The organism is Marinobacter sp. SS5-14b (assembly GCF_030541005.1).
Lineage (GTDB): Bacteria > Pseudomonadota > Gammaproteobacteria > Pseudomonadales > Oleiphilaceae > Marinobacter.
In genome coordinates this window covers 1-115,343 of record NZ_JASSVM010000002.1, presented here as the reverse complement: position 1 = coordinate 115,343, position 115,343 = coordinate 1, and the positions used below count along the sequence as shown (strand labels likewise).

Genomic DNA, 115,343 nt, shown 5'->3' with positions numbered 1-115,343 from the left:
CTGGCATTGAGCTGAGCCTCGAGCGCGCGGCGCAACAGAGGTGATGGGCCGTGCAGTTCCCGAACGGCAACGGTGGTGGCGGCCGGGTTGGCGAGAAAGTAGTGATACACAAACGCCACGGTGTCATGAGACGCCTGTTCGGAGGAATCCGCCATCTGTCGCAGTTGCCGCACACCGGCTTTCATATCCTCTGCGATATACCCGAGTACCTGCAGCCCAAATTCGTCCAGGCTTTTGAAGTGCCGATAGAAGGTATTCGGATTCAACCCCGCCTCACGGGCGAGCTCCCGCAACCCCAGTGATGTCAGGCTCCGCGTTTCGGTAATCAACCTCAGTGCGGCCTGAACCAGTTTCAGTTTTCCGCCGGCCAGTGTTTGCATTTAAGCCTCTAAATCTGGAGTTGGACCGGACGGTGGGCCTTGTTCACAGACACGCTACGAGCACATCCCTGTGCGCTTGTTTCAGGCCATCCCTGGCCTTCAACAGTCTGTGAACAAGGCCCACCGTCCGGCCTCTCTAACAAATGAGTATGCATGTCTTCTCAGATTCCGCATCCAGGAGACGGCCGTCATATAAGTTTAAAGGTTGGTTTGGGGATGGCTTTCCAAAACTGTGCGGAGCCATGGATGGCGGAGCCCAAGCGTCACATGGATGTGCCGAAGGAGCGTGTTTTGGAAAGCCATCCCCAAACCAACCAAACACCACAAGCAAAGGGCCAGCCAATCCCATCTACCCAAGCTAGCGGCGAACCGAGCACCCAACCCAGAGGCCACACAGGCCAACAATCAGTCACCCGGGGCCAAACACCCGAACCGGAGTATACAAGTGTCTACCCGTGACGGTATACATGTGTATACCGGTCATGATGACCACCCAGACAATAACAGGCAAGGCTAAACAGGCCACACAGGAGCGCAGCAATGACACACACCGCACAAATCGCCATTATCGGCACCGGCTTCTCCGGTCTCGGCATGGGCATCAAACTCAAAGAAGCGGGATTTCACGATTTTGTCATCCTTGAACAAAGCGACGATGTGGGCGGCACCTGGCACGAGAATCACTATCCCGGCTGCGCCTGCGACGTTCAGTCTGCGCTCTACTCCTTCTCCTTCGAACAGAACCCCAACTGGAGCCGAATGTTTGCGCCCCAGCCCGAAATCAAAGCCTACCTGCGCCACTGTGCCGAAAAGTACGGCCTGATGGAGCACATCCAGCTCAATACCCACGTGGCCGGTGCCCGCTGGGATGAAAAAACCTCCGCATGGACCATCGAAAGCTGCGACGCCCCTGCACTTTGGGCGTACATGGAACAAAAGGGCCTGAAGCCCGGTGATTCGCTGGATCGCAGCGATAAAGCCCTGCCGAAGTTCCGCAAACTGCGTGCGGAAGTCCTGGTGTCTGGCATGGGTGGCCTGAGCACGCCGGCCTACCCGGACATCAAAGGCATGGACACGTTTACCGGCACCCGTTTCCACTCCCAGAACTGGGATCATGATTACGATTTCCGTGGCAAGCGGGTTGCGGTGATCGGTACCGGCGCCTCGGCTATCCAGTTCGTACCCGAGATCGCCAAGGATGCCGCGCATCTGGATCTGTACCAGCGTACGCCGCCGTGGATCATGCCCAAGCCGGACCGTGAGATTCGTCCGCTGGAGCGGATGATGTTTCGCAAGATGCCACAAACTCTGAACGCGTTCCGTCAGAGCGTTTACTGGATGCTGGAAGCCCGAGTACTGGGCTTTGTCGGCAATCCCCGAATCCTGAAAATCGGTGAACTGCAGGCGCGTCGCCATATCCGCAACCAGATCAAGGACAAGGAGCTGCGCAAAAAAGTCACGCCGGATTTCCACTTCGGTTGCAAGCGGGTGCTGATCTCCAACAACTATTACCCGGCGCTGGATCAGGACCATGTGGATGTGCTGACCGACGGTATCCGCGAGGTAAAGGGTAACGTCATTATTGATAGCAAGGGTGCCAAGAGGGCAGTGGACTGCATCGTCTATGGCACAGGCTTCAAGGCTCAGGAGCCGATTCCTCGGGGCACAATTTTCGGACGAGGTGGCCAGGATCTGCTCGATGCCTGGCGTGAAGGCGCTCAGGCCTACAAGGGCACCACGGTGGCCGGCTTCCCGAATTTCTTCATGCTGATGGGGCCGAACACCGGTCTGGGCCACAGTTCCATGGTGTACATGATCGAATCCCAGGTGCAGTACGTGCTGGACGCCCTGAAGAAAATGCAGCACCGGGGCTGGAAGAGCGTGGAAGTCAAGGAGGAGGCGTACAGCCAGTACAACGCCTCCATTCACGCCAAATTGGGCGATTCCGTGTGGCAGACCGGCTGCAAGAGCTGGTATGTGAACGAGAACGGCAAGAACACCACCTTGTGGCCGGGCTTTACCTGGCAGTTCCGGCAGCAGACCCGCCGCTTTGATGCCGCGCAGTATGTGTGTGAAGCCGCGGAAGTGATGGAACAGGGCAGCGAGCCCGCCCTGGCGGGTTAGTCTTATTCGAACCCTTGAACTGCAAAGCCCGGACCTATAAAGCTCCGGGCTTTTGGGTTTGAGATCAGGTGGCGTGAATTCCAGATAGCCGCTGGCAGTTGAACTCGTCCTGAAATATCATTAGCGCCGCGAGCCAACGGACAAGGCATCGCAGCAGGTACCATCGCCACTAAGCAGGGCGGATGCTGACGACTTCAATATTTTGCAGGGAACGCATGAACACAGAACACGACGCCGGTTATCAGTACCGCGAACGAGTTGTTGAACCCCGCCCGGAAAAAGAACTGCGGTTCCGGAATGGACGAATCCCCGGTTATTTTTCAATATTTCTCGGCGGCTTGAGCCTGGCGGCTGTACTCGCCTACCTTTTCCCCTCCTACCTGACTACCACGGATCTTCGTGCTGTTTATGATGCCGAGGCGCTTCAGGAAATATTGAAGTACGGTATGTGGTTTTCCCTGTTTTTTGGCATCACCACCTTTATTCTTGATCGGCGTAAACGGCTTGGTGCCGCGGGTATTGGCATGACGCTGATCGCGTTTGCGCTGGGTGGCTACAACGTGCCGGTTGGCCCGGTGGAACCGAAACCGCTGTCGTTGGGTGTGGACTGGCTCATTCTTGCGTTTCTTGGTTCAACCATCGTGTTTACCAGCCTCGAGAAACTCTTTCCGAAGTACCGGGAGCAGGTCATTCTGCGGGATCAGTGGGGTCTGGATTTCTTTTACTTCTGCCTGAACCACTTGCTGATTTCGGCGGTACTGCTGTTTGGCAACTTTCTGGTGACCCACTTTGAATGGGTTGCCAGTGACAGCCTACAGGCGATTATTCAGGGTATGCCCTTGTGGTTACAGGTTGCACTGCTGATTCTGGTTGCCGACTTTGTTCTGTACTGGGAGCACCGGGTATTCCATGAAGTCCGGCGGCTGTGGTTGTTTCATGCGGTCCACCATTCGGTGGAAACCATGGACTGGCTGGCAGGTTCGCGGGCGCATGTGGTTCAGATCTTCATTGAGCGTGGATTGGTCATGCTGGTCTTGTACCTGATGGGTGCCAGCAAGGAGGCCCTGGACATCTACGTAACCTTTGCCGCGCTGCAGGCCATCATCATCCACAGCAATCTGAACATTCCCTGGGGACCACTCAAGTACCTGCTGGTAACGCCACAGTTTCACCATTGGCACCACAGTTCGGAAAAGCCGGCCATCGATACCAACTATTCAGCGCACACAGTGCTGTTCGACCGTTTGTTTGGCTCCTATCACTTTCCGAAAGAGCATTGGCCTGCCCGTTACGGCACGACGCAAAAACTTCCCGGTTCCTATCTTGGCCAGTTGCTCTATCCCTTCCGCCGCAAAAAATCAGGCTGATGGCCGGCGGTTGCCCTGACGGCATCCCGATGGGATGATGCGCGGGTTGCATTGTGCATCCCGTACGTTATTTCACCATCTGTTTTCGGCAGGGCTTTATGGTCACCAGGACATCCACCCGTTTGAACAAGTACATCAGCGAGAGCGGGATGTGTTCCCGGCGCGATGCTGATCGCTACATTGAGCAGGGTAATGTCCATATCAATGGCCGCCGGGCTCAGGTGGGAGATCAGGTGCTGCCCGGCGACACCGTGAAGGTGAATGGCCAGCTGGTGGAGCCACGGGATGAAGAAGACCTGATTTTTATTGCGCTGAATAAACCGGTGGGTGTGGTCAGTACCACCGACAGTGCGGAGAAAGACAACATTCAGCGCTTTGTCGGCCACAGTGAGCGGATTTTCCCCATCGGCCGTCTGGATAAAGATTCCCAGGGGCTGATTTTCATGACCAGCAACGGCGATCTGGTTAACAAGATCCTGCGGGCCGGCAACAACCACGAGAAAGAGTATCTGGTGACGGTCGACAAGCCGGTTACCCGGGAGTTTGTTGAGGGCATGAGCAATGGCGTGCCGATTCTGGGTACGATGACCAAGCGTTGTCCGGTGGAACAGGTGTCCCGGTTTGTTTTCCGCATTACGCTGGTGCAGGGCCTGAACCGCCAGATCCGGCGCATGGCCGAGTATTTCGGCTATGAGGTGACCAGGCTGGAGCGGGTCCGGATCATGAATGTCAGCCTTCGGGGGTTGCCCATGGGGGCCTGGCGCGATCTGACTGAACAGGAGCTTCAAACCCTGTTTGATGCCATTCGCGATTCGTCATCCGAGGCGGCAGAAGGGGTCTCCAGCAAGCCCAGGAAGAAGTCCGCTAACCAGAAAAGCTCACGCCAGGGCGCCGGCGGTAAACCGGCAAGGGCCGGTGCAAAGCCCGGGGGCAAACCAGCGGCTGGTCGCGGCGGCAAGGCGCCTGGTAGACCTCCCGTCAAAGGGCGAGGCAAAGGAGCCGGAACGGGCCCCGGTCGGCCCGCTGGCAAGCCGGGCAGCCCGAAATCCGGGGGGCGCAAAACCGGCCCCAAGGGCAAACCCTCGAAGCCGCGCAAGCCTTCCATCAAGCGCTAGTGATGGCTGCAGGCATCTGTTTTTGCGATAAATAGGTTCTCTTCCTTACGGCAGAACCAAGCCCCAGGCGCTATGCTTACCGGCTTTAACCCCCTTGCCGGATTTGCCAGAATGCTTGAGACGTTTTTCTCCACTTACATCAGCAGTACCATTCGCTTTTTGTTCCTGCTGGCGCCGTTCTTTGTGGTCACCATGTTCCTGGCGCTGACCCGGGGCCTGCCGGCGGCCGAGAAGGCTTCAATCATTCGCCGTGCCTGTATCTCAGCGTTTATTCTGGGTGTAGTGCTGTTCTTTGCCGGCCCGTTGTTGTTCAGCGCCATCGGCATTACTCTGAATTCGTTCCGGATTGGTGCTGGCAGCCTGCTGTTCCTGACAGCGATCAGCCTGGTTAACAGTGGCACCCGCAACCACGCTACCGGTTTGCCTGACGAAGATCGTGATGACATTGCCGTGGTGCCGCTGGCCATACCGGTGATGATTGGCCCCGCCACCATCGGTGCCATTCTGGTGTATGGCGCGGAATTGAAGGCCGTGCATGAAGTGGCTGGCGGGCTGTTGGGGCTGGTGTCCGGACTGTTGATACTGGCCGTGTTGCTGCGCCTGTCCGGTTATCTGGAGCGGGCCATGGGCAAAACCGGCCTGAACATCATGTCGAAGATCAGCGGCCTGATTCTGTCGGCGATGGCGGCGGAAATCGTGCTCACCGGTATTGCCGGATTTATTGCCAGCACGCAGGGTATCTGACACACCTCGACTTATTATGGGAACCCGGAACGACTATGCCCGCCAACACCATTGACCACAATCGCTCCCGCTACAACTTTGCCGGCATCGATTCGGTCTGGTTGTTTGGTTACGGCTCCCTGATCTACAAGGTGGATTTTCCCTTTCTGGAGCAGCGGCCTGCATCGATTCGTGGCTGGGCCAGGCGGTTCTGGCAGGGCTCCCATGACCATCGGGGCACACCGGAAGCACCAGGCAGGGTGGTCACCCTGATTGAGCAGCCCGGGGCTGTCTGTAAGGGCGTGGCGTACCGGGTGTCGCCCAATGTGTTTGAGTATCTGGATGTGCGGGAGAAGAACGGCTATTTGCGCTTCAGTACCACCATGACCTTCGATAACGGCAGCCACGCGGAGGGCCTGGTGTACATCGCCACGGAAGACAATGAGGCGTTTCTGGGCGAGGCCCCGGAAGCGGAGATTGCTCGTCAGATTGCCCGGGCCTCGGGGCCGAGCGGTCCCAATTCTGAGTACCTCCTGCGTCTTGCGGAGTCGCTTCGAGCCCTGGGTGATGACTGCTGTCATACCTTTGAGATTGAATCCCTTCTTAAGAATGCCGAGCCTGTAGAGCGTTCCGGCCGTTAAGTGTCAACCTGGGTAAAGCTTGTGCAAAGCCGGGCTTCAGGCGCTGACATCGTCCTTCTATTCGGTAATCTGACGGAAAGGCTCTGCGGAATGTCTCCGTGTAGCATGAATCCGGTCGGTTAACGGATAGGAGCGTTATCATGAAAAGAGTTCTGATCAGCGGTGTATTGATGGCCGCGCTGGGTTTTGCCGGTGTGGCACAAGCCGACGGCTATCGTGGTGAAGGCAACCCTCCGGACATCCAGAAGCAGCTGGAGCGTGGTAAGGCATTACCGCCGGGTCAACAGAAGAAATTTCTGAGATCCGAATGGCGTGACAGAGACGACCGCCATTATGGCAAGAAGCACCGGCATGACCGTCGTGATCGCCATGAGTACCGGGATCGTGATCGAGATCACCATCGTGACAGGAATGCCTATCGTGACCGGAATAGTTACCGGGACCGGAAGGATCACCACCATTACCGGGACGGTTACCGGGCTTATTTCAGCCACAACGACCGGCTGGCACCTGAGCATCGGGTCGCCCGGATTATCAGGGATACCCAGATACTGCTGGATCACTCGCGCCGGTAACTTGGGCGGCTTGGCCGTCTTGCCGGCTGGCGGGGTTAAAGCCCCGTGCCGGCGAGCGGCGCCGGTGGCGCAGGCCGATCAGTACCAGAGGCACCACGATCATGGTGCTGCCGGCCAGGAACCATAGGTCCGGCACTTCGCCAAACCAGATCCAGCCGATGCCCACCGCCCAGATCAGCCCGGTGTATTCGGCGCTGGTGACCTGGTTGGCGTCTACCTGTTTGTAGGCCAGCAAGACGGTGATGTTGTAACCCAGAATGAACAGCGCGGAGCCGGCAGCGCTGAACAGGATCTCCCCATTCCAGCTGGCACCTTCCCACCACGCCAGTGCGGCCGCAGCTGGCACGATCAGCACGTAATTCAGAAACAGTTTGTGCACGGTGCTTTGTTCTTCGGGCAGCTGGCGCACCATTACGGCGTTGATGGCCAGGGCAAAAGCAGAGCCCAGTGCGGCGATTACGGCCCAGTTGAATTCCACCGGGCGCAGGATAACGATGATGCCGGTGAACCCGCTGAAGACGGCGACCACGCTCAGGGGCGTGAGCTTCTCCCGGAACAGGAACACCGACAGCACCATGACGAGTATGGGCGCGGCGTAGAAGATGGCGTTGGCGGTGGCCAGGTGCAGGTTGGTGAGGGCGATGACCATGCACACGATGCCGGCAAGGTGGATGTGAGCGCGCAGGGCATGGATTTTGAGGCCGCTGAACAGGTGTTGGCGGTCGAGTTGTTTGGCCAGGGGCAGCAGGAAGGCCAGGGTCAGGAGGCAGCGCAGGAAGGCGAACTGGAAGATCGGTGCGTTCGGTTCCAGGAGTTTGATGAAGACGTCTGAGATCAGGGCCATGGCGTTGCCGATGACCAGCAGAAGGATCGCGCTGTTGACGGTTTTGCCTGACACTTCTTTGCTCCTGTTGTTGCTTGTCTCTGGCTTCGGTGCAAGAGATGCTTGGTCAGGTTGCTTCCGAAAACCGCTGCGAGTACATCCATGTACGCTTGCTTTCCGCCATCCATGGCTCCAAGCATTTTCGGAAGCAACCTGACCAAGCATCTCCTTAAGCTGTGAGTGGGAGTCTATCTGTGCTTAACTATCCGATAAAATGATCATTCTTCATTAGCTATTAGAAAATTAGATACATGAAACTGCCACCCCTCAAAGCCCTCCCCGTGTTCGAAGCCGTGGCACGGCTGAACAGTTTTTCCCAGGCCGCTGAAGAGCTGGCTATCACCCAAAGTGCGGTCAGCCACCAGATCAAACAGCTGGAAACCTATTTGGGTGAGCGCCTGTTCTGGCGTTCGGGACGGAAGGTGACGTTGACGGATGAGGGGCGGCAGTATTTTGATGCTATTGGTTCTGCGTTGTTGCAGATCGAGCGGGCCAGTGAGCAGTTGTTGGGGCATGAGGAGTCGCGGTTGCGGTTGTCGGTGTTCAGTTCGTTTGCGGTGCGGTGGCTGGTGCCGAGGTTGCCGGATTTGCAGCGGTTGCATCCGCAGATTGATCTGGCCCTGGAGATGAGCAGTGAGAATCCGGTGTTGTCGGATCGGGTGGCGGATTGTTTTATTACGATTCATCGGGATTCACCCGCCTACAGTTACGATCTGCTGTATGAGGAGCGGTTGTTTCCGGTGTGCAGTCAGGATTACTGGCAGCGTATCCGCCGGGAGCTGGGGCGGGATGTGGCGCCGGAGGGGCGGGGTGAGAGCCCGGTGAGCTCTGATGACATTGCCCGTTTCCCGTTGCTTTCCACACACAGTATTTTCGACAAGCCGGCTGGCGATTGGCAGGCGTGGTATCGGGATGCGAATCAGCCGTTGCCGTCCGGTGCCCGGGTTCAGCATTTCAGTCATATGCTGCTGGCGCTGGAGGCGGCTCGGTTTCATCAGGGCATTGCATTGACGAATGATTACATGCTCAGTACCCGTAAGGATTCCGAGGATTTTGTTCGGCTACCGGCGCACTCGGTGGTGACGGGTGATAAGTTTTACTTTGCCTGGAAGACCAGCCGGCGGCAGGAGCGGGGCATTCAGCTACTGCGACGTTGGCTGGTGGATGAAGCTATTCGGGGCGGGTTGCGGTCAGAGAGCGCTGAGCATCAGCATCCAGCGCCCTGACCCTTAGTTGCTCTGGGCCAGTAAAGAGCTGTTGTTGCAGTTGGCTCAGGGCGGCTTGCTGGTCTTGTCCGCTCAGGCCCGCGTTTTCGAGGCTGGCTTTTTCCCGGTGATAGTGGTGGAGCCGCTGTTGCCATTGCTGCTGTTGATGATCCAGCTGCGCCAGATTGGTGGCTGCGGTCTCGCCCAGGTTCCGGGCTCTGAGCTGGAAGATGTCGGCGTCGGTTGCGCCCTTGCTTCTCATTGTTTCTGTCTTTTCAAACACGTCTGCGTTGATCATGCCCCGGGTTCGGGTTTGCTGCACGGTGTCCGGTAAGGTGCTTTCGAGTTGTGCCAATTGCCGGACCTTTTGCTGCTCGGTGAGCGCTGTGTTCTGTTCAATTTCCAGCTTTGACAGCGTGAATTCATCAAGCTGTGCTTCTTCGCCGAAGAAGGCCGCCTGTATTTGTGGGGTGAAGTGTTTCGCACGTATCGACTGCAGGGTTTGCTGGCGCATTCTTAACGCCTTGAGATCAAAGCCTTGATCATCCAGTCCGGGTGGGAGCGATTGGTCCAGTTCGGTGAGTGACAGCCGGTAGTCGACGTATTGGCTGAGTAATTCCAGGGCCTGGCTCAGGGCGGGCTCCGTCAATCGGTTATTCAGGGAAGCCCGTATCCGGCTCAGCACGCGGTCCATGGGTTCCCGGTCCAGGTTGGCCAGGTGAAAGTCGAACAGGATGCGCAGGCGACGATCCGGGATCAGGTGACCGTTGGTATCCAGGGAGACGGGTATTTCTGGCTCCAGTCCGATGAGTTCCGGTGGCAGGTTCGCTGCCTCTGAGGCGTTGTCGCTCTTGCGTGCCAGGCTGTGAACTATGGGTTTGTCACTCTGGGCGCCCTGCGCGTCTGAGGTTGGATACGGCATCGCGGTGGGGCCGGCGTGGTTCAGAGCCAGGGCACCGATGATCACCACCAGCCCGGCGCTCAGAATGAATGTGTTGCGCTTGTTCATATCGCTTCCAGGGTCGATGGCATGCAGCCCGGCCGGCGCTCGGGCCCGCCGGGACGTTGGTTTACAGGCCAGCGTTTTTCAGGCGTCTGGCGTGGTTGCGCATCAGGGTCAGGGGTGAGGTTTCAAACAGGGACACCATGCCAAGCACCTGGTTGTTTACGTCGATATGGTTCATGGAGTAATCGTCGCGAATCACCTGCCCGAAGTGGCTGGAGCAACGGCCGGTGACGCCATCGCTGGCACCTGGAATGGCCAGGCTGGTGAGGCCGAACAGGGTGTCTGAGGGGTCCAGGCCGGTGGTGAATCGGGCGGTTCCGCTCCATGAGTAGAGGCGGATGGGGTGGCCATACAGGTTAACGCTGGACGGGCCCTGGCCGCAGTCGGAGGTGGGAACACCCGCAGGGAACAGGTTGTTGAAGGCGGCGGCCCCGGGTTTGTTGAATTCCGAGAGCATAGCGTAGATATCGGAACGGTCGGCTTTGTTGGCCGATAACAGATTGACGAGGTTGCCCACCGTGTTCGCCAGGGTTTCAAAACCGACGCCCCGTAACGAGCCTTCCGGCGCGGTGCCAGTCAACACGTCGGCCAGCGGTGAGCCTTTGTGGGGCGAGTGCAGGGTTGTCACGGAAGCCACCAGGTCGGGCCGAACGTTCATCACATAGCGTGCGGTGATTCCGCCCTGGCTGTGGCCGATCAGATTAAACCGGGTGATGCGACCATCCGATGCGGCGCGTATGGCATCCAGTTGCTGGATCAGCCGTTCACCACGCATGGACGAGCTGTCGAATGCGTTGATTTTGGGCACGTAAACTGTGGCTCCCTCATCTTCCAGAGCGCCCGGAATCCGGTACCAGTAATCAATGCCGGCAATGGTGTCGAAGGCGAAAATGCCAGGAACCAGCACAATGGGGTGTTTGGTTGCCCCCTTGTTTTTTGAGCCCCAGAGCCAATCGAAGAATCCGGCTTGTGCCGGCAGAGAAATGCTGAGTATCAGCGCAACAATGGCGCTTTTGATCCATGGGTTCATGGTGTCGTTCCATTTTATCTTTGTTATGAGGAGGACTGCTTTTAATCATGCAGCTCGAATCTACCCATGGACCGGGCCACCGCGCTTGTAAGAACTGACGAGTGGACGCGTTAACGAAAAAAAGGCCCGATATGATCACGTAACAGACATCTTCCTGAAGTGATTGTTGCGTTATGCCTATAAACTGGGCCAAACAGACAACAACAAGAAACCGTTTGCCCGCTGCCTGATCGTCGTGGGCAAATACCGATGCCCATGAAAAATCCGCTTTCAGATCTGCTGTATCTCTGGCCCCGGCGCACGTTGTTCGTGGGGCGCCTGTCGCAACCTATTGAGTTCTGCCAGGCCGCCGCATCGCTGGTGGTTGGAATTGAGGGGCCAGTACAGTTGGCCCTGCCGGATACGCAGTCTGTCTGGCATGAGCACGCGCTGATGATCGCACCAGGCAAAAACGTCAGGATCGACACTGGTGGCCAGTTGGTGGCTGCGTGTTATCTGGATGCGCTGGGAAGAGATTTCCGACTATTGTCGCAACGCATGGCCAGGCACGAGGCAGGGGTTTACTCGGGCCTTGAGGACGAACAACACCTCAAACACTGGCTTTCATCGCTTTATTCCGCGCCGACCACGGCTACGGATACCTATGACAGGCTGGAATCCCTGATCAATCCGGGGGCTTGGGCCTATCCGACGACGGAGCCCAGAGTGGCCCGGGTGGTGGAACTGATTCAGTCAGAGGTCGCCACCAATGTGTCGGTGGAGGAGCTGGCGAGCGCAGTGAATCTGTCGGTGTCGCGATTGGTCGAGTTGTTCCGTGCTGAGGTCGGCGTGCCTGTAAGACGTTATCGGCAGTGGCACCGTTTGTTTGTGACTTTTACCGGGATAGAGCGGGGCGCCTCACTGACGGAGTCTGCGATTGCCGCAGGCTTTGCGGATTCCTCCCATTTTTCCCACACCTTTAGAATGACGCTCGGTATGAAATCCTCGGACATTGTAGCAATGCTTTCTGGTCGCATTTATGTGGGCGGAAGTGACCCCATGGCCGCCATACCCGATAGCCAGGCCGGAGCAGTAACTTCTGCTCCGGCTGACAACCCGGGTTAATGTTTTGCTGGCCGCTCAACCACCTTGCGCTTGCCCTTCGCACCTTTGGCCAGGGCTTTCAGGCCATCGGCGTCGAAGGCATCCACGCGGATGACGTCGTACAGGGCGGTCAGCGCTTCTTCCAGTTTCGGGCACTCATCCGCGGTGACAATGCCCTGGGCGCAGGCCCAGTCCACCAGTTCTTTGCGTTGGTGGCCCATCAGCAAGGCAATGCCATCCAGCTCGTCTTCGTCGCGGCTGCGAATCGCTTCATGCAGGCGTTGGCGCATGCCGGCGGTCTCATTGGCGAGTTTATAGGCATTGAGCACGCGCCCCAGCGGATCGTCCGGGTCCAGATTCACGAAGGTGCCGCGACTGATGCGCTGGCGCACCGGGGTATCATCCACAATCGTGGCGGCTACCCGCGCGCCCAGTTTGTCATCCGGGCCGTTCAGGCCGGTCGCGCCCAGCGGGAATACGATGAGTCGCAGCGGCCAGCGCAGCGCGGCCACGGGGAAGTTGATGATGGCTTCACGCATGGCAACTTGCAGGTCGTGCAGGCAGGTTTGCAGGCTCCATTCCACCAGATCCCGCTGGTCTTCCGGGTAGCCTTCTTCGTGCCACTGCTTGATCACGGCGGTGGCGTAATACAGATGCACCAGGCAGTCGGCCATCCGGCCAGACAATCGCTGGCGGGCTTTCAGGCCACCGCCAACGGTCAGCAGGGTGACATCCGTCATCATCGCAAAAGCGGCTGAGAATCGGCCCAGCTGGCGGTAATATTGCTGGATCTCGCCGTGCCGAGGTGCGGTTTCCAGCCAGCCCTTGCTCAGGCCCAGTACAAACGAGCGCAGGGCGTTGCGGGTAGTGTGGGCCAGGTGGCGATAGAAGATGCCGTCGAATTTTTTGGCGGCCTTGTCTTGATCTTCCATGCCCGCCGCTTCGATTTCCTCAACAATGAACGGATGGCAGCGGATGGCGCCCTGGCCGAAGATCATCAGGCTGCGGGTCAGGATGTTGGCGCCTTCGACGGTAATGCCAATGGGTACGGCCTGATAGGCCCGCGCCAGGAAGTTGCGGGGGCCGGTAATAACGCCACGGCCAGCCACTACATCCATGGCGTGGTTGATTACTTCGCGCATCAGGTCGGTGTTGCGGTACTTCAAGACGGCCGAGGGCACGGCCGGGCGCACGCCGCGATCAAGCATGCCAACGGTGAGCAAACGCGCGGCATCCATCATGTAGGTGTAGCCGGCGATGGGTTCCAGGGCTTCCTGCACGCCTTCAAACTGACTGATGGTGCGGCCAAACTGTTCCCGGGTGTAGGCGTATGAGCCGGTAGCCAGGCTGGCCAGTTTGCCGGCGCCGGTGCCGAGTGCGGGCAGGGAGATGGAGCGGCCAATAGACAGGCACTCCAGCAGCATGGTCCAGCCTTTACCGAGCATATCCTGGCCGCCGATCACCTGGTCCATGGGGATGAACACTTCGGTGCCCCAGGTCGGCCCATTCATGAACACGGTGTTCATGGGCAGATGCCGGGTACCGGCGTTCACGCCGTCGGTGTCACGGGGCACCAGCACGCAGGTAACGCCAATGTCGTCCTGCTCACCCAGCAAATGCTCCGGGTCATAAACCTTGATGGCCAGGCCAATCAGGGTAGCGACGGGTGCCAGGGTAATGTAACGCTTGTTCCAGGTGACCTTCAGGCCCATCACTTCTTTGCCGTTCCACTGGCCCTTGCAAACGATGCCTTTATCCGGGATGGCCCCGGCGTCGGAGCCGGCCACCGGCGAGGTCAGGGCAAAGCAGGGGATTTCGTCACCACCGGCCAGGCGCGGCAGGTAGTGCTGTTTTTGCTCGTCGGTGCCGTAGTGCATCAGCAGCTCGCCGGGGCCCAGGGAGTTGGGCACCATGACGGTCACCGCCGCGGAGACACTGCGGGTAGAGATTTTCATCACGATTTCGGAGTGGGCGGTGTTGGAAAAGCCCAGGCCGCCATCCTCTTTTGGGATCACCAGGCCGAAGAAGCCTTTGCTGCGGATGAATTTCCACACCTTGTCGGGCAGATCATAATGCTCATGGGTGATCTGCCAGTCGTCCAGCATTTTGCACAGCTCTTCCACCGGGCCGTCCAGAAACGCCTGTTCTTCGCTGGTGAGATGAGCCGGCGCGGCATCGAGCAGTTTGTTCCATTCCGGCTTGCCGGAGAACAGTTCCCCGTCCCAGTCGACCGATCCGGATTTCAGAGCCTCTTGTTCGGTATCCGAGAGCTTGGGCAAGCGCCCCCGAACCCAGCCCAGTAACGGTCGGCTGAGCTTGTCCAGGCGCAGGTCGCCGGGGAGGGTAACCAACAGGGCCAGAGCCAGCAGCAGGCCGCCAATCAGGAAGCTGAGAAGGTGCCAGTCATCCTGGGCGACGCCAATCACGGTGGCCACAGACATCACGATGGCGGCAGTTTTGCCACCGATGCTGAAATAGATCAGCACCAGGGCGCTGAGTAAAAGGAGCATAACGCTCATGGACAGACCTCCATATCATTAACGAAACCGGGCAGATTTGCTCCTAACCATCGGCCAAATTCTAAACAGTTGCAAGTAAAACACCTGCTTAGGAAGGCATCGGTATTTTCATTACACAAATCATTCACAAAACCTTTCAAATCTATCCAATCTATTCCTTTTGCCAATCGTAATACCTGTCACTTAACAAATATTCGGAGTGCTGTTATGACTGGCCAGTTAACCGTAGCAAAACGCCTTGCGTTAGGATTTGGTCTCATCGTATCGCTGCTGGTGCTGGTCAGTATTGTCGGCAATCATCAGGTCGGGTTCATTGATAAAACCCTGACCTCCGTGAACGAGGGTGCGTCTCTCAAGCAACGGTATGCCATTAACTTTCGGGGCAGCGTCCATGATCGGGCGATTTCCATCCGGGATGCTGTTCTGGTCAGCAGCGATACCGAGCTGCGCAAGCACCTGCGGGACATAGAAGGCCTGGCGGCCATGTACCGGGAGAACGCAGACAGTATGGCGCAGTTGTTTCGCGAACAGGGTGCAACCGATAACGAACGGCAGTTGCTGAGAGCCATTGAGTCGATTGAAAGTCAGACTCTGGCACTGACGGAGGACTTGATTGACCTGCGCAATAACAATAGCCCGGAAGCTGCCCGGCAGTTTCTGTTGACTCAGGTATCGCCGGCCTACAGCAAATGGCTTGCGAGCGTAAACGCGTTTATCGATTATCAGGAAGACACGGTTGCGTCGGACCTCGATGAAGTGCGTGCCGCCGCGAGCGGGTTCAATACTATGATTCTTTCCTTCACCGGTGTGTCGGTGTTGCTGAGCGTCTTGATCGCATTTTTCATTATCCGCCAGCTCAAACGTGTACTGGGCGCGGAGCCTGAGGAAGTGGCCGAGGCAATCCGGCAGTTGGCAGACGGGCAACTGGTTCAAAGCCTCAAGACCCGCTATCCGGGCAGTGTCATGGGCGCACTGGTGGATACCATTGAGCGGTTGACCGGCATCATTCGGGAAGTTCGCTCAGCCTCGGAAGAGTTGTCGTCGGCTTCCAGCCAGCTTGAGAGCACCTCTGACAATAACAGCCAGCAAATTCGCATGCAGGCCGCCGAGGCTGAGCAGATGGCCACAGCGGTCAATCAGATGGCGGCTACGGTCAACGAAGTCGCCGGTTTTGCCGCCAATGCCGCGACCGCAACCCGCAAAGCGGATACCGAAGTCGAAACGGGCAATCTGGTGGTGAAGCAAACCGCAGCGTCCATCACCGAGCTGGCCGACAAGCTTGAACAGGCGGCGGCGTCTGTGAACCGGGTTTCCCAGGACAGCAGCAACATCGAGAAAATTATTGAAGTGATCAGTGGTATTGCTGAGCAAACCAATCTGCTGGCCCTGAACGCGGCGATTGAAGCCGCGCGGGCAGGTACTCATGGCCGTGGATTCGCCGTGGTCGCGGATGAGGTTCGGTCGCTGGCCTCACGCACCCAGGACTCGACCCGTGAAATTCAGGATATGATCGGCCGATTGCAGGCCGGTGCCGGTGAGGCGGCCAGTGAAATGGAAAGCAGCCGTGAACGGGCCCGGGTGACGGTGGAAAAGACCGCGGAAGCCGAAACGGCTCTGGTCAGAATCCGGGAGGAAGTCGCTTCGATCAACGACATGAACGCTCAGATTGCCAGTGCGGCGGAAGAACAGAGCTCGGTCGCCGAAGAGGTAAATCGGAACATTGCCAGAATCCACGACGGCACGTTGGAAACCTCGGCCGGGTCAGACCAGGTGGCGGCTAGCAGCCGAGACCTGGCGGTGCTGGCTGGCCAGTTGCGCTCCCGGGTCAGTGTCTTTCAATTTACAAGCTGAGCCCGATGATCAAAAGAGCCAGGGTAGATAGAAGAACCGCGACGTTGAGGCCCAGGAGCCGGTTCAGTGCCTCTGGTCTGCGCAAAGCGCCAGGCAGGCTCACGCTGATCCAGAGTGCGGCCGGCAGAGGCGCGAGGGCGAGCAGGCTCCAGGGTGGCAGCACGGAAGTGGATACGGCCGCGATAATCAGCAGGTAACTACCGAGTAGCAGCCCCGCCACCAGCTTGCTTGCATCCTGTGCTCCCAAAGTGATAACCAGATGCCGCCGGCCAATCTTCCGATCGGCCTCGGCATCGGGAATCTGGTTGATCAATAACAGTTCGCATACCAGGAGTAGCGCCACGCTCGCGCAGATGACAGCAGTGGTGTCGAGCTGAGCACCGAGGGCAATGAGTGTGCCCAGCACCATGACCGGGCCGAAGCCGATGCCCGGTGCCAGCAGGCAGAGCCAGGGGGAGCGGGTTATCCAGCGGGTGTAAGTGAGCACCAGGATGACACCGGCGGCACCCAGTACCAACATCGGCAAGCCGCGAAGCCACAGAAAATACCCACCGATGGCCATCACCAGCCCCAGCGTACTGAGCCCGGCCCAGAGCACCCGGCGGGCCGCAGAGGGCACGTCCGGCAGGGCACCGCTGCCACCGGAGAAGGGCGTGCGGGCGGTGATCATGTCGAGCCCGGAGGCAAAGTCTTCGTATTCATTGATCAGATTGACCGCTGCATGGGCCAACACCGCACCGACGAATACCAGCAGGGTGTCGAGCAGTGCCGGTGCGCTATCCTGACGCCAGGCGATGGCCAGCCCCAGCCCAACGCACAGCGGGGCAAGAACCAGAAAGTTGGGGCGGGACGCGCGAACAACGGCAACCGCTTCAGACATGGATAACGCTTCCTTGTGACGTTTAGCAACTCACACGTAGCCGGAGGCAAATACCAGCCCCAGTACAACCGGCATGACCACCAGGCTGCCAAGATTGCTCAATAATACCAGCGAAGCTACCTTATGGGGTTCCTGCTGATACTGCTCCGCCACCATGTAATTCAGTACCGCCGGCGGCAGGGCGGCAAATACCCAGAGGCTGGCGACCTGAAGGCCCGGAAGGTCGAGCAGCGCAATCATCGGCCAGGCCAGCAAAAGACCACTGGCAGGGCACGCGATCGCGCCGATCATGCCGAGCTTCCAGTCACTGAAATCCACATCCAGCATGCGCACCCCCAGGGCAAACAGCATCAGCGGAATACAGACGCCACCCAGCATGTTCAGGGTTTCCAGCAGCCAGCCGGGCAGGGCAACGCCGCTGAAGTTGACCACCAGGCCAGCGATGCTGGCAAACACAATGGGCAATCGTAGCCGCCGAATGATGGAGGTGTGGGGGTCCAGCATGTAAAGTCCGACGGAAAAATGCAGCAGCATTTCCACGATGAATAGCACAATGGCTGCGGGCAGAGCGGCCTCGCCAAAGGCCAGCACCAGCAGCGGAATGCCCATGTTGCCGGAGTTGTTGAACATCATGGGCGGCAGAAAGGTTTTCAGGTTCAGGTTCAGCACCCGGGCGATCGGGTACAGCACAATGCCGGAGCCCAGTACCACCACGGATGCGGCCAGGGCGAGCCCACCATAGTCTTGCAAGGGCGCCTGCTGGTCTGCGAGGACGGCAAACACCAGCATGGGCACAAACAGTTCCATGTTCAGGATGTTCAGGCCCTGAATGTCCGGTGTTCGGTATCGGCCATAGAGGGCACCGCAACCGGCGATCAGGAACACCGGTAGCATCGTGGACAGGATTTGGGCGATCATAAAAAGTTCCGAAGCGGGCCGTCAGGTAAACCGACAGGTTCGCAAGTCTGCATCTGTTCGGCAAGTAGCCGTTGGTATCGCCTGGAGGAGGATGTCTGTGACGACCGATTTTGACCAGCCAGTAGTGCGGGAACACAGCTGTTCCGTGAAATTCGATGCCCGCAAGGCGGTGTTTGGCCGCGAGGATGTTATCCCGGTGTGGGTGGCGGATATGGATTTTGCCGCGCCGGAAGCCGTGACTCAAGTACTGAAAGCCCGGGCCGAACACCCGGTGTATGGCTACACCCTGTTCCCGGACAGCCTGTATCAGTCGATGATGGACTGGTTCGCCGCCCGGCATGGCTGGCACATTGAACGTGAGTGGATTCTGATGGCCCCAGGCGTGGTGCCCTCACTGCATGCGGCCTGCATGGCCTACGCTCAGCCGGGGGAAGGTGTGATCATTCAGCCGCCGGTATACCCGCCGTTTTTCAGCTCGGTGCGCCAGAGCGGACGTCAGGTGATCGAAAATCCGCTGCTGCAGGATGACCGAACAGGCCAGTACCGCATGGATCTGCACCATCTTGAACAGTGCGCTGCCCGGCCTGAGGCGAAAATCCTGATGTTCTGCTCACCCCACAACCCGGTTGGCCGGGTGTGGTCGGAGGCAGAATTGCAAGCGGTGCTGGATATTGCCCGCCGGTATCAACTGGTGGTGATCTCCGATGAAATTCACTGTGACCTGACCTTCCGGGATAAGCCCGCCCACCGAATACTGGCCACCCTTGCGGCCCCAGACGATGCGCTGGTCACCGCCGTTGCGCCCAGCAAAAGCTTCAATATGCCGGGGCTGGGGCTCTCGGCCCTGGTGATTCCCGATGCACAGCGGCGCAAGGCCATGAAAGCGGTGTTTGATTCCATGCATCTGCCCCAGTGCAACCCGTTCAGTGTGGCCGGCTTCGAGGCCGGGTATCGCCACGGGGCTGAATGGCTGGACCAGCTGATGACTTATCTGCAGGCCAACCGGGATTATGTGGTGCAGCAGGTGACCGACCGGTTGCCGGGGCTTCGGGTATCGGTGCCTGAAGGCACCTACCTGATGTGGCTGGATTGTCGGGAGCTGGCACTGGACGATGTCGGGCTCAAGCGATTTTTTGTGCAGGAAGCCGGGGTGGGGATGAACCCGGGAATCTCGTTCGGCGAACCCGGGAGCGGCTTCATGCGGCTGAACATCGGCTGCCCCAGAGCGGTTCTGGAGCAGGTTTTGACCCGCATCGAGATGGCGTTGGCGCAACGCTTGGCCTGAAGGCTAGCTCTGATACAGCGGTTTTTTCTGGCCGGCCCGGGTGGCGAGCAGCAGGCCGGCAAGGATCAGTACGCCGCCAATGATGTGGAAAAGGCCCAGGCTTTCGCCCAGAAATACGCTGGCGAGAACCGAGGCAAACACCGGTGTCAGGTACATGAAAATAGCTGCATTGGCAGGGCCTATTTTGTGTACGCCGTGGTTCCAGAAAGCATAGGCCAGAATGCCCGGGAATATGGCAAAGTAGAGCAGCGGCAGAACGGTACTCTGCGACAGCTCGAAGCCGCCGCTGACGAACAGGACATCCACCAGAAAGAACGGCAGAATCACCAGCGTACCCAGCAGTATCTGCGCGGTGAGAAAGGCCAGTGCCGGCAGCGGCACCGCCTGGCGCCGAAGCAGCACGGAGAACAGCCCCCAACTGAACACAGCTGCGACCATGATCAGATCTCCCGGCTGTGCTTGCAGGCCGGTCAGTACGGAGAGATCACCCCTGGCCACGACCGCGAGAATGCCCAGAATGGCCAGGCCAATACCCAGGGCCTGAACCGGCCGGGTCCGGTCTCCCAGGAGTATCCAGGACAGCAGCGCCACAAAAATCGGGATGGTGGAATTGAGCAGGGCGATATTGGTTGCGGTGGTGGTGATGGCGGCAAAATACAGCAGCGAGTTAAAGGCTGCCACGCTGAAGGTGGCCAGTGCCAGCATGGAGCCCAGATGCTGGCGGACCACATGCCGCTGGCGCCAGAGCCCCGGAAAACCGAAAGGTAACAGAATCGCCAGAGCGATAACCCAGCGCCAGAACGACATGGACAGTGGTGGGATGTGAGCCACCGTGCCTTTGGCTACCACTGCATTGCCGGCCCAGAACAGCGGCGTCAGAACCAGACCGACATAGGCCAGGCCAGGGATTCGGGACAGTATCCCGGCATTTGTTGTAGCCACACAGACCCCTCGAATGCTGGTACATCAAACGCGCAGGATACTACTCTCCCGGAATTTCTGCCTCCGTACCAATGTGGTAGGCGGCAAAGCCTGCCATGACCACCTGATCTACCGCCATGCCGATCACCCGGCCATTGGCGTCAGAGCGTATGGGGTGCTGTTCATTGGTGATCGGATCGGAAACGTAGCCCAGAATTTCACCTTTGGACACGTTGTCGCCCAGCCCAACATCGCTGAACAGGATGCCGCCATGCTCGGCACGAATCCAGATGGAGTCGTAGTAGATGGGTTCCGGATCACCCCACACGAACATGCGGGAAATCATCTGATGTCTTTCCATCAGGCTGTTCAGGCTGTTCACGCCGGCCTTAATCTGATGCTCCTGGATTCTCAGGGACTCACCAGCTTCCAGAGTAACCGCACGGATACCAGCCTCCACCGCCGCAGAACGCAACATACCGGGCGATCCTGAGCTATGGACAACGGCCATGCGGTCAAAACCCTGGGTAAACACCGATACGTCCGGGTTGTTCATGTCAGCTCGCAGTTGCGGCAGATTGGTGCGTTTGAGCGATCCCGTATGAATATCAACCAGCATGTCGCAATGGCTGATGACGTCGGTGAACAGTGAATAGGCAATGCGATCCGCCAGGGAGCCATCGGGGCTGCCCGGGAAGTGCCGGTTCAGATCACGCCGGTCGGGCAGGTATCGGCTGCCTTGCTGGAAACCGCTCAGGTTAACAATGGGAACGCCAATTACCCGGCCGCTCAGCTTGTCCGGGTTCAGGTCATACATGGTGCGCCGAACAATCTCGATACCGTTAAGCTCGTCACCGTGAATGGCGCCGGTCAGGCACAGCGTGGGGCCGGTGTGTGCGCCATTAACAACCAGTACCGGTGTTGTCTGGGACAAGCCGGCTATCTGGATTTTAGGCGACCAGGCCAGGCGGGTTGATGTCCCAGGCAACACTTCTTTGCCCAACAGGACAAAGGTTTCAGAGGGTACGGGCTGCTTCTCGACGATGTCTGGTTTGGCTTCTGTGGCCGGTTCTGCTTGCTCCACCGCCAGCCCTTCCGTCTCCACCGCAGTGTCGGTCTCCGGTGTAGGTTCAGGCATGGGCGCGACCTCTTTCAGGTCAACATTTGGAGCAATCTCCCGGGGTGTGGCAACCGATGCCTCAGCCGGCTTTTCTGTCACTGTGGCGGATTCCGGCGCTTCCTCACTCTCGCTCCCGGCGTTCTCTATGCGCTTGGCTTTGCTCCGTCGTGGCTCCGAATGGACCACATCCTCGACATTCTCGTCCTCTGCCAGCTGTGACACCAGCTGGCTGGCGACCAGTGTTTTACTTTGGGTATTACCAGCCTCCGCCAAAGACGCCGCTGGCATCAGCATGACCAATAAACCAGCGATGAGGTGGTGCGAAACAGAATTTTTACATCTTTGAAACAGCATAAGTCCTCGAGTACCCGACCAAACGGCCCAAGCTTAGGGTCCATAAAGAGTCATGAATACCGCTGTGACGAACCTTTAATGCCACTTTCATGATTCCGGGCCGAAATTGACCGGCCTATTGTGTATAACAGGGTTATCTTGCAATGATGTGAATTGTTATACGCCTGACAGGGAGAGAACTGTATGGACCTTTTGCGAATTCTGATTGCGATTTTGTTACCGCCGTTAGGAGTTTTTTTACAGGTGGGGATTGGTAAACATTTCTGGATCAACATTCTGCTGACCATTCTTGGCTATATTCCGGGCATTGTTCATGCGGTCTGGGTAATCGCCAAGAAATAGCCCGGAACTCAGTCCGGGCGCACGGTATGCCAGAGATCGTCCTTCTGGAATGCCCTGTGCTCGGCCTCCAGCTTCAACAGATGGGCCAGAGCTGAGCGCGCTGCCAGCCCATGAATCGCTGGGGGCACGTCATCATAGGCCTTCGCCGTCAGGGCTTTCAGTGGCACCGGCGCCAGCGCCTCCAGCGCCCGGAAAATCTTGTGCTCCCGGGATAGCCGGTGGGTGATCAGATAGTCAATGACCGCCTCCGGCTGCCCCATCAGGAAACCGTGGGCCGGCGCGATAAACGTGGCGGGCTCTTCAAGCAGCTCATAGAGCGACTCCACATAGGCTTTCATATCCCCGTCCGGCGGATTAATCACCACCGTGGAACCCTGCATGATGTGGTCACCGGAAAACAGCAACGCCTGGTCGACCAGCAGATAACACAGGTGGTTCGACGCATGGCCAGGCGTGTGCAGCACCTTCAGAACCCCGGCTTCAGTGGCGATCAAATCCTCGTGCTCAGGTTGATCATCCGGAATAAAGGTCTTGTCCTGTGATGCGCCCTCCGGCGCCGGCCAGCCAAATACCCGGCAGCCGGTTCGTTCCTTCAGCAACCGCACCGCCGGTGAATGATCCGAATGGGTGTGGGTTACCAGTACCTGATCCACCAGCCCATGGGTCAGCTCCAGGATTCGTTCAATATGGGCGTCATTAACCGGCCCCGGATCAATCACTGTGAACCGCTCGAAACCCAGAATGTAAGTATTGGTGCCCGGGCCGGTCATCATCCCCGGGTTGGGTGCCGTCAGCCGCACCACGCCGGCGGCCACCTCAACCGGTTCGCCCGGCGTGATCTCCGCTTTCACCGAACCTGCAGCTTCCGGGTCCAGTTTTACCGCCTCGTCATAGGCTGGTGCGTTCGGCTCCAGCAAAACCGGCTGGCCTTTACGAAGTGCGGGCCAGGGATCGGTCGGAAACGCTTCTGGCGGATTGGCGTGGGCATAGCGCATCAGTTCAGAGGTCGTGCTGAAATCACACAACACCCGTAAGGTCCGGATCGTTGGCAGCCCCAGCAACCGCCGCCCGGCCCGGTGTTCCTCCAGCACCTGCGCGGGGGAAATCCAGGCATGATCAATAGTCTCGTGGCCATCGTGCGCGGCCACCTGTCCCTCTGGTGCCACGGCCACAAAAAACCGCGTATCAAACCGACGCGGTGGCCCCGGCGGCGTCACCCAGTGCGACAGATACGCCAACCGGTCCAGTGGCAGCGTCAGCCCGTGCTTCTGACATAACTCCGCCAGCGACACCTCCTCTTTGAACAGCGACAACCGTTCACCATGCACCGCATGGTTCGCCCCCACCAACTGGCCTGAAGCGTCCTGTGCCAACAAAATCCCGGCCTCTTCAAAACACTCCCGAACCGCCGCTAACATATAATCCGCACCGCCCTCGTCCAGACTCATGGTCTGGCTGATGGCTGCGTCTTCAATCCCGATGGCATGAGCCCGCCCCTCCGGCTCCTGCGCATTCACTGCGCCGCCGGGAAACACAAAGTAACCCGGCAGGAACACCGCCTCCCAGGTGCGTTGCAACAGGAGCACTTCAATGCCGTTTTCGGTATCGCGAGTCAGAGCCAGGGTGGCAGCAGGGCGAATATCCATAAGTCTCCCGGAATGTTTCTGTTTTTATGGCGCGCGCAGGAGCTAAGGACGGTGATTGGGGGTGGGCTTTCCAGAACTGTGCGGAGCCATGGATGGCGGAGCCCAAGCGTCACAGGGATGTGCCGAAGGAGCGTGTTCTGGAAAGCCCACCCCCAATCGCCGCTTACTCCATACCTGGAAGCGCGGGGCAGGAACCAAGATACCTGATACCAGTGCAAGATGAGAAGTCACAAGCAGAAGCGTATGATTCAGCGCCAACGACATCAGCACTTGATCAGGAAAACCGACTGTGGCCAGAATTAAACTCGATTTCCCGGATAACGCCTTCTGCTTCGAAACCAGAATGCCCGTCAGAATCACCGACATCAACGGCGCCAACCACCTCGGCAACGACGCCCTGATCTCCATGCTTTCCGAAGCCCGCGCCCAGTTCCTCGTGGAATATGGCATTGAAGAGGGCGGCCAGGATGGCACCGGCATCATCGTCACCGACCTCGCCACCATGTACCAGGGCGAATCCTTCTACCCCGATATGCTCCGCTTTGAAGTCGGCCTGATCGACTTTAACAAATACGGCGGCGACTTCGTGTTCCGGGTCACCAAAGCCGACAGCGGCCAGCACGTTGCCCTGGCCAAATATGGCTTCGTGTTCTTCAACTACACAACCCGCGAAGTCACGCCGATACCCGAAAGTTTCCGCGCCCGATTCGCCTGAACCCAACCATCAGGCCTGCTGGCGCAACCGGTTCATCCCCTGGCGGTACAGGCCATAAGCCATCCCGCCAGCGACCAGATTGCCCACCAGGGCGCCAGTCATCAGACCGGTCAGCCCTGAGATCTGCGCGCCAATCCACAGCAGCGGCAAATAGCAGGCAAACAGCCTCAAGGTGGAAATCAGTAGTGCCCGCATCGACATGCCCAGTGCGTTGTTGATCGACACCATCAGAATACACACGCCCAGCCCGCTGTAACTCAGCGGCACCCGCAACAGATAGCTCAACAGGATGTCTTGCACATCCGCATCTCGGCTGAACAGGGTAGACACCAGCCCGGAAGCCACCAGCCACACAAGTCCGATGAACAGCTGCCAGATAACGATAAATCGCACCGCAATACGCACCAGCTTGCGGATTTTCTCAAGCTCGCCGGCACCCAGCAGACGCCCGACCATGGGGGGCATCGACATGGTCAGCGCCAGCACCACCACAATGGAGAAGAACTCCAGCCGCGTACCCAGGCCCCAGGCAGCAACCGCGGCGGACCCGAAACCGGCCACCAGAGCGGTGGCGAGCATGGCGGACAGGGGTGGCATAAGCTGGCTGACCATGGCCGGGGCCATGATGCCACCAAGCTGGCGAATGGCTTTGTTCAGTTCAAGCTGAAGCAGGTCAAAGCGAAGCCAGGCCCGCCGAATCAGTAAGGGGTACACCACCATGGCGCCGATCATAAAGGCGGTGATGGTGGCCCAGGCGGCGCCCGGCAGGCCCCAGTCGAAGACGAAGATGAAGAGTGGGTCCAGGGCAATATTGAGCAGGCTGGTTGAAATCATCATATAGCCGGGCAGGCGGGTGTCGCCGTTGGCGCGGCAGACGGCGTAGCTGAAATAGACCATGGCGCCGACCCAGGCGGAGATCAGCCAGGGCATCCAGTATTCGCGGATGGCCGGGCGCAGGGCATCTTCGGCGCCGAGCAGGTCGAGGATCAGGCTTTGCAGTACCCAAACGGACAGGCACAGGGTCAGGGCGAGGCCGGCGCCGATGGCGACGACGAGGCCGCCCAGGCGCTGCGCGCGGAGGCTGTCACCCTGGCCGAGGGTGCGGGAGATGATGGCGGTGGTCGCGATGCCCAGGCCGACATACATGCCGCTGACCAGTTGCTGCATGGGTACGGTGAAACCCAGGGCGGCGAGCGGGTCACGGCCGAGTTGGCCGACGAAGACGCTGTCGGTGAGCTGAAAGGTCATCAGGGAGAGGACGCCGAACAGCATGGGCCAGGTCATGTGGTAGAGCTGGCGGGCCAGGGAGGCGTTTTGCATGTCTTTTTGCACGGTGGGTTCTGGGTGCCTTCGGTTTGAAGTTTGGCGGGATTCTATCAGGTCTGGCTATGGGTGCATGCAAACGGGAGCGGATGGCCTTCCAAAACACGCTCCTTCGGCCCATCCCTGGGGCGCTTGGGCTCCGCCATCCCTGGCTCCGCACAGTTTTGGAAGGCCATCCGCTCCCGTTTGCCCCAACGTCGGTGGATTGTCAGCATCACTCCGACGTCAGTGGCAATTCAGCGAGTGGTCTGAGTTAATCAGAGCACCTTCAGTGCCGCCTCGTAATCCGGTTCGTCTTTGATTTCACCGACCATTTGGCTGTGGAGCACTTTGTTGTTCTCGTCCAGTACTACCACGGCTCGGGAGCACAGGCCGGCGAGGGGGCCGTTCTGGATGGCGACGCCGTAGTCCTGCTGGAAGCTGTAGTTGCGGAAGGTGGAGAGGGTTTCGACGTTGTTCAGGCCTTCGGCGCCGCAGAATCTTGAGGCCGCGAAGGGCAGGTCGGCGGAGATGACGAGGACGACGGTGTTGTCGAGGCTGCCGGCTTTTTCGTTGAATTTACGAGTGCTTGCAGCGCACACGCCGGTGTCGATGCTGGGGATGATGTTAAGGATTTTGCGTTTGCCGGCCCATTTGTCGAGTTTGACTTCTTCGAGGCCGCTGCTGGTGAGGGTGAATGGCGCGGCGTTTTCACCGGGCTGGGGGAACTTGCCGCTGAGTTCGATGGGGTTGCCGTCCAGTGTGACGTTGGTCGCCATGGTTTGCTCCTTTTTGGGTCTTTGAGGTTCTGTACTTACTCTGTGTAGCCTAGTTTGGATGAGTTTTCATCCATGCTGTTTGTGTGGGTTTTCGGGATTTTGCAGGATTTGGACGGGGAAGGGCTTGCCAAAACACCCTTGCTAAGAGCCTAGGCCCTGTGCTTCAAAGTCCGGAGCGGGATTGCGCTGTACCATCAGCAGGTAGCCGAGCAAGCCCAAGGCGGCGCATACGGCGATGATGGTGGCCATGACCATGGGGGTGCCGTCGTGGAGGTGGCCGACGAGGGCGCCGGCGGTGGCGGCAGCGGCCATTTGTATGAATCCGAGCAGGGCGGATGCTGAGCCGGCCATGGTGGGGTGGTTGGCCAGGGCGCCGGCCATGCATTGGGGCAGGACCATGCCGGTGCCGGCCATGAAGAGCACCTGGGGCAGGATGACGGCCCAGGGGCTGTGGATTTGCTGGTAGGCGAGCAGGGCCATGGTGGCGCCGGCGGTGAAGGTGGCCAGCAGGCCGTAAAGCAGGACCTGGCCGGGTTGGTGGTGGCTGGCGAGGCGGATGGAGGCCATGTTGCCGAGCACGTAGCCACCGGCGGTCAGGGCGGTGTAGAGGCCGAAGTGTTCTGGCGCCACGCCAAGTACGTCAATCAGCACAAAGGCTGAGCCGGACAGGAAGGCGAAGAGCCCGCCGTAGATGGCGGCGCTGGTCAGGGTGTAGCCGATGAAGCTGATGTCGGTGCCGATGTGCCGGTAGTTACGGAGCAGGCTGCACAGCCGGAAGGGCTGGCGGTTTTCCGGGCGCAGGGGTTCGGGGATGCCGAAGGCAATAACGGCAACCATGATCAGGGCGTAGGCGGCCATGACGATGAAGATCCAGTGCCAGTCGAGGGTGGCGACCATGAAGCCGCCGAGTGTCGGTGCGATGGCGGGCGCCAGGGCCATCATGCCGGCGAGCATGGCGAGGATTTTGGCGGCGTCTCTGGGGGTGTAGATGTCCCGCACGATGGCGCGCGCCAGAACCGGGCCGGCGGAGCCGCCCAGAGCTTGCAGCAGGCGGAACAGTTGCAGCATTTCGATGTTGCTGGCCAGGGCGCAGCCAATACTGGCGAGGGTGAACAGCAACATTCCACCGATCATGACGGGTTTGCGGCCAAAGCGGTCGGCCAATGGGCCGCAAACGAGCTGAGCGAGGGCGAAGCCGGCGACATACACGCTGAGTGTGAGCTGAACTTGCGCGGTGCTGGCACCAAAGTCGCTGCCGATCTGTGGCAATGCTGGCAGATACATATCGATGGCCATCGGCCCCAGGGCTACGGCGGCTGCCAGTAGTATGGTTGTCCAGATACTTGTGAGTGCGAGCACGGTTATTTCTGACCCCGGAGTTAGGTGAGAGTGGGGGAGTGCCTCCCAAAACACGCTCCTTGCGGCACATCCATGTGACGCTTGGGCTCCGCCATCCCTGGCTCCGCACAGTTTTGGGAGGCACTCCCCCACTCTCACCAGCGAACATATGGAGGGGGAGTCTAGGGCGGCCGGCCTAGAAAAATAACGGCTTAACCTTTCATTTCATACATGAATGACATCGATTGATTAATCGTGCAAGCCGTTCATGGTGGCTGCCACCGAGTTCACCTGGTTGCGAACCCAGCGGTGGGCGGGGTCGGTTTGGTGTCGGCGATGCCAGAGCATCAGAAGGGTGAAAGGGTTGTACTGAAAAGGCAGAGGTACGTATGCGAAGTCTCGCATCAGCTGGCGGCTCATGCGTTCAGGGGCAGAGGCGAGCAGGGTGGTGCCGCGCAAAAACTCCGGCAGGCCGGAGAAATTGGAAACCGTAACGACGCTCCTGCGTTTTATCCCCCTGGCTTCCAGCGTGCTGTCCAGAACCGGTTTCTCTCCGGCGGCAAACAGTACTGTGATGTGTTCAGCGTTCATGTAATCCGGCAGATCTGCAGGTGCTTCCCGTTCGTCTGGATCGTAAAACACCACCATCCGGTCCGCCATCAAACCCCGCTGCATGATGTCCGTCGCTTCCGGGGCGTGGGGGCTAATCACAAGGTCGCAGGCTTCTTTACGCAGCATATCGGGGTTGGGAATGCCGGAGGGAATCACCTGCAGATGAATCCCCGGTGCCTGTTCACGCAGGATGCGGACCAGGCCAGGGAGAAGCAAATCACGCTGGTAGTCGTTGGCGGCGATGGTAAAGGTGAACTCCGCTGTCGCCGGATCAAACGGCGGCCCCGAGGGCAGGGTGCGGATGTCGTCCAGCAGCTGGCGGATATGGGGGCCGGTACGCAGGGCGTAATCCGTCGCGACAATCCCGCGGCCCGACTTCACAAACAGCGGATCGCCAAAGGCCTGGCGCAGACGGTCCAGAGTATGGCTGACTGCAGACTGGCTGACGCCCAGCCGAACCGCAGCCCTCGAAACGCTGCCCTCATCCAGCACGGCAACGAAGGTGGCCAGTGACCGCAGGTCAAGATTCAATATATCAATGGATTTCATGGGTCGAAGTTTAGGTGAGGGCACCGGCAAAGTCACCCGCAGAACTGACGGCCGCCAAAGTTCTGTGCTTCAATATTGGGCAACTGCCAACAATTCACCGACGCACCCCGAACGCAGGAGCCTCAAATGAATACGACACTGGCATTTGACGTGTACGGCACCCTGGTAGACCCGATGGGCATGTCCGAACTGCTGCAACAGGAAGCGGGCACCGAAGCCGACAGAGTGGCCGCATTGTGGCGTGAAAAGCAGCTGGAATTCTCCTTCCGCAAGGGCTTGATGAGAGTCTACGAAGACTTCGGCACTTGCACCCGCCAGGCCCTGAGATACGCCATGGCCACCCACAAGCTGACCCTCACCAAGGCACGGGAAGACGAACTGATGACCGCCTACCTGTCATTACCCGCCTTTCCAGACGCACTACCCGCCCTTCAGGCATTGAAAGGCCACTACCCCCTCTACGCTTTCTCCAACGGCAGCTACCCGGCCCTGGAAAAAGTCCTCGGCCATAACCAACTGCTGGAACAGTTCAACGGCCTGGTCTCGGTCGACGACCTGAAAACCTTCAAGCCCGACCCCGCCGTCTACACCTACGCCCGCCGCGCCACTGGCGCCTGGGACAACCCCCTGTGCCTGGTCTCCAGCAACGCCTGGGACGTCATCGGTGCACGAGCTGCAGGGTTAAAAGCCATCTGGGTACAGCGAGATGCCAATAAGGTGTTCGAAGACTGGGGAATCGAGCCAACAGCGGTGATCAATAGTCTGTCCGAACTCAAAGACGTTATCGAAAATCTCTGAAAATCAGAAAGAATTGGGGAAAAAAGCTAAAAATACGATGAATTTGGTGAGAAATCAGCTCTGAAGTCAGCGAAGGCAGGGGTTGGGGTTGGCTTTCCAAAAATGTGCGGAGCCAGGGATGGCGGAGCCCAAGCGCCCCATGGATGGGCCGAAGGAGCGTTTTTTGGAAAGCCAACCCCAACCTCTGCCGACATACTCGAAAGCCCGAAACTTTAATACTGGCGTACTCCAAGACCTCAATCAGACCGGGCCGCCAGCCACTCCGCCAACTCAAGCCAAGACGCCCGAGGCGCCTTGCTCCCCGCCAGAATCCCCATGTGACCCCCCGGCGCCACCCGGAACGTCTTATCCACAGAACTCACATGATCCATCACCCGCTTCGCCGCCCCGGGCGTCGCCAAGGTATCCTCCTGACCGGCAATCGCCAGTAAGTTGGCATTCACATTCTCCAGCCGCGCAAAATCCTCGCCAATCTGGATTTGCCCCTTCGCCAGCTGATTATCAATCCACACCCGCACCACCGTGTCCTGAATCACCCCGCCCGGGTAAGCCACCATCCGATCCAGAAACGCCGATGTCGTGGCATGATTGGTCACAAACTCCCGGTCACCCAAACGCACAATCAGCTCCCAGTAACCCATCACACTGCCCACCGGGTTCGTCAACTTGAACCCAATGGTATTGGCCCAACCCGGCGTATGAAACCAGTGCGGCTTCATATCATGCAGGTGAAAACCCGTGTGCCTGCGCACCGCCCCCGCCACATCGGAAAATCGCTGATACATCCAGCCAATCGCCCCGGAGGCATGACTGTCAATCGGCAAGCCCAGCACAATCGCATTACGGATGTGTTGATCCCGGCTCAAGGCTGAGTAAAACAGCGTAAACATGCCGCCCATACTCCAACCGTGCAGCGACAGCTCCTGTTCGCCACTGTGTTCCCTTACCCGGTTCAGGCTCGCGGGTAGCAACTCAGCGACATAGGTGTGCATGTTGTAGTGAGTGTGCTCACGCCCGGGCATACCCCAGTCGATCAGATACACCTCAAATCCCTTCGCCCGGAGAAAACGCACCAGACTGCGTTCCGGGAACAGGTCGTAGATCAGCATGTTCACGGCGAGTGGCGGAATGATCACGATCGGAGTTCTGTGAGTTGTGCGCTCCACCGGAATGGTCATGCCGTCCAGCTCGATGGCATCTTCCTGCAGGGGAGGGTAATAACGCAGGCTGACCAGTCCGTCCGAATGGAGGGTTTCGAAAGGCGTTTGCCCGGCCTGAACCAAACTGGCGGCCCTGAATACCCGGTCAAACGCATTACCGGCATAAACCGCACTTTGACGGGCCAGGCCCGATGCCGTATTAAAAGCCAACTTCAGGGGATTACGCATAGAGGTTTCCGTTACAACTGCTGAGTCAGATGACATCAAGCATAAAGGGGAGCCCCCGCCCAGACCATGGCAAAACCGTCATTGATGACCGGCGCGATGGTCACTTCAGGCCACTGCCAAATAGCGCCGCTGGTTGCTATTATGGCAACCCTTTTGGCAACAACAACCATAACAGGATCACCATGCTCAGTTTCCTGCCAGCCCCCGTAATCGGTGTACTCAACTCCATTCTTCTGGGTATCAATACAGTGTTCTGGTGCCTGCTGCTCTATATCCCGGCACTGTTGAAACTGGCGATTCCCCACAAGGGCTTCCGGGTGCTCTGTACCAAACTGATTATCTGGATTTCGGAATCCTGGGTTGCCTGCAACACCGGCTGGATGAAGCTGACACAAAGCACCGACTGGCAGGTGACCGGGGCGGAAAACCTGAAGCGGGAAAGCTGGTATCTGGTGCTCAGCAATCACCAGAGCTGGGTCGACATCTTTGCCATGCAGCGGGTGTTCAACCGTCGGGCGCCGTTTCTCAAGTTTTTCCTGAAGCAACAGCTGATCTGGGTGCCGGTGATTGGCCTGGCCTGGTGGGGGCTGGATTTTCCGTTCATGAAACGGTATTCCCGGGAATACCTGATCAAACACCCCGAGAAGCGCGGTGAAGACCTGAAAGCCACCCGTAAAGCCTGTGAGAAATTCCGCTATACCCCGGTCAGCGTGATGAACTTTGTTGAGGGCACGCGTTTTACCCAGGCCAAGCACGACAAACAGAAGTCTCCGTACCAGCATCTGCTGACACCCAAGGCGGGTGGTGCTGCGTTTGTGCTGGATGCCATGGGCGACTCGATCGAGACCCTGGTGGATGTCACCATCGCCTATCCACACGGAGCGCCAACCTTCTGGGAGTTTCTGTGCGGCAAGGTACCCGAGATTCGTATGGAGATCGCCACCCAGGCGATTCCTGAGCACCTCAATGGCCGGGATTACTCCAACGATGCCGAGCATCGCCGGAATATGAAAGACTGGCTCGGTGAGCTCTGGCAGGCCAAAGACGCCCGCCTGTCCCGAATGCTGGAGAAGTAAGCCGGGGCGGTATTAACCGCCCTCGCTGCCCTGGCCGGTGGGCACTTCCTCGGCCTTCAGCAGTTTGAAATTGATCTGCCTCCGCTCGTCATCCACCCCGGCAAAGCTCACGGTAACCCGTTGCTCCAGCTGGAAGATGCGGCCGTTCTTGTTATGAACCAGGCGCAGGGTGACTGGATCAAAACCGAATTTACCGTCCAGATCCCGGCAGCTGACAAAACCCTCCAGACCGTTGGTATCCAGGCGCACAAAGAAGCCTGAGGGCATGGTACGGCTGATGGTGCCTTCCATCGGGTCGGCTTCCGGCAGGGTCTTGGCAAAGTCCGCCTTGAGCCAGGCTTCGAGTGTGTTTGCCGCCTGACGGGCGCGGAACTGGGTGGCCTGCAGGGCTTCCAGTTGCTCGCTGTTCAGGGCTTTGACCGGGGTGTCCCAGAGTGCTGATTTGATCAGTCGGTGTACATAGAAATCCGAGAACTTGCGCAACGGCGATGTGAACGTGGTGTAGGCCGCCAGGCCCATGCCCTGATGGGGCGCCGCCTCGAAGCCCAGTTCCGCCCGAGCCAGTTGGCGGGACAGAATGGATTTTACCGGCACCTCGGCCGTCAGCTGGTCGCTGTGCTTCATCAATGCCCTGAAACCTTCCGCTGTATTGGCATCCAGTTCCGCCAGGTGGGGGGCGTAACCTTCCAGCAGCTTGCGAATATTATCCGCGCGATCGTCCCGCAGGCCTGGATGCTGAATGAACAGGCCCTGGCCACGCTGATTCAGGAAGTCGGCGGCACATCGGTTGGCTGCGACCATGCACTCTTCCACCAGACGGTGGGCTTCATTCTGGATGGCGGGTTCAATCACGCGGATTCGCCGGTTTTCGTCCAGCCGCAGGCGGAATTCCGGTCGATCGCTGCTGAGCAGGGCGTGCTCAGCGCGCCATTTGCGCAGGGCGGTAGCGGCCTGATGCAATTGATCCAGACTGTTGCTGACCTCGTCGGGCAGGGCTTTTATGTCGTCGTCCTGCCGGCCTTCGATCAGATGGGATACCAGTTCGTAGCTCAGTTTGCCCTTGGAACGGATCACGGCCTGGTGAAAGCTGTAGCCGCCCAGACTGCCGTCGTTGTTCACTTGCAGATCACAGACCAGCACCAGACGGGGGAGGTCTGACATCAGCGAGCAAAGCCGGGTACTGATGCTGTCGGGCAGCATGGGCAGAGGTTCGCCGGGGAAATAAATGGCGGTGGCCCGATTGAAGGCTTCTTCCTCGGCGGGGCTCCCGGGTTCGATGATGGCTGTCGGGTCGGCAATGGCGATGGACAAGGTCCAGCCAGTGGCGTTCGGGGTCGCCATCAGGGCATCGTCCATATCCTGGGTGCCCGGGCTGTCAATAGTCACATAAGGCTGGGCAGTCCGGTCTTCACGGCCTTCATTGAAGGCGGCAATGCTGTCTTCACTGAGGCTGTCCGCTTGCTTCTGGACTTCTTCCGGCCAGGTGTCCGCGAGGTCAAAATTCGCCAGTGTGAAGGCCCGCTCGATACCGGGTTCACCCGCCTTGCCAATAATACGCAGTATTTTGGCCTGGCCTTTTCCGTCCTTGATCGGGTGGCGGTGAATCTGGCAATAGATGAAATCGTCAGGCTGAGCGTTCATGCGCTCTTTCGGCGGAATAAAAATCCAGCGGTTGATCCCCGGGGTTTCCGGTGCCACAAAGTGCCCCTTACCCCTGATCAGATAGCGGCCCACAAAGGTGGTCAGGTGGGATTCCAGCAGTTCCTCCACCACGCCCTGGGTTTTGCCTTTCTCAACTTCCTGCTCGGTGACCGTTACCCGGTCGCCGGGCAACACCTTCTGCATTTCTTCGGGTGGCAGGAATACATCCCGCCCTTCATCGAGGGCTACAAAGCCGAAGCGCCCGTTGGTGGACTTGACGGTACCCGCCAGGACCACCTTGTTGTCTTTGATATCGGTTTTCAGCTGGCGCAACTGATTGAGAGCGTCGGCATTGAGCATGAAGAAGTAACCTGGGCTTAAAATGGATGATGCTGCGGAGTATAACGGTTCTGCCTGTGGGAGTCAGATTTGTCAGGCAGTATGAACCGCTTCGCCATCAGCCGTGCGGATACAGACCCGGTTGCGACCACTGTGCTTGGCTTCGTAGAGGGCTTGATCGGCATTGCGCAGAATGGTGTCCAGGCTGTCGCCTGGCTTGCAGAAGTACCCGCCCACACTGATCGTAAAAGGCGAGCCGGTGTATTTGCTTTCCTGTTCTACGCTGGCGCGAATGCGGCAGGCGATTTGCTCGAGCGTTATTTGATCGCAGGGCGACAGCAACACCACGAATTCGTCGCCGCCCCAGCGGCCCGGATGGTCATAGGGCCGTACCGATGTCTTCAGCCATTGCGCAACATTGCGAAGAATCTCGTCCCCCGCTTGATGGCCACGGGAGTCGTTGATGGCTTTGAAGTAATCGATGTCGAGCCAGATCAGGCCGAAACCCTTGTTTTCCCGTTGGGATTTCTGGATAGAGGTGGCAATGACTTCGTCCAGACCGCGGCGATTCTTCAGGCCGGTGAGGGCGTCAATTCGCGCCAGCTTGTGCAGCTCTTCAGTGCGTTGCGCCACTTTGTTCTCGAGGTCGTGGGTGGTGTCACGCAGTGCCGTGGTCATTTTTTCGAAATGATCGACCAGCCGGCCAATCTCATTGTCCGGTTTCGGCAAATAGGGCAGATCGAAACGGCCATCCCGCAAACGCTGTACGCCCTGTTCCAGACTCAGTACCGGTTTCAGAATCCGTGACTGGATAATCAGATGGAACAAGATCAAGGTTACCAGCAGGCTGACCAGGAAAACGGCGATCAGAGGCCACAGGTAACTGGTGGGCAATAAGGCATTCAGGTCCAGCAGGGTGATCTCGAACCAGCCAATAGCCGGCAGGAAGGCAACCCCGGCCAGGTGTTTTTTGCCGTCTACCATGACAAAGCCGCTCTCAACCGCGCCTTCTTCGCCGTTTCGTTTTTTCAGCATTTGCAGCATGCCCAGAATCTTTTGCTTGTCCGGGGTTTCATCAAACAGCAGGGCGACGGTGTTCTTCTGGCCTTCCGGTTTGATGATGCTGGCAAAATCGATGTAGTTGCGGTCACGGTAGAGCTGGATGGCGCCGTTGTAATCCACGAACAGTGTGGTGATGCCTTCCTGATTGATGTCCACGATGTCCTGAAGAAAGTCATCGAGCTTCAGCCCGCTGCCGACCATGCCGATAATGTGGCCGTCTTCATCGCGCATTAGCATATCAATCCACAGCTTGGTAACGCCCAGCTCCTCATCCGGATTGACGTTGAGGTGGAAGTCCCGGCCTTCTTCGATCAGTTGAAAGAACCAGGCGTCCTCCGGTTTTTCGGAGTCCAGCACATAGCGGAACTGGTTGTCTGCAAACTCGTTTTCCGCGTTGTTGTAGTAGTAATGGCCGTTACTTCTGAGTGCGACAAAGTAGCTGTTATCCCGGAAATTAGTCCGGAAGCTTTCCATCTGGCGCACGGCTTCGGTGGTCAGGCCGCTGTCGTCGGGGTTTTTGGCCCATTGGATCAAGGCGGAGGATTGCGACATTTGCCGGGCCAGGCCAATTTCCCGTTCCAGTGACTGCAGCAGGCGGGCACTGTCATAGCGCACCTGGATTTCTGCAACCTGTTGCCCCCAGCGCTCGATGATGTCTTCTGACAGCTCCCTATAGGCAAGCCAGGATGCCGAGGCAGAAATGACGATCAGTACCGCTACAAGACTCAGGATTCGGGTTTTGAGGCTCAAAATGTGTCCTTGCCAGACTGACTTCCGGGTTATGGCTCAATCATAGAACACGGCGCCCACTTCTGTGTAGAAAAAATAGGCAGATTTTAGTGGAGCCCTGAGGCTCCACCCACGGCTCTGTCGATCAGTTGTGTTCGGCGAACACCCGGGTTTGTCCCTGTTCGTTAAACAGGATCACCTTGTAATGGTCTTTTCGATCGCCCATTTCCATACCCGGGGAGCCCGCCGGCATACCGGGCACGCTCAGGCCGGTGGCCTTGGGTGCTTCCGCCAGCAACCGTTTGATGTCGTCCGCCGGCACATGGCCTTCAATCACGTAGTCGCCGATGAAGGCGGTATGACAGCTGCCCAACCCGGCAATCAGTCCGGCATCGGCTTTGACCCGGCCCATGTCGTTGCTGTTGGTGGCGGTCACCTCGAAGCCGTTCTCTTCCAGATGGTCAATCCAGTCGCCACAACAGCCGCAGGTGGGTGACTTGTAAACATGGATGTTCTGGGCCGCGCCGCCGGCCAGTGCGGTCGTGGAAAAGCCCATAGCGGCCATCAGGCCAAAGGCCAGGGTAAATCTTTTCATGGCGGTTACCTCAGTGGTGGTGTTTATTATCAGCGGCGCTTTTGCCGGAGCCGGAAAGCCAGAACCACCAGACAATGGCGGCCATAAGGGCAAGCCCTCCAGCGTTGACCAGGAATGTTTCCATCAGTTCCGCTCCTCATTCTGTGCCGGTTTATGGCTGCTTTTGAACAACCGCAGCCGGTTGGCGTTGGTCACCACGGTGACCGACGACAGTGACATGGCGGCGCCGGCCAGGATCGGACTCATCAGGATGCCCCAGACAGGGTAGAGCAGGCCCGCAGCCACCGGAATACCCAAGGAGTTATAGATGAAGGCGCCGAACAGGTTCTGGTGAATGTTCTTCACCGTCGCCCGGGAGATCTCGATAGCGTCCGGTACCCCGTGCAGGGAGCCGCGCATCAGGGTGATCGATGCGCTTTCAATGGCCACATCGGTACCGGTGCCGATGGCAAAGCCGACATCGGCCGCCGCCAGTGCCGGGGCATCGTTGATGCCATCGCCGACCATGGCCACGGTGTAGCCTTTGCCCCGCATTTCGCTCACCACCTCGGCCTTGTCCTCGGGCAGCACCTCGGCCCGGTAGTCATCGATGCCAGCCTTGGCCGCAATGGCTTTGGCGGTGGCGTCGACATCACCGGTGACCATCATCACCTTGATGCCGGCGTCGTGTAGTCGCCGGATAGCGGCTTCGGAATCCGGTTTGATGGCATCGGCCACGCCGATAACACCCAGCACTTGTTGCCCTGATGCGAGGAACAGCGGTGTGCCGGCTTCCCGGGTAATGGCTTGGGCGGCTTCATTCAGGGCGTCTACAGACAGCCCTTCGGCTTCCAGCCAGCGCCGGTTACCCAGGCGCACTGTTTCGCCGTTAAATTCACCTTGAACACCTTTGCCGTTCAACGCTTCAAAGCCGGTGACGGCTTCCACGGAGACCTCATCTTCTTTGGCACGCGCCAGAATCGCCTCCGCTAAAGGATGCTCGGAATGCTGCTCCAGCCCGGCAGCCAGCGCCAGCAACCGGCTTTCATCGCCATCGACCGCATGCACCCGGGTCACCGCCGGATGGCCTTGGGTGATGGTGCCGGTCTTGTCCAGAATCACCAGGTCAATCTTGCCGGCGGTCTGCAGGGCATCGCCCTGGCGAATCAACGCGCCGTATTCCGCCGCCTTGCCAACACCCACCATCACCGACATGGGCGTGGCCAGGCCTAATGCACAGGGGCAGGCGATGATCAGCACCGTGGTGGCAGCCACCATCATGTGCACCACCGCCGGCTCCGGCCCGACGTTGTACCAGACCAGCGCCGACACCACGGCAATCAGCATCACCGAGGGCACAAACACCGAAGAAATCTTGTCCGCCAACCGGCCAATGGCGGGCTTCGAGCCCTGGGCCTTCTTCACCAGCTTGATGATCTGCGCCAGCGCGGTCTCGCTGCCTACCCGGGTGGCTTCATAGATAATGGAGCCGTGGGTGTTCAGGGTACCGGCGGAGACCTCATCGCCTTCGCCCTTGCTCACCGGCATGGGCTCACCGGTCAGCATGCTTTCATCGATACGGGTGGAGCCCTCGGCAATCACCCCGTCCACCGGCAGCTTCTCGCCCGGGCGTACCCGGATGCGATCGCCTTTCTGCACGTCTTCCACCGGAATGTCCTGCTCCTGGCCATCGCGGATCACCCGGGCCGTCTTTGCCCGCAAATCCAGCAGCCGGCGCACCGCCTCCGAGGTCTTGCCCTTGGCCCGCAGCTCCAGCGCCTGGCCCAGGTTGATCAGGCCGATAATCATCGCCGAGGCCTCAAAATACACATGCCGCGCCATCTCCGGCAGCGCCTCCGGCACACTGGCCACCACCATCGAATACAGCCAGGCGGTACCGGTACCCAGGGCAATCAGCGTGTCCATATTGGCGTTATGGTGTTTGAACGCCTTCCAGGCCCCGGTATAGAAATGCCCGCCGGTGGCAATCATCACCCCCAGGGTGAGAACACCCAGGTTGATCCAGGTAAGCTGATTGGCCTCGGTCACCATCATCGACCCGAAGCCCATGCCCCAGATCATCAGCCCAAGGCCCAGCCCCAGACTGATGGCCATCTTCACCAGCAGCACCTTGTACTGCTTCTTGTCCTCTTCCTGCTTGCGATCGTCTGCCGCATCCGGGTCTTCAATCACCCGCGCGCCGTAACCGGCGCTCTCCACCGCATTAACCAGCGCCTGCGGGTCGGCATCTCCGCTGGCGGTGGCGGTGTTATCCGCCAGGTTCATATGGGCATGGGTTACCCCGGGCACCGACATCAGGGCGTTCTCGATAGAATTCACACAAGACGCACAGGTCGCCCCGGTCACCGCCAACACCACCGCATCGCCATCGGCCGGCACCTCAGTTGCGCTCGCAGCCTCTGCTGCCGGCTCATCCGGCTTGTGGGTTTCTTCCTGCGCCTTGCTGCTACAGCAGGACGTGGTTTTCTTCGACGCACAACAGCTGCCGGACTCCGCCCCCGGCTCGGCAATGGCCTCTGCCGGATACCCCGTCTCCGTCACAATCCGCGCCGCCTCGGCCACATCCACGCCCTCAGGCAGGGCCACCGTCTGTGCCTCGAGATTCACCTCAACCAGCTCGGTACTACCGGCCAACGGCTCCAGGGCATTGCGAATCTTCTTCGCACACCCCTGACAAGACGCCCCGGAAATCGACAGTGCTGTTCTCAGAACCGGTGCTTCACCCATCACTCACTACTCCCACAGCAAGACCCGGCAGAAGGATCATCCCAATGCTCGATCAACCGACAAATCGTATGCCCGTCCGGCGTCCCATCCGGCATCTCCTGCCAGGCCGACAACGCCGACACCATCCGCTTGCGCAACAACTGCAACTCCGCAATCTCCCGCTCAACCTCCGCCAGCCGCTGCGTAAACACATCCCGCACCATGGGGCAGGGTGAATGATGGTCATCCGCCTGCTCCAGAATCTGCCGGATCTCCGGCAACGAAAAACCCAGCTGCCGCGCCTTCCGGGCAAACCGCAACCGCCGCAGATCCTCGGCATCATAAAGCTGATAGTTGTTATCCGGATTCCGCACCGGACGCAGCAGACCTTCCCGGGTGTAGAACCGGACGGTATCCGGGTTAACCCCGGCGGCGGTCGCGATTTCTTTGACTTTCATAAGCAACGTCCAGCGTTCAGGAAGCAGGGTTTTGAATCCACGAATCAAGTCAGCGGAGTGCTGGTGCGGGGGTAGCCCTTCCGAAAATGTTCGTAGCCATGGATGGCGGAGACAAGCGTACATGGATGTACTGGCAGCGGTTTTCGGAAGGGCTACCCCCGTGCCAGCACGGCAAACTCGCTAGGTTGAAGGATAGACTAAAACCTGTGACCAACTCACAGGTCAAAGGTTTCAGGAAAAGAAATCAAGAAGAGGAATTCTTAGAGCGAAGAAACACACCACAAGACTTACACTGATCCGGCGCCATCAGCTTTGCCTGCCAGCCGATCTTCTCGCCACAAGCCGGACACCGAAGCCGAAGCTGAAGCACAACAATCGGCGCCACCAGCAACGCCAGCAACACCCCCAGCGACCCCCAGTCATCGCCGGAAGAAATCCCCAGCTGACTGCTGAACACCAGCACCACAATCAACGCCACAAACGCAAAGACAAAATAATTGCGATTCCACCGCTCCCAGCGGCGAAGCTTCGCATCCTGCTCCGCAGACAAATACCTGGACGACATAACCTACACTCAACGAAAGAATGACCGCTAAGTGTGCGGTCCCACTACAGCGATTACAATTCAGAGCCCACATTCTGCCCGGTAAACAGCGTGCCCTCGGCTACCGCCTGCTCCAGATCCTTGACGGGAATCGGCCGGCTGATCAGATAACCCTGAGCCAGATTGCAGCGGTGCGCCTTCAGAAAATTCAGCTGATCCTCGGTTTCCACGCCTTCCGCCACAACCTGAATCCCGAGGTTATGGGCAAGGTTGATCACCGCACGGGTAATGACTGCATCATCATGGCGCACGGTCACATCCGTGATGAACGACCGGTCAATTTTCAACATGTCGACCGGGAAATCCCTCAGGTACCCGAGCGAAGAGTAGCCCACGCCGAAATCATCAATCGCCAGATGGGTGCCCAGCTGGTGCAGCTGGGATAACTGGTTGCGGTTGTGCTCGATGTTCTGGATGAAGATCTCTTCCGTCAGCTCCAGCTCCAGCTTACCGGGGTCGACATTCTCGCTGGTCAGTGCATCCCGCACATGGTCCACGAGCGTGACATCGTCCAGTTCCCGGCCAGACAGATTGACCGCAATCCGCAGGTGGTCGCACGGGGTGCCTTTCCATCGGGCGAGCTGGCGACAGGCTGCCAGTACCACCCAGCGGCCGATCTCGGTAATTCGACCGCTTTCTTCCGCCAGAGGAATGAACTCAATCGGTGGTAACAGTCCACGGCGGGGGTGCTGCCAGCGGATAAGCGCTTCCACGCTGTTGATTTCGCCGGTATCGAGGTTCAGCTGGGGTTGGTAATAGAGCACAAACTCGTCATTGGCCAGGGCGTGGTGCAGGTCCTTGTCCAGCTCCAGCCGCATCACTTCCCGTTCCTGCATGCCTTCGGTATAGAACTGATAGGTGTTGCGGCCTTGCTCTTTGGCCCGGTACAGGGCCACGTCGGCATTGCGCAACAAGGTGTCGGCATCATGGCCGCTCTGTGGATACACCGCCACGCCCATGGTGGCGGTGATGCTGTGCGCCTGGCCTTGTACGTCGAACGGCACGGCAAAGCACTGTTTTATCTGGCCCAGCAGGTGTATGACATCGTCGATGTCTTCCATCTGTTGCTGGCAGATCATGAATTCATCGCCGCCGGAATAGGCCACCAGAATGCTTTCCGTACTGAGCCCGTTCAGCCTTTCAGAGACCTTGATCAACAACTCGTCGCCAAACTGGTGGCCCAGGGTGTCGTTCAGCATCTGGAAGCGGTCCAGATCAATCATCACCATCGCCACCTGGCGCATCTGTCGGTCGGCAATGCTCAGGGTGTGCGCCAGGTCTTCCATGAAGAACCGGCGATTTGCCAGTCCGGTCAGGGTGTCTGTGGATTCCAGGCGCTCCAGGTCGACCTGAACGGCAACTCGCTGATCGATCTCCCGTTCAAGTTCACGCCGGGTTCTCAGCAGTGCCTGATTACGTTTAAGGATCAGCTGAACCAGCAGCGTGGTCAGGCTGGTCAACAGCCCCATCAGCAAAAGGCTGACGAGGATCATGGTCGGCCAGTTACTTCGCTGGTTTTCCACCCAGGCCCTGGTGGGACGAAGCGTCAGCTGCCAGTTCAGGGTGGGAAGGTTGACGGCTACGGAGTGGCTGAAAGAAGCGTCGACATCGGCTGAAGCATTGAGCAGGTATCCGGCCTGGCCCCGGTGGAGTATTTCAATCTGGAACTGCCCGAGAATGCGGTTGGTCAGGAGCTGTTCAGTAAGGACCTCCATCCGGAACACTCCAGCAATAAAGCCGTTGTTCTCCGCACCCTCGCCAACCGGATAGTAGATCACCATGCCTTTGCCGCCCTGGCGCAAGTCGATGATTCCGGAAAGATCGTACTGACCAGAGGTGGCGGCCTGTTCCAGAGCCTGTCGTCTCTGGTTGTTAAAGGCGACGTTGTAGCCGATGACATCCTGGTTGTCCGTCAGCGGCTCGAGCCAGCGAATAATGTAGTTTTGGTCTACCCACTCAATGGCCTGATAAACGCCAAAATCCTTCAGGTAATTGCGGGCATCGTTGCGCCAGAGGTCCTCAGTGGTGTCCGGGTCAGCGTGCATCCGTCTCGCCATTCGCCCGATGGCATCCACATGGACCATGAATTCCCGTTCGAGGTTATTGGTCAGCGCCCGGGCTTCGTTGCTCAGGTTGGTCTGTATCTGATGGGTGTCTTGTTGAATCAGGCCTGCCCGGAGTGTCCAGGCCACCGCCAGAAAAACCAGAAAAATGAACGCCGGGAAGACCGGGCTCATCAGGACACGCACCACAAGCTTCATGGTTGGTTGGGGCACGCTTTGCTCCGGGTTTACCTTGGTGGTCTCCAAGGGTTTAACGGCAGGTTCCTTCCGATCATGAGTCATCTGTAACAGGCTTTTCGATTAATTGCCGTATGCGGTCATGAAGGGCAATGCCGTATGCGCCGTCGGGCAGCGGCGAGTGGATTTCCCGAGTTGGTGAATCTTCGGCGGTTTGTTTGCCAAGGTCAAGAATACGGGGCATGACCGGCTGCTTGTCGGTGCCCAGAACAATTTCAATTTTCGGTGTCAGCTTGCGTCCCGGATGCGTACTGATCACCAGCGCAACCTCACCGGTATTCAGTTCCACCAGACTGCCTGGCGGGTAGATGCCGATCATCCTTATGAAGGCCTCTACCATGTCGGTATCAAACTGCTGCCCCCGGTTTTTGTAGAGAATCCGGACGGCATCCGCCGGAGATCGGCCATCCCGGTAGCAGCGATCACTGGTGATGGCATCATAGGAGTCCACAATGGATACCAGGCGCGCAAAACGGCTGATCTGCCACTCCGGCAGTTGCCTCGGGTAACCTTTTCCGTCGATGCGTTCATGATGGTGCAGGCTGACATCGCGAATGATGGGGTCCAGATCGGCATCCTGATTGAGCAGATCATGGCCCCTTGTGGTGTGCTGCCGCATAATAGCGTGCTCTTCAGGCGTCAGCGGCCCCGGTTTGTTCAGGATGGTTCCGGGCACCTTGAGCTTGCCAATGTCATGCAGAAGGCCGCACATCCCGGCAATTTCCAGATCTTCATCCGGCATGCCCAAAAACCGCGCGAACGCGACGGTAAAAATGGCCACACGAAGGCAGTGTTCTGCGGTGTACGCATCTCTGTTTTTGATGCGGGTCATCCAGAGCATGGCGCTGGCGTTGGCTTTGACGCTCTCGACACAGGCGCGAATGAGCGGGCGCGCCACGCCCAGCTCCAGATCGTTGTGCTGCTCGATGTCGTGGATGACTTTTTCGACAAAGGCCTGGGTGCGGCTCCAGCTTTCTGCGGCGCGGGGAAGTTCCTGGTCCAGTGTGCGGGTTTCTGAAAGCGGCTCGGTGGTTCGTTGTTTAAGCAGGGGGATCTGGCTGAGCACGGGGGCCAGGCGCTCTTCGTCGTCTTCCACCACCACCCAGGTGCAGTATTGGCGAAGAACCTGCGCCTCCTGGCTGGTTGCAAGGGTGAAACCCTGGAACAACAGGGGTACGTCAGTCCAGGGCCGGTCCAGTTTGACCACACGCATGCCCGTCTGCAGCAAATCAACGGGAATACGCACCCTCTGCAGGTTGCTTTCCACCTGAGGTCTAGCCCGGCTTTCGCCGACCGGTGTTTTCTGATTCTTGCCTGGTTTACTTCGGAACCACATGGCTCTGCCAGTCTTTGAAGAATGCTTTCAGATTATGTCAGACCGGCCCGGCAAGTAATATCCCGTCGTTGAAAATGTGACAGGCCTCTTGCTTCCGGCGACGCGCGCGTCAGGTGCCCAAGGGCGTTGAAATGCCCAGCCTCGGAATCTCTTGCTTCGGGCAACGGTCCATTACCACCTTCAACCCTGCGGTTTCCGCGCGCGCTGCGCCGACCTCATTGATCACGCCAATCTGGAGCCAGAGCACCGGGATGTTTTCCGCAATCGCCTGATCAATCACCGCATCGGTGCGCTCCGGGGCCAGGAACAGTTCCGCCATGTCGACCGGTTCGGGCAAGGAGGCGAGATCCGCGTACACGGTTTCACCCAGCACTTGTTTGCCCGCAAGCCGCGGGTTCACCGGGATTACGCGGTAACCCCGATGCTGCAGGAACTCCATCACTTCATGGGACGGGCGGTTGGTTTTTTCGCTGGCACCTACCAGGGCGATAGTGCGCACGGATGCAAGAAGGTCACGAATCTGATCGGGGCTGTTGCTGGGCATGAAGAGACTCCGGGAAGGATCAGCGATTAGTGGATATCAGGGTAAGAAACTCACTACGGGTCGCCTGGGATTTACGGAACTGGCCCAGCATCATGGAGGTTTTCATGCGGGAGTTCTGCTTTTCCACGCCGCGCATCATCATGCACATGTGCTGAGCCTCGATGACAACCCCAACGCCTTTGGCGCCGGTGACGCTCTCAACGGCCTCTGCGATCTGGCGGGTCAGGTTTTCCTGAATCTGCAGTCTGCGGGCGTACATATCCACGATGCGGGCGAATTTGGACAGCCCTAACACCTTGCCCTGGGGCAGGTAGGCGATATGGCATTTGCCGATGAACGGCAGCATGTGGTGTTCACACATGCTGTAAAGTTCGATGTCCTGAACCACCACCATTTCGTCCATCGCGGACTCGAACACCGCGTTATTCACCAGGTCCTGGAGGTCCTGGTGATAGCCACGGGTAAGGAACTGCATGGCTTTTGCGGCGCGGGCGGGGGTGTTCAGCAGGCCTTCACGATCGGGGTTTTCACCCAGGCCTTCGAGAATCGCGTGGTAATGGCCGGTCAGGTCATCGAGGGGTAAAGACATAGTGGTTTCCGGTAGTGTGCCTGTCAAAGTGTAAAGCTTAAGGGAAATTGCGCTCCACCTCCATGATTTAGACGGTCTGGTGGAAAAGACCAGGTCACAAGACGTCGGTGCGGTAGTAGTCAGGCTGGCCGCATTGGACTAAAGTTGAAAGCTTGGGTTTTGCGTGTTGAGGGTTAGTCATGGAACAGGTTATGTCCGGGGCAGAGTCTGAGGCAAGCGTCTGTCAGGATGCCTTTACGCTGGAGGCCTGGCAACAGTCAGGAAAGTGGTTCAGTTATGACGGGCACGCCATTTTCAGCCGCATGGCCGGGCACGGTGAGCCGCTGGTGCTACTGCATGGGTTCCCCACCGCCAGCTGGGACTGGAGCCGGGTGTGGCCGATGCTTGCTCGTCACTACAAAGTGCTGACGCTGGATATGCTGGGCTTTGGTTTCTCCGACAAGCCCGCGAAATATCAATACAGTGTTGAGGATCAGGCTGATCTGGTGCAGGGTTGGTTAGAAGGCCTGGGTTTGCCGAAAGTACATCTGCTTGCCCATGACTACGGCACCAGCGTTGTACAGGAGCTGCTGGCCAGAGATCAGGAAGGCACGCTTGGGTTTCAGATAAAAAGTGTTTGCCTGTTGAACGGTGGCCTGTTCCCGGAAGTTCATAACCCGCTGTTCATTCAGAAGTTACTCCGCAGCCCATTGGGTGGCCTCATCAGCCGTGGGTTGGCAAAAAGCACGTTTGAACGCAATTTCCGCCGGCTGTTCGGGTCACGCAATCCGCCTGACAGCCAGGACATGCTGGATTTCTGGCACCTGCTGACCTACAACAACGGCCGGGGAATTCTGCATCAACTGATCCAGTTCATGGAAGAGCGTCGGTGTCACCGCAACCGTTGGGTTGGTGCTTTGCAGAATGCGGGGCAGCCTATGAGGCTGATATCAGGAGCGGCAGACCCGGTTTCAGGTGTCGCCATGGCAAGGCGTTACCGGGAGCTGATTCCCAACCCGGATGTTGTCGGTCTGAGAAATGTCGGCCACTACCCTCACTTTGAGCAACCCTGGGATGTCTTTGTGGCCTACCGGGACTTCAGAAAACGGGTAGCGGAGGGGCATCGAGAAGGTTAAACCGACGCCTCACCTTCGTTCACTGCCGTCGCCGGGTTTTCATCTGTGCCGGGTTCTGGCGCGGAGGCTGGCCTGGGGGCATTGACAACCTGGTTGCGGCCCCGGGACTTGGCATCGTAGAGCGCCTGGTCTGCGCGGTTAAGCCAGACTGACCAGGTTTCACCCTGGTAGACTTCCGCGACACTGGCGCTGGCGGTCAGGCGGATGTCGTCGAGGAAGGGCCGGGCGCTGATACTGGTCAGCAACTGATGGGCCAGAGTATCTGCGTCTTTCTGGCGGGTTTCCGGCAGGACCATCATGAATTCTTCACCGCCAATTCTGAACAGCTGGTCGCTTTCTCTCAGGCGCTTGCGAAGGCGCAGAGTGACTTCTTTCAGCACTTTATCTCCCGCCAGGTGCCCCCAGCGATCGTTGATCGTTTTGAAGTAGTCCAGGTCGATCAGCACCATGCTTGATACGCGCTCGTAGCGTTCACGTATCTGGATCTGGCTGTTCAGAATGTCTGCCAGTTGGGACCGGTTGAGACAGCCGGTCAATGGATCTGTGGTGGCCAGCCTGGTCAGTTCCTGCTGCAGGCGCCCGACCAGCCAGGCAAAGATCATGGCAAAAATGCAACTGAGGCCCAGTGAAAACGTGATGCGCCAGAAGTCTGCTTCCGGAAATTTCAGAAACGAGATGACGGCCATCACGCTAATGAAAATGATGTTGCTGATGTTGGCTTCTTTCAGTGGCAGCAGGAAGTACAGCGCAACAGCGGCCGGATAGGCCCAGTACAGTCCGGCATGCCCGTTGATCGCGGTGGAATAGGTGGCGGAAACAACGGCAAGAAGCGGGAACAGACGTCCCTGGAGAAAATAGGTACCTTTGAGGCGTAAAAAGGCAATAACGAGTACAGCGTTGGCACAGAACAGGGTAAGAATGGTTGCAAGCAGGTGGTTCCCGTTTTGCCACTGAACCATCACCAATGGAGCAACCGCAATGAAGGCCCATAAATGAAGGTGATAAACCAGTTGGCGTTTGAACCCCAGTACCGCAAGGGTGGGGTTGGTGGCCATGCTGTTCGGCGAGGCAAGAAGGTTCACAGCCTAGTCCCGTAGGTGGTTGATGTCTGAAGTCTAACACGGGCCTTCTATTAGAAAAGCGAAAACCGACCGTTTTACGAGTTTATACATTTCAAGAGGAAAGCAGATGACTGTCATCCAAACCCGCGCCCCGGCGCTGACCATCCGGGCAGGTCGAAGAGCGCTGGAAAGGTTACGCCAGAAATCGCTTGAACCTGCGGACGTCCATGTAATTCCGGGGGCTGCCGGGGGCCCGAAAGCCCTTGGTATCAGCGGGCTTGATAAAGCAATATTCGGGGACTGGCTGCCGCAGGCCAAGCAGGAGAGAGTGTTGATTGGTTCGTCCATCGGCAGTTGGCGTTTTGCGGCAGTAGCCTCGTCAGACAACCCCCGCGCCCAATTGACCAAACTGGCGGAGTTGTACACCAGCCAGCGCTTTGCCAAAGGGGTGAGTGCGGCAGAGGTAACCCGCAAGAGTGTGTTGTTTCTGGAGGAGCTTTTGGGTGGCCGGGAGGACTACATTCTGGGGCACCCCTGGTATCGGCTGAATGTGGTGGTGGTTCGGAGCCGGGGCTTGCTGCAGTACGATTCCAGAGGGCGGCTGGGCCTGGGGCTGATGAGTGCCATCAGTGCCAATATGGTCAGCCGCCGGCATCTGGGCCGGTTCATGGAGCGGGGAATCGTCCATGACAGCCGGCTGAAAACCCCGGTTTCGAAACTGGTGGACTTCCCCAGCCATGAAGTGGCGTTGTCCAGAGAGAACCTGCTGCCGGCTTTGTTGGCTTCCGCCTCAATACCTCTCGTGATGTCAGGTGTACGTAATATTCCAGGCGCTCCCGACGGCGTCTACCGGGATGGTGGTCTGCTGGACTATCATCTCGACCTGCCTTACGAGCAGCCGGGTATCGTTCTGTACCCCCACTTCACGGATAAAATTGTACCCGGCTGGTTTGATAAAACCCTGCCCTGGCGCAGAGGCGATGCAACTCGATTGCAGGACGTCCTGCTGGTGTCGCCCTCCCGTGACTATCTGGCGTCGTTGCCAGATCGGAAGCTGCCGGATCGGAAGGATTTTGAAACCTACCATGGTGATGACCGGGGCAGGGAGATTGCCTGGCAAAAAGCCATTGCTGAAAGCGATCGCCTTGGTGACGAGTTCCTGGAGTTAGTGGCGACTGGCCGGTTGCTGGATCAGGTACAGCCGCTTTAAATTAACCGGTGGGTTGGGCGCTCAAGCGGTAGCCAGTGAGGCCCTGTACGGCATCTTTCAGAGCTTTAATGCGCAGGGTCACCGGCACAGCCGACTCGCCGTCCCGCCGGGTCAGTGTCAGGTCTACCCGTGCCACGTTGTCGTCAGAGCGTGATGCCTGCAGGCACTCCAAAAAGCGCTGTTGATCGGTTTCTGCCACAAGGTCTGAAAATGCCCGCTGATCCAGATCGGATGGGGCCTGGCCCAGCAAGTCCGCTGCCAGAGATGAGATAAAGCCGATCCTCCCCTGATCATCCAGCTCGGCCGTTATGGCGCCGGATAAGGTGACCAGGTCCCGGCTGCGTGCTTCGCTTTCGTTCAGTGCTTGTCTCAGTACCGCTTTTTCGACCTGCAGGTTGGCGATTTGTTGACTCTGAGCGCGCAGCGTCCTGTGCTGATGGCCAATAACCTGCTGGCGCCTTTTATTCTGCCAGCACAGGTACAGCGACAGCGCAAACGCCAGCAGTGTCAGTACGAAGCCTCCGGCGAGTACCTGTCGGTAGAGGTTTGTCGCCGGGTTAGCGAGCATGCCTTCTCCTGGCAGCGTGGTCACCATCCACTTGCTGCCCGCTGCATCCAGCTCACTTCGAAGCGCCAGGCCATTGAGTGGCGCTTCGGTTTGGCCGAGTTCCAGCCAGGGTTGTTTGGTGTGCCGATCAAGCGTGTCGATACGCAGGCTCAGATGTTCAGGCAACGCGGTTGCCAGTGCGGTTTGCAGCGGCCCGGTGTCGATACCGTTGGGCCCGCGAAGTTGGTTGGTCACCAGGCTGACCAGCGCCTGATGTCGTGCATGGTATTGTTGCCGGGTCAATTCTTCGGCTTGAGTGGCCGCCAGGTTGGCGGCCAGCAGGCTCAGCATGATGCCCAAAATAAGAATAACGGCGGGGACCCATAGCCCTGGCCACAGATACCGTTGGGCGCCAGAGGTTGCTGAAGTGCTATACAGGCCGCTGTCCATGCCCGGGTTCCCCCGTTAGATTTTCCGTGAGTTCCAGACAACTCTAGTCCAGCCTGAGCCGGCGGGAAAGTTCTTCGCTGTCAGTTGCTGGCATTCCGGGCGGTGCCGTACACCAGCAAAAAAGCCAGAAATGCCGTAACCACAACAGAAGGGCCTGCGGGTGTGTCCAGGTGCCAGGACAGCGTCAGGCCTCCGGCTACCGCGATACAGCCAAACATGATCGCCAGACCCAGCATATGCTCTGGCGTTTTCGCCAGCCGGCGGGCCGTCGCGGCAGGGATAATCAGCAGTGCGGTGATCAACAAAACGCCCACAATTTTCATCGCGACGGCAATGACCAGCGCGAACATCAGCATCAATACCAGCCGGAGCCGTTCTACCGGAACGCCCTCTACCCGCGCCAGCTCTTCGTGGATGGTGCTCATCAGTAGCTGGCGCCACAACATGGCCAGCAGCCCCAATACCAAGACGGCGCCACCAAAAATCCAGAGCAAGTCCTGGCGATTCATGGCCAGCAGATCGCCAAACAGCAACCCGGTGAGATCCACTCGAATGTCCGGCATAAAGCTGAGCGTGACCAGGCCGATGGCGAGCGCGCTGTGGGCCAGAATACCGAGAAGTGTGTCGGTTGCCAGTGCGCGGGTTCGCGACAGCAGGACAAGAGCCATGGCAATCAGCAGACACGTGATGATAACGCCGAGATTAAGCGGAATGCTGATCAGAAAGCTCATGGCGATGCCCAGTAGGGCTGAGTGGGCCAGGGTGTCGCCGAAATAGGCCATTCGGCGCCAGACCACAAAGCAGCCGAGAGGACCGGCGACCAGCGCGACGCCAAGCCCGCCGATCAGAGCCCGCCAGAAGAAGTCACCCAGCACTGCGTCAATGATGTTCATGGTCGCAGGCTCCGTGAGTTTCGCTGGTCGCCACGACATCGCCGTGCAGATTGTGGCTGTGATTGTGGCGGTGATGGTAGACCGCCAATGACTCGGCCACCTGGTGACCAAACGTCTCGATAAAGGCCGGATCGTGGGAAATATCCGCAGGGTGACCGCTGCAGCAAATGTGTTGATTCAGGCAGATGACTTTGTCGGTGGCGGCCATGACCAGGTGCAGATCGTGGGAAATCATGATCACACCGCAGTGCAGTTCGTCCCTGAGCTGGCGAATCAGTTCGTACAGTGAAGCCTGGCCGTTGATGTCCACGCCTTGGGCTGGTTCGTCCAGTACCAGTAGGTCAGGTTGGCGGGCGAGTGCCCGGGCCAGCAGCAGCCGCTGCTTTTCGCCACCGGAAAGATGGTGGACCGAGGCATTCCACAGGTGGGCGACACCGGTGCGTTGCAAGGCGGTTTCGCAAGCCTTGGCCGAGCGCCCGCTGAGTTGCATAAAACGGCTCACACTCAGTGGAAGTGTGGCTTCCAGGGAAAGGTGTTGAGGCACATAGCCGATGACCAGCCCGGGCGTGACGGAAATCTGCCCGCTGGTGGCCTGCTGCAGGCCCAGAACAGCTTTGATCAGGGTTGTTTTGCCGGCGCCATTGGGGCCGATGATGGTGATGATGTCACCCCGGCAGACGGTGAGGTTTACGCTGTCGACAACCGGGCGATCATCGAAGCGGACGGTCAGTTGCTTCAGCTGCACCAGGCGCTCAGTCATGACGGGATTCCACCTGACACCGAGGGCACAGGCCGGCAATTTCCAGGGTGATGTCTTCGGGCAAAAAGGCTTCCGATTCGGCAGCCGATTCGACAGCCTGTGCGACTTCGGGGGCCGCCAGTTCAAGGACATTGCCGCACTGCCTGCAGATCAAAAACATACCGCGATGGTGCTCGCCTGCCTGGGTGCAACCAATAAACGAATTCAGGGAGGATATCCGGTGAACCAGGCCGTGCTGAAGCAGAAAGTCCAGCGCCCGGTAGACCGTAGGTGGGGCTGCGTTGTGGCCCTCAGCTCCCAGCATGCCTAGTATGTCGTAGGCACCAAGAGGTTTGTGTGACTGCCAGATCAGTTCCAGTACCCGCTCACGAATCGGGGTCAGGCGGGCATTCTGTTGCCGGCAAATGGCTGTTGCGTCAGCCAGTGCCTGACTGACACAGTTCTGATGATTGTGGGGGCGGTATGGGAGCGCACTCTCTGGCATAATCCGGATCCTGCAAATTTTGAAACATTATAACATTTGCAGGCGTTGTCGCTACGGTTGCTCCCGGAAGAATCAATGTCTGGCTTCTGACGCCAGGGACTCCAGGTATTCGAGGTTGGGAATCCAGGCTGTCTCACCGTCTACTTCAACCTGCATGAGATCCGCTGGCCCGGGCTGACCTTCGAGCTCCCGGATCTGGTCTTCCATCAGTCGGGCCTGGCTGGGAATGCCCTGAGTCACGAGTGCCATGAACGGAAGCTGCTCGTGCTTCGGGCCGATCGTGTTGATCACGATGATTCGACCCCGGTTGCCGCCGGGTATCATCAATTTGCCACCATTAGCCGCATCGTAAGAGATTACGGGCAGGTTGAGGCCCCGCCACTCGAGGAATCCAACCAACCAGTCCGGAGTGTTGGTTCCTGCATCGGTGCTGTTCAGGTCGACCACTTCGGCAATGGATACGTTGGGCAGCAGCAGTTGCCGATCGCTCACCGGTATCATAACGCAGGGTAAGGTTTGGCTGTTCTCGTTCATCGCGTTGTTCCTCAGGCGGAATCCCGTTTTTGCCGGCTCTTGAGCAGGCAGTTGTTCTCAATGGTTTTGACCAGCTCGGCAGCCAGTTGCTCCGGAGTGCCACTGAATGTTGCACAGCCGGTGGCTGCGACCGACTCGGGCATGGAACTGTTGCCGCAACTTTTGCTTTCCTGCACCCAGATACGGCTGCCGTAGGCTTTCAGCATGGGTGCAGCAATGGCGCCGTCGTTGCCCATGCCGGAAAACAGAATGGCATGGCAACGCTTGCCATAATGATCCGCGACGTTCAGCAATACCTGGTCAATTGACGGGCCATAGGGCCCTGGCCAGGGTTTGTCCAGCTGGGCAAGGCAGCCATCAGTGTTGAAAGACCACTCGTTTTCCACCGGCATCAGTACCACATCACCGTTGTGCACCCGATAGCCTTCTTCTGCTCGCTTGAGCTGATAATGGGCATGGCGACCCAGAACCCGGGTCAGCACCTCGGTAAAGTTACCATCAATGTGCTGGGCGTAGACAAAGCCTACGGGTAGGCCGGGCGGCAAGTGATCCAGAAAGGTTTTGACTGCTGCCGGGCCACCCAGGGATGCCCCGAGTATCCAGACTTCATCGGCCAGGGAGCCCGGCGTTGCCGGTGCAATCCAGCGTGGCAGCTCCGGTGTTGATGGCTGTATCGGAGCGGTTTCAACCAGTTCCTCGAGGTCGTTGGCGCTATCGAGCTCTTCCAGCGGGCCGAGTTGACGCTCCAGCTTGTCCAGCAGTCGTCGCTCCCAGCGGAAGTAGTCGGTAGTTCCTGGCTTGGGTGCCTGGTCGACGCCAAACAGCACGGGAGCATCGGTACTTTCGAGCAAATGATCAAACAGTGCCGGGTGGTCGGCTTCATCCTGCAGGGTGACCAGCCAGAGTGCCGCCGCCGGAAACTCCGGATACGCCATCAGCCGGGCGGGATCCCCGGAGAAGCAGACCTCGAGGCCAAACTTCCCCGTTGCTTCCTGCAACCGGTGGCGTTGCAGTACCTCATCGGAAACAATTCCGACCCCGGGCCGGCCGGTCTGGCCGGGCATCACTGAGTACCGGTGAGCCGTTTGATGGTCTCAAGCAGCTCAGATTCCTGGAATGGCTTACCCAGATACTCATTGACTCCGATGGCCAGTGCCCGCTCCCGGTGCTTTTCACCGGTTCGGGACGTGATCATACAGATCGGAGTATCTTTGAGGTGCTCGTCGTGGCGCACAAAACTCGCCACTTCGAAGCCATCCATACGCGGCATTTCAATGTCCAGCAGGATGATATCCGGGCGATGATCCTGTAGCTGTGCCACCGCATCCAGGCCATCTTTCGCGGTAATAACCTCCATGCCGTTGCGCTCCAGCAGACGCGAGGTAACCTTGCGCACGGTCACCGAATCGTCCACCACCATAACGGTGGTTATCTGCTCTTCGTAACGGCTGGTCTCCCTGGCTTTCGCCAGGCTGGCAAGACGCTCCCGCTCAGACAGGATGTCTGAACGGATCATGGCCGGCAGATCAAGAATCACCACCACGTTGCCGTCACCGAGAATGGTTGCACCGGATACGCCGCGAACGGTTCCGAACTGAGGGCCAAGCGACTTAACAACGATTTCGCGGCTACCCATCAGCTGGTCAACTTGCAGCGCCATAGGCTGCTCGGCGCCGCGAACCAGAATGACGGGCAGTGGCAGTGCCTGCCCCTGAAGCTTGGGATGGTGGTCGCTGTTGAGCAGGTTGCCCAGGTACTGCAGGCGATACTGCTGCCCGGCGTATTCGTACATCGGGGCATCGGGCTTGTAGTATTCTTCCAGCTCATAGGTGCTGACCCGTACGATACCCTCAATGGTATTCAGGGGAATGGCGTAGAAGTCTTCACCGGTGGAAACCATCAGCGCCCGGTTTACCGATACGGTAAACGGCAGGCGTACGGTAAAGGTGGTTCCGCGGCCGAGCGCAGAGTCGATATCCAGACTGCCGCCCAGTTGTTTGATTTCACTGGCGACCACGTCCATGCCGACACCGCGACCAGAAATCTGCGTTACCTGCTGGGCGGTTGAGAATCCCGGCTGGAGGATAAACTGCAGGATTTCCCGCTCAGAGAGCTCCTCTTCCGCGCCCATAAGGCCCTGACGGATGGCTTTGTCGCGGATAATGTTGGACGGTATGCCTTTGCCATCGTCCATCATTCGAAGCACCACATCACCGCCTTCACGGTTGAGTGACAGCACCACCTCGCCGGTGTCCGGCTTGCCGGCTTTACGGCGATCCTCCGGTGATTCGATACCGTGATCCAGAGCGTTCCGTAACATATGCTCCAGAGGCGCAATCATACGCTCCAGAATGTTGCGGTCCATTTCCCCTTCGGCATTGCGAACGTCGAACTCCACCTTCTTGCCAAGTTCACCGCTGATCTGTCGGACGATCCGGCGCAGCCTTGGCACCATGGAGGCGAACGGAATCATTCGGGTCTTCATCAGACCTTCCTGGAGTTCCGTATTGATCCGGGATTGCTGAACCAGCAGGGTTTCCGTATCCCGTACCCGGTCGGCAAGCGTTTCCCGCAAATCCGCAAGATCCGAGGAAGACTCGGTCAATGCCCGTGACAGCTGCTGGATCGAAGAGTAGCGGTCCATCTCGAGGGGGTCGAAATCGTCGCCGTAGTCCGGGCCATGCTCCTGCTCGGCACGGAACAGAATCTGGGCTTCGGTTTCAATTTCCATCCGGCGAAGCTGCTCGCGCAGACGCTCGATGGTGGCCGCCATTTCATCCAGGGTGTGGCTGAAATCACTGGACTGTTGTTCCAGTCGGCCACGAGTGATACTGGTTTCACCCGCGAGGTTGACCAGTTCGTCCAGCAGCGGCGCAGAAACCCGAATCGTTTCCTGAGCAGCCCGTTGTGCGTCGGCTGCCTTGTTGCGTACTTTCGCTGGTTTTCTGGCCGGCTTTTGTGCCTTGGCAGCCGGTGTCGCAAGGGGCTTGGGTTCCGGAGCCCTGGTTTCGGATGCAGGCTCAGCAGCTGTCTCCGGTGGTTGCTCTGCGGGCTGATCCGCCGGTACCGGCAAGGCTGCCCCGCTTTCGTAGTGTTTACGAACATCCGCTACCAGCTCGATGATGCTGTCATGGTGGCTGGCAATGGTTTGCCATTCGGTCTCGGAAGGCGCATTGCCGCCAAGATCGATCAGCCGGGTTTCGAAATCATGGGCCTTGTCGCCAAGCTCGGTAAGCTGAGACAGGCGAGCGCCGCCTTTGAGGGTGTGCAGCGCGCGCTGAGCTTCCTGGTTAAAGTGATGGTTTGCCGGTTCTTTGCGCCAGTCGTCGAGCAGTTGCTCGAGCTGATCCATGATTTCGCCGGCTTCCTCGAGGAAAATTTCCAGCACTTCAGGATCAACCGCTTCAACGGAGCCCGCTTGTTCGGACACTTGTTGCGGTGCGTCGTCAGAAGGCGCATCGGCGTTGTTGAATGCACCGATGAGTTCTGCATCGGCCTTCGGCTTGTTGCCCTTTTCCAGAGCGTCCAGCATGCTCTTGAGGCTGGCCAGGGCCCGTTCGCTCAGGGCCAGGGTTGTGGCCTGATGAACATCGCCGGCGACCAGCTTGTCGAGCGTGTCAGACCAGGCTTCAGCCAAGTCTGCGATGGTGTCTACATCCGACAGGCGGGCACCGCCTTTGAGGGTGTGTAGCTCCTGCTGGAGCGAGGTGATGGTGCCGAGTTCATCGGGTTCATCCCGCCATTGGTTGAGGCATTCGGTAATCGCCTCATGAATTTCAAGGCCTTCGTCCAGGAAGATGCTGATCAGGTCATCATCGGCGACCATTGGCAGGTCTTCCGCCAGGTCACCGTGGTCTTCGTCTGTCACTTCCGGGAATGTCTCCGGTGCCAGATCGTCGGCTTCCTGGGCTGGCTCGTTTTCGGCCTGCTCAATTTCATCAATGGCATCGGCACCGGGCAGGCTTTCGCCCCGAAGAATAGCCTGAACCTGCTGCTCCAGCTGTTTGGCTGCCGGGCACGGTTTCTGTGTCGCGACCTGCTCAACCATTTGGGCCAGGCGGTCGTGGCAGGCGAACAACAGGTCGATCATTTCGCTGCTGGCTTCTAATTGGCCTTCGGCAACTTTTTCAAACAGATCTTCCAATACGTGCGTCAAGTCGCCGATGGCGTCAACGCCGGCCATTCGGGCGCCACCTTTAAGGGTGTGAACGTCGCGTTGGAGTTCTGCGGCAACGCCCCGGTTAGACGGATCTTCACTCCAGGTATGCAGGGCACTGCCCGTGGAGTTGATCAGGTCATAGGCTTCTTCCAGGAATATGCCTATCAGCTCCGGATCCAGATGAGACATGTCCGTGACACCGTCTTCGATGTCGGCGCTTTCGGTGTCTGTTGATCCGGTTTCGTCTTCCACTAAGCTGTGATCGAGCCCGGTTTCGATGTGTTGAAGCTCTTCGGTCTCGGTGTCGGGCTCATCCAGTGGTGCAATATCGGTCACCGGCCGAACGCCCCGGGCATCCTGGATGTACGCGTGGATTTCCTGGATCAGATCCGGTGCAGGCTTTGGTTGATCCTGTGCTTCAAGCGCATCGACCATGCCGGCCAGGCGGTCGTGGCAGCGGAACAGCAGATCGGAAAGCTTGTCATTGACGGAGAACTTTTGCTCGGTCAGGCCTTCGAACAGATTTTCGAGTTCGTGGGACAGGTCACCGATGGCCTTGATATCGGCCAGGCGGGCGCCGCCCTTCAGGGTGTGAAGATCACGTTGGAGCAGTCGCAGGATATCCAGACTGCCGGTGTTTTCGCTCCAGCTCTGCAAGGCTTCGGCTGTGCTGTCAATCAGGTCCCGAGCTTCTTCCAGGAAGATGGCGGCCAGTTCCTCATCCATTTCGCCGGTGTCTTCTTCGGAGGTTTCCGGCAGCGGCGGTGTGCTGTCGTCTGGCTGCGGGATCTGATCCTCAAACTCGTTAATTTCGAGATTCAGGTCAATTTCTTCAAGATCGCCGGTGAACTGCTGGTCAAACTCATCGGGTTCGTCGCTACGGCCAGCCGCGGCAGTCAATTCGTTCAGATCCAGAATCAGCTGGTCGCAGGGGTCTGTTGCCAGCCCGGCAGCGACCTGATCCATCAGGTTAATCAGTTGCTCCTGAGCATTCCGGGCTGTTTCGAAGAAGTTGCCGGTTGCTGGCATGCCCTTAATAGCAACAGCGCTGTAGAGTCGGGTCAGTGCATCGGCGAGGTTGGCTACGTCGGCCAGGCCTGCGTCCGCGGCTCCGTCCGTGAGTGTTTCCAGCTCGCTGCGCAGTGTCGCCAGCGATTCCGTTTGCTCGGGGTTGGCAGACCATTCGTCAAGAATGCTCTCGGCATCCAGTACGATGTCCAGTCCCTCGCCCAGGAACAGCTGGACCAGCTGAGGCGGCGCTTTGGCGGCAGGCTGCTCGTCATCACCAAGGTGCTGAGATTGCAGGGTGTGCTGGCTGATCTTCTCGAGCCGCTCCAGGTAATCGTCGGTGCCTTCCAGCTCCGCCTGGGGGTTGTCGTGAAGCTGTGCCAGGCCCCGCGACAAGAAGTCGCTGGCGCTGGCGATCAGTTCGAGTACGTCCCGGTCGGCGCGCTTGTTCTGAGCCCTGGATTCCTTGATAAACCGCTCGAGTGGCGTAATAACGACGGCAATCGGCGCTATGCCCGCGGTGTTCGCGCTACCTTTAAGGGTGTGGAGCGCCCGGGACAAATCATCGGTATAGGCCACGGTGGCTTTATCGCCGGCTGCGGCCAGGTACTCTTCGATGGTTTGAAGATGGGTTTCGGTTTCGTTTTCAAAAATCTCGAGCAGTACCGGGTCGACTTCTTCAAGAACCGCCTGTTCGACGTCATTGCTGTCATCAATATGGCCGAGCCCGGCGCTGTCTGAACCTTGTTCAAGGTTGTCGGGCACTTCGGCTTCGGGCATTGCCGTGGCGCCCGGAAGCTCGCCGTTGGCCAGGGCATTGGCCCGAGCTTCCAGTCCGGCTGTTTCTACCGTTGCCCCTTTGCGGTTCTCAAAGTCGCTGACCAACGCAGGAACGGTGCCGGTGACATCCTGAAGCAGCTGAGCGATGTCATCGTTCATGAAAACACTGCCGTCGATAATCCGGTTCAGCAGGTTCTCAACGGACCAGGACAGCTCACCAATAACGGTGGCACCGACCATTCGGCCACTGCCTTTGAGGGTATGGAAGGCCCGGCGAACCTCGGCCAGTGCACTGCGGTCGTCGTGTTGACGAAGCAGCATGGGCAGGTATTCGCGAATGGTGTCGAGCACTTCGCCGGCTTCTTCAATGAAGATTTCCAGAATCTCATCGTCGATGAGATCGTCTTCAACTTCGGCCTGAACATCGGGTTGCGTTGACTCTTCTGAAGCTTCGGCCTGAACATCGGGTTGCGTTGACTCTTCTGAAGCTTCAGCCTGAACATCCGCCGGAGATTCGGCATCTGCAGACTGGACTGTGGTGTCAGGGGCTTCCGTGGCGGCGTCAGCTCGGCGAGTGGTCGCGAGCGCCTCGGCACGAGCCATCAGTGCCGCAATATCACCTGTGGTTTCGCCTTGGCGGAACTCCTGAATCAATGACGGAATTCGTGCGTTCACCTCGTCCACCAGCGTGAACATGTCTTCAGTGGGCTTTATGGTCTGGTCGATGACCCGGTTAAGCAGGTTCTCCACGGACCAGGCCAGTTCGCCCAGGCTGGCGGCGCCAACAAGCCGGCCGCTGCCTTTGAGGGTATGGTAAGCCCGGCGCACTTCGGTGAGGGCGTCGCGGTCTTCATGGTTCTGGCGAAGCCGCGGGTAATATTCATGGATGGTTTCGAGGACTTCTTCGGCTTCCTCAACAAATATTCCGAGGATCTCATCATCCAGCAGTTCGTTGTCCGAGCCTTTGTGCTGCTGAGTCGGCTCTTCCGTAAGCTCGGTTTCCAGCACCGGTACGTCGGTTGCTGGCTCCATACCGGCTTCCGGTGCCTGGTTCCAGGTAGGCTCCTGCCCGACTGGGAAGCCCAAGCTGGCCAGGCTGTCCTCTGCGATTCGCAAAATGGCGTCGTTGTCGCTGATACCCTCAGCAAGGCGCTCGAGATAGTACTCGATGCTGGTTATCGCATCGGCCAGGGTGTCCAGCTGCCGCCAGTCAGGAATCTGCTTGCTGGCCAGCAAGACATCTGACACATAACGTTCGGCTGAGGCCAGCATGTCTGGCACCCGTGCCAGTGGCACCAGGCTCAGGCCGCCCCGGATGCTGTGAAGCAGGCCAGGTACGTGGTCAATTTCACGGGTGTCCCACTGGGAGGCGATGAAGTTCACGATGGCCGATTTGGCCTGTTCCAGGGTGTTTCGTGATTCGCGAATCAGCGCCTCATTGGCTTCACTGATTTCCCTTGAGCCAATATTGATTTTCTCGTTATCGCTCGGGCTTTCGGTGCTGTCTGGCCGGCGGTCGGTATCGAGGCCGGCAAGACTTGCCTCGACATACAACAGGGCCCCGGCAATATCCATCAAGGTGCCGTCGTCGATAACGTCGGCCTGGTTGCAGAGTTTTTCAACCAGTTCAATCTGCTCAGTGACCACTTTGCGAGGGATGCCCAGGCCGAGCACCGCCAGGGTGTTGCCAACCTGGCGCATGCCGGGCAGCAGGTCATCCAGCTCGTTGTTCTGGCGGAGTTCCGCCCGAACGAACAGGTCGAGCTGGTCTTTCAGCCTGGCCAGCTCTTCGTTCAGTGCACTGACGACGGAGTGGATAGCATCGCGACCCGGGCCGGACACCCGGGTTCGGGCTGCATTGACGTCGTCATCCGAGGGCAGGGCGTCCGCCAGCTGATAGGCCTGGCGTAGCGCATTAACCTGGGGCCGGTCCAGGTCTCTGGCCCGGGCAACGTAGTACAGCAGGTTTTTCAGCAGCGGTTCGGGAATGGGCTGCTGCAGAATATCGGCGTGCTCATCCGTCAGTTTGCGTATTTCGGAGTCAAGCTCACGCAGTAACGACTTAACGGCGGTGTTGACCGGGTTAACCCGTGCTTCCAGAGTTTCAACAAACGCACCCGCCGCTTTCCAGAGTTCACCCCGGGGCGTTTTCTGGCACAAACGGGCGAGCCGCTGGATAACTTTCTGCATGTACCCGAAATGGGCGTCCAGATCGGCTTCGCGAACTACACCGGCCAAAGCAAACTGGTACATCTGCCGCAATTTGCGGAGGTGTCCGAGTACTTTGGGATCTTGCAGGCGCTCGGATATCTTGCCGGCGACTTTCAGCCGGGCAGGCGTGAGATCGGGTTTGAACAGTGAGGTGTCAGAGAGCAGGGATTCGCCACGGGCTGCTCGCAGGTCGTTGAGCAATGGCAGCAGGACCATCGGAAAGTCATCACGACTGCTACCAAGGTGTTCCAGGTACTGAGGCAGCTGGAGAATGGCCTCCATCAACACTTCAACCGCGTCGTCAATATTGACGACGGCTTCATTCAGAATGGCCTGGGTGAGTTTTTCCATCTCCTCGGTGAGCAAGGCCGCACCGTAGAGCTCCACCATCTGCAGGGTACCGTGCACCTGGTGAAGGTAGTTCAGGCAGAAGCGCAGGCGCGCGGTATCGTCTCGATTATCGACGTACGCTTCGAGTGCATGCTGACTCTGAGTCAGCGTGTCCTGTATTTCGCCCCGAACCCAGTCGAGGGCGATACTGTCATGGTGATTGCCCATAACCACTCCGGTTATTCTTCGTCGGACTGGCGCTTGATCCACGCCAGTACATGTTCCGAGGGTACCCTCTGCAGGCCAGGCGGCTGCCAGTCGGTCAGTTCGCCCTGGCCCAGCACCAGTAAGCCCCCCGGTGCCAGACGCTCTGCAAGCCGTTTGACAATTTCGCGCCGGCGCCAGCGGCGGAAATAAATCAGCAGGTTCTGGCAGAAGATAATGTTCATACCGTGCATGGGCGCTTTGTCCAGATCCAGTACATTCAGCCTGGCAAAGCACACCCGGTCACGGATGCTGTTCACAATTTCTACGGTATTCCGCTCGGCTGGCCGGAAATACCGTGATTTCATCTCTTCGTCCATGCCCAGCAGCTTGCGGGCACTGAACAGGCCTTGCCTGGCTTTTTCAATGGCCGGCTGGCTGATATCCGAACCCGTGACGCCATACAGCGGTTGCATGCCCAGCTGGCTCATACACTCATTAAGAATCATCGCCAGAGTGTAGGGTTCCTCACCGGTCGAGCAGCCAACGCTCCAGGCTTCCAGCGCTCTCTTTTTCAATTGTTCCCGGGGCCGTGTCATCACATAGTCGGAAACCAGTCTGCAGGCGTCCGGGTCCCGGAAAAATCGGGTTTCCTGAACGGTGAGACGATCCACCAGGGTCGCCCATTCCCGGACTGCATCCGGGCCTGAGACGATCTGCTCGTAATAGGCCTGGTAGCTGCTGCAACCGATTTCACGCATCCGGATGCCAAGATTGGTCTCCAGAAAAGAGCGGCGATCGGCCGTCAGCGTCATGCCGGTGCGATGCTCCAGCAAAGTCTGCCACTGGCTGAACTGCGCATCATCCATGTCAGGAAGTCTGCGCAGTGACCAGATGCCTTCGGCGGGTGACTGGTGATTATGCGTTTGAGCCATAAACCGTCATCTGCCCCGGGCCGGTGATCAGCTGACCACCGGAACGTCGCTGTTCTCGTCTTCTTCCTCGTCCGCGGCATCTTCGTCAGGCAGGGTGAAGCCAGCAACGGAAGACCGCAATTCAGAGGCCATCTCTGCCAGATTACCGATGGACTTGGCGGTCGCATTGGTACCAGACGAGGTCTGTGAGGTGATTTCCTGGATGACGTTCATCGTGTTGGAGATGTGCGCCGCCGACGACGACTGCTGACGGGCCGCGTTGGAGATGTTCTGGATCAATTCTGCCAGAGACATGGATACGTTCTCGATTTCCTCGAGTGCGATACCCGCGTCCTGGGCCAGACGAGCACCACGGACCACCTCGGCGGTGGTGTGCTCCATCGAGATAACGGCTTCGTTAGTGTCTGACTGGATCGTTTTAACCAGTGCTTCAATCTGCTTGGTTGCTGCAGAGGAACGTTCCGCGAGGCGCTGAACTTCGTCCGCAACAACCGCGAAGCCCCGGCCTGCGTCACCGGCCATGGAGGCCTGGATCGCCGCGTTCAGAGACAGGATGTTGGTCTGGTCGGCGATGTCGTTGATCAGGGATACGATGTCGCCGATTTCCTGTGAGGACTCACCCAGACGCTTGATCCGTTTGGAGGTTTCCTGGATCTGCTCACGGATGTTGTCCATGCCACGGATGGTGTTTTGTACCACTTCCGCGCCTTTCTTCGCGATCGCAACCGACCGCTCCGCAACCGCAGAGGATTCCGCCGCGTTCGAGGATACCTGGTCGATGGACACCGCCATCTCATTCACCGCGGCGGAGGCGCCGGCAATTTCCTGGGCCTGGTGCTCGGAAGCATCCGCCAGGTGCATGGCCGTGGCCTGGGTTTCCTGGGCCGCAGATGCTACCCGTACCGCAGTACCCCGAATCGCCTGTACCAATCCGCGCATCTGGTCGATCGCGTAGTTGATGGAGTCGGCGATGGCACCGGTGAAGTCCTCGGTTACTGTGGCCTCGGTGGTCAAGTCACCGTCGGCGAGGTCAGCCAGTTCGTCCAGCAGTCGCAGGATCGCATTCTGGTTTTGTTCGTTCTGTTCCTGAGTGGTCGACAGACGAGACTGGGCATCGCGGTAAAGCGCGAAGCCGATGAACACAACGATGGCCACCATGGCCGCCAGAATAAAGAAGGCAAGGGTCGGGCTGACAAGCCGGGAGCCGGACTGTGAGCCGAACTCGTCGGCCAGGCCTGACAGTTCTGCCAGCAGGATCTCTGAGTTCTGGAAAATGTCGCTGGCCGCTGTACGAACCTTGAAGAGGTCGGGAGAGGCTTCAAGGATGGCGTCTACGTTCTGGGAAACGAATTCGAAAAGCTCGTCAACCGCTTCCAGGCCGTATATGGCGTCTTCATCAGCAACCTGGGTAATGCCCATGCCGGGGTTACCATTAAGCTGGCCATCCAGAACCCGTCCGAACAGGCTGGCATCGCGACCAAAGCGGTCGGCGGCGATAACGGCGTCTTCATCACCGGACAGTACGTTGTTGACCGAGCGAACAATCCGCTCTGCCAGCAGCGACTGGCGCTGGGCGAGGGAGATCTGCTCGGCCGGTGCGCCGTTGTCCAGCAGGATCTGTACGATGTCATCGTACTCAACCTGCAACTGCGGAATGGTTTCGTTCAGGGTGCGGGCTACTTCATGCAGGCCGAGTACCGCTTCCCGGGTGGACAGAATACTGTCGGCGTTTTCACGAACCGTATCCCAGTGTTGCTGCACGCCACTTTGCTGGGCCAGTTCACTGGCGGGAAGGCCGGTTTCGGGGTTGCCCTCGGTTACGCTCGTCCAGAGTTGCTGGAACTCATCACGGGAGCGGCGAAGCTGGTCGAAGGCTTCGGCGGTGCCGCCGGCAGCTTCCGTCGCGTTTTTCGCGATCTCCTGTGAGAGTACCCGCATTTCTGCGGTGTTGGCGATGTATTCCTGATCGTTCTGGCTGTCTTTGTTGATGATGAACAGCACCACAACGAGCAGGATAGTGAGTGCAATCAGTGCTGCGATCAGGCCGGCAACCAGCTTGTTGCCTCCCTGTCCCATACTGAGTCTTCCGGCTCTGTTTTTCATCTTCTGGCTCCCGGCCTCTTTCTTCTGGAAATGGCAAGTTGTTGTAGCGGGTATCAGACGGTCAGGGTGATGTTCCTGCCAGTACCATCACCCTTACCACTGTGCGACATCGAGAAAACGTTCGTCATCCACCAGATCGGCGGCAGAGAACACTTTCCAGACCTCCTCGTTACGTTCATATCCGCCTTCTACAAACGGCTGAACGCTGTCAGGCACCCCTTCCGGGTTGGCTCTGAAACTGTCTGTTGCGAAGTATTGCATGCCCAAAACACTGTCTACGACCAGGCCGCTGAATATATCGCCCTGCTCAATAACCAAAACCCGGCGATCGCGCAGGCTGCGCGATGACCGGGGAATATCAAAAAAGCCGGCGAGATCCACCAGGGGCAGGAGTCGGCCCCGAACGTTGGCGGCGCCCATCATAAACGGACGCACCCCGGGAATGTGCGTAAACCGGGGTACATGCAGGATTTCAGTAATGTCGCCCATAGGAGCAACATAGCGCTCACCGGCCAGTATGAAGCCGATGCCGTTCCACAGCTCAACGGCTTCCTGTTGCTCCGGCAGACCGGAAGCCATGGCTCGGCTACGCTGGGCGATATCCGTCAGAACGGCAAAAGGGGCGGCCTGGGCGGACATGCTTACTCCACGGTTGAGGATCAGGCAATCAGGCTGTTGATTGTTTTGATCAGATCGTCTTCGTTAACTGGCTTTACCAGGTAACCCTTGGCACCCTGGCGGGTTCCCCACACGCGATCCGTTTCCTGATCCTTGGTGGTCACGATCACCACCGGGATAGAGGCGGTTTCCGGTGCGCGGGTGAGCTGGCGGGTTGCCTGAAAGCCGTTCAGGCCGGGCATGACCACGTCCATCAGCACCAGATCGGGTGTTTCTGCACGGGCTTTGGCAACACCATCGGCGCCGTTATCGGCGGTCAGCACTTCGTGATTGTGCTTTTCCAGAATGGTGGAGATCTTTTTAACTTCAGTTGGCGAATCGTCAACAATCAAAATGCGAGCCATGGTTTCCTCGATGGTTCTGGGTATCAGCAGGTTTACTGTTCCGCCTGCGGCGTGTATTGGCGGATGGTATTGAGCAGCTCATCCTTGCTGAAGGGTTTGGTCAGGTACTGATCCGAGCCTACGATACGGCCTTTGGCTTTATCAAACAGGCCGTCCTTGCTCGAGAGCATGATAACCGGCGTCTTCTTGAAAGAGGAATTGTTCTTGATTAATGCGCAGGTCTGATAGCCGTCCAGGCGGGGCATCATAATATCAACGAAAATGATATCCGGCTGGGAATCGGCGATTTTGGCCAGAGCGTCAAAGCCGTCAGTGGCAGTGATGACCTCACAGCCAACCTTTTTCAAAAGGGTTTCTGCGGTGCGACGAATGGTTTTGCTATCGTCGATCACCATGATCTTCAAGTTCTCGAAGTTGTCATCCATTGTCCAACTGCCTTGCGCTCAAGCGAGTGTCATTATTTTGTAGAGGGTTTTTAACACAAACCTTAAGGTTGTTCTATAAACCCCGCTCATTTATAGAGTATCCATGGCCGGATAAAAAGTATTAGTTTGTGACCAAATGTACTTCTGTTTCCGTTGTCACGTATTCACCGCAGGATTTCTCCGGATGCATTCGCGGCTGGGGTACAATACCATCTTCATCATAGCACTTTATATCGGGATCGCTCTGCTGACCGGTTCGTGTTTTCAGCAGCGCGTTTCTCGGGCATTTAAACAGATACTCCAGGAGACTCTATGGCAATCCGGCTCGGGATCGTGATGGATCCTATCGAGGACATCCATTTCAAGAAGGACAGTTCGCTCGCCATGTTGCTGGCTGCGCAGAAGCGGGGCTGGGACATTGAGTATATGGAGCAACAAGATCTGTATCTGGCCGGTGGTCAGGCCAGGGCCCATACCCGAAGCCTCACCGTGCATATGGACCCGGAAAACTGGTTCAGCTTTGGTGCCAGTCAGGATCGGGCCCTGGGTGACCTGGATGTGATTCTGATGCGCAAAGATCCGCCGGTTGATCGTGAATTCCTGATGGCCACCTACATTCTGGAGGCAGCCGAACAGCAAGGTGCTCTGGTGGTCAATCCGGCGGCAACCCTGCGAGACTGCAATGAAAAGCTGTTCGCAGCGCAGTTTGAGGATCTTACACCACCATTGATCGTTACCCGATCTTCCCTGCGATTCCGGGAGTTCTACGCGGAGCATGGTGACATCATCATGAAGCCGGTGGATGGCATGGGTGGCCGATCCATTTTCCGGGTCAAGGAAAATGATGCCAACCTGGGTGTCATTATTGAAACCCTGACCAACTATGGCGCTCATCAGGCCATGGCGCAGAAATTCGTTCCTGAAATTTCCGATGGTGACAAGCGCATTCTGCTGATTGATGGCGAGCCGGTACCCTATGCCCTTGCGCGAATTCCTTCCCAGGGTGAAAATCGCGGGAACCTGGCCGCAGGTGGTCGGGGTGAGGGGCGCGAACTGACCGCTCGTGATCGTGAAATCTGTGCCAGGGTGGCCCCGGTGATCAAGCAGAAGGGGCTGATGTTCGTTGGCCTTGATGTGATTGGTGACTACCTCACAGAGATCAATGTAACCAGTCCGACCTGTATCCGGGAGCTGGATACAGCGTTCGGAATCGATATTGCGGGTATGTTGATGGACGCCGTTGAGCGGCGCCTGAAGCAGTGCTGATGCCGGCGGTTTCCGGGCCCGGGATGCAGAATCAGGATAAGTAATGGCAGTTCAGGTAAGCGACTTCGACCGGTTTTCATTTACCCTGTTCATGGCAGTGGCGGTGCATGCCATTATCGTGCTGGGCATTACCTTTGCGCCGGAACTGCCCAGCTCCTCGGCGCAAACCATGGAGATTACCCTGTCCCAGTTTGACGATGAGCAGGCTCCGGAAAAGGCTGACTTTCTCGCCCAGACCAACCAGCAGGGCAGCGGTACCGAAGATGAGCCCCTGGAGATGACCTCGCCCCAGCCAGCCGAGGCCAGCCAGCCTCAGATGGCGAATGTGCAACCGGAACCGCAATCCACGACAGAGCCGTCGCCCAGCCAGGAGCGGGCCGTGGTCGAGACCAGTGAAGCGCGCAGGGAGGTGCGTCAGCCTGATGAACGCACCGAGCCGGAGCCGCTGCCCCGCAGTGAGCGCAAAAGCCTGATGGAACGCAGCCTGGAAATCGCCAGCCTGGAGGCCCGCTTCGATGCCCAGCAACAGGCTTACGCTCGTAAGCCCAGGGTCATGCGGGTGACGGCTGCCTCCACCCTGAAATCCAACAATGCCTGGTATGTTCAGAACTGGGTCGGCAAGGTGACCCGGGTTGGTAATATCAACTACCCCACAGAGGCTCGCCGGGCTGGTATTTATGGCGATTTGCGCATGCTGGTTTCTCTGCGGAAAGATGGCACAATCAAAGAAGTGGCTATTCTCCAGTCTTCAGGAAGTACCGTGTTGGATGATGCGGCCATCCGTATTGTTCGAATGGCCGCACCGTTTGCGCCTTTCCCCGAGGAAATGCGACAGGAGGCCGACGAGCTGGAAATCATACGAACCTGGTCATTCCAGAAGCGGGGGCTCAGCTCAGGATGACAGAAAACAGCACCACAACTGGCAGCCTGCGGCACCACTTCCTGGTGGCGTCGCCCTGGCTTTCCGATCCGCGGTTTCATGGCGGTGTGATTTATTTGTGTGAGCATTCCGAAGAGGGCGCTCTTGGGTTGATGGTCAATCAACCTCTGGACATCCATCTTGGGGAGATTCTGGAGCAGCTCGACATGCACGGCGGCGAGCTGGATTTGCCGGTCTTTACCGGTGGGCCGGTTCAGCCAGAACGGGGATTTGTGCTGCATTCGCCGGGGCGCGAATGGCAGAATACGGCCCGGGTGACCGACGACGTGCTGCTGACAACGTCCCGGGATGTTCTTGAAAGTATCGGTAAAGATGATGGCCCAGCGGAGTTTTTGGTCGCCCTCGGTTATTCCGGTTGGGGTGAGGGCCAGCTGGAGGAAGAGCTCGGCAGCAACGCCTGGCTGACCTGCCCCGCCAGCACCGACATCCTGTTCCGGACCCCGGTCGAACAACGCTATGAGGCGGTACTGCGGCTGATCGGGGTAGATCTGAACCAGCTCAGTGATTCGGTGGGTCATGCCTGAACCCGGCAGCCGCAGACTTATGGCGTTTGATTTCGGTACCCGTCGCATTGGTGTGGCTTCGGGCCAGGAAATGCTCGGTACCGGTCAGCCGCTGGCGATGATTCCGGCCCGTGATGGCATTCCGGACTGGAGTCACATCGAGCGACTGCTGGCGGAATATCAGCCGGACCTGGCGTTGGTGGGTTTGCCGCTGAACATGGATGACACCGAGAACGACATGTGTGCCCGGGCCCGGAAATTCGGCAAGCGACTGCACGGCCGTTATCATGTACCTGTCGAGATGGTGGACGAGCGGCTGACCAGCTTTGAAGCCAAAGGTGAAGTGATGGCCGCAGGCGGCAGCCGGGACTTTGGCCGCCACGGTGTGGACGACCTGGCCGCCGTGTTGATATTGGAAACCTGGTGCCGGGAACAGGCCGGCTGACCTGACTGACGAGGTTCGAATGACCGCATTGCTCGATATCAACCAGTTGCTTGACGGACTGGAGGCCGGTTTGCGCCGGATTCTGGAGCAGCGTGGCGTCGACACCCCTGCGCTGATCGGTATCCGCACCGGCGGAGTGTGGCTGGCGGATGTCATGAGCAAGCGCCTTGGCCTTGCCGAGCCATACGGCGAGTTGGATATTTCCTTCTATCGGGACGATTTCAGTCGCATCGGACTGAACCCGAAAGTCACGCCCTCGAGCCTGCCGTTCGATACCGAAGGCCGCGACATTATTCTGATTGATGATGTCATCATGAGTGGCCGTACCATCCGCGCTGCGATGAACGAGATTTTCGATTACGGCCGGCCAGCCAGTATCATACTGGCGACATTGATTGACCTGGGCGCCAGAGAGCTACCGATTCAGCCGGATGTGACAGGCCGGGTGCTGACACTGGACGCGCACCAGCGCGTAAAGCTGCGTGGCCCTGAGCCGCTGCACATTGAATTACAGGAAACCGGGCAGTAAGTAACACCTCCCCATTGATAACAGGCGAGCCATGACCGCAAACGACCCTTCCCCGAACCACTTGCAACTGACCCGGGAGGGTCAGTTGCGGCATTTTCTGACCCTGGACGGCCTGAACCGCGAACTGCTCACGGACATTCTGGACACCGCAGACTCGTTTATCGAAGTCGGTGAGCGCAGTATCAAAAAAGTCCCGTTGTTGCGGGGGAGAACGGTGGTGAACTTGTTCTTTGAGTCCAGCACACGGACCCGAAGCACCTTCGAGCTGGCCGCCAAGCGATTGTCTGCCGACGTCCTGAATCTGGACATTTCAACGTCTGCCACCTCCAAAGGTGAGTCTCTGTCGGACACCCTGCTCAACCTGGAGGCCATGGCCAGCGACATGTTTGTGGTGCGCCATTCCCAGAGCGGAGCGCCGCACTTCATCGCTGAAAGTGTGACCCCCGGAGTGGCCATCATCAACGCCGGTGACGGCCGCCACGCACACCCGACCCAGGCGATGCTCGACATGCTCACCATCCGCCAGCACAAGGGCGGCTTCACCGGACTCAAGGTAGCTATTGTTGGAGATATTCTTCACTCCCGGGTGGCTCGCTCCCAGATCCGCGCACTCAACGAGCTGGGTGCTGAAGAGGTGCGGGTGATTGCGCCGGGCACGCTGTTGCCGCGGGATGTGGAGAGCTTGGGTTGCAAGGTCGAATACGATATGGCCCGGGGCATGAAAGATCTGGACGTGGTGATCATGCTGCGCCTGCAGAACGAGCGTATGGAAGGGGCGTTGTTGCCCAGCGAACGGGAGTTCTACCGCTTGTACGGGTTGAATCAGGCGAAGCTGGCGTTGGCGAAGCCGGACTGCATTGTGATGCACCCGGGCCCGATCAATCGCGGTGTTGAAATCGAATCCGCAGTGGCAGACGGGCCCCAATCGGTGATTCTTAACCAGGTCACCAATGGCATTGCGATCCGTATGGCCGTGATGTCCATGGCGATGGGTGGTCAGATGGCGGAGCGTCAGCAAAAACAAATGAACAGCGAGGGAGCCCGGTCATGAGCCTTGGTCAGCCGTACGGCAGTCTGAAAATTACCGGTGGCACGCTGTTTGATGGTATGGGAGAAGCATCCAGTAACCCGGGGCTCCTGATCCAGGACGGCAAAGTGGCGGCCTTGGGCGCCTCAGCCTTGAGCGCCAGTGCGGAGCAGTCGTTTGATGCGTCTGGTTGTGTTATCGCGCCGGGTTTTATTGATCTGTGCTGCAACCTGCGGGAGCCGGGCAATGGCCAGAAAGGCAACATCGCCACGGAAACCCGTGCAGCGGCTCACGGCGGGTTCACAACCGTGTGCGCGTCTCCGGAGACCTCTCCGGTCAACGACTCAAGTGCCGTTACTCATTTGATTCGTGATGGCGCGGATTCCCGGGGCGCAGTGCGGGTGTTGCCAGTCGGCGCCATCACCCGTGGCCTCGACGGCGAGCTGTTGAGTGATCTGGCTGGCCTGAAAAACGCCGGCTGCGTAGCCGTTGGTAACGGGTCCCGGGGAATCCGCAACGCGAGGATATTGCGACGGTGTATGGCCTATGCCCAGACGTTCGGGCTGACGGTTATGTTCAGCCCCGAAAACCAGGCGCTCGCGGCGGATGGCTACGCCCATGATGGCCAGGTCGCCACGCGCCTGGGCCTGCTGGGTATTCCGGAAGTGGCGGAAACCGCCGCGGTGATGGAAATGCTGTTGTTGGCGGAAGAAACCGGCGTCAAGCTACACCTGAGCCAGCTTTCCAGCGCCCGAAGTGTCGAAATGCTGGCGGATGCAAAGCGGCGTGGTATTCAGGTGACGGCCGATGTGGCCATGCACCAGTTGTGCTTTACCGAAGACGCTCTGGCCGGGTTTGACAGTCGCTTCCACGTTCGCCCCCCGTTGCGTTCCGAGGCTGACCGGAAAGCTCTGGTGGCGGCCGTGCAGAATGGCGTCATTGATGCCATTGTCAGCCAGCATCACCCCCATGACAGTGCGGCCAAGCAAGCACCGTTGCCGGCCACCGAACCTGGCCTTTCCAGTATCGAAAGTCTTTTGTCGCTTGGGCTTGAACTGGTTGACCGGGGGGAGTTGGGCCTTGCTCAATTGCTGGCTGCACTGACCACTGGGCCGGCTGCCGTTGTTGGCCTGTCCCCCGGGTTGGTGGCAGGCGCCGTCGCGGATGTGTGTGTTTTCGATCCCACCGCGCATTGGCGGCCTTCAGCGAAGACGCTGCTGTCTTCAGGCCATCATGTGCCGGTTTCTGGTCGCGACTTATCGGGAAGGGTAAGGTTAACGCTGGTGAATGGTCACCCCGCCTGGGCCGACGCAGGCTAACCGAAATCCAGAATGCGGCAGAGGTGGCCCCACCTCTGTCGATCCCATCACAGATTGCATTCAAATAGCAGAAAAAGCCTTGATGGCAGGCACCTCAGCCAACGTATCCTACTGCTCCAACCTCTACCATCTTTGGCATTAACCAATGGGTTGCCGGCTGCCTGCAGGCGCCAGCATCCGACAATAATAATCAGGAGTCGTCCCGTGACCACAATTCGTTTTTCCCGCCGTATCGCCTTGGCCGCAGCGCTGTGTGCCGGCATGATCGCACCCGCTGTGGGCCAGGCCCAGGAAGCCCCGAAAGACATGCTTGAGCGCAGTTTCTGTGTGTTTGACCCGGTTGGTGCCAATGGCCCGTTGTTCGCCATTACCAAAGAGTTCCAGCCAGTGGCGCTCAACCGGGGAATCAAGCTGGACTTGCGAGCCTACACCGATGAAAAAGTTGCCGCCGAGGATTTCAAGGCTGGCCAGTGTGATGCGGTCTTGCTGACCGGCACCCGGGCCCGCGAGTTCAACAAATTTACCGGCACACTTGAGGCCATGGGTGCGGTGCCTGGCGAACAGGAAATGCGCCTTCTGTTCAACACGCTGAGCCAGCCCAAAGCACGCCAGTTCCTGATTGAAGGGCCGTACGAAGTGGCCGGCGTGTTCCCGGGTGGTGCGGTTTACCTGCACACCCGTGACCGCTCCGTCGATTCGGTCGAGAAATTGCAGGGCAAGCGCATCGCGACGCTTGATTACGACAATGCCTCAGTGCGGATGGTTCGCCATGTTGGTGCCTCCGTTGTGGGGTCAAATTCCGCCAACTTTGCCGGCAAATTCAATAACGGCAGCGTTGATCTTGCCTACGCGCCCGCCGTGGCCTATCAGCCCCTGGAATTGTACAAGGGGGTGAACTCCAATGGTGGCGTGTTCAAGTACGCCCTGGCCTATATGAACTTTCAGGTGATTATCCACCGTGACCGTTTCCCGGATGATGCCGGCCAGATGGTGCGGGATGAGTCGATCAAGCGAATTGATCAGGCCTACGGAATTATTGCCGAAGCAGAGGCCGGTATTCCGGACGACGTCTGGATGCACCCACCCCAGGAAGACGTAGCGGAATACGACAAAATGCTGCGACAGGTTCGCTTGTCATTGCTTGAAGACGGCGTTTATGACGAGCGGGCGATCAAACTGATGAAGGCCATTCGGTGCAGGGTAGATGGTGCCCGGTCTGAGTGCGCTTCCTGAGCGAGCGTTGATGGCCCGCCAGTGGCGGGCCAGGATCGTCTCAGCGGACAGCGTCTTTCAGTGCTTTACCGGCCTTGAAACCGACGGTTTTACTGGCCGGGATCTTGATGGTAGCTCCGGTCTGGGGGTTTCGGCCATTGCGGGCGTCACGTTCGCGGATGGAAAAAGTGCCAAAACCGATAAGGGTGATGTCTTCACCTCTGGCGGCGGCCGCTGAAATCTGGTCGGTGACGGCGTTGATCACTTCACTGGCTTTTTCACGGGTAAGCCCGGCTTTATCGGCAATGGCAGCTGCCAGTTCAGGTTTGCGCATGGAGTACTCCTGTCTGTTGTTCTGATTATTGTCGTTGCATGAACCACCGGCCAGAGGCTGTTGGTTCATGCAATCTATAGTGGCTTTAGCGCTAATGTGCAAACCCCAGTCTGTGGCGACACGCCTTCAGTAGCGTCATTTGCGGGGCCTGTCTCATTAACCGGCAGCCGACTTCGCCATAATGCCTTGCGAGTTACAGGATGTAACAAAAACGGCATGAAGGCCTGGCACAGATTGAATATCGGATACGCACAAGAATAAAAGGGTGCAGACGTTATGACAGCTTTCCGGACAACCATTTCCTCTGGAACACGAATCCGCGGCCTGGCGACAGCGCTTGCGGCCAGCCTGGCCCTGAGCGGCTGTGGTGTTGTTAACAACATGATCTACAAGACCACCGGCGATGTGATGAAAGGTTTCTCCCGTAATCATACGGTGCCCTACTTGATGGAATCCGATGATACCGCAATGGGCTGCTCCATGAGTGAGGCAACCGCGCCGTTGCTGATGTCCTTTGGTCGGGTTACCAGTGAGCCGGATCAGCTGGCGGTCATGCTGTACCTGTCTGCCGGTAGTTGCGCAGAAGAAGAGGCCAATCAGCATGAACTGGCCGGTCTGGCAGCGATGTATGCCATGAACGGTACGGCGGCTGAAGATGCGTTTATTCGCAAAAAGCGAGCCTATAGCCTGGCGGCGAAACGGTACCTGAAGGGTTGGCAGCATCACAATGCCCACTACGGCAAGCCGGACGACAACGAGTGCCCGGATTTTGATGACGAGATGGATGAGTTCATCTACATGGCAGGCCTTCTGTCTGGTTTGCAGGCCCTGAACGGACAGATTCAGGCAACCGCCTCTATCGGGGTGCCCTTTAACACCGGCTCAGTGGTTGGCCGCGCCAGCCAGTGCATGGACAACACCAAATGGTGGGGCGCCCCCATGGCGCTGAGGGCAACGGTATGGGCGATGATCCCCGGTACCCAGCCTCAGGGTGAAGATGCCTTTGAGCGGTTGGCTGTTGCTCAGAAGCAAGGAAAGGAGGCGGGTGTCCGCCTTGGTCATGTATTCCATGCCATTGCTGCGACCAACAAAAATGATATCGAGCTGGTGAAGTCGATCATTCGTGACCATGCCGAGTCTCTGAAAGAGGGTGAGGTTAATGAAGAGTGGCGGTTCGTGAACGGGATGGCTACCAACATGCTTGTTTCGATGTCGGATCGGCTTTGGGTAGAAAATACCGGCCATCGCACACCGATGGGCCAATACGGAACCTTCTGGGATGACCAGCAGGCGCCAGTTGAAACGATGGATCTGGACGATCTGTTGTAAACCCGTAAATTCCAGAGTGGGCTGTCATGACTCAGGGTCGATTTAGTCGTAGCAGGCTGGAGTGGTTTTCATCACTGCCAGCTTGTCTGTTGTTGCTTTCGGTCGTCATTTTCTCTACCAGCAGTGATATCCACAACCAGATGCTCCGTGGCGGAGAGCAGATGTGGAGCGGTTACTACAAGCTGCGTATGGACCCGGCCAAACCGGAGTGCAGTGTCATCCAGGATATCGATGCTGCTGTCGCTGAAGAACTGGCCATGGCCCCTTCTGACGACCCGATGGCTGCGCTTCTCGGCAGCCACGAGAAAGATCCCGCGGAAGTTCGGCTGGCCATCGAGCGCTCGGCGGCGGATTGCCGGGCCGCTCATGCCAATTACGAGGATTTGCAAGACAAGCTGACCCCGGGCGTACGGGCATACCGTGCGGTTGAACTGTTTGTGGCGGACCTGATTGCATTCGGACTGGCTGCGCAGCGTTACGCTCTGGTGATTCTGGTGATGCTGTGCGCCGTGACCGCCACACTGACCCGTCATCACATTGCCATGCGGGCCATGGAAACCCGGCTGGATTACACGGTATCCCTGACCCTGCAAACCGTTGCAAACGCCATGTTGTTGGGCTCGAGTGTCATTTTCAGACAGTCAAGCCTGGGCAGCAGTACAACGGTCTCTGCCGAAGAACTTTTACTCCATAACTTCTGGGTTATCGGTTTCGCCTGTCTGACTTTGGCCAGTCTTTACCGTCTGTTCCGGGTGCCAGACGATCTGGAGAGCGGCGGCAACCCGAATCAGGCCTTCCTGGCAGTGCCCTTGTATACGGTTATGTGCCTGATCTCCGGCACCTATTTTGCGCTGATTGGTCATTCCTCCGGTATCGGTATCTATCTCGGCAAGATGATGGAGCTGGCTGACATGTTTCTCAATGTCGGGCTCTATGTCTGGGTCGGTATGATGCTCAAGCAAACCCGGCTGGCGACCTTGGTGTTCAACGTGTTCCGGCCTTGGCGTATGCCACCGGAGATGCTGGCCGTTGTGGCGGTTCTGGTGGCGGCCATTCCGACCGCCTACACCGGTGCGTCCGGCATATTTGTTATTGCCGCTGGTGCGGTTATCTACAGCGAGCTGCGTGCGGCTGGTGCCCGGCGCCATCTGGCTCTGGCAGCCACGGCAATGTCCGGATCTCTGGGCGTGGTACTTCGGCCCTGCCTGCTGGTGGTGGTGATTGCCTACCTGAACCGGGAAGTAACCACCGATGAACTGTTTGGCTGGGGCATCTGGGTGTTTGTCCTGACGGCGGCCATGTTCAGTCTGGTGGCGATCACGGTAAACCGCCAGAGCAAGTTTGATCTTGCGCCCAGCGCCGAAGCGTTTCCGGCTTCGATCATGGCGTTGCGGCCATTGATTCCCTATGTTCTGGTGATCGTTGCCGTGGTGTTGCTATATCGGTTTGCCCTTGATGTCAGAATGGATGAGTTCTCGGCGCCGCGATTATTGCCGGTGATCATGCTGGCCATTCTGCTGTATGAGCACATCAGTCTGAAAAATCGCGGTGGCCGGGCTTCGGGTGAGTTTAATCACCAAGGCCTGGAGCGTAGCGTACGCAGCGCTACCAATGATACAACGGCCGAAATCGGCGCGCTCCTGCTGTTGCTTGGCCTGTCAGTCAGCATTGGCGGTGTTATCGAGCGATCCCACATCATGGAAGCCTTTCCCCAGGCTTTTGACAGCGCCTGGTCGGCCATGGTGCTGATGGTGATCATTCTGGTGATCCTCGGCATGATCATGGATGCCTTTGGTGCGGTGATTCTGGTTACCGCAACGGTCGCAACCATTGCCTATTCCAGTGGCATTCACCCGATTCACTTCTGGATGGTGACGCTGGTGGCGTTTGAGCTTGGGTATTTGAGCCCGCCGGTTGCACTTAATCATCTGTTGACCCGACAGGTGGTGGGGGAAGCTGAAGTGCTGGCGGCCCAGCAGGAAGGCGGAACCTTCTACCAGCGTCACGAGCGTATCATCATGCCTTTGATTGCCATGGGCTTGTCGTTACTGCTGGTGGCCTTTGTACCGCTGATGTTCTATGCCGGTTAGGTAGCTCAAAGACACTGTGGATCCCGGCGTTGCGGGATTTCCACGGTGAACAACCGGCCTCTCAGGACGCCGGTTATAAAAAAAGCGCCGTGCTTTCGCAGGGCGCTTTTTTTTAAACCGGTAAAGCTCAGCTGAGCTTCGGGCCGGCCTCAACGATGGCGTCTGCCACGTCAAACTTCTTGAAGTTTTCCACGAACTGGGCAATCAGTTCCTGGGCCTTGCCGTCGTAATATTCCGGGCTGGTCCAGGTGTTGCGCGGGTTCAGCAGTTCATTGTCTACGCCAGGGATGTGCTTGGGCACATCGAGGTTCAGCGCATTCAGGTGCTCGCATTCCACGTCGTCCAGGTCGCCATTCTGAATGGCGGCAATGATGGCGCGGGTGGTGGGAATGCTGAAGCGCTTGCCTTCACCGAAGGGGCCGCCGGTCCAGCCTGTGTTCACCAGGAACACCTTGCTGCCAAACTCGTCAATACGCTTCATCAACAGCTCAGCGTACACGCCCGCCGGGCGAGGGAAGAAAGGTGCGCCGAAGCAGGTCGAGAAGGTGGACTTCAGTTTGGAAGATGAGCCCATTTCAGTAGAACCTACCAGGGCTGTGTAACCACTCAGGAAGTGGTAGGCAGCTGCTTCACGGCTCAGGATGGAAACCGGAGGCAGTACGCCGGTCATGTCGCAGGTCAGGAAGATAATGTGTGACGGCTCGCCAGCACGGTTTTCCAGTACCCGCTTTTCGACGTGCTCCAGCGGGTAGGCGCAACGGGAGTTCTCGGTGAGCGAAACGTCGGTGTAATCCGGCTCGCGGGTTTCCGGATCGATGGTCACGTTTTCGACGATCGCACCAAAGCGAATGGCATCCCAGATGATCGGCTCGTTCTTCTGGCTCAGATCGATGCACTTGGCGTAGCAGCCGCCTTCGATGTTAAAGACCGTGCCCGGGCCCCAGCCGTGTTCATCATCACCGATCAGGAAACGGTGCGGATCAGCCGACAGGGTGGTCTTGCCGGTACCGGACAGGCCGAAGAACAGGCAGGTTTCGCCGTTTTCGCTGACGTTGGCAGAGCAGTGCATCGGAAGGACGTCTTTCTCCGGCAGCAGGAAGTTCTGTACCGAGAACATGGCCTTCTTCATTTCGCCGGCGTAGTGCATGCCCGCGAGCAGCACCTTGCGTTTGGCGAAGTTGATGATCACGCAGCCGTTGGAATTGGTGCCATCGCGCTCCGGAACACATTCAAAGTTGGCGGCGTTGAGGATTTGCCATTCCTGCTTGTCAGAAGCGTTGTAGGCTTCCGGGCGGATGAACAGGTTCCGGCCGAACAGGTTTTGCCAGGCGGTCTCAGTGGTCATTTTCACCGGCAGAAAGTGCTCCGGGTCTGAACCAACGTGAACGTGAGAGACGAACTGGTCTTTTTCTGCGATGTAGGCTTCAACGCGATCCCACAGAGCGTCGAACTTGTCGGCGTCAAAGGGGCGGTTGATCGGGCCCCAGTGAATATCGTCAGCGGTGCTGGGTTCCTGGACGATAAAACGGTCCATCGGAGACCGGCCAGTGCGTTCGCCAGTGGTAACCACCAGAGAACCGTTAGCCGCCAGCTGGCCTTCGTTTCGTGCCAATGCCAGCTCGACCAGTCGTGCTGTACTCAGATCATTATAAGTGTTGCTCACTTCGACCTCGCCCTTGGGATGTCTTCGTGATTGCCCAGACTGCGCCTCAAAAAATTGGCGGAAATCTGAACAATCGGGTCAATTCAGGCGCGCTATTATGCCAGAGACGCCGGTAAAAAACGACTGCCCTGAAAGCCTTGCCAGCAGCGGCTTCCAGGCAAATTGATAAAGTGTTTAGTGTAGCGTATGACCGGTGAAAAGGTGGTCAATATCATTTCTATCAAAGCGATAGTTTGCGTGGCAGAACTGGCAGTCCATATTGATGCTGCCTTGCTCATCAAGAATGCTGTAGCACTCCTCTTTGCCGATTCCTTCCAGGGCAGCCAGTGTACGCTCCCGGGAGCAGCTGCAACGGAATGCCACCGGTTCCGCATCGAACAGGCGGACGGTCTCTTCGTTGAACAGGCGATGCAGCAGCGTTTCGCTGTCGAGGTTAAGCAGCTCCTCTGGCTTGACGGTGCGGGCCAGGTGGTTGACTCGATTCCACAGGTCGTCATCCTCTTCGGTATGCCCTGGCAGGCGCTGCAACAGTAGCCCTGCCGCCGACCCTTCGTTAGCAAACAGAAACAGGCTGGTCGCCAGCTGTTCGGAGCGTTCAAAGTATTCTTCGAGGCAGCCTGCCAGTGTGTCGGATTCCCGGGGAACCACACCCTGATAGCGTTGGCCTTGGTCTGGTGTGATGGTAATGGCCATTCGGCCCTGGCCGAGAAGTTCGTGCAAGGAGTCGCCACTGACCGCGTGCTCATCAAATCGTGCCAGCCCCCGAATATAGCGGTCGTGGCTGCACTCTGACATCAGTGTGCTCAATGCGCCTTCGCCAGCGGCCTGCAGCGATACGGTGCCCTGGAATTTCAGTGTGCTGCTCAATAACACGCTGGCAACCAGCGACTCACCCAGCAGTTGCCGGACCGAGGCCGGGTAGGGCGCCTGACCAGTGATCTGGCAAAAGCTGTCGCCCAGTTGCACCCAGGCACCCCGAACCTGACTGTGTTCAAAGATAAAACGTTGAAACTGATCACGGGATGCCATGGTGACTCCTGAAGCTGTCTGTTAATTGGGTGTTTGCAGTTACAGGCCGTTCTGGTCCCGGAACCGCTGGATTGTGCGGCGGTCTTTCTTGCTGGGTCGACGTGCCGGTGGCAATTGGGCGGCCTGCATGGTTTTCCGCTGCCAGGCCATTTCTTCCCGCTTTTTGGCGCTGTCTTCCGTTTCGTGGTAGAGCTTCTGAGCCTCCGGGGCACTTCTTCGGCGCCCGCTGACATCGTCTACAATAACGACTTTCTCTTGCCAGCCTTGGCGCAGTGTGACTTCTGCGCCTGCTTCTACAGCTTTGCCGGGCTTGGCGCGCTGGCTATTGTAGTGCACCTTGCCGCCCTCGATGGCCTCTTTTGCCAACGAACGGGTTTTGTAAAAGCGGGCCGCCCAGAGCCATTTGTCGAGCCGGACAGTCTGGTCGTCAGCGTTTGTTGCCTTCATATCTCCCCACCTGATTGGCCCGCCCGAAGGGCGACCCGTGTTTCACCGGGTGAATTATAACCGTCTCATCTCTCTGATGGCAGTGTCCGAAGCGACCGGAGGGCAGGCAGCACTTCGTCGAAATGCCGAATGCCCGGAATGTCGGGGTGGTGTGGGTTGGGGCTCTGTGTGCTGTCGGGTTCAAGAATGGCAAGGCACTGGCCAATGCCAGCCTTTTGGGCACTCTCGAGCACCGGGAAGCTGTCATCGACCATCAGCGTCTTTTCGTGTCGGTAGGGGATTCGGTGGCCCAGGTCTTGCCAGAAGTCCGGATCCTCCTTGGGCTTGCCCAGCTCATGGCTTGAGATGATGGCGTCCACATGTTGGTTCAGACCTGTTTTTCTGAGTTTAAGGGCAAGTGGGTCTGGGTGACAGTTGGTGACAATGACGGAGCGAAGCCCGGCATTGCGCAGAGTCGCCAGGAAATCCGGAACGTGGGGACGGTAGCCAATGCGATCACTGACTTCGGTCTTTAAGCGGGTGATGTCGACTGAGAGCCGCTCGCTCCAGTAGTCGGTACAGTACCAGTTCAGAGAACCGCGCTCGGCCATGATCATGGTGATCAGCTGGTCTTTGGCCTTCTGTGGGTGCAGGTCAAACTGCTCGGCATACCGCCTGGGCAGATGCTCAAGCCAGAAATGGGCATCGAAATGCAGATCGAGGAGTGTTCCATCCATATCCAGGAACACGGTATCGAGGGTTGACCAGTCCACCATAAACAAAACAGCCTGAAGAATTTTCTTCAGGCTGCCTCAGTTTCCGGTTGCTGGCAAGCCGGGATTTTACGGACGGTGTGTGCCGGTCAGTCGCTGGACTGCTCTACGGTTTCCGGCTTACGGCCGCTGCGGGTGCAGCCCAGACAGCGTACAAACGTCGCCTTGGCTGGCCCGACGACCAGCACTTCGCCTGCTTCTCCGGCATTTCCGCCCAGGGCCGAAAAGGGCAGGGAGACCAGATAGACCGCAGTGCCCACGATGGTGGTTGCCAGCAGAGCAGGCCGCAGAATCACGGCATCGGCCGTCATGGCCAGCGCGGAGGGGCTTTCGTCAACGGCCCGTGCATGGCCCAAGGAGGAAAATGCCAGTAAACAGGCGGCGACGGCCACCACCAAGGTGCGGGAAATCTTGCGAATCATGGTTATTCTCTCCTGTTAATTCTGTGTTAACTATGAATCATATTGCCGCAATTTCAAACGATTTTTCGGCGAAAAGTGCGATCACTCACGGATTGAATTCACGCTATCGCTGACAGCGAGGGCAATAAACGGTTGACCGGTTGTTCATGCGTATTTCTTTCAGGCGGGTGTGGCATTCGCTGCAATCAGCGCCGCCGCGGCCATAAACCAGCAGAGACTGTGCGAAATATCCGGGTTTTCCGTCGCTGTTGACGAAGTCCCGAAGCGTCGTGCCGCCCATGAGGATGGCGGCGCTGAGGGTTTCTTTTATAGCGGCCGCTAGCCGGTGGTAGCGGTCGAGGCTAATGCGGCCGGCCTTCCGCCTGGGATGAATGCCGGCCTTGAACAGGGCTTCGTTGGCGTAGATGTTGCCAACGCCAACCACCACATGATTGTCCATAATGAACGACTTGATGGGCGTCTGCTTGCCGCGGGATCGCTGAAACAGCCCGGCGCCGCTGAAATCTGATGACAAAGGTTCCGGGCCGAGATCCCGGATCAGCGGGTGCCTGAGCCAGTCGTCGGTCCACAGCCAGCAACCAAAGCGCCGTGGGTCGTTGAAACGCAGAATTCGTCCATTATTGAGGCTGAGCTCAACGTGGTCGTGGGTCATTGCCGGCGCGCTGTCGGTAATCACCCTAAGGCTCCCCGACATGCCCAGATGTACGATCACCGTGCCGGCATCAACATGCAGGAACAGGTATTTAGCCCGGCGCTCGACCGACCGGATCACCTGGCCCTGCAGGCGCGCAGGGAGGTCCTCTGGCACCGGCCATCGCAGTTTGCCATTGCGTATCAGCACCTTGGTGATGGTCTGGCCTTCGCAGTGGGGAACAATGCCCTGGCGAGTTGTTTCAACTTCGGGTAATTCGGGCACGGAGCCTCCGCAATTAACGGGTTTCAGAGCGTTCAAGTGTAATCAGTAACAAAAAGTCAGCCAAACACTGTTGTTCAGGCGTACAGCTGTAAGCTAAAGTGGTTTTGGATAACCCGCCTTCGAGTGCCAGCGAAACCCCAAGCCGTATCGCCTTTCGAAGATGATTGATTTTTGAGGATAATTTATGTGGTTTAACGGTCTGCTGGACCTTTCTGTATGGCAACTGATTGCAGCTGCTCTGGTGATGACGCACATCACAATTGTCAGCGTTACCCTTTACCTGCATCGCCACTCGGCCCACAACGCGCTGGACCTGCATCCGGTACTCAAGCATTTTTTCCGTTTCTGGTTATGGCTGAGCACCGCGACGAACACCAAAGAATGGACCGCTATCCATCGCAAGCATCACGCCAAGTGTGAAACCGAAGACGACCCCCACAGCCCGGTTGTTCTGGGTATTCGCAAGGTGCTTCTGGAAGGTGCCGAGCTTTATGCTGCATCGGCAACACCTGAAACGCTTGAGCGTTACGGTCAGCGTACGCCGGACGACTGGCTGGAACGTAACCTGTATACCCCGCACAAATTCCTGGGCATCACACTGATGGCGGTCATCGATCTGATGCTGTTCGGTGTTAACGGTATCTGGATCTGGGCCGTGCAGATGATCTGGATTCCGGTCTGGGCGGCCGGCGTGGTTAACGGTATTGGCCATTATCTCGGTTACCGTAATTACGAATGTGCCGATAACGCGCGCAACATTTCGCCACTGGGCATTCTGATTGGCGGTGAGGAGCTGCATAACAATCACCACACCTATCCGAACTCAGCCAAGCTTTCGCGCCGTTGGTATGAGGTGGATATTGGTTGGGGTTACATTCGTCTATTCCAGTTGTTTGGCATGGCGACCCCCAAGGGCTATCGGCCAATCGCCCACTATGTTCCGGGTAAACAGGAAGTGGATGTCGAAACCGTACAGGCGATTGCCAACAGTCGCTTTGACATCATGCGCCAGTATCGCAAGCGAGTAATGGAGCCGGTGCTGCGCCAGCAGCGGGCTATGATGGATGATGAGATCCGCCCGCGTTATCGGAAGCTGAAACAGCTGCTTTATCGGGAAGTCACCCTGATCAAGCCCCGTGAAAAAGTGCACCTGGAGACAGTGCTGGAGCGCCACGAAATTCTGCGCCAGATCTATGAGAAAAATCAGGAGCTACAGGCCTTGTGGCGCAAGCGCGGGCTGAAACCTCAGGAAAAATTGCAGGCACTGCTGGAGTGGTGTAAAGACGCCGAAGCGAGCGGTATTCGTTATCTGGAGGAGTTTTCGGCCCATCTGCGAGCCTACTCACTCAGGCCTGCTGCCTAGTGTCCCCGGAGTCGACTCGATAAAGACTGTAAGCGACTTGCCCTGCCGTCTTTTGTCGATGCAGTTGCCACCCGGCCGGAACCGGTGGGGTGGCCAGCTCACTTTCATGTTCAACGTACACCCAGCCCTGCGGCTTGAGCCATTGCCCTGACTCCAGCAAAGCAAACAGCTTTTCTAGCCATCCCTGCCGGAATGGCGGATCCATAAAGACAATGTCGAAGGGCGCGCGCTGGCGTTCGCTCAAATAGCGCAGGATGTCCTGGCAGACGACGGTACCCTTGTCTGATTTCAACAGCTGCAGGTTGTCCCGAAGCGCCTGGGCCAGTGCGGGCGTGTGATCCACCAGCGTTGCGTGCGCTGCACCGCGTGAAAGAGCCTCCAGTCCCAGCGCACCAGATCCGGCAAACAGGTCGAGGCAGTCACTGCCTGGAAGTTGGTAATTCAGCCAGTTGAACAGAGTTTCCCGGGTTCTCGCCGGGCTGGGCCGCACACCTCCAGCATCTGGAAAGCGCAGTTTTCGGCTGCGCCAGTCGCCACCGATGATGCGCAGCTCGCCACTACCCGCTTGTTGGCTTTTTCTGGGGACGGGTTTTCCTGAGGCTGGTCTGCGTTTCGCCATGGGCTTGTTCCGGAGTGCTGAACGGGTTGAAGTCAGGTTGCCCATAGTACCGGAAAGCCGGCTTAAGGCGATAATCCGGCAGCCCCTCACTTAGTGCCGGCAGTCTGCTAGAATGTGCGCTTAATTTTCGCCCGCCTATTTTCAGACAGATGGTAAGACTATGACGGCAGAGTGGATTTCAATCGGCCTGTTGGCCCTTCTTGTCCTGTTCTTTTTGTTGGATATTGCCGGCAACCGGAAACGAGTGCCGCGCCCGAAGCAGGTGCCACAGCGCAAACCTGAGGTTGCCAGAGGGCCGGCGCCGGCCGCACCACAGGTACCAGAGCAAAAGGCTCCGGAGCCGGCCGTAGAGGTTGAACCGGAAGTGGTCACCGGAGCCGGTGAGCCGGTGCTGGATGTCGCACCTGAGGTTGTCCCGGAGCCGGTGACTGAGCCGGCGCCCGAACCCGAATCACCGGTCAGCGTTTTTGAGCGCATCAAGAAAGGCCTGGGTAAAACCCGTGCCAGCCTGACTGGCGGTCTTGCGGACCTGTTCTCCGTAGGCAAGAAAATCGATGAAGATCTGCTGGAAGAGATCGAAACCACCTTGCTGATGGCGGATGTCGGGGTAACAGCAACCTCCGAGATCATTGACGCCCTGACCGACAAGCTTGAGCGCAATCAGCTGAAAGATGGCGCTGCTCTTCGCCAGGCCCTGAGGGATCAGTTGCACGGTTTGCTGAAAGATGTGACCAAACCACTGGAGATTGACGCAACCAGGCAGCCCTACGTGATCTTGATGGTGGGGGTAAACGGTGTTGGCAAGACCACCACCATCGGCAAACTGACGCGCAAGTTCCAGAGCGAAGGTAAATCAGTCATGTTGGCAGCCGGTGATACGTTCCGGGCGGCGGCGGTTGAGCAGCTGCAGGTGTGGGGTGAGCGGAATGATGTGCCGGTTATTGCACAACATACCGGCGCGGACAGTGCATCGGTTATTTTCGACGCCATCCAGTCGGCGAAAGCTCGTGGTACCGATATTGTGATTGCTGATACGGCCGGCCGTCTGCAGAACAAAGACAACCTGATGAATGAGCTGACCAAAGTTGTCCGGGTGATGAAAAAGCTGGATGAGGCTGCGCCCCATGAAGTCATGCTGGTGCTGGACGCTGGAACCGGCCAGAACGCCCTGAGCCAGGCCCAGGTATTCCAGCAGGCTGTTGGTGTGTCGGGTATTACTCTGACGAAACTGGACGGAACGGCAAAAGGCGGTATTGTCTTTGCCATCGCCCGTCAGCTGCAGCTGCCCATCCGCTACATCGGCGTGGGTGAGCAGGCCGAAGATCTGCGCAGTTTTGATGCCGAAACCTTTGTCGATGCCCTGTTCGACGATTGACGGACGGGCTCAGGAGCTATAAATCCAGATGATCGAGTTTCGCCAGGTCACCAAACGTTACGACAGCGACCACACCGCTCTGCGCCAGGTGAACTTTCATCTGGACCGGGGTGAGCTGGCGTTTCTGACAGGCCACTCCGGAGCCGGGAAAAGTACTCTGCTGAAGCTGATCATGGTTATGGAAAGACCGACCGCCGGCGAAGTTGTAGTGGGTGGTCAGCGTCTGAACAGCTTGCCGAAACGCCAGATTCCCTACATACGCCGGCACATCGGTGTGGTGTTTCAGAATCACCAGCTGTTGTTTGACCGCACGGTGTTCGACAACGTGGCCATGCCTTTGGAAGTGATGGGTGCATCACCACGGGATATTGGCCGGCGAGTGCGGGCTGCGCTGGACAAAGTAGGCCTGCTGAGTAAAGAGAAAATGAACCCGATGCAGTTATCCGGGGGTGAGCAGCAACGTGTGGGTATTGCCCGGGCTGTCGTAAACAAACCGCCGGTGCTGCTGGCGGATGAGCCCACCGGTAACCTGGATCCGGAACTGTCTGCCGACATCATGCAGCTGTTTACCGAGTTCAGCCAGGTTGGGGTCACGGTGCTGATCGCCACCCACGATATCGCACTGATTAACGAGATGGGTCGCCGGCGCCTGACGCTGGATCATGGTGAACTGGTTGTCGGTGGTGATCGCCCTCTGGCGGGAGGTGCCGGTGGCCATTGATTCGAAATCGAAGGCGGATAACCGCAGGGGTGCGGCGAAACAGGCAAAGTCCCCTTTGAACAGCCAGGCCAGAAGTTATCTGGACCATCACCGAAAGGTGGCTCGGGAATCCGCACGTCGGCTTTTGAAGACCCCGGTGGCCAGCCTGATGACCTGGACGGTGATGGGCGTTGCGCTGGCTTTGCCGGTCGCGCTGCTGCTGTTGCTGGGCAGCTTGCAGGGTGTCAGCGCCGGGTGGGAGAGCAGCGCCCGGATAACGTCCTATCTGGCTATGGATCTGTCCGTTGAACAGGCCTCGGAGTTGTCGGATGAGGTGGCCCGCGATGGCCGGATCACGTCGGTCCAGTTGGTAGCGCGTGATCAGGCGCTGGCGGAGTTTCGGGCATCGTCTGGGCTGGGTGAAGCGCTGGACTTTCTGGGTGATAACCCGCTGCCCCATACGCTGCTTATCACACCTCAGGACAGTGCGCGTTCTGCGGAAGGCGTTCAGGCCCTGGTGACTTATATTGAAGGTATCGATGGCATCGAGCGGGTTCAGGTCGATCTCGGTTGGTTGCAACGCCTGAACGCTATGACGGATATTCTGGCCAGAGCTGTCTGGGCGTTGGCCATACTGCTGGGCGCAGCGGTTATTCTGGTGATTGGCAATACGGTGCGGCTCGCCATCGAAAACCGTCGTGATGAAATACTGGTGGCAAAGCTTGTGGGCGGCACAGACGCTTTCGTGCGCCGGCCTTTCCTGTATGCCGGTGCCTGGTTCGGGTTGGGCGGCGGTGTTGTGGCCTGGTTATTGATTCAGGCGTCATTATGGTGGTTGAGCGGCCCGATCGAACGGCTTGCAGGCCTGTATCGCAGTGAATTTTCGCTACAAGGTCCCGGCTTCGAGGGGGCGCTGGCATTGATTATCGTCGCAATGCTGTTAGGCTGGCTGGGCGCTTGGGTTGCGGTTAAGCGTCATCTGGATGACATAGATCCGGGTGATATTGCAGGTGGATGATCCCGATAACGGGAACACCGTATTGTATAAGAGGCTTGTTCTGGCGTAGGTTAAGCTTCGTGAGTGAATGTCAGAAAAGCAAAGTGAATCTTCCAGGTTGTTGATTGATAACGGGTTACTGGGATTTTCGGGAACTTATCAGGTGCTTGGCGGTCTTACAGTTAGTTGATATATTTTATGATCGTCAGGTTCGGAGGCTAATGCATGGGTACGAGTTTACAGCTGGCTGACAGACTGGTTCCGGGTGCGAATCTTGAATCGTATATTCAGGCGGCGAGCCGCATTCCGATTCTCTCCGTGGATGAGGAGCGGGAGCTTGCAGAGCGGCTCCACTACGATGGCGATGTCGAAGCTGCTCGGCAGCTGGTGCTGTCTCACCTGCGATTTGTCATTCACATTGCCCGCAGCTATTCCGGTTACGGTCTGGCTCAGTCGGATCTGATCCAGGAAGGCAATGTCGGGTTGATGAAGGCGGTGAAGCGCTTCAATCCGGAATATGGGGTGCGTCTGGTTTCGTTTGCGGTGCACTGGATCAAAGCAGAAATCCACGAGTTCATTTTACGCAACTGGCGCATTGTGAAGGTGGCGACGACCAAGGCTCAGCGAAAGCTGTTCTTCAATCTGCGCAGTCAGAAGAAGAAGCTGGCCTGGCTGAATCACAACGAGCTTGAAGCGGTCGCGAAGGATCTGGGTGTTGAACCCCGGGTGGTTCGGGAAATGGAAGGTCGTTTAGCGTCGCACGATACGTCGTTTGATGGTCCAATGGACGATGATGACGACAGTGCGTACCAGGCGCCGGCTCACTATCTGGAAGATCGCCGGGGTGACCCTGCGGTACAGCTGGAGAATTCCGACTGGTCGGAGGATTCCAATGGTCGGTTGATGCAGGCCCTTGGGACGCTGGATGAGCGCAGTCAGGATATTCTGCGGGAGCGCTGGCTGACCGGCAGCAAGTCGACACTGCATGAGTTGGCGGACAAGTACGGCGTGTCTGCCGAGCGAATTCGGCAGCTGGAAAAAAATGCGATGAACAAGATCAAGGCACAGATGGTCGAAGTGGCCTGATCCAGGTTGTCAGCCTGAGCTTAAAACGCCACCACCGTTCGCGGTTGGTGGCGTTTTTGTTTGTATAATGGCGCAACCTTCACGACATCAAACATCCGGGCTCAAGCGCGTGGGCGGCCTGTTCCAAAACACGCTGTGGATACGTCCTTGTACGCTCTGCTCCGCCATCCATGGCTCCGCAAGGTTTTGGAACAGGCCGCCCACGCGCTTCCTCTGACTTTGGAGTGGGATTCTAAAAATGACTGACAAGTTTCCTCGTATTGCCTTTCTTGGTATTGGCCTGATGGGCGCGCCAATGACCCGCAACCTGCTGAATGCCGGTTATCCCATGACCCTGTGGAACCGGACGGTCAGCAAGTGTGAGCCCTTTGCCGGACAAGTAACCATTGCCGCTTCACCGGCTGACGCGGTGGCTGAGGCCGATGTGGTGATCACCATGTTGGAAAATGGTGAGGTGGTTGAAGATGTGATGGTGGCTCAGGGCGCAATGGCGGCCCTGAAGCCCGGCACCTTGGTGATCGATATGAGTTCGGTGCCGCCGTCGCTGGCTCGGCGTCATGCTGAGTTGGCCGGGGAGCGCGGTGCGGGTTATGTGGATGCGCCGGTGTCTGGGGGTACCTTGGGGGCTACTGAAGCCCGGTTGAGTATTATGGCGGGTGGCTCGGAGTCTGATGTCGAAAGAGCTCGGCCTATTTTCAGTGTGTTGGGTAAGTGCACCCGCATCGGGCCGGTTGGTGCCGGGCAGTTGGCGAAGCTGGCAAATCAGGCGATTGTCGGGATTACCATTGGTGCGGTGTCTGAGGCGTTGCTTCTGGCGGCCAGGGGTGGAGCTGATCCTGCTGCCGTCAGGGAGGCGCTGATGGGTGGGTTTGCCAGCAGCCGGATTCTGGAGTTGCATGGCCAGCGAATGATTTACCGGGATTTTGCTCCCGGCGCGCCCGCGCGGATTCAGCTGAAGGATATGCGGATGATTCTGGATGAGGCACGGGCTGAAGGCTTGACGCTGCCGTTGGCTCAGCAGGTTCATAACGGGTATTTGTCGCTGGTGGCTAACGGACACAGCGATGTGGATCACAGCGGGCTGTTGTTGGAGTTGGAGCATCTCAATGGTGCATTGATGGGTTCTCTGGGTCGTGGGCCCAGGGATTATTAGTTTAAAGCAGGAGATTGCCATGCCCCGTTTTGCGGCCAACTTGTCAATGTTGTTCACCGAGGTGCCGTTTCTCGAGCGTTTTGCCAAGGCTCGGGTAGCGGGTTTTAGTGGGGTTGAGTACCTGTTCCCCTATGAGTGGCGGGCAGCGGAGATTGCGGCTGAGTTGACGGCGAATGGGCTGTCACAGGTGTTGTTCAATCTGCCACCGGGAGACTGGCAGGCAGGGGAACGGGGTATCGCGTGTTTGCCGGATCGAGTTGAGGAGTTCCGGGCGGGTGTGGATCAAGGGATCGCCTATGCTCAGGCTCTGGGCTGCAAGCAGCTGAATTGTCTGGCGGGTATCAAGCCTGAAGCGCTGAGTGAGCAAGAGGCCTGGGACACGTTATTGGCCAATGTTCAGTATGCCGCCGACCGCCTCTCCGAGGCGGGCCTGGTGTTGTGCCTGGAGGCCATTAACTCCCGGGTGGATATGCCCGGCTTCATGCTGGATACCACCGGTAAAGTGATGGCCCTGATTGAAGCCGTGGATTCGGACAATGTGCGCCTGCAGTACGATATTTATCACATGCAGATTATGGAAGGGGATCTGATCCGTTCCATCGAATGCCTGCTGCCCTGGATTGGGCATATCCAGTTTGCGGATAATCCGGGCCGGCAGGAGCCGGGTACTGGCGAGATTAACTTTGTTAATGTTTTCTCAGCGCTTGATCGAATGACCTATGACGGCTGGGTGAGCGCTGAATACAGGCCTTCGGCGATGACCGAAGATTCCCTGGGCTGGTTCAAAGCAAGAGTTTGACCGTCGTCATAGGCGACACCCTCTTACAAGATCGTAACTGGCTCGGTCTGACGGTTATTCGTAACCTTACAGGTAATGTAATCCGCTATCAGGAGGAGTCACCGGTGAAAGCGCTGGTAATCGAAGACGATCAGGATGTAGCAAGTTACCTGGTGAAGGGGCTGAAAGAATCCGACTTCGTGGTGGATCATGCCGCCGACGGCAAGGAAGGCATGATGATGGCGGCGAGTGAAGAATACGACATCATGATCGTCGACCGCATGTTGCCGGGGATGGACGGCCTTTCCATCATCAAGACCGTGCGCGCAACGGGTAATCAGACCCCCGTTCTCATTCTCAGTGCGCTGGGTGATGTGGACGACCGGGTGGAAGGTTTGAGGGGTGGTGGTGATGATTACCTCACCAAGCCGTTTTCCTTCACCGAACTGTTGGCCCGGATCGAGTCGTTGATCCGCCGTAACCGCCAGGCGGCGGAAACCGAAACGGTTCTTAAAGTGGCGGATCTTGAAATGGATCTGCTGGCCCGTACCGTCAAACGCTCTGGCCAGAACATTGATGTACAGCCAAGGGAATTCCGGTTGCTGGAATATTTGATGCGCAATGCCGGTCAGGTGGTTACACGGACCATGCTGCTGGAAAAGGTCTGGGACTACCACTTTGACCCCCAAACCAACGTGATCGACGTGCACATCAGCCGTCTGCGCGCCAAGATCGACAAGGAATTCGATACGCCCTTGCTGCAGACTGTGCGGGGTGCGGGATACATGTTGCGTGAAACTGCTTAGTCAGCTCAGAACATCTTCCTTCCAGCTGGCCCTGCTGTATATGGTGGTGTTTGCCACCTCGGTATTCTTGCTGCTCGCTTTCATATACTGGCGCACTGCCGGGTTTATGACTGCTCAGACAGACGAAACCATCGAAGCGGAAATCGCGGGCCTGGCGGAGCAGTATCGAGGCCGTGGGGTGAACGGCCTCATCACCATCATTCGGGAGCGGGTCGCCCGCGACCCCAATGCCAGGTCTGTCTATCTGCTCACTACGGACGATTTTCTGAAGCTGGCGGGAAATATCGAAACCTGGCCGGAAGGGAGTCGGACATCCGACAGTGGCTGGATCAACTTTACGCTGGACCCAGCCATCGGCTGGCAGGGACCGGAGAGGCTTGCACGTGCCCGCATCTTTGACGTGCAGGGCGGGCTGAGGCTGCTGGTCGGGCGGGATGTGGATGACCTGACCAACCTGAAGCGGGTGATTGAAGCGGCCATCAACTGGGGCATGGGCATTACCCTGGCACTGGCCTTGCTCGGTGGTTTTCTGATGAGCCGAAGCACAACCCGGCGCATCGAAGTGATCAATAACACCTCCCGCCGCATCATGAATGGCCACCTGTCGCTCAGAATTCCCACCCGCGGCACTGAAGATGATTTTGATCAGCTCGCCGAGAACCTGAACCAGATGCTGGACCGGATTGTGTATCTGATGGAAGGCATCCGGCACGTTTCTGACAGCATCGCCCACGACCTGCGGACGCCCCTCACCCGACTCCGCAATCAGCTGGAAAGAACCCTGATAGCCGTTGATAACGACGAGGCCCGCGAGCAGGTAGGTCGCGCTGTTTCCGAAGCCGATCAATTGCTGGCAACGTTTAACGCCCTGCTGCGGATTGCGCGCCTGGAAACTCGTGGTAATTCGGCGGATATGAAGGTGGTGTCTCTGGACGAACTGGTCAGCGATGCCTGCGAACTCTATGAAGCGCTGGCCGAGGATAAAGAGCAGAACTTCAGCCAGTCTCTGGAACCCGGCGTGATGATTGAAGGTGACAGGGATTTGCTGTTCCAGATGGTCAGCAACCTGATTGATAATGCGATCAAATACACCCCGGAACATGGCGCTATAACGGTGGCTGTCCGCAAGGAGGGTGTGAGTGCCGTTTTCGAGGTTCAGGATTCCGGGATAGGTATTCCTGACAGTGAGAAAGATCAGGTATTCCAGCGTTTTTACCGGGTCGGAAAAAGCCGTTCATTACCCGGTAACGGTCTTGGCCTGAGCCTGGTCAGTGCCGTGGCAGAAATCCATCAGGGTCAGATCCTGTTGCGGGATACCCATGCCGAGGGTGACATGCCGGGGCTGACAGTCGCGGTAAAAATGCCCGCGTTTACTGGCGTGCGTAAGCGCATAAAGGCCACTCAGGCTGAACTGGCCGTTGAGGCCGCGGATGAGAAGCGCTCACCCGCGGAGCATAATGCCTGACTTCAGTGGCTGGCGCGGAACCGGTTAACCTGCGCTCGCACGGGGCTCAGCAGAGCGTCGGCGCGCTCTTCAACCTGCTGGGTCAAGTGCTCGAACTGCGAGCGGCGACGATCAACCTTGGCTTGCAGGCTGTCCCATTCACCTTCCAGGTGCTTCTGCTCCGACATCACAAAGGCCGCAATGTTATGGCGGTTCAGCTTGCTGGTGATGCCCATGTCATCCAGACGGAAGCCAAGGCTATCAACACCTTCCAGCACCAGGCTCAAGATTTTTTGAGTGTTCATTTCAGAGTCTCCAACGGACGATTAATAGCGATTATGGATGGCAACGTAACGGTAGTCGCTAGAGTGTACAACCTAATTTGAGACAGTGGCTGTCACCGTGTTGTCTCTTGCAAAAAGGTAATTTGGTGGCCACGGCCGGGTAATACTTGTTATGCAAAATAGAGGGTGTAGATGAAGGGGCAGGCTGCAATACGCTTGCTTCTCCCTCCAGCACAGCGCTAGCCTTATACCCCGTGATCCACGGGGTTTTTTTATGCCTCAACATTTTCGAATCAGGCCGGACGCAAAAAATCAGATGGTGAAAACAACCACGACCCCGGGGCATGCTCCCCGCTACATTACGCCGGATGGCGAGAGGGCCCTGCGAGAAGAGCTCCAGTACCTGTGGAAAATCAAGCGGCCGGAAGTGACTCAGGCTGTACGCGAAGCTGCGGCGCAGGGTGATCGGTCCGAGAATGCCGAGTACATCTATGGAAAGAAGCAACTTCGGGAAATTGACCGAAGGGTTCGCTTTCTCAGTAAACGACTTGATGAGCTGACCGTGGTAGATCGCTTGCCCGATGACCGGAACCGCGTGTTCTTTGGTGCCTGGGTAACGGTCGAGGATGAAATCGGCGACGAGCAATCGTATCGGCTGGTCGGTGCCGATGAGTTCGATCTTGGTAAAGGGTACTTGAGCATTAATGCGCCCATGGCCAGAGCATTGGTCGGCAAACACCTGGATGATGAGGTTTCGGTAAAGACACCGGACGGTTGGAAAACCGTGGTCATCACGGGAATTCGCTACGAAGAGGCCCCGTCAGACAAGTGAAAATCGTCACAAAATCGTCTTTTACCTAAGCAAAGCGTCATTTTTGGCGATACACTGATCAAAAATTGTCACCCGGAAGGGTTGCGGACTCTTACTTCAGGATGAATGCCATGAGCGCCTCGAATCAGATCATCAGACTATCTACAGGGCAGCGCCTGTGGGCTGGCTGCGCCGGCCTGTTGATGGTTCTGGTTGCCTCAGCACCCGCACATGGCCAGTCGACAGACAGTGCGGCACCGGTCTTTGAATACGAAGAGCGTTCAACCATTGATACCATTCCTTTTCGCTCAATCGAGGAAGAGGTTCTGGCAAACACGGTCATTGAAGGTGGGCTTGCGGCCCCGGCAGCGGGTATTCCCGTGCAGCCGGCCAGAGATGATGATTTCTATCTCGACCCACTGGCGCTGCAGCCGAGAGACAGCCGGACGGATCTGGGTCGTTCAGAAATCCCTGTCGATATCCGTTTCGCCAACCCGAAAGTGATTCCCGGGCAGACACACAGCAATAACTACCTGATCCGCCCGCCTGAAAACCGCAGTTACGAAGCACTTAACGTCAATATGACGGAGCGTCGCTAACCGCTGGTCTGATCAGGCAGCGGCGGTGTTTGGCTGGGCAGGCTTGTCCAGTACGTCCTCATAGAAAAAAGCGAGCGCTTGCCTGGCCTGATTGAGCCTGGCTCGCGATACCCGTATTTTTTCATTCAGATAGCTCAGGAACTGAGTCTGGTCTTCTTCAGCCAGGCTGTCCGGGTCCTTCAGGCCGTGAAACAGCACAAAGCGACTGATCCAGTGCAGGTAGGTTTGCTCTGCTCGTTGATTAAGTTCGCGTTTGCGGATGGCTGCCTGAACCAGGCGAACCAGGCCAGGGCGAGATTGCTCCAGCGCCTCGGTAATGTTCATGGTATGAGTTCTTCCGAATGACTTGTTCTTGTTATGTTGCGCGCATCATATGACAAACGTTTGAACGGCGCAAAAATAAGCGAATCGGATAGGGTAGCTTAAAGCGGGGCATCCGCCGGCGCTCACCGGCGGATCAGTCGGAATGCTTACTTGAGGGATTCCAGCTTGTCGATGTACTTCTGCATCGCTTCGTCGCTGGACGTGCCTTTCAGCTTTTCCCAGGCGTCATACTTGGCGCGGCCGACAAAATCCATCATACCGGGGCGCTTGCCGGATACGTCACCTTCAGTGGCTTGTTTGTAAAGCGCGTAAAACTCCAGCTTCAGCTCATTGGAAGGTTTGAAATCACCGTCAGCGGTCTGAATGTAGTTTACGGATTCGTCGAATTTTGCTTTCAGGTCACTCATGCTCTGTCTCCTTGGTGTAAATGGTTGTCTCCTCTAAGGGTGTTGCGAGTATAGCCCTGGCCGGGCTTGTCGTCATTGACTGAAAGCGCGTTCTGGTTGGCCGCAGAGCGATCTGGCAAAAGTTTGCCCGACAGCACAGTTTGGGCAATTGCTGGCCAATTTTTGCTTGAGAATGCCAGGTCACCTGTGTAGAGTTTCGATCGTTGTCTGCCAGGACGGTAGCCACCAAGGATCGAATTACACTGCAAATGAATTGCACAGGGAGCACGCCATGTCTGCCAAAGACGGTTCTGTCGCGCCGAAAGAGCGCATCAATATCAAGTATGTCCCCGCTACCGGAGATCAGCAGGCTGAAACCGAACTGCCGCTGAAGATGTTCGTGGTTGGCGATTTCAAAGGCCATGCTGAAGAAACCCCCATCGAAGACCGCAAAGCCATTTCCGTTGACAAGAACAACTTCCGTTCGGTCATGAAGGAAGCTGGCCTGACCATGTCTACCACCGTGTCCAACAAGCTGGAAGAAACCGCCGATGACCTGCCGGTCAATCTGGAGTTCCAGGGTCTGGACGACTTTTCTCCGGACAGCATTGCCCGCCAGGTACCTGAACTGAAGCAACTGATCGAGTTGCGCGAAGCTCTGGTCGCTCTGAAAGGCCCGCTGGGTAACGTACCGTCTTTCCGCAGCAAGCTGCAGGAACTGCTCGACAACGACGGTGCCCGGGAAAAGCTGCTGGCCGAACTTGAACTGGCCACCGACGGCGGCGAGTAATCGCACCACCGGAACACGGTAACCAACACCGATTATCAATCACGTACTGAAGGGATGTGGTATGTCTGATACTGCTGTGCAGCAATCTGCTGCCTCCGAATCTGTAGCAGAAGGCTCCTTGCTCGACCAGGTCATGGCGAACAGCCGTATGGCACCGGCCGACGAAGGTTATGATGTTGCCCGTAAAGGCGTTGCAACCTTTATTGCCAACCTGCTGAAGAGCGACGAAAAAGGCCAGCCGGTCAACAAGGCCCTGGTCGACCAGATGGTGGTCGAGCTGGATCGCAAGATCAGCGCCCAGATGGATGAAATCCTGCACGCACCACAACTGCAGGAGCTGGAATCGTCCTGGCGCGGTCTGAAACTCATGGTAGACCGCACTGAATTCCGCGAGAACATCAAAGTCGACATCCTGCACGCCACCAAGCAGGAACTGCTGGAAGACTTTGAATTCGCGCCGGACGTGACCCAGACCGGCTTCTACAAGCACATTTACGCCGCAGAATACGGCCAGTTCGGTGGTGAGCCGGTGGGTGCCATCGTTGGCAACTACGCCTTCAGCCCATCAACGCCAGACATGAAGCTGCTGCAATACGTATCGTCTGTCGGCGCCATGTCCCACGCACCGTTCCTGTCGTCCGTTGCACCGTCCTTCTTTGGCGTCGACAGCTATCAGGAACTGCCGGCGATCAAAGAGCTGAGTGCCATCTTCGAAGGCCCGAAATACGCCAAGTGGCGTTCCCTGCGTGAATCCGAAGATGCCCGTTACCTGGGACTGGCGGCACCGCGCTTCCTGCTGCGGGTACCTTATGACCCGACCGAAAATCCGGTGCGCAGCTTCAACTACAAAGAGGAAGTATCGGGTGACCACGAGCATTACCTGTGGGGCAACACTGCCTATCTGCTGGCTACCCGCCTGACCGACAGCTTTGCCAAGTACCGCTGGTGCCCGAACATCATCGGCCCCCAGAGCGGTGGTGCGGTAGAAGACCTGCCGGTGCATACCTTTGAATCTTTCGGCCAGCTGGAAGCCAAGATTCCGACCGAAGTGCTGATCACCGACCGCCGCGAATACGAACTGGCGGAAGAGGGCTTCATCGCCCTGACTATGCGCAAAGGCAGCGACAACGCAGCCTTCTTCTCTGCCAACTCGGTGCAGAAGCCCAAGCAGTTCCCGAACACCAAAGAAGGCAAAGAAGCGGAAACCAACTACAAGTTGGGCACCCAGTTGCCGTACATGATGATCGTGAACCGCCTGGCCCACTACATCAAGGTTCTGCAGCGTGAGCAGATCGGCTCCTGGAAAGAACGCCAGGATCTGGAGCGTGAGCTCAACACCTGGATTCGCCAGTACGTGGCCGACCAGGAAAATCCACCGGCAGAAGTCCGCAGCCGTCGTCCGCTGCGCGCCGCCCGAGTGGAAGTCTCCGATGTTGAAGGCGATCCGGGCTGGTATCAGGTCTCCCTGGCCGTGCGTCCGCACTTCAAATACATGGGAGCCAACTTCGAACTCTCACTGGTTGGCCGTCTGGACAAGGATTAATCCGTGTTTGGCGACACCGGCACAGACGGCGTTCGCAATACGGGCAGCCTGTTTGAAAGACTGGAACAGGCCGCCGCCCCGGCGGGGCAAAGCATGGGCGAAGTGACCCATGTGGTGGAATCCATCAAACGCCATCTGGTACGCCTGCTGAATGCTCATCCGGGCAACAGCGCCAGCGTACCAGACCTGGGATTGCTGGATTTCAACGACGCCACCCTTGGTACTCACGACCTGAGTATCCAGATCCGGGGCTCCATCCGTCAGTGTATCGAGAAGTTCGAGCCCAGAGTTAAGCGAGTCGAGGTGCTGGCACTACCGCCAGGGCCAGACCCGCTGCAGTTGAAGTTCCAGGTGACGGTGTATCTGAGTGTCGCGGGAAGCGACGATCGGACCACGATTGACCTGGTATTGGATGACAAGCGGTATTACCGGGTTATCTGACTCGGGGGCTGGAGGGGTGGGGGACAATTTTCTTCTGGGAAAAAACAACTCGCTTCGCTCAGACATCTTTTTTCCCGGCAGAAAAGCATCCCCGCCCCCTCCGGCAAACCTGAGTGTTTGCGGTCCGGGTGACTTTGACGGCAAGTATGAGAGACGGGGTGTGGGTAGCCTTTCCAAAAGTGTGCGGAGCCATGGATGGCGGAGCTCAAGCGCCCCATGGATGGGCTCGAAGCGTCTTTTGGAAAGGCTACCCACATCCCGGCTCGGAGCCAGAATGGGCGAAGTAAAGGTGCAGTAAACAATGAAGTTGAACAGGTTCTACAGGGATGAGTTGAGCTTTTTGCGGCTGCAAGGCAGGGAATTTGCCGAAGCGCACCCGCAACTGACCCGCTTTTTATCCGAACAAAGCACCGACCCGGACGTCGAGCGCCTGCTCGAAGGCTTTGCCTTCCTGACCGGCAAACTCCGTGAAAAAGTCGAAGACGAATTCCCGGAGCTGACACACTCCCTGCTTAACATGCTTTGGCCGAACTACCTGCGGCCCGTGCCCAGCTGCACCATCATGCGCTTTGACCCGCAGTTGCATGCGATCAGTGAGCGCCAGACGGTAGAGCGACATACCGAAATCAAAAGCCGACCGCTAGGCGAACCCAGCCGGCAGACCCAGTGCCGGTTCCGAACCTGCCGGGCCGTGGACATCTTTCCGGTCAGCGTGGCCGATGCCCATGCCGAGCATTCCCGGGAAGTGTCTTCAGTGACCGTAGACCTGGCCCTGCACACCGACCAGCCCCTGAACAGTCTCGGCCTCGACAGCCTGCGCTTTTACCTGGGGGGCGATAACCACACCGCGGAAACCCTGTACCTGTGGCTGAACCACTACCTCAGCCGCATGGAACTGGTGATTGGCGGCAACGTGTACAGCCTGCCGTCATCGCTACTGCAGCCGGTCGGGTTTGCCACCGACGAAGCCATTCTTCCGTATCCGAAGAACGCCTACGCCGGTTACCGGATTATTCAGGAATACCTGAGTTTTCCGGAAGCCTTCCGGTTTGTCGATCTCGGTGGCCTGAAATCCCGACTGCCGGCAGTGCAGGCCGATGAAGTCAGCCTACGCTTTCACTTCAGCCGGATTTTGCCGCCGGATGCGCGGGTAACGCGAGACTCCCTGCAGCTTTACTGCACACCTGCCGTGAACTTGTTCAGCCACGAAGGCGAGCCTGTGGATCTGAACGGCCGCCAGACGGAATACCGTATTTCGCCGTCCAGCCGCTGCCCGGAGCACTTTGAAGTGTTCAGCATTGAACAGGTTGAAGGCTGGCTCGAGGGCCGTTCCGGACGGGGGGAGCCGCGGCTCTATACGGCCTTCGAAAGCTTTCAGCATGAAGTGGAGCGGGATCGTGGCCGCACCGCCCTTTACTACCGGGTACGCACCCGCGAGAGCGTGCGCGGTGATGGCTTTGATCACTACATTTCCTTTGTGCGTGGTGACGAATCCGAATGTATGAGCCGACAGGAAGCGGTCTCGCTGACCCTTACCTGCACCAACCGGCAACTGCCCCAGCAGCTGGCGGTGGGAGAGATTTGCATGGCGACAGAAACAACGCCGGCGTTTGCCTCGTTCAGCAACATCACCCGCCCGACCGCGACCTTGCGGCCGACCCTGGACGGCAGTCTGCTGTGGACACTGATTTCAAATTTGTCCCTGAACTACCTGTCGATGCTGGATGTGGATGCGCTGCGCACGGTGTTGCGGGTGTATGACTTCCGGGCACTGGTGGATCGCCAGGCCGAGCGCGTGTCGCAAAAGCGGTTGGCGGGTATCAGCGAAATCAGCACCCAGCCGGTGGACCGGATGGTCCGGGGGCTGCCGGTGCGGGGTATTCGCTCCGTTCTGAAGCTGGATCAGCAGAACTTTGGCAGCGAAGGCGACCTTTACTTGTTTGGCACTGTGTTGAGTCGGTTTTTTGCGCTTTACGCCAGTATTAACGCTTTTCACCAGCTGGAAGTGGTGAACACAGAGAATCAGGAACGCTACACATGGACGTTGCAGCAAGGTCAGCAGCCGCTGATGTAGTCGGGCTGGAACCCGTTCTCGGCGACGCAAAACGATACAGTTTTTTTCAGTTGGTGGATCTGATTCACCGGCACCACGGGGATGATCTGGAGCGGCCCGGCAGCAGCGAGCCCCGGCAGGAACGCATTCGATTTTCGGCCTCCGCCGGTCTGGGATTTCCGGGCAGCGATGTGGTCTCGGCCTTTTCGCCGGAGCACGAACACGCGCCCTACCAGATGGAAGTGAGTTTTCTGGGCTTGCACGGTTCCCAGTCGCCGCTGCCGGGTTATTACCTGGAAGATCTGGCCTGGGAAGCCGGCCAGAACCTGGGGGTGCGACGGCACTTTCTGGATTTCTTTAACCATCGGCTGGTGACCCTGTTCCACCGGGCCTGGCGCAAGTACCGCTATTACGTTCGGTTTCAGCCCGGTGCCAGCGATGGCTTCTCGGAATTGGTGTTCTCTCTGGTCGGACTGGGCGACAGCCGGCTGAGGGAGGCAACGCCGGTCAACTGGTCCAAGATGCTGGCCTACGCCGGTCAGATGGCGGGGCGTAGCCGGTCGCCGGAAGTGGTCAGTGGCATTGTGGCGCATTGTTTTGATCTGGACGACGTCAGCATCGAACAGTGGGTGCTGCGCAAAGTGGCCATCGCCAAAGATCAGCAAACCCGTTTGGGTCAGGCCAATGCCTGCCTGGGCCAGGACACGCTGCTGGGCGCAAGTATCCGGGACCGCAGCGGAAAATTCATTTTGCGGTTGCGCAATCTGAGCCGGCAACGGTTTGCGGATTTTCTGCCCAACGGTCGCGATCACGAGCGCCTGGTGAAGTTGGTGGAGTTTACTACTCGGGAGCAACTGGCCTATGACCTGGAGCTGCAGATGCGGCCCAAGGACATCCGCCCCATGCAACTCGGTGAGGACGTTCGCCTGGGCTGGAACTCTTTTGTGACACCCGACCGGGCCCGTGAACGCCCGGCTGTGCGAATCCAGATACGACGTTAAGGCAAGGAGCCTGATCAGGTGGGACATCAGACAGCAGGATTAAAGCTGGTCATCATCAACCCGACCGAAAGTGGTGGCGGGGCCAGCATCGAGCACAGTTTCGGAACGGGCGGGGGGTCTATCGGCACCGCGGCCAATGATACCTGGCGGTTATCGTCGCACCGCACGGGCGCCGTGGCAGGCCACGCAGAAGTCCGATACCTGGATGGCGGTTTCTGCCTGATTGACCGCAGCGGCCGAACCTACATCAACAGCAACAGCCAACCGGTGGGACGTGGCCGTCGGGCCCGCCTGAACCACGGCGATACCCTGACCATCGGCCGCTACCAGATGCGGGCAGAGCTCAATGGCGAGATGGCCGGCGACTCAGACCTTGATCAAGAGACCGGCCAGGACTCCCGGTTGATCGACGGAACGGAGGGGGCGCTGCTGAAATCGTCATCCCGCCAAAGAATGCCGGATGGGCGTGAGCCTCTCGAAGGCTTGCAGTCTCCAGCGGGAGAGACGGTCAGCACTGACCCGCTGGCACCGTGGCAATATTCGGCCCGAGAGTCGGGGGAGGATGCCCCGGAGTTGCTGGCCAGTGATCAGGCCTGGTTTGCCCGTTCGGCAGACGTCAGCGATGAGTATCGTGAAAATCGCGATGTGGCCATGGGCCTGCCTTTGAACCGCGATACCCGGAGCAGCGAGCAACCGATACAGGAGCGACACGGAATGTCAGAAAACAGAGAACAGCCCAGGGACGCCAGCCGGCAACACATCAGCGGTGCACCTTTGATGCGTGGCCTGGGTGCGGACATTGATTTTGCCGACAGTGACGATATGCGGCTGTTTCTGGAAGAAGCCGGCCAGACCCTGAAAGCCACCGTGGACGGTTTGCTGGCGCTGCACCAGGGCGAGGACTCCCGGCATCGGGCGCTGCGCACCCGACTGCAGCCGATCGAGGATAACCCGCTTCGCCTGGGGAATGATTACGCAGGCACGATTCAGACGCTGTTTGCGGCCGAGCGCAGCCCGGTTCACCTGTCAGCACCTGCTGCGGTCAGGGAAAGTCTGGATAGCCTGAACCATCACCAGCAGGCCACGCAGGAAGCGATCCGCGAGGCCCTGGAAGCCATACTTCACGCCTTCTCACCGGAGGCCTTGTTGCGCCGGTTTCACGGCTATCGCCGTGGCCTGCAGGACAACGAAGACGAGGGCCGTTGGGCCTGGGACATGTACCAACATTATTACCGAGAACTCAAATCCAGTCGTCAGCAGGGCTTTGAACGCCTCTTTCAGGAGGTATTCGACCAGGCTTACGACCAACACCTGCGCCAATTACAGAGGGAGAACTTGTTGTGAAGTACTGCAAATGGAGCTTGCTGGCTATTGTTACGTTTCTGGTGGGGTGCAGTACCCCGTACAACGCGGTCACCAAAACCGCCAAAGTGCTCTGGGACCCCGACATTCCGGTGGGATACGCGGAAGACCTGCCTAGCCGGGTCGATCTCACCATGCTGGCGGAGCCCGGGGTGAACCCCAACGAATCGCTGGCGCCTACGCCGATCGCGTTCCAGATTATCGAGCTGCGGGACAGCTCGCTGTTGATGGCGGGGGACTTTGACCAGCTGCTCAATAACCTTGAAGACTCCCTGGGCCGGAATTATGTCGATCACAGTGATTACACGCTGGTGCCGGGTCAGTTCAAGTTTGTCGAGCCGTTCGACATCAGTGAGGACACCCGGTTTATTGGCGTGATTGCGTTTTACGCCTACCCCAACCTGTCCCAGTGGAAAAAAGTGGTGCAGGTCGACCCGATTGGTGGCCGCTATCACCTGCTGGTCAACCTGCGCGAGCGGGAAGTAAAACTGACACGTTCGGATGAAAGCTGATGGCCGTCACCAATAGAGTGGTCTGGAGTGACGGGCTGTTTATCAAGCCTCAGCACTTCCAGCAACAACAACGGTACCTGGAACACCAGATCAACGAACGGGCGCTGGCGGTCTCGGATTACCTGTATGGCTTCAGTGACCTGGAGCTGAACGCCGAGTACCTCAGTTTTGGCCGGGTGGGTCTGGTGCGTGCCTCTGGATTGTTCCCGGACGGCACCCGGTTCAACCTGCCCCAGGACGATGTCATGCCGGAGCCTCTCGAGATCGTCGATGCTTCAGTGGCGAACCAGGTGGTGTATCTGGCCTTGCCGCTGGGCAGCGACAGCCTGGCCGAAGTGGAGTGGCCGGAGGCCCCGGTAGCCGGGCGTTTTCGAGCACTGTCGGTTGAAATCCGGGATCTGCACTCGGTGGATGGCGATGCGCACACGATTGACATTGGCCGGGTAGCGCCGCGTCTGATGTTGGAACGGGAAGATCGCAGCGCCTATGCAGCACTGGCCATTGGCCGCATTCTCGAAAAGCGCCCGGACGGCAGCCTGGTGATGGACCCGAACTTCCTGCCGACCATGCTCAGTGTGCGTTCTGCGCCGCGTTTGCAACGGTTTGTTGGTGAAATGGCCGGGCTGATGCAGGAGCGGGCCCGCAATATCGCCGAGCGTGTGGGTGCACCGGGTCAGGGCGGTGTCGCGGATGTTTCCGACTTCATGCTGCTGCAGATGCTGAACCGGTCGCATCCGAAATTCATGCACCTGGCACGGCTACGTCAGCTGCACCCCGAGCGCCTTTACGAGGCGTTGCTGGAACTGTGCGGTGAGCTGGTGACGTTTACCGATGAAAGCCGGATGCCGAAGGAATTCACCCCTTATGACCACGACCTGCCAGAAGGCTGTTTCAGCCCGTTGATGCAAGTACTGCGTCAGGCCCTGAGCACCGTGTTGGAGCCGCGTGCGCTGTCGATCTCTCTGCAACAGCGCCAATACGGTCTGACGGTAGCGCCGGTGCAGGATGGCCAGATCATCAAGGATGCCGAGTTCATCCTGGCGGTGAAAGCCGACATACCGCTGGACGACCTGCGCAAGCAGTTTACCCAGCAGTGCAAAGTGGCGTCGGTGGAGAAGATTCGCGACCTCATCAGTCTGCAGTTGCCGGGCATTCCGCTGTCGGCACTGCCGGTGGCCCCGCGCCAGTTGCCATATCACGCCGGCTTTGTGTACTTCCGGCTGGATGACCAGAGCCAGGCCTGGCAGATGCTCGACAATGCCAGCGGCTTCGCCTTCCACGTGGCCGGCAGCTTCCCGGGGCTGGAAATGCAATTCTGGGCAATCAGGAACTAAATCATGGCAAATGCACCGGTAATGGACAGACCAGACAACACCAGGGATTCGGGTGATCGTGCATTCAGTGACCTTCTGTTTGCGGATACCGACCAGGGCGGTTCCCGGGCGGAATTCGATAACGATGGTTTCCAGCTCCGAGGGCTGGAAGAAAACCGCTTGATCGACGCCGCCACTCCGCTGCTGGGCCTGGTGATCCGGGTGCGCCGGCTGGCGGACTTCCGAAGTGTCGAAACACTCTACCAGCAGGTGGTGGACGAAGTGGCGGCGATCGATCGGGAGCTCATCGAACAGGGCTATGAGCGCCCGACGGTTGTGGCCTACCGATATGTTTTGTGTGCCTTTATCGACGAAGCCGTGCTGGGCACGGACTGGGGCGCCCACAGCGTGTGGTCTCAGCACTCGCTGCTGTCCCGCTTCCATAACGAAACCTGGGGTGGCGAAAAAGTTTTCGCCATTCTGGCCCGGATGGAGAAAGAGCCAGAGCGCTATCGCGACATGCTGGGTTTCATCTATCTGTGCCTGTGCCTCGGCTTTGAAGGTCGCTACAAAGTGATGGAAAACGGCCGGGACGAATACGACCAGATCGTCCGTGGCCTGTATCAGCAACTGCGGGAGTTGCGCAGCGATCGGGACGCCCAGCCGCTGGCGGATGCCGCCGAAAACGTCGTGCCGGCCCGCAACCGGCTGAGAAGTGGCTTACCCATCTGGGGCATTGGCGGCCTGTTTATCGCGGCCATGGCGGGCATTTACCACCTTTACAACATTGCGCTGAACGAACGCATCAGGGATGTGCTCAGCGTACTGGACCAACTACCGAAATAAGGATATCACTGTGATTCGGGTAGAACTGCCGGCGCTCATCGGGCGCCTCAACGATATTTCACGCCAGGCCCTGGAAGCCTCCGCTGCCTTGTGTATCAGCCGTCAGGGCGCTGAGATTACGCCCGCGCACCTGCTGTTCAAATTGCTGGAAACACCCTTCTGTGATGTGCGCCAGATTCTGGAGCACACCGGCATCAATCATCAGCAGCTGCAACCGCAGGTGGGCGAGAGCTTGAACGGCGAAGCCCAATCCGCCGAGCCCTATCCGTCGTTTTCACCTTTGCTGGTGGAGTTGATGCAGGACGCCTGGCTGCTGGCCTCAACTGAGCTCGGGCACACAGAACTGCGCTCCGGCGCGCTCTTCCTGGCGCTGTTGATGAACGCCGACCGCTATCTGATGCCGCGAGTGGCCCAGACTCTGGTGGACATCAACCGGGAACAGTTACGCAAACAATTCGATCGCCTAACCGAAGGTTCTGTCGAGCGCCCACAGCTGACGGAAAACGCCTCTGCCAAGCCTGTGGCGGATACCGACATGGACCCGCTCAAACGCTACGCCACCGACTTCACCAAACTGGCCCGGGAACAAAAGCTGGACCCGGTGGTCTGCCGGGATGCCGAAATCGACCAGATGATCGACATCCTCTGCCGCCGCCGCAAGAACAACCCGATTGTGGTGGGTGATGCCGGCGTGGGCAAAAGTGCCCTGGTGGAAGGTTTGGCCCTGCGCATTGTTAGCGGCGACGTGCCGGACCGCCTGAAAACCGTTGAACTCTGGACCCTGGACATGGGCGCCCTGCAGGCCGGTGCATCGGTCAAAGGCGAATTCGAGAAGCGCCTGAAAGGCGTGATCGAAGCAGTCAAAGGTTCTGCCACTCCGATCATCCTGTTCATCGACGAAGCCCACACCCTGATTGGCGCCGGCAACAGCGAAGGCGGCTCCGACGCCGCCAACTTGCTGAAGCCAGCCCTGGCCCGGGGCGAGCTGCGCACCATCGCCGCGACCACCTGGCGCGAGTACAAGAAATACTTCGAAAAAGACCCGGCCCTGAGCCGCCGCTTTCAGCCCGTGGCTCTGAGCGAACCGACTCCAGGCGAAGCTGTGCACATCCTCCGTGGCCTGCGCACCGTCTACGAAAAAGCCCATCAGGTACTGGTCGCTGACAGTGCCCTGAAAGCCGCTGCGGAAATGTCTGCCCGTTACCTGGCCGGCCGCCAGTTGCCGGACAAAGCCATCGACGTACTGGACACCGCCTGCGCCCGGGTCAGCCTTAACCTGAGCACGCCGCCCCGTCGTCTCAGCCACGTGCGCAGTGAGTTGCACCAGCTTGCCATGGAACAGGAACTGCTGAGCCGGGAGCATACCTTGGGCCAGAGTGTAGACGCAGAACGTGAACAGGCGCTGGCGCAACAGATTGCTAACCTGACCGCCGAATCCGAAGCCCTGGAACAAAGCTGGAACGACCAGCGCGACCTGGTGGCCCGGCTGATTGAAATTCGCGAAAAGCTGCTGAGTGATGTCGAAACCGAAACCGAAACCGCTGCGGACGCAGCTGTTGAGTTGGCCGAGAGCGATTACGAAGAACGTCCAGACCTGAAAAGCGAAGCCGCCGCCATCGAACAGGAACTGGCCGAGCTTCAGGCCGACGAGCCCCTGGTCCACGCCCGGGTCGACGCTCGCCAGGTGGCCGAAGTCATCGCCGACTGGACAGGCATTCCTGTCAATCGCATGACCACCGACGAGCTGGAGAAAATCACCCACTTGCCGGCGTACCTGCAGGCCCACATCAAAGGCCAGGACACCGCCATAGACTGCCTGCACCAGCACCTGCTCACCGCCCGCGCCGACCTGCGCCGGCCCGGCCGTCCCATGGGTGCCTTCCTGCTGGTAGGCCCCAGCGGCGTTGGCAAAACCGAAACCGTGGTACAGCTGGCTGAACTGCTCTACGGCGGCCGCCAGTTCCTCACCACCATCAACATGTCCGAATACCAGGAGAAACACACCGTCTCCCGCCTGATCGGCTCACCCCCAGGCTATGTCGGATTCGGCGAAGGCGGCATCCTCACCGAAGCCATCCGACAGAAACCCTATTCCGTGGTCCTGCTCGACGAAGTCGAAAAAGCCCACCCGGAGGTCCTCAACCTGTTCTACCAGGCCTTCGACAAAGGCGAACTGGCGGACGGCGAAGGCCGGTTGATCGACTGCAAAAACGTGGTCTTCTTCCTCACCTCCAACCTCGGCTACCAGACCATCGTCAACCACGCCGATGCACCGGAAAAGATCGAAGAAGCCCTGTATCCGGAACTGGCCAACTTCTTCAAACCCGCGTTGCTGGCACGAATGGAAGTGGTGCCCTACCTGCCGCTGGGCGAAGACACCCTCAACCGCATCGTCGGCGACAAACTCCAGCGCCTGGCTGACCAGATCAAAGCCCGTTACCACACCGAGGTGGAACTGGAAGACGGCCTGGTAGAAGCCATCCGCAGCCGCGCCACCAGAAGCGAAAACGGCGCAAGGATGCTGGAATCGATCATCGAAGGCGAACTGTTGCCACCGGTATCGCTGGCACTGCTGGAAAAACTGGCGGCAAGAGAGCCGGTGACCAAGGTCACTCTGGGCGTTAACGAAAACAAATTCACAGGAACAGTCGCCTAGCTTGGTAGCTCGCTGAAAGTAGCGCACTGCAGGGTTAAGTCTTCCAAAACCCTGCGGAGCCATGGATGGCGGAGCGGAGCCTACAGGGACGTATTCACGGCGTGTTTTGGAAGACTTAACCCTGCAGTGTGCGGGCGCCGAACGGCAGCGGAGCGTACAAGGATGTATTCACAGCGTGTTTTGGAAAGCTATCCCCCACGGTGTGCGGGCGGCGATCTCCATAAAGAAGGAACGATAGCAATGGGACGGATGCAGACGGAACTGCACACCGGCATAGACCTGGCGGTGGCACTGATCAAACAGGACACCCTGCCTGCGTTGCTGAACACCGCCACCAGCCAGCTCCAAAAAGCCTTCGGCCTCACCAAATGCTGGGCCCTCGAACTCGACCTCAGCGGCCGAACCCTGCACTGTGGCCAACTGGGCGACACCAGCGAATTCGATTGCAGCGACTTCAGCCACCCGTTTGCGCACATACTGCAAACCGGCCAGCCCAGAGAGCTCACCCGCGCCGCCAGCTACCGCCTCGACCACCCCGGCTTTCAAGCCCTGTTCGACGCCAGCGACCGCCCAAGAAGTCTCTGGCTCGAGCCCCTGTCCGGACAAGACGGCCGCACCCTAGGCATGCTCGTGCTGTGTGGCGAAGACCCCGACTGGCAGAACATCGTCGGCCAACCGCTTTATACTGGCATCAAACACCTGCTGGTACACCAATGGATCAGCCAGCTGCAAAGCCGTGATCAGGTCTGGCAGCGGCGCCTGCTCAAACGCTCCCTCGACCACCTGCACGATGCCGAAACCCTGCGCCAGCGTTGTACCCAACTGACCCACACCCTGGTCGGCAACTCCGAAGCTATGGTTAACCTGCGCACGCAAGTGGTTCGTGCCGCCGGCAGCCAGCTCTCGGTGCTGATCCAGGGCGAAACCGGTTGCGGTAAAGACGTGGTGGCCAGGGGCATTCACGACATGTCCGAGCGAGCCAACGGCCCTATGGTGGTGGTGAACTGTGCCGCCATCCCGGACACCCTGCTCGAAAGCGAACTGTTTGGTCACACCAAAGGGGCGTTCTCCGGTGCCGACCAGGCCAAAGAAGGCCTGCTGGCTCAGGCCAACGGTGGCACCCTGTTCCTCGACGAAATTGGCGACATGCCCATGGCCCTGCAATCCAAATTGCTGCGGGTGCTGGAAAGCCGTCAGTTCCGCCCCCTGGGCGCCCGGGACGAACAACATTCCGACTTCCGCCTGGTGGCCGCCACGCACCAGCCCCTGCAGCAAGGCATCGAAGACGGCATTTTCCGCAGAGACCTGTTTTATCGCCTCAGTCAGTTCCCGCTGCGGGTTATTCCCCTGCGCGAGCGCACCGAAGATCTGGAAGCCCTGAGCCGCCATTTCATCCGCCTGTACACCCAGCGTGAAGGCAGCGGTCCCCTGGGTATCAGCAGCCATGCCTTGCACACCCTGGCGGCTTATAACTTCCCCGGTAACGTGCGCGAGTTGCGCAACATCATAGAACTTGCCTGCCTGCAAACGCCGGCCGGTGACGACATACAGCCGGAAGTGCTGCGCCTGGACGACCTGTTCGGCGAGATGGGCCAGCCCCTCTCGGCCGAGGTTGAGCCCAAAACCATGGACGGCGTGCCGTTGGCTGACGACATCCGCGATCTGAAGGCCGCCGCCCAGGCTTTTGAAGCCGCCATCATCCGTGAACGCCTGCGCCAGTACAGCGGTAATCGCGCTCAGGCCGCCGAAAGCCTGGGCCTGCCCAAACGCACCCTGGCCCATAAATGTCTGAAGTATCAGGTAACCGACCTATGACCCTGAAAGACCAAAGCCGACACTCGCTGCTGGGCCTGGCCTTCTTGCTGGCGTGCTCCAGCACCTGGGCGGATCAGCGGCTTACTGAAGCCGAAGCTTGCGCCGAAGAACCCAACCGGCTGGATCGGCTTGCCTGTTTTGATGAAGTATTTGCCACCCCCCTGGCCCGTTACAAGCCCGGCCAGACAGCGCCTCAGGTCAACCAGTCTGAACGCTGGCGCCAGGCCTTTGCTCAGGCTGGCGGCGAGGATGCCTCCGGGGTGATCTACCGCAACACCGGTTCGACAGCCGGGCACCTGGTCACGGTAACCGCTCTTGGCGCCCAGCCGCCACGACCGGTATTGACCCTGCAGTGCCACAACAACATCACCGAACTGACCGTGATGTTGCCGGAACCGATGAACCGGGAGCGGGTGGAGGTGGCTCTGGGAACAGAACGAGCCCATTGGCGGGTGCGGGACGAAGGTCTGGTGGTCAGCGCGGGTCGTGGGCTGCCTGCCATCCGCATTGTGCAGAACCTGGCTGGCCAGCCGGATGCCCGCATTCGCGCCGGGGCGCCGGAACTGGATGGCTTGTTGTTTGATCTTTCCGGCTACGCAGAGGCCATCCGGCCCCTGCGTCAGGCCTGTGGCTGGTAAGGGGGGAAACCATGCAGATTATTGAACAGCACCCCTACGTAGAACAGGTGCTCGGAGCCATCCCGGGTGAAACCGCTACTGGCGAAAGTCTTGCCGATGATCCGGTGCTGGAGTTTCTGGAAGACGAAGTGATGAAAGTGGGCTCTCTGGCCCACAACGACATCGACTGGCACAAGGTTGAGAGTGAAGCCCTCAAATTACTGGCCGACCGCAGCAAGGATCTCAAAGTGCTGGGATTTTTGATGCTCAGTCTGCAGCGGGGCGGTGATGGCGAACGTTTTGGGCTGTCGCTGTTGCTTCTGCATCGGGTCCTGAACGGCTGGTGGGACGCAGCCTGGCCCTATCCCGGAGCCAAGGGCCAGCGGGCTCGGAAGATGCTGTTCACGCAGATGCTGCAGCGGGCCATCAAGGGCGTGGACGGCCTGAGCTTTGATGCCAGCGTCGGCAATGGTCGCCAGTTCTGTCTGGGCCTGATCGACAAGCTGGATGCCCAGGCCAAAGAAAAAGATCTTCCCGACGATGCTCTGTTTGAGTTAAAGCGCGCGGCCGAGAAGCTGCCACAGCTGGAGCAAACGTCAGTCAGCCAACCCGGTGGCGAAACGCGCCCCGTTGCGGCCAGCCAGACCGCGGCTGTGGCTGCCACCAAACCGGCCGGCAGCAACACCGCTTCTGCCGCGCTGGGCAGCCTGACGCTGGACCCGGGTAACGAGCGAGCTACCCGCCAGAGCCTGCTGAAAGTGGCTGAACTGCTGACCGCCACCGAGCCGGATAATCCATTGGGTTATCAGATGCGTCGCTATGCCATCTGGCAAAGCATCACCAGCCTGCCGCCGACCCGGGATGGCAAGCGCACCGACCTGGCAGCCGTCAGTGCTGATCGCGTGGCGGATTACAAGGAGGCGCTGGATAAAGCGCCGGATAACGAGCTCTGGCAGCGCATCGAGCAGAGCCTGTCGGTCAGCCCGTTCTGGCTGGATGGCCACTGGCTGAGTGCCCGTGCGGCTGTGGCCAGGGGTAACAACGACTGCGCGGAAGCCATCCGGGAAGCCCTTAAAGCCTTTGTTGAACGTCTACCACAGCTGACGGAGCTGACCTTTAACGATGGCACCCCGTTTTTGAGCGAAGCGGCGGCAGACTGGATGTTTACCGTCCCCGTCTCGGCCAAAGGCAGCGCCGGTGGTGCCAGCCCCTGGGAGCAAGCGCTTGAAGGTGCGGTGGAGCTGTCACGGCAGAACAAATTGCCGGCGGCGCTGGAGCTTCTGGAACAGGGGCTTGCCGATGCCCGGGAACCCAGAGAGCGCTATTACTGGCGCCTGAGCACGGCGAAGCTGCTGAAAGAAACTGGCCTGAAAACCCTGGCCGGACAACAGATTCAGGACCTGAAAAATCAGGTTCAGGGGCTGGTTCTCGAAGACTGGGAACCCGGCCTGATCAAACAACTGGAACGACTGGCGTAACGCCCGCACGCATCAAACGCAGGAATGGAAACCATGTGGAGAAAAGCATTACTCATTGGTCGTTGGCTACTGCCTTACCTTCGTAACGCCGCACCCGTCACCCTGACGTTGGCCATTATTGCCTTGCTGGTGGCGACCTGGTGGCTGGGCCCCCGCCTGGAAATCAACGGGGAATACCCGCTGATGGCCTGGCAAATGCGGGCGCTGGTTACTCTGGGCGTTGTTTTGCTGGTGGTGATGTTCTGGGGCATGGTTCTCGCCCGTCGCCTCGGCAAGGTCAACAAGGCCAAAGCTGAGGAACAGCAGGAACAGGAAGACCCGATCCTGCCCATGGAGCGTCGTCAGCAGCGCCTGCTCGATCGCCAGTTGCAGGCATTGAAAAGCAACCTGCCCGGGCGCAAGGGCCTGTATCGCTTGCCCTGGTACCTGGTCATGGGCCTCGAAAACGCCGGCAAAACCAGCCTGATTCAACGGGCCGGGCAAACCTACACCCTCACCAATGTCACCCGTAACAACCGGGGTGACCGAAATCCCTTCGGTTTTGACTGGTGGATTGGCGATAACGGCGTATTGATCGACCCGGACGGTGAGCTACTGAGCCAGAATCAGGGTGAAGGCGCCACCGGCGAGATTCAGAACCGCCTCTGGAACCATTTCATCGGCTGGCTCGAGAGCAGTCGCCCCCAACGCCCACTCAACGGGGTGATCCTGGCGGTGGATCTGGCGCGCCTGAGCGCGGCCAATGATCAACAGCGGGAAGCCCACGCCATTTTGCTGCGTACCCGCCTGCGCGAACTGATGGAGCAGTTGGGTTCCCGGTTGCCGGTGTATGTCACCTTCACCAAGATGGACCTGATGTACGGTTTTGCGCCGTTTGTACGCACCCTGTCGAAAGCGGAGAAAGAGAAGGCCCTGGGCTTTACCTTTCGGCTGGATAACCAGCAGGATCACGATCAGTGGCTGGAACAGTTTGCGGACCGCTATACCGAGATGGTCGATGAGCTGGGCCAGCGCCTGCCGGACGTGCTGGCGGATATCCGGGATAGCGAAGAGCGGGCCGCAGCCTACTCCTTCACCCGTCAGCTGGCCGGCCTGAAACCGACCATGGAGCAGTTCCTGACAGACCTGCTCTCGGCCGATGCCTTCTCGACACCCGCCCTGGTGCGTGGCACCTATTTCACGTCGGTTCTGCAGGAAGGCGTGCCAGAAGATGCTTTTGTGGCCGCCGCTGCCCGTAATTACCAGATGACGGGCCCGATCCAGCCAGCCCAACGTGGCGGACAGTCGGCCAGCCTGTTTACCAAGGGCCTGTTTCCGGAGGTAATCTACCCCGAGGCGGGCCTGGCGGGTGATAACCGCAAGGTGATCAGCAAGCGTCATCGCAAGGTGGCCGTGGCTGCTGTAATCGCCCTGTGCGCGGGTGCCGGGATGACGGCGGGATGGCAGCACTACTTCATCAAAAACGCGGAAGCGGCCACTCAGGTAGAGAATCGGGTGAACTCTTTCCTCAACAACTGGCAGCCGGTCGGCTACGAGCCAGACAGCACGGGCCGCAACCTGCTGCAGCCGCTGAATGAGCTTAGGGAGGCCACCATGGCCTTTGGCGATTACCGTAAGGAATGGCCACTGGTGACCGATATGGGGCTCTATCAGGGCCACAAGGTGGGGCCGGAAGTGGATGCCGCCTACCTGGATATGCTGGCGTACCAGTATCTGCCGGCATTGATGTTTGGTGTGATGGAAGAAATGGGGCGCGCACCGGACAACAGCACAGAGCGCCTGGAGCACTTGCGGGTGCTGCGTATGCTGTACGACGAAAGTGGTCGCCGCAGCGATATCGTGTCCGCGTATATGCGCGAGTACTGGCAGGCCCGATTCCCCGGTCAGCGCGAGGTGCAGAATAGCCTGTATGGCCACCTGCAGTACGCCATGGCCCACACCAATCTGGCGGGTATGGCGGCGGAAGGCGACCCGGCTGCAACCATGGCGCTGGCGCCTTTCCGCAGCAGTGTGCAGTGGGCTCAGCATGAGCTGGGCCGCATCAGCACGCCGGATCGCGTGTATCGGGACCTGGAGGTGGAAGCGAATCAGGAATTTCAGTCTCCGCTGGAACTGGCGCGCAGTTCCGGACCTGCGTTCTCCACCGTGTTCACACGAGTTGATGTCTATGGTGAGCCCCTGGGTGGCGAGCTTCCGACCGCAGAAGACCCCCTGTCGATACCGGCGCTGCTCACCCGGGAGGGGCTGGAAAAATGGTTCCTGCGCAAGTCCGGGTCTGTGACAGAGCTGGCTCTGGTCGATGCCTGGGTACTGGGTCGCCGCAACGACGTGGATTTCAGTAAAGCCGACGAAGCCGAACTGCTGTCCAGTTTGCAGACGCTGTATACCGAGAACTACGCCAATACCTGGCGCACCGCGCTCAGCCGTGTAGACGTGCACCGGTTCGAGGACCTGAATCACGGTGTACGCATTCTGGAAAGCCTGACCAGTGGCCATCAGCCTCTGGCTCGTTTGCTGGGCCAGGTGCAGGACAACACGCGCCTGATTCCGGTGGGAGAGGGCGAAGCTGAAATTGCCCGCAAGCTGCTTGAGGAGTCTCCCCACTATCGCATGCTTCAGGAAATTGAGCGTCAGTTTTCGGATTTGAACCAGCTGACCCAGAAGCAGGGCGATCAGCCTTCCGGGCTGGATGAAATCATGGTGGTGGTCACCGAGCTGCATGAATACATGCGCAATATCCAGGAATCACCGGATGCCGGCAAAGCTGCACTGGGCGCAGCGCGGGCCCGAATGGGCCTGCAGGGTGCCGACCCTATCTTCACACTGCAACGCATGGCAGGCCATCAGCCGGAGCCGCTGAATCGCATACTGAACCGGCTTGCCACCGAAAGCTGGCGAGTAGTGCTCGATCAGGCAGTGGCCCAGCTTGAGCGGGAGTGGTATCGCGAAGTCTACCAGCCGTTCCAGCAGAATCTTGCACGCCACTATCCGTTCACCTCGGAAGCCGGACGGGATGCGGCGCTACAGGATTTCGAGCGGTTCTTTGCGCCGGACGGCACGCTGGAAAACTTCTACAACAACAACCTGAAACTGTTCCTGGAAGACCATCCGGAGCAGGTGGGAGATGCCCGTCGGGCGAGCCTGGTTCGCCGCGATGTTCTGGCGGCGCTTAACCAGGCACGGCAGATTCGCCAGGCGTTCTTTACGCGTAGCGGTACCCTGGACGTAGAGTTTGCCCTGGAGCCGCTGAACCTCAGTAACAACAAACGCCGGGCGGTGGTGAACATCGACGGCCAGTTGGTGGAGTTCTCCCACGGTCCGCGCCAGAGCATACCGCTGGTGTGGCCCAACACCCTGCGGGACTCGGTGGAGAGCCGGATCACCCTGGTACCGATCCAGGTGAACCGCTCACCCCGGAGTATCTCCGAGAGTGGCCCCTGGGCACTGTTCCGGTTACTGGATAAAGCCGATATTGCCGGGGTCAGCAGTAACGCCGTGGATGTGAAGTTCACCGTGGACGATGGTGAAATGCGCTATCGCTTACATGCGGCCAGTAATACCAACCCGTTCACACAGCAGTTGCTTGCGGGGTACCGCATACCCCGTAGCTTGTATTAAACTGTGGGCCGTCGCCCGGGCTTGATGGCCCGGGTTGACCGGAGCTTGCACCTGGATGGTGTTGGCGGAAATTGAAATGTCCATTCTTCAGGGATCGAAGTCATGCCCCAGGCAAGCGGATTGCAGTTCACCGCCCGTGTAGGCGAATTCCCCACCGATCACTTTGTTGTTGTCAGTTTTGTGCTCACCGAAGGCCTGTCTTCGCTGTCTCACGGTCGCCTGAAACTGGCCAGCACCGATCCAGACGTTCAGCCAGCCGACATTCTGGAGCAACCGGTGGACCTGGTGGTATGGCAGGATGGCCAGCCCCAGCGCCGTTTTACCGGTGTCGTGAACGAGTTTGCCCGAGGCAACACCGGCCACCGCCGCACCCACTATGAACTGGTGATCCAGCCTCCGGTGTGGCGCCTGGGCTTGATGCACAACAGCCGCATCTTCCAGACCCAAAGCACCGACGCCATCGTACGCACCCTGCTGGAAGAGCGGGGCATCATCGACACCGTGTTTGACCTCAAGCGCACCCCGGAAGAACGGGAGTACTGCGTCCAGCACCGGGAAACCGACCTCAATTTCGTTGAACGCCTGGCCGCCGAAGAAGGCTGGCACTACCGCTACCAGCACGGCAGCGTGGACGGCGAAGAACAGCCGGCCCTGATTATCGCTGACCACCACGGCGACGCCCCCAAACTGG

General features: G+C 58.4%; 101 protein-coding genes (1 of these 101 running past the window's edge). 52 read left to right on the top strand and 49 right to left on the bottom strand.

Translation table 11 applies throughout. The features are described from left to right. On the bottom strand, positions 1–380 hold the 5' portion of the coding sequence (locus tag QPL95_RS04575; RefSeq protein ID WP_303289826.1) for a TetR family transcriptional regulator. Its footprint begins 253 nt before the window's first position; the window shows 380 of its 633 coding nt (coding positions 1–380); the start codon lies at positions 378–380; the stop codon falls past the left edge of the window. 540 nt (positions 381–920) lie between these two features. On the opposite strand from QPL95_RS04575, the gene QPL95_RS04570 reads away from it, so the two are divergent. The 6 genes from QPL95_RS04570 to QPL95_RS04545 all read left to right on the top strand — a co-directional run bounded on the left by QPL95_RS04570 (position 921) and on the right by QPL95_RS04545 (position 6,925). Beyond that, positions 921–2,504, top strand: coding sequence for an NAD(P)/FAD-dependent oxidoreductase (locus QPL95_RS04570; protein WP_303289825.1), 1,584 nt, complete (start codon positions 921–923; stop codon positions 2,502–2,504). Positions 2,505–2,719: 215 nt separating this feature from the next. Further along, on the top strand, positions 2,720–3,871 hold the full coding sequence (locus QPL95_RS04565) for a sterol desaturase family protein (protein ID WP_303289824.1): 1,152 nt from the start codon (positions 2,720–2,722) through the stop codon (positions 3,869–3,871). A 98-nt stretch (positions 3,872–3,969) separates the two neighbouring features. Then, positions 3,970–4,986: a 23S rRNA pseudouridine(2604) synthase RluF gene (gene rluF, locus QPL95_RS04560; protein WP_303289823.1), complete on the top strand. Its 1,017-nt coding sequence runs from the start codon at positions 3,970–3,972 to the stop codon at positions 4,984–4,986. Between the two features lie 111 nt (positions 4,987–5,097). Continuing rightward, positions 5,098–5,730: a MarC family protein gene (locus tag QPL95_RS04555; protein WP_303289822.1), complete on the top strand. Its 633-nt coding sequence runs from the start codon at positions 5,098–5,100 to the stop codon at positions 5,728–5,730. A 35-nt stretch (positions 5,731–5,765) separates the two neighbouring features. Further along, on the top strand, positions 5,766–6,350 hold the full coding sequence (locus QPL95_RS04550; protein WP_303289821.1) for a gamma-glutamylcyclotransferase: 585 nt from the start codon (positions 5,766–5,768) through the stop codon (positions 6,348–6,350). 140 nt (positions 6,351–6,490) lie between these two features. Further along, complete coding sequence (locus QPL95_RS04545; protein WP_303289820.1) at positions 6,491–6,925, top strand: hypothetical protein; 435 nt, start codon at positions 6,491–6,493, stop codon at positions 6,923–6,925. On the opposite strand, the gene QPL95_RS04540 is transcribed toward QPL95_RS04545, so the two are convergent. After that, positions 6,885–7,823 (bottom strand): DMT family transporter, encoded by a 939-nt coding sequence (locus tag QPL95_RS04540; protein ID WP_303289819.1) that lies wholly within the window; start codon positions 7,821–7,823, stop codon positions 6,885–6,887. The two genes, QPL95_RS04545 and QPL95_RS04540, sit on opposite strands and share 41 nt — an antisense overlap. A gap of 236 nt (positions 7,824–8,059) precedes the next feature. On the opposite strand from QPL95_RS04540, the gene QPL95_RS04535 reads away from it, so the two are divergent. Further along, positions 8,060–9,034, top strand: coding sequence for a LysR family transcriptional regulator (locus QPL95_RS04535; protein ID WP_303289818.1), 975 nt, complete (start codon positions 8,060–8,062; stop codon positions 9,032–9,034). On the opposite strand, the gene QPL95_RS04530 is transcribed toward QPL95_RS04535, so the two are convergent. Both QPL95_RS04530 and QPL95_RS04525 read right to left on the bottom strand, forming a co-directional pair. Then, positions 8,979–10,022, bottom strand: coding sequence for a lipase secretion chaperone (locus QPL95_RS04530; protein WP_303289817.1), 1,044 nt, complete (start codon positions 10,020–10,022; stop codon positions 8,979–8,981). The genes QPL95_RS04535 and QPL95_RS04530 overlap by 56 nt on opposite strands. Before the next feature lie 61 nt (positions 10,023–10,083). After that, positions 10,084–11,049: a triacylglycerol lipase gene (locus QPL95_RS04525; RefSeq protein ID WP_303289816.1), complete on the bottom strand. Its 966-nt coding sequence runs from the start codon at positions 11,047–11,049 to the stop codon at positions 10,084–10,086. 249 nt (positions 11,050–11,298) lie between these two features. Here QPL95_RS04525 and QPL95_RS04520 point away from each other — a divergent pair, with 249 nt between their 5' ends. Then, positions 11,299–12,153, top strand: a complete 855-nt coding sequence (locus QPL95_RS04520; RefSeq protein ID WP_303289815.1) for an AraC family transcriptional regulator — start codon at positions 11,299–11,301, stop codon at positions 12,151–12,153. Here the strand turns inward: QPL95_RS04520 and QPL95_RS04515 are convergent. Continuing rightward, the gene (locus QPL95_RS04515) at positions 12,150–14,651 is read right to left on the bottom strand and encodes an acyl-CoA dehydrogenase (protein ID WP_303289814.1); all 2,502 of its coding nucleotides are present in this window, start codon (positions 14,649–14,651) and stop codon (positions 12,150–12,152) included. The genes QPL95_RS04520 and QPL95_RS04515 overlap by 4 nt on opposite strands. Before the next feature lie 207 nt (positions 14,652–14,858). Between QPL95_RS04515 and QPL95_RS04510 the strand changes: the two genes are divergently transcribed. After that, a complete protein-coding gene (locus tag QPL95_RS04510; protein ID WP_303289813.1) occupies positions 14,859–16,502 on the top strand; it encodes a methyl-accepting chemotaxis protein in 1,644 nt (547 codons plus the stop codon). Here QPL95_RS04510 and QPL95_RS04505 read toward each other — a convergent pair. Beyond that, a complete protein-coding gene (locus tag QPL95_RS04505; RefSeq protein WP_303289812.1) occupies positions 16,492–17,382 on the bottom strand; it encodes a prenyltransferase in 891 nt (296 codons plus the stop codon). The genes QPL95_RS04510 and QPL95_RS04505 overlap by 11 nt on opposite strands. A gap of 30 nt (positions 17,383–17,412) precedes the next feature. Continuing rightward, a complete protein-coding gene (locus QPL95_RS04500) occupies positions 17,413–18,300 on the bottom strand; it encodes an AEC family transporter (RefSeq protein ID WP_303289811.1) in 888 nt (295 codons plus the stop codon). Positions 18,301–18,391: 91 nt separating this feature from the next. Between QPL95_RS04500 and QPL95_RS04495 the strand changes: the two genes are divergently transcribed. Further along, complete coding sequence (locus tag QPL95_RS04495; protein ID WP_303289810.1) at positions 18,392–19,585, top strand: MalY/PatB family protein; 1,194 nt, start codon at positions 18,392–18,394, stop codon at positions 19,583–19,585. Positions 19,586–19,588: 3 nt separating this feature from the next. Here QPL95_RS04495 and QPL95_RS04490 read toward each other — a convergent pair whose 3' ends face one another. Then, entirely contained in the window at positions 19,589–20,527 is a 939-nt protein-coding gene (locus QPL95_RS04490; RefSeq protein WP_303289809.1) for a DMT family transporter, read from the bottom strand. 40 nt (positions 20,528–20,567) lie between these two features. After that, positions 20,568–21,980: a succinylglutamate desuccinylase/aspartoacylase family protein gene (locus tag QPL95_RS04485; protein WP_303289808.1), complete on the bottom strand. Its 1,413-nt coding sequence runs from the start codon at positions 21,978–21,980 to the stop codon at positions 20,568–20,570. A 183-nt stretch (positions 21,981–22,163) separates the two neighbouring features. Between QPL95_RS04485 and QPL95_RS04480 the strand changes: the two genes are divergently transcribed. Then, complete coding sequence (locus tag QPL95_RS04480; protein WP_004581060.1) at positions 22,164–22,322, top strand: YqaE/Pmp3 family membrane protein; 159 nt, start codon at positions 22,164–22,166, stop codon at positions 22,320–22,322. A gap of 8 nt (positions 22,323–22,330) precedes the next feature. Here QPL95_RS04480 and QPL95_RS04475 read toward each other — a convergent pair whose 3' ends face one another. Then, positions 22,331–23,968: an MBL fold metallo-hydrolase gene (locus QPL95_RS04475; protein ID WP_303289807.1), complete on the bottom strand. Its 1,638-nt coding sequence runs from the start codon at positions 23,966–23,968 to the stop codon at positions 22,331–22,333. 289 nt (positions 23,969–24,257) lie between these two features. Here QPL95_RS04475 and QPL95_RS04470 point away from each other — a divergent pair, with 289 nt between their 5' ends. Continuing rightward, the gene (locus tag QPL95_RS04470) at positions 24,258–24,683 is read left to right on the top strand and encodes a thioesterase family protein (protein WP_303289806.1); all 426 of its coding nucleotides are present in this window, start codon (positions 24,258–24,260) and stop codon (positions 24,681–24,683) included. 9 nt (positions 24,684–24,692) lie between these two features. On the opposite strand, the gene QPL95_RS04465 is transcribed toward QPL95_RS04470, so the two are convergent. The 4 genes from QPL95_RS04465 to QPL95_RS04450 all read right to left on the bottom strand — a co-directional run bounded on the left by QPL95_RS04465 (position 24,693) and on the right by QPL95_RS04450 (position 29,263). Continuing rightward, on the bottom strand, positions 24,693–26,015 hold the full coding sequence (locus QPL95_RS04465) for an MATE family efflux transporter (RefSeq protein WP_303289805.1): 1,323 nt from the start codon (positions 26,013–26,015) through the stop codon (positions 24,693–24,695). Positions 26,016–26,263: 248 nt separating this feature from the next. After that, on the bottom strand, positions 26,264–26,764 hold the full coding sequence (tpx, locus tag QPL95_RS04460; protein WP_303289804.1) for a thiol peroxidase: 501 nt from the start codon (positions 26,762–26,764) through the stop codon (positions 26,264–26,266). Between the two features lie 141 nt (positions 26,765–26,905). Then, the gene (locus tag QPL95_RS04455; RefSeq protein WP_303289803.1) at positions 26,906–28,123 is read right to left on the bottom strand and encodes a Bcr/CflA family multidrug efflux MFS transporter; all 1,218 of its coding nucleotides are present in this window, start codon (positions 28,121–28,123) and stop codon (positions 26,906–26,908) included. Between the two features lie 228 nt (positions 28,124–28,351). Continuing rightward, positions 28,352–29,263 (bottom strand): LysR family transcriptional regulator, encoded by a 912-nt coding sequence (locus QPL95_RS04450; RefSeq protein ID WP_303289802.1) that lies wholly within the window; start codon positions 29,261–29,263, stop codon positions 28,352–28,354. A gap of 126 nt (positions 29,264–29,389) precedes the next feature. On the opposite strand from QPL95_RS04450, the gene QPL95_RS04445 reads away from it, so the two are divergent. After that, positions 29,390–30,061 (top strand): haloacid dehalogenase type II, encoded by a 672-nt coding sequence (locus QPL95_RS04445; RefSeq protein WP_303289801.1) that lies wholly within the window; start codon positions 29,390–29,392, stop codon positions 30,059–30,061. Positions 30,062–30,297: 236 nt separating this feature from the next. Here QPL95_RS04445 and QPL95_RS04440 read toward each other — a convergent pair whose 3' ends face one another. Further along, positions 30,298–31,449, bottom strand: coding sequence for an alpha/beta fold hydrolase (locus tag QPL95_RS04440; protein ID WP_303289800.1), 1,152 nt, complete (start codon positions 31,447–31,449; stop codon positions 30,298–30,300). A 182-nt stretch (positions 31,450–31,631) separates the two neighbouring features. Between QPL95_RS04440 and QPL95_RS04435 the strand changes: the two genes are divergently transcribed. After that, entirely contained in the window at positions 31,632–32,525 is an 894-nt protein-coding gene (locus QPL95_RS04435; RefSeq protein ID WP_303290382.1) for an acyltransferase, read from the top strand. A gap of 12 nt (positions 32,526–32,537) precedes the next feature. Here QPL95_RS04435 and QPL95_RS04430 read toward each other — a convergent pair whose 3' ends face one another. The 10 genes from QPL95_RS04430 to folE all read right to left on the bottom strand — a co-directional run bounded on the left by QPL95_RS04430 (position 32,538) and on the right by folE (position 45,428). Beyond that, positions 32,538–34,526: a ribonuclease R family protein gene (locus tag QPL95_RS04430; RefSeq protein WP_303289799.1), complete on the bottom strand. Its 1,989-nt coding sequence runs from the start codon at positions 34,524–34,526 to the stop codon at positions 32,538–32,540. A 72-nt stretch (positions 34,527–34,598) separates the two neighbouring features. Beyond that, the gene (locus QPL95_RS04425; protein ID WP_303289798.1) at positions 34,599–36,317 is read right to left on the bottom strand and encodes a diguanylate cyclase; all 1,719 of its coding nucleotides are present in this window, start codon (positions 36,315–36,317) and stop codon (positions 34,599–34,601) included. A gap of 124 nt (positions 36,318–36,441) precedes the next feature. Continuing rightward, positions 36,442–36,891: a DUF411 domain-containing protein gene (locus tag QPL95_RS04420; RefSeq protein WP_303289797.1), complete on the bottom strand. Its 450-nt coding sequence runs from the start codon at positions 36,889–36,891 to the stop codon at positions 36,442–36,444. Positions 36,892–37,014: 123 nt separating this feature from the next. Further along, on the bottom strand, positions 37,015–39,618 hold the full coding sequence (locus QPL95_RS04415) for a heavy metal translocating P-type ATPase (protein ID WP_303289796.1): 2,604 nt from the start codon (positions 39,616–39,618) through the stop codon (positions 37,015–37,017). Next, positions 39,618–40,055: a MerR family transcriptional regulator gene (locus QPL95_RS04410; protein WP_022990344.1), complete on the bottom strand. Its 438-nt coding sequence runs from the start codon at positions 40,053–40,055 to the stop codon at positions 39,618–39,620. The genes QPL95_RS04415 and QPL95_RS04410 overlap by 1 nt, the downstream gene beginning before the upstream one ends. A 244-nt stretch (positions 40,056–40,299) precedes the next feature. Further along, on the bottom strand, positions 40,300–40,620 hold the full coding sequence (locus QPL95_RS04405) for a hypothetical protein (protein WP_303289795.1): 321 nt from the start codon (positions 40,618–40,620) through the stop codon (positions 40,300–40,302). A gap of 53 nt (positions 40,621–40,673) precedes the next feature. Continuing rightward, the gene (locus tag QPL95_RS04400; RefSeq protein ID WP_303290381.1) at positions 40,674–42,920 is read right to left on the bottom strand and encodes a bifunctional diguanylate cyclase/phosphodiesterase; all 2,247 of its coding nucleotides are present in this window, start codon (positions 42,918–42,920) and stop codon (positions 40,674–40,676) included. 73 nt (positions 42,921–42,993) lie between these two features. Continuing rightward, entirely contained in the window at positions 42,994–44,295 is a 1,302-nt protein-coding gene (locus QPL95_RS04395) for an HD-GYP domain-containing protein (RefSeq protein WP_303289794.1), read from the bottom strand. A gap of 109 nt (positions 44,296–44,404) precedes the next feature. After that, complete coding sequence (locus QPL95_RS04390) at positions 44,405–44,839, bottom strand: CoA-binding protein (protein ID WP_303289793.1); 435 nt, start codon at positions 44,837–44,839, stop codon at positions 44,405–44,407. Positions 44,840–44,858: 19 nt separating this feature from the next. Continuing rightward, positions 44,859–45,428, bottom strand: a complete 570-nt coding sequence (gene folE / locus QPL95_RS04385; protein WP_303289792.1) for a GTP cyclohydrolase I FolE — start codon at positions 45,426–45,428, stop codon at positions 44,859–44,861. 179 nt (positions 45,429–45,607) lie between these two features. On the opposite strand from folE, the gene QPL95_RS04380 reads away from it, so the two are divergent. After that, positions 45,608–46,543, top strand: coding sequence for an alpha/beta fold hydrolase (locus tag QPL95_RS04380; protein ID WP_303289791.1), 936 nt, complete (start codon positions 45,608–45,610; stop codon positions 46,541–46,543). On the opposite strand, the gene QPL95_RS04375 is transcribed toward QPL95_RS04380, so the two are convergent. Further along, on the bottom strand, positions 46,540–47,625 hold the full coding sequence (locus QPL95_RS04375) for a GGDEF domain-containing protein (RefSeq protein ID WP_303289790.1): 1,086 nt from the start codon (positions 47,623–47,625) through the stop codon (positions 46,540–46,542). The two genes, QPL95_RS04380 and QPL95_RS04375, sit on opposite strands and share 4 nt — an antisense overlap. A 106-nt stretch (positions 47,626–47,731) precedes the next feature. On the opposite strand from QPL95_RS04375, the gene QPL95_RS04370 reads away from it, so the two are divergent. Continuing rightward, a complete protein-coding gene (locus tag QPL95_RS04370; RefSeq protein WP_303289789.1) occupies positions 47,732–48,814 on the top strand; it encodes a patatin-like phospholipase family protein in 1,083 nt (360 codons plus the stop codon). A 1-nt stretch (position 48,815) separates the two neighbouring features. On the opposite strand, the gene QPL95_RS04365 is transcribed toward QPL95_RS04370, so the two are convergent. From QPL95_RS04365 to pilG, 12 genes are all read right to left on the bottom strand, one after another. Further along, complete coding sequence (locus tag QPL95_RS04365; protein WP_303289788.1) at positions 48,816–49,811, bottom strand: PAS domain-containing protein; 996 nt, start codon at positions 49,809–49,811, stop codon at positions 48,816–48,818. A gap of 80 nt (positions 49,812–49,891) precedes the next feature. Further along, complete coding sequence (gene znuB / locus QPL95_RS04360; protein ID WP_303289787.1) at positions 49,892–50,704, bottom strand: zinc ABC transporter permease subunit ZnuB; 813 nt, start codon at positions 50,702–50,704, stop codon at positions 49,892–49,894. Then, positions 50,691–51,464 carry a zinc ABC transporter ATP-binding protein ZnuC gene (gene znuC, locus QPL95_RS04355; RefSeq protein WP_303289786.1) on the bottom strand — a complete coding sequence of 258 codons (774 nt, stop codon included), beginning with the start codon at positions 51,462–51,464 and terminating at the stop codon, positions 50,691–50,693. The genes znuB and znuC overlap by 14 nt, the downstream gene beginning before the upstream one ends. Then, complete coding sequence (locus tag QPL95_RS04350; protein WP_303289785.1) at positions 51,457–51,948, bottom strand: Fur family transcriptional regulator; 492 nt, start codon at positions 51,946–51,948, stop codon at positions 51,457–51,459. The genes znuC and QPL95_RS04350 overlap by 8 nt, the downstream gene beginning before the upstream one ends. Before the next feature lie 72 nt (positions 51,949–52,020). Further along, complete coding sequence (locus tag QPL95_RS04345) at positions 52,021–52,482, bottom strand: chemotaxis protein CheW (protein ID WP_303289784.1); 462 nt, start codon at positions 52,480–52,482, stop codon at positions 52,021–52,023. An 11-nt stretch (positions 52,483–52,493) separates the two neighbouring features. Then, complete coding sequence (locus QPL95_RS04340) at positions 52,494–53,546, bottom strand: chemotaxis protein CheB (RefSeq protein ID WP_303289783.1); 1,053 nt, start codon at positions 53,544–53,546, stop codon at positions 52,494–52,496. Beyond that, the gene (locus QPL95_RS04335; RefSeq protein WP_303289782.1) at positions 53,546–61,198 is read right to left on the bottom strand and encodes an Hpt domain-containing protein; all 7,653 of its coding nucleotides are present in this window, start codon (positions 61,196–61,198) and stop codon (positions 53,546–53,548) included. Before QPL95_RS04335 ends, QPL95_RS04340 begins: the two co-directional genes overlap by 1 nt. Positions 61,199–61,209: 11 nt before the next feature. After that, a complete protein-coding gene (locus QPL95_RS04330; protein WP_303289781.1) occupies positions 61,210–62,109 on the bottom strand; it encodes a protein-glutamate O-methyltransferase CheR in 900 nt (299 codons plus the stop codon). A gap of 27 nt (positions 62,110–62,136) precedes the next feature. Beyond that, entirely contained in the window at positions 62,137–64,212 is a 2,076-nt protein-coding gene (locus QPL95_RS04325) for a methyl-accepting chemotaxis protein (RefSeq protein ID WP_303289780.1), read from the bottom strand. Between the two features lie 93 nt (positions 64,213–64,305). Continuing rightward, positions 64,306–64,851, bottom strand: coding sequence for a chemotaxis protein CheW (locus tag QPL95_RS04320; RefSeq protein ID WP_303289779.1), 546 nt, complete (start codon positions 64,849–64,851; stop codon positions 64,306–64,308). 20 nt (positions 64,852–64,871) lie between these two features. Next, complete coding sequence (pilH, locus tag QPL95_RS04315) at positions 64,872–65,234, bottom strand: twitching motility response regulator PilH (protein ID WP_303289778.1); 363 nt, start codon at positions 65,232–65,234, stop codon at positions 64,872–64,874. Positions 65,235–65,266: 32 nt separating this feature from the next. Further along, positions 65,267–65,659, bottom strand: coding sequence for a twitching motility response regulator PilG (gene pilG, locus QPL95_RS04310; protein ID WP_303289777.1), 393 nt, complete (start codon positions 65,657–65,659; stop codon positions 65,267–65,269). Positions 65,660–65,971: 312 nt separating this feature from the next. On the opposite strand from pilG, the gene gshB reads away from it, so the two are divergent. From gshB to QPL95_RS04270, 8 genes are all read left to right on the top strand, one after another. Then, positions 65,972–66,925 (top strand): glutathione synthase, encoded by a 954-nt coding sequence (gshB, locus tag QPL95_RS04305; RefSeq protein WP_303289776.1) that lies wholly within the window; start codon positions 65,972–65,974, stop codon positions 66,923–66,925. 43 nt (positions 66,926–66,968) lie between these two features. Next, the gene (locus QPL95_RS04300) at positions 66,969–67,826 is read left to right on the top strand and encodes an energy transducer TonB (protein WP_303289775.1); all 858 of its coding nucleotides are present in this window, start codon (positions 66,969–66,971) and stop codon (positions 67,824–67,826) included. After that, complete coding sequence (locus QPL95_RS04295; protein ID WP_303289774.1) at positions 67,823–68,389, top strand: YqgE/AlgH family protein; 567 nt, start codon at positions 67,823–67,825, stop codon at positions 68,387–68,389. Before QPL95_RS04300 ends, QPL95_RS04295 begins: the two co-directional genes overlap by 4 nt. Beyond that, entirely contained in the window at positions 68,382–68,813 is a 432-nt protein-coding gene (ruvX, locus tag QPL95_RS04290) for a Holliday junction resolvase RuvX (RefSeq protein ID WP_303289773.1), read from the top strand. Before QPL95_RS04295 ends, ruvX begins: the two co-directional genes overlap by 8 nt. Positions 68,814–68,832: 19 nt before the next feature. After that, the gene (pyrR, locus tag QPL95_RS04285) at positions 68,833–69,342 is read left to right on the top strand and encodes a bifunctional pyr operon transcriptional regulator/uracil phosphoribosyltransferase PyrR (RefSeq protein WP_303289772.1); all 510 of its coding nucleotides are present in this window, start codon (positions 68,833–68,835) and stop codon (positions 69,340–69,342) included. Between the two features lie 31 nt (positions 69,343–69,373). After that, a complete protein-coding gene (locus QPL95_RS04280) occupies positions 69,374–70,393 on the top strand; it encodes an aspartate carbamoyltransferase catalytic subunit (RefSeq protein ID WP_303289771.1) in 1,020 nt (339 codons plus the stop codon). Next, positions 70,390–71,688: a dihydroorotase gene (locus QPL95_RS04275; protein ID WP_303289770.1), complete on the top strand. Its 1,299-nt coding sequence runs from the start codon at positions 70,390–70,392 to the stop codon at positions 71,686–71,688. The genes QPL95_RS04280 and QPL95_RS04275 overlap by 4 nt, the downstream gene beginning before the upstream one ends. A gap of 204 nt (positions 71,689–71,892) precedes the next feature. Further along, positions 71,893–72,921: a putative solute-binding protein gene (locus QPL95_RS04270; protein WP_303289769.1), complete on the top strand. Its 1,029-nt coding sequence runs from the start codon at positions 71,893–71,895 to the stop codon at positions 72,919–72,921. A gap of 40 nt (positions 72,922–72,961) precedes the next feature. On the opposite strand, the gene QPL95_RS04265 is transcribed toward QPL95_RS04270, so the two are convergent. Next, positions 72,962–73,234 (bottom strand): HU family DNA-binding protein, encoded by a 273-nt coding sequence (locus QPL95_RS04265; RefSeq protein WP_303289768.1) that lies wholly within the window; start codon positions 73,232–73,234, stop codon positions 72,962–72,964. A gap of 276 nt (positions 73,235–73,510) precedes the next feature. Between QPL95_RS04265 and QPL95_RS04260 the strand changes: the two genes are divergently transcribed. After that, the gene (locus QPL95_RS04260) at positions 73,511–74,563 is read left to right on the top strand and encodes a hypothetical protein (protein ID WP_303289767.1); all 1,053 of its coding nucleotides are present in this window, start codon (positions 73,511–73,513) and stop codon (positions 74,561–74,563) included. 26 nt (positions 74,564–74,589) lie between these two features. Then, positions 74,590–76,653 carry a TRAP transporter large permease subunit gene (locus QPL95_RS04255; RefSeq protein ID WP_303289766.1) on the top strand — a complete coding sequence of 688 codons (2,064 nt, stop codon included), beginning with the start codon at positions 74,590–74,592 and terminating at the stop codon, positions 76,651–76,653. A 127-nt stretch (positions 76,654–76,780) separates the two neighbouring features. Here QPL95_RS04255 and QPL95_RS04250 read toward each other — a convergent pair whose 3' ends face one another. The 6 genes from QPL95_RS04250 to mutM form a co-directional block, all read right to left on the bottom strand. Continuing rightward, on the bottom strand, positions 76,781–78,316 hold the full coding sequence (locus QPL95_RS04250; protein WP_303289765.1) for a phosphoenolpyruvate carboxykinase: 1,536 nt from the start codon (positions 78,314–78,316) through the stop codon (positions 76,781–76,783). A gap of 174 nt (positions 78,317–78,490) precedes the next feature. Then, complete coding sequence (hslO, locus tag QPL95_RS04245; RefSeq protein ID WP_303289764.1) at positions 78,491–79,345, bottom strand: Hsp33 family molecular chaperone HslO; 855 nt, start codon at positions 79,343–79,345, stop codon at positions 78,491–78,493. Between the two features lie 39 nt (positions 79,346–79,384). Next, positions 79,385–79,792: a ribosome-associated heat shock protein Hsp15 gene (hslR, locus tag QPL95_RS04240; protein WP_303289763.1), complete on the bottom strand. Its 408-nt coding sequence runs from the start codon at positions 79,790–79,792 to the stop codon at positions 79,385–79,387. Between the two features lie 65 nt (positions 79,793–79,857). Next, complete coding sequence (yrfG, locus tag QPL95_RS04235) at positions 79,858–80,547, bottom strand: GMP/IMP nucleotidase (RefSeq protein ID WP_303289762.1); 690 nt, start codon at positions 80,545–80,547, stop codon at positions 79,858–79,860. A gap of 86 nt (positions 80,548–80,633) precedes the next feature. Further along, complete coding sequence (locus QPL95_RS04230) at positions 80,634–80,966, bottom strand: hypothetical protein (protein WP_303289761.1); 333 nt, start codon at positions 80,964–80,966, stop codon at positions 80,634–80,636. Positions 80,967–81,069: 103 nt separating this feature from the next. Beyond that, on the bottom strand, positions 81,070–81,882 hold the full coding sequence (gene mutM / locus QPL95_RS04225; RefSeq protein WP_303289760.1) for a bifunctional DNA-formamidopyrimidine glycosylase/DNA-(apurinic or apyrimidinic site) lyase: 813 nt from the start codon (positions 81,880–81,882) through the stop codon (positions 81,070–81,072). Between the two features lie 184 nt (positions 81,883–82,066). On the opposite strand from mutM, the gene QPL95_RS04220 reads away from it, so the two are divergent. Then, a complete protein-coding gene (locus tag QPL95_RS04220; protein ID WP_303289759.1) occupies positions 82,067–83,245 on the top strand; it encodes a fatty acid desaturase in 1,179 nt (392 codons plus the stop codon). Here the strand turns inward: QPL95_RS04220 and rsmD are convergent. Further along, a complete protein-coding gene (rsmD, locus tag QPL95_RS04215; protein ID WP_303289758.1) occupies positions 83,229–83,864 on the bottom strand; it encodes a 16S rRNA (guanine(966)-N(2))-methyltransferase RsmD in 636 nt (211 codons plus the stop codon). The two genes, QPL95_RS04220 and rsmD, sit on opposite strands and share 17 nt — an antisense overlap. Before the next feature lie 160 nt (positions 83,865–84,024). Between rsmD and ftsY the strand changes: the two genes are divergently transcribed. From ftsY to QPL95_RS04175, 8 genes are all read left to right on the top strand, one after another. Beyond that, positions 84,025–85,239, top strand: coding sequence for a signal recognition particle-docking protein FtsY (ftsY, locus tag QPL95_RS04210; protein WP_303289757.1), 1,215 nt, complete (start codon positions 84,025–84,027; stop codon positions 85,237–85,239). A 28-nt stretch (positions 85,240–85,267) separates the two neighbouring features. Then, entirely contained in the window at positions 85,268–85,960 is a 693-nt protein-coding gene (gene ftsE, locus QPL95_RS04205; protein WP_303289756.1) for a cell division ATP-binding protein FtsE, read from the top strand. Continuing rightward, positions 85,950–86,957: a permease-like cell division protein FtsX gene (ftsX, locus tag QPL95_RS04200; protein WP_368389731.1), complete on the top strand. Its 1,008-nt coding sequence runs from the start codon at positions 85,950–85,952 to the stop codon at positions 86,955–86,957. The genes ftsE and ftsX overlap by 11 nt, the downstream gene beginning before the upstream one ends. 204 nt (positions 86,958–87,161) lie before the next feature. After that, entirely contained in the window at positions 87,162–88,022 is an 861-nt protein-coding gene (gene rpoH, locus QPL95_RS04195) for an RNA polymerase sigma factor RpoH (protein ID WP_303289754.1), read from the top strand. 238 nt (positions 88,023–88,260) lie between these two features. Further along, positions 88,261–89,175 (top strand): NAD(P)-dependent oxidoreductase, encoded by a 915-nt coding sequence (locus tag QPL95_RS04190; RefSeq protein WP_303289753.1) that lies wholly within the window; start codon positions 88,261–88,263, stop codon positions 89,173–89,175. 19 nt (positions 89,176–89,194) lie between these two features. Then, positions 89,195–89,974: a hydroxypyruvate isomerase gene (hyi, locus tag QPL95_RS04185; RefSeq protein ID WP_303289752.1), complete on the top strand. Its 780-nt coding sequence runs from the start codon at positions 89,195–89,197 to the stop codon at positions 89,972–89,974. A gap of 104 nt (positions 89,975–90,078) precedes the next feature. Continuing rightward, entirely contained in the window at positions 90,079–90,759 is a 681-nt protein-coding gene (locus QPL95_RS04180; RefSeq protein ID WP_303289751.1) for a response regulator transcription factor, read from the top strand. Beyond that, the gene (locus tag QPL95_RS04175) at positions 90,746–92,224 is read left to right on the top strand and encodes a HAMP domain-containing sensor histidine kinase (protein WP_303289750.1); all 1,479 of its coding nucleotides are present in this window, start codon (positions 90,746–90,748) and stop codon (positions 92,222–92,224) included. Before QPL95_RS04180 ends, QPL95_RS04175 begins: the two co-directional genes overlap by 14 nt. Before the next feature lie 2 nt (positions 92,225–92,226). Here the strand turns inward: QPL95_RS04175 and QPL95_RS04170 are convergent, their stop codons facing one another. Continuing rightward, positions 92,227–92,508, bottom strand: coding sequence for a hypothetical protein (locus QPL95_RS04170; RefSeq protein WP_303289749.1), 282 nt, complete (start codon positions 92,506–92,508; stop codon positions 92,227–92,229). A 295-nt stretch (positions 92,509–92,803) separates the two neighbouring features. Between QPL95_RS04170 and greB the strand changes: the two genes are divergently transcribed. Both greB and QPL95_RS04160 read left to right on the top strand, forming a co-directional pair. Continuing rightward, a complete protein-coding gene (greB, locus tag QPL95_RS04165) occupies positions 92,804–93,319 on the top strand; it encodes a transcription elongation factor GreB (RefSeq protein ID WP_303289748.1) in 516 nt (171 codons plus the stop codon). Positions 93,320–93,501: 182 nt separating this feature from the next. Then, positions 93,502–93,897 (top strand): hypothetical protein, encoded by a 396-nt coding sequence (locus QPL95_RS04160; RefSeq protein ID WP_303290380.1) that lies wholly within the window; start codon positions 93,502–93,504, stop codon positions 93,895–93,897. Between the two features lie 12 nt (positions 93,898–93,909). Here QPL95_RS04160 and QPL95_RS04155 read toward each other — a convergent pair whose 3' ends face one another. Further along, the gene (locus tag QPL95_RS04155) at positions 93,910–94,221 is read right to left on the bottom strand and encodes a site-specific integrase (protein ID WP_303289747.1); all 312 of its coding nucleotides are present in this window, start codon (positions 94,219–94,221) and stop codon (positions 93,910–93,912) included. 146 nt (positions 94,222–94,367) lie between these two features. Next, complete coding sequence (locus QPL95_RS04150) at positions 94,368–94,628, bottom strand: acyl-CoA-binding protein (RefSeq protein ID WP_303289746.1); 261 nt, start codon at positions 94,626–94,628, stop codon at positions 94,368–94,370. Between the two features lie 271 nt (positions 94,629–94,899). Here QPL95_RS04150 and tssB point away from each other — a divergent pair, with 271 nt between their 5' ends. The 15 genes from tssB to vgrG all read left to right on the top strand — a co-directional run. Next, positions 94,900–95,397, top strand: coding sequence for a type VI secretion system contractile sheath small subunit (gene tssB / locus QPL95_RS04145; protein ID WP_303289745.1), 498 nt, complete (start codon positions 94,900–94,902; stop codon positions 95,395–95,397). 61 nt (positions 95,398–95,458) lie between these two features. Next, the gene (tssC, locus tag QPL95_RS04140) at positions 95,459–96,940 is read left to right on the top strand and encodes a type VI secretion system contractile sheath large subunit (protein WP_303289744.1); all 1,482 of its coding nucleotides are present in this window, start codon (positions 95,459–95,461) and stop codon (positions 96,938–96,940) included. Between the two features lie 3 nt (positions 96,941–96,943). Next, on the top strand, positions 96,944–97,381 hold the full coding sequence (gene tssE / locus QPL95_RS04135; protein WP_044388985.1) for a type VI secretion system baseplate subunit TssE: 438 nt from the start codon (positions 96,944–96,946) through the stop codon (positions 97,379–97,381). Between the two features lie 301 nt (positions 97,382–97,682). Continuing rightward, positions 97,683–99,455: a type VI secretion system baseplate subunit TssF gene (gene tssF, locus QPL95_RS04130; protein ID WP_303289743.1), complete on the top strand. Its 1,773-nt coding sequence runs from the start codon at positions 97,683–97,685 to the stop codon at positions 99,453–99,455. After that, positions 99,419–100,435, top strand: a complete 1,017-nt coding sequence (tssG, locus tag QPL95_RS04125) for a type VI secretion system baseplate subunit TssG (protein WP_303289742.1) — start codon at positions 99,419–99,421, stop codon at positions 100,433–100,435. The genes tssF and tssG overlap by 37 nt, the downstream gene beginning before the upstream one ends. Before the next feature lie 18 nt (positions 100,436–100,453). Next, a complete protein-coding gene (tagH, locus tag QPL95_RS04120; protein ID WP_303289741.1) occupies positions 100,454–101,779 on the top strand; it encodes a type VI secretion system-associated FHA domain protein TagH in 1,326 nt (441 codons plus the stop codon). Further along, on the top strand, positions 101,776–102,309 hold the full coding sequence (gene tssJ, locus QPL95_RS04115) for a type VI secretion system lipoprotein TssJ (protein ID WP_303289740.1): 534 nt from the start codon (positions 101,776–101,778) through the stop codon (positions 102,307–102,309). The genes tagH and tssJ overlap by 4 nt, the downstream gene beginning before the upstream one ends. Beyond that, on the top strand, positions 102,309–103,643 hold the full coding sequence (tssK, locus tag QPL95_RS04110) for a type VI secretion system baseplate subunit TssK (protein WP_303289739.1): 1,335 nt from the start codon (positions 102,309–102,311) through the stop codon (positions 103,641–103,643). The genes tssJ and tssK overlap by 1 nt, the downstream gene beginning before the upstream one ends. 3 nt (positions 103,644–103,646) lie before the next feature. Beyond that, positions 103,647–104,468 (top strand): type IVB secretion system protein IcmH/DotU, encoded by an 822-nt coding sequence (gene icmH, locus QPL95_RS04105; RefSeq protein ID WP_303289738.1) that lies wholly within the window; start codon positions 103,647–103,649, stop codon positions 104,466–104,468. A gap of 10 nt (positions 104,469–104,478) precedes the next feature. After that, positions 104,479–107,124: a type VI secretion system ATPase TssH gene (tssH, locus tag QPL95_RS04100; RefSeq protein ID WP_303289737.1), complete on the top strand. Its 2,646-nt coding sequence runs from the start codon at positions 104,479–104,481 to the stop codon at positions 107,122–107,124. Between the two features lie 249 nt (positions 107,125–107,373). Continuing rightward, positions 107,374–108,939 (top strand): sigma 54-interacting transcriptional regulator, encoded by a 1,566-nt coding sequence (locus QPL95_RS04095; protein WP_303290379.1) that lies wholly within the window; start codon positions 107,374–107,376, stop codon positions 108,937–108,939. Continuing rightward, positions 108,936–109,577, top strand: coding sequence for a type VI secretion system-associated protein VasI (gene vasI / locus QPL95_RS04090; RefSeq protein WP_303289736.1), 642 nt, complete (start codon positions 108,936–108,938; stop codon positions 109,575–109,577). The genes QPL95_RS04095 and vasI overlap by 4 nt, the downstream gene beginning before the upstream one ends. Positions 109,578–109,588: 11 nt before the next feature. After that, positions 109,589–111,034, top strand: a complete 1,446-nt coding sequence (tssA, locus tag QPL95_RS04085) for a type VI secretion system protein TssA (RefSeq protein WP_303289735.1) — start codon at positions 109,589–109,591, stop codon at positions 111,032–111,034. Between the two features lie 24 nt (positions 111,035–111,058). Continuing rightward, entirely contained in the window at positions 111,059–114,652 is a 3,594-nt protein-coding gene (tssM, locus tag QPL95_RS04080; protein WP_303289734.1) for a type VI secretion system membrane subunit TssM, read from the top strand. A 102-nt stretch (positions 114,653–114,754) separates the two neighbouring features. Then, a partial coding sequence (vgrG, locus tag QPL95_RS04075) for a type VI secretion system tip protein VgrG (RefSeq protein ID WP_303289733.1) occupies positions 114,755–115,343 on the top strand: 589 nt, incomplete at its 3' end.

What these genes read in the sequence shown, in the direction of transcription:
- QPL95_RS04335 (WP_303289782.1), bottom strand. Translation starts at nt 61,198, where the DNA reads ATGGGCAATCACCATGACAGTATCGCCCTCGACTGGGTTCGGGGCGAA.
- ftsY (WP_303289757.1), top strand. Translation starts at nt 84,025, where the DNA reads ATGACGGCAGAGTGGATTTCAATCGGCCTGTTGGCCCTTCTTGTCCTG.
- hslR (WP_303289763.1), bottom strand. Translation starts at nt 79,792, where the DNA reads ATGAAGGCAACAAACGCTGACGACCAGACTGTCCGGCTCGACAAATGG.
- pyrR (WP_303289772.1), top strand. Translation starts at nt 68,833, where the DNA reads ATGACCGCATTGCTCGATATCAACCAGTTGCTTGACGGACTGGAGGCC.
- QPL95_RS04255 (WP_303289766.1), top strand. Translation starts at nt 74,590, where the DNA reads ATGACTCAGGGTCGATTTAGTCGTAGCAGGCTGGAGTGGTTTTCATCA.
- QPL95_RS04400 (WP_303290381.1), bottom strand. Translation starts at nt 42,920, where the DNA reads ATGAAGCTTGTGGTGCGTGTCCTGATGAGCCCGGTCTTCCCGGCGTTC.
- QPL95_RS04510 (WP_303289813.1), top strand. Translation starts at nt 14,859, where the DNA reads ATGACTGGCCAGTTAACCGTAGCAAAACGCCTTGCGTTAGGATTTGGT.
- ruvX (WP_303289773.1), top strand. Translation starts at nt 68,382, where the DNA reads ATGCCTGAACCCGGCAGCCGCAGACTTATGGCGTTTGATTTCGGTACC.
- QPL95_RS04190 (WP_303289753.1), top strand. Translation starts at nt 88,261, where the DNA reads ATGACTGACAAGTTTCCTCGTATTGCCTTTCTTGGTATTGGCCTGATG.
- QPL95_RS04230 (WP_303289761.1), bottom strand. Translation starts at nt 80,966, where the DNA reads ATGATTCGCAAGATTTCCCGCACCTTGGTGGTGGCCGTCGCCGCCTGT.
- QPL95_RS04440 (WP_303289800.1), bottom strand. Translation starts at nt 31,449, where the DNA reads ATGCGTAATCCCCTGAAGTTGGCTTTTAATACGGCATCGGGCCTGGCC.
- gshB (WP_303289776.1), top strand. Translation starts at nt 65,972, where the DNA reads ATGGCAATCCGGCTCGGGATCGTGATGGATCCTATCGAGGACATCCAT.
- tssK (WP_303289739.1), top strand. Translation starts at nt 102,309, where the DNA reads ATGGCCGTCACCAATAGAGTGGTCTGGAGTGACGGGCTGTTTATCAAG.
- tssA (WP_303289735.1), top strand. Translation starts at nt 109,589, where the DNA reads ATGCAGATTATTGAACAGCACCCCTACGTAGAACAGGTGCTCGGAGCC.
- QPL95_RS04545 (WP_303289820.1), top strand. Translation starts at nt 6,491, where the DNA reads ATGAAAAGAGTTCTGATCAGCGGTGTATTGATGGCCGCGCTGGGTTTT.
- QPL95_RS04485 (WP_303289808.1), bottom strand. Translation starts at nt 21,980, where the DNA reads ATGCTGTTTCAAAGATGTAAAAATTCTGTTTCGCACCACCTCATCGCT.
- QPL95_RS04095 (WP_303290379.1), top strand. Translation starts at nt 107,374, where the DNA reads ATGCAGACGGAACTGCACACCGGCATAGACCTGGCGGTGGCACTGATC.
- QPL95_RS04295 (WP_303289774.1), top strand. Translation starts at nt 67,823, where the DNA reads ATGACAGAAAACAGCACCACAACTGGCAGCCTGCGGCACCACTTCCTG.
- QPL95_RS04550 (WP_303289821.1), top strand. Translation starts at nt 5,766, where the DNA reads ATGCCCGCCAACACCATTGACCACAATCGCTCCCGCTACAACTTTGCC.
- QPL95_RS04450 (WP_303289802.1), bottom strand. Translation starts at nt 29,263, where the DNA reads ATGAAATCCATTGATATATTGAATCTTGACCTGCGGTCACTGGCCACC.
- hyi (WP_303289752.1), top strand. Translation starts at nt 89,195, where the DNA reads ATGCCCCGTTTTGCGGCCAACTTGTCAATGTTGTTCACCGAGGTGCCG.
- QPL95_RS04435 (WP_303290382.1), top strand. Translation starts at nt 31,632, where the DNA reads ATGCTCAGTTTCCTGCCAGCCCCCGTAATCGGTGTACTCAACTCCATT.
- tssM (WP_303289734.1), top strand. Translation starts at nt 111,059, where the DNA reads ATGGAAACCATGTGGAGAAAAGCATTACTCATTGGTCGTTGGCTACTG.
- znuB (WP_303289787.1), bottom strand. Translation starts at nt 50,704, where the DNA reads ATGAACATCATTGACGCAGTGCTGGGTGACTTCTTCTGGCGGGCTCTG.
- QPL95_RS04530 (WP_303289817.1), bottom strand. Translation starts at nt 10,022, where the DNA reads ATGAACAAGCGCAACACATTCATTCTGAGCGCCGGGCTGGTGGTGATC.
- pilG (WP_303289777.1), bottom strand. Translation starts at nt 65,659, where the DNA reads ATGGATGACAACTTCGAGAACTTGAAGATCATGGTGATCGACGATAGC.
- QPL95_RS04565 (WP_303289824.1), top strand. Translation starts at nt 2,720, where the DNA reads ATGAACACAGAACACGACGCCGGTTATCAGTACCGCGAACGAGTTGTT.
- QPL95_RS04275 (WP_303289770.1), top strand. Translation starts at nt 70,390, where the DNA reads ATGAGCCTTGGTCAGCCGTACGGCAGTCTGAAAATTACCGGTGGCACG.
- QPL95_RS04150 (WP_303289746.1), bottom strand. Translation starts at nt 94,628, where the DNA reads ATGAGTGACCTGAAAGCAAAATTCGACGAATCCGTAAACTACATTCAG.
- greB (WP_303289748.1), top strand. Translation starts at nt 92,804, where the DNA reads ATGGTGAAAACAACCACGACCCCGGGGCATGCTCCCCGCTACATTACG.
- QPL95_RS04480 (WP_004581060.1), top strand. Translation starts at nt 22,164, where the DNA reads ATGGACCTTTTGCGAATTCTGATTGCGATTTTGTTACCGCCGTTAGGA.
- QPL95_RS04155 (WP_303289747.1), bottom strand. Translation starts at nt 94,221, where the DNA reads ATGAACATTACCGAGGCGCTGGAGCAATCTCGCCCTGGCCTGGTTCGC.
- QPL95_RS04445 (WP_303289801.1), top strand. Translation starts at nt 29,390, where the DNA reads ATGAATACGACACTGGCATTTGACGTGTACGGCACCCTGGTAGACCCG.
- QPL95_RS04390 (WP_303289793.1), bottom strand. Translation starts at nt 44,839, where the DNA reads ATGCCCAGCAACAGCCCCGATCAGATTCGTGACCTTCTTGCATCCGTG.
- QPL95_RS04395 (WP_303289794.1), bottom strand. Translation starts at nt 44,295, where the DNA reads ATGTGGTTCCGAAGTAAACCAGGCAAGAATCAGAAAACACCGGTCGGC.
- QPL95_RS04505 (WP_303289812.1), bottom strand. Translation starts at nt 17,382, where the DNA reads ATGTCTGAAGCGGTTGCCGTTGTTCGCGCGTCCCGCCCCAACTTTCTG.
- tssB (WP_303289745.1), top strand. Translation starts at nt 94,900, where the DNA reads ATGTCTGCCAAAGACGGTTCTGTCGCGCCGAAAGAGCGCATCAATATC.
- QPL95_RS04380 (WP_303289791.1), top strand. Translation starts at nt 45,608, where the DNA reads ATGGAACAGGTTATGTCCGGGGCAGAGTCTGAGGCAAGCGTCTGTCAG.
- tpx (WP_303289804.1), bottom strand. Translation starts at nt 26,764, where the DNA reads ATGGCGACCAACGTCACACTGGACGGCAACCCCATCGAACTCAGCGGC.
- QPL95_RS04410 (WP_022990344.1), bottom strand. Translation starts at nt 40,055, where the DNA reads ATGAAAGTCAAAGAAATCGCGACCGCCGCCGGGGTTAACCCGGATACC.
- QPL95_RS04430 (WP_303289799.1), bottom strand. Translation starts at nt 34,526, where the DNA reads ATGCTCAATGCCGACGCTCTCAATCAGTTGCGCCAGCTGAAAACCGAT.
- ftsE (WP_303289756.1), top strand. Translation starts at nt 85,268, where the DNA reads ATGATCGAGTTTCGCCAGGTCACCAAACGTTACGACAGCGACCACACC.
- QPL95_RS04265 (WP_303289768.1), bottom strand. Translation starts at nt 73,234, where the DNA reads ATGCGCAAACCTGAACTGGCAGCTGCCATTGCCGATAAAGCCGGGCTT.
- pilH (WP_303289778.1), bottom strand. Translation starts at nt 65,234, where the DNA reads ATGGCTCGCATTTTGATTGTTGACGATTCGCCAACTGAAGTTAAAAAG.
- QPL95_RS04220 (WP_303289759.1), top strand. Translation starts at nt 82,067, where the DNA reads ATGTGGTTTAACGGTCTGCTGGACCTTTCTGTATGGCAACTGATTGCA.
- rluF (WP_303289823.1), top strand. Translation starts at nt 3,970, where the DNA reads ATGGTCACCAGGACATCCACCCGTTTGAACAAGTACATCAGCGAGAGC.
- QPL95_RS04370 (WP_303289789.1), top strand. Translation starts at nt 47,732, where the DNA reads ATGACTGTCATCCAAACCCGCGCCCCGGCGCTGACCATCCGGGCAGGT.
- folE (WP_303289792.1), bottom strand. Translation starts at nt 45,428, where the DNA reads ATGTCTTTACCCCTCGATGACCTGACCGGCCATTACCACGCGATTCTC.
- rsmD (WP_303289758.1), bottom strand. Translation starts at nt 83,864, where the DNA reads ATGGCGAAACGCAGACCAGCCTCAGGAAAACCCGTCCCCAGAAAAAGC.
- tssC (WP_303289744.1), top strand. Translation starts at nt 95,459, where the DNA reads ATGTCTGATACTGCTGTGCAGCAATCTGCTGCCTCCGAATCTGTAGCA.
- QPL95_RS04300 (WP_303289775.1), top strand. Translation starts at nt 66,969, where the DNA reads ATGGCAGTTCAGGTAAGCGACTTCGACCGGTTTTCATTTACCCTGTTC.
- QPL95_RS04555 (WP_303289822.1), top strand. Translation starts at nt 5,098, where the DNA reads ATGCTTGAGACGTTTTTCTCCACTTACATCAGCAGTACCATTCGCTTT.
- QPL95_RS04515 (WP_303289814.1), bottom strand. Translation starts at nt 14,651, where the DNA reads ATGAGCGTTATGCTCCTTTTACTCAGCGCCCTGGTGCTGATCTATTTC.
- znuC (WP_303289786.1), bottom strand. Translation starts at nt 51,464, where the DNA reads ATGACTGAGCGCCTGGTGCAGCTGAAGCAACTGACCGTCCGCTTCGAT.
- QPL95_RS04280 (WP_303289771.1), top strand. Translation starts at nt 69,374, where the DNA reads ATGACCGCAAACGACCCTTCCCCGAACCACTTGCAACTGACCCGGGAG.
- hslO (WP_303289764.1), bottom strand. Translation starts at nt 79,345, where the DNA reads ATGGCATCCCGTGATCAGTTTCAACGTTTTATCTTTGAACACAGTCAG.
- QPL95_RS04535 (WP_303289818.1), top strand. Translation starts at nt 8,060, where the DNA reads ATGAAACTGCCACCCCTCAAAGCCCTCCCCGTGTTCGAAGCCGTGGCA.
- tssF (WP_303289743.1), top strand. Translation starts at nt 97,683, where the DNA reads ATGAAGTTGAACAGGTTCTACAGGGATGAGTTGAGCTTTTTGCGGCTG.
- QPL95_RS04340 (WP_303289783.1), bottom strand. Translation starts at nt 53,546, where the DNA reads ATGCCCGGCCAGACCGGCCGGCCCGGGGTCGGAATTGTTTCCGATGAG.
- QPL95_RS04320 (WP_303289779.1), bottom strand. Translation starts at nt 64,851, where the DNA reads ATGTCCGCCCAGGCCGCCCCTTTTGCCGTTCTGACGGATATCGCCCAG.
- QPL95_RS04170 (WP_303289749.1), bottom strand. Translation starts at nt 92,508, where the DNA reads ATGAACACTCAAAAAATCTTGAGCCTGGTGCTGGAAGGTGTTGATAGC.
- QPL95_RS04260 (WP_303289767.1), top strand. Translation starts at nt 73,511, where the DNA reads ATGACAGCTTTCCGGACAACCATTTCCTCTGGAACACGAATCCGCGGC.
- QPL95_RS04500 (WP_303289811.1), bottom strand. Translation starts at nt 18,300, where the DNA reads ATGATCGCCCAAATCCTGTCCACGATGCTACCGGTGTTCCTGATCGCC.
- QPL95_RS04350 (WP_303289785.1), bottom strand. Translation starts at nt 51,948, where the DNA reads ATGCCAGAGAGTGCGCTCCCATACCGCCCCCACAATCATCAGAACTGT.
- tssG (WP_303289742.1), top strand. Translation starts at nt 99,419, where the DNA reads ATGGACGTTGCAGCAAGGTCAGCAGCCGCTGATGTAGTCGGGCTGGAA.
- QPL95_RS04415 (WP_303289796.1), bottom strand. Translation starts at nt 39,618, where the DNA reads ATGGGTGAAGCACCGGTTCTGAGAACAGCACTGTCGATTTCCGGGGCG.
- QPL95_RS04525 (WP_303289816.1), bottom strand. Translation starts at nt 11,049, where the DNA reads ATGAACCCATGGATCAAAAGCGCCATTGTTGCGCTGATACTCAGCATT.
- QPL95_RS04420 (WP_303289797.1), bottom strand. Translation starts at nt 36,891, where the DNA reads ATGAAAAGATTTACCCTGGCCTTTGGCCTGATGGCCGCTATGGGCTTT.
- QPL95_RS04495 (WP_303289810.1), top strand. Translation starts at nt 18,392, where the DNA reads ATGTCTGTGACGACCGATTTTGACCAGCCAGTAGTGCGGGAACACAGC.
- QPL95_RS04365 (WP_303289788.1), bottom strand. Translation starts at nt 49,811, where the DNA reads ATGGACAGCGGCCTGTATAGCACTTCAGCAACCTCTGGCGCCCAACGG.
- yrfG (WP_303289762.1), bottom strand. Translation starts at nt 80,547, where the DNA reads ATGGTGGACTGGTCAACCCTCGATACCGTGTTCCTGGATATGGATGGA.
- QPL95_RS04405 (WP_303289795.1), bottom strand. Translation starts at nt 40,620, where the DNA reads ATGTCGTCCAGGTATTTGTCTGCGGAGCAGGATGCGAAGCTTCGCCGC.
- QPL95_RS04570 (WP_303289825.1), top strand. Translation starts at nt 921, where the DNA reads ATGACACACACCGCACAAATCGCCATTATCGGCACCGGCTTCTCCGGT.
- QPL95_RS04475 (WP_303289807.1), bottom strand. Translation starts at nt 23,968, where the DNA reads ATGGATATTCGCCCTGCTGCCACCCTGGCTCTGACTCGCGATACCGAA.
- QPL95_RS04330 (WP_303289781.1), bottom strand. Translation starts at nt 62,109, where the DNA reads ATGGCTCAAACGCATAATCACCAGTCACCCGCCGAAGGCATCTGGTCA.
- QPL95_RS04325 (WP_303289780.1), bottom strand. Translation starts at nt 64,212, where the DNA reads ATGAAAAACAGAGCCGGAAGACTCAGTATGGGACAGGGAGGCAACAAG.
- QPL95_RS04520 (WP_303289815.1), top strand. Translation starts at nt 11,299, where the DNA reads ATGCCCATGAAAAATCCGCTTTCAGATCTGCTGTATCTCTGGCCCCGG.
- icmH (WP_303289738.1), top strand. Translation starts at nt 103,647, where the DNA reads ATGGCAAATGCACCGGTAATGGACAGACCAGACAACACCAGGGATTCG.
- rpoH (WP_303289754.1), top strand. Translation starts at nt 87,162, where the DNA reads ATGGGTACGAGTTTACAGCTGGCTGACAGACTGGTTCCGGGTGCGAAT.
- vasI (WP_303289736.1), top strand. Translation starts at nt 108,936, where the DNA reads ATGACCCTGAAAGACCAAAGCCGACACTCGCTGCTGGGCCTGGCCTTC.
- QPL95_RS04160 (WP_303290380.1), top strand. Translation starts at nt 93,502, where the DNA reads ATGGTTCTGGTTGCCTCAGCACCCGCACATGGCCAGTCGACAGACAGT.
- QPL95_RS04345 (WP_303289784.1), bottom strand. Translation starts at nt 52,482, where the DNA reads ATGAACGAGAACAGCCAAACCTTACCCTGCGTTATGATACCGGTGAGC.